At 45.3% G+C, this 115343-nt stretch carries 97 protein-coding genes, 2 tRNA genes, 6 rRNA genes and 4 pseudogenes (2 of these 109 cut by a window edge); 82 read left to right on the top strand and 27 right to left on the bottom strand.

Going from position 1 to position 115343, the window contains the following annotated elements:
* Nucleotides 1-294 carry the 3' portion of a 50S ribosomal protein L17 gene (gene rplQ, locus AC0L6V_RS16360; protein ID WP_111608645.1) on the top strand. It extends 84 nt beyond the left edge of the window, so 294 of the gene's 378 nt are visible here — the last part of the coding sequence; the start codon falls outside the window, past its left edge; it ends in the stop codon at nucleotides 292-294.
* Between the two features lie 134 nt (nucleotides 295-428).
* On the opposite strand, the gene uvrA is transcribed toward rplQ, so the two are convergent.
* A complete protein-coding gene (uvrA, locus tag AC0L6V_RS16355; RefSeq protein WP_418138436.1) occupies nucleotides 429-3251 on the bottom strand; it encodes an excinuclease ABC subunit UvrA in 2823 nt (940 codons plus the stop codon).
* A 157-nt stretch (nucleotides 3252-3408) separates the two neighbouring features.
* Between uvrA and AC0L6V_RS16350 the strand changes: the two genes are divergently transcribed.
* The 6 genes and pseudogenes from AC0L6V_RS16350 to AC0L6V_RS16325 all read left to right on the top strand — a co-directional run bounded on the left by AC0L6V_RS16350 (nucleotide 3409) and on the right by AC0L6V_RS16325 (nucleotide 11315).
* Nucleotides 3409-4767: an MFS transporter gene (locus tag AC0L6V_RS16350; RefSeq protein ID WP_265219455.1), complete on the top strand. Its 1359-nt coding sequence runs from the start codon at nucleotides 3409-3411 to the stop codon at nucleotides 4765-4767.
* 39 nt (nucleotides 4768-4806) lie between these two features.
* Nucleotides 4807-5544: a single-stranded DNA-binding protein gene (ssb, locus tag AC0L6V_RS16345; RefSeq protein ID WP_409418794.1), complete on the top strand. Its 738-nt coding sequence runs from the start codon at nucleotides 4807-4809 to the stop codon at nucleotides 5542-5544.
* Between the two features lie 126 nt (nucleotides 5545-5670).
* Entirely contained in the window at nucleotides 5671-6252 is a 582-nt protein-coding gene (gene smrA / locus AC0L6V_RS16340) for a DNA endonuclease SmrA (protein ID WP_265219453.1), read from the top strand.
* Between the two features lie 168 nt (nucleotides 6253-6420).
* A pseudogene (locus tag AC0L6V_RS16335) lies at nucleotides 6421-9349 on the top strand (insulinase family protein).
* A gap of 85 nt (nucleotides 9350-9434) precedes the next feature.
* The gene (locus AC0L6V_RS16330; RefSeq protein ID WP_409418793.1) at nucleotides 9435-10541 is read left to right on the top strand and encodes a 1-acyl-sn-glycerol-3-phosphate acyltransferase; all 1107 of its coding nucleotides are present in this window, start codon (nucleotides 9435-9437) and stop codon (nucleotides 10539-10541) included.
* A 3-nt stretch (nucleotides 10542-10544) separates the two neighbouring features.
* Entirely contained in the window at nucleotides 10545-11315 is a 771-nt protein-coding gene (locus AC0L6V_RS16325) for a lysophospholipid acyltransferase family protein (RefSeq protein WP_265219449.1), read from the top strand.
* Between the two features lie 73 nt (nucleotides 11316-11388).
* On the opposite strand, the gene fabB is transcribed toward AC0L6V_RS16325, so the two are convergent.
* Together fabB and fabA are read right to left on the bottom strand one after the other, a co-directional pair.
* Entirely contained in the window at nucleotides 11389-12603 is a 1215-nt protein-coding gene (gene fabB / locus AC0L6V_RS16320; RefSeq protein ID WP_265219447.1) for a beta-ketoacyl-ACP synthase I, read from the bottom strand.
* A 26-nt stretch (nucleotides 12604-12629) separates the two neighbouring features.
* Entirely contained in the window at nucleotides 12630-13145 is a 516-nt protein-coding gene (gene fabA, locus AC0L6V_RS16315; protein WP_265219446.1) for a bifunctional 3-hydroxydecanoyl-ACP dehydratase/trans-2-decenoyl-ACP isomerase, read from the bottom strand.
* 297 nt (nucleotides 13146-13442) lie between these two features.
* On the opposite strand from fabA, the gene AC0L6V_RS16310 reads away from it, so the two are divergent.
* Nucleotides 13443-14339 carry an alpha/beta hydrolase gene (locus AC0L6V_RS16310; protein WP_265219445.1) on the top strand — a complete coding sequence of 299 codons (897 nt, stop codon included), beginning with the start codon at nucleotides 13443-13445 and terminating at the stop codon, nucleotides 14337-14339.
* 78 nt (nucleotides 14340-14417) lie between these two features.
* On the opposite strand, the pseudogene AC0L6V_RS16305 reads toward AC0L6V_RS16310, so the two are convergent.
* A pseudogene (locus AC0L6V_RS16305) lies at nucleotides 14418-15399 on the bottom strand (polyprenyl synthetase family protein).
* A gap of 281 nt (nucleotides 15400-15680) precedes the next feature.
* Between AC0L6V_RS16305 and rplU the strand changes: the two are divergent.
* The 5 genes and pseudogenes from rplU to AC0L6V_RS16280 all read left to right on the top strand — a co-directional run bounded on the left by rplU (nucleotide 15681) and on the right by AC0L6V_RS16280 (nucleotide 19103).
* Nucleotides 15681-15989 (top strand): 50S ribosomal protein L21, encoded by a 309-nt coding sequence (gene rplU, locus AC0L6V_RS16300; RefSeq protein WP_111608655.1) that lies wholly within the window; start codon nucleotides 15681-15683, stop codon nucleotides 15987-15989.
* A gap of 31 nt (nucleotides 15990-16020) precedes the next feature.
* Complete coding sequence (gene rpmA / locus AC0L6V_RS16295) at nucleotides 16021-16278, top strand: 50S ribosomal protein L27 (RefSeq protein WP_111608656.1); 258 nt, start codon at nucleotides 16021-16023, stop codon at nucleotides 16276-16278.
* 107 nt (nucleotides 16279-16385) lie between these two features.
* A complete protein-coding gene (cgtA, locus tag AC0L6V_RS16290) occupies nucleotides 16386-17576 on the top strand; it encodes an Obg family GTPase CgtA (RefSeq protein ID WP_265219441.1) in 1191 nt (396 codons plus the stop codon).
* Between the two features lie 26 nt (nucleotides 17577-17602).
* Nucleotides 17603-18727: a glutamate 5-kinase gene (gene proB / locus AC0L6V_RS16285; protein WP_265219440.1), complete on the top strand. Its 1125-nt coding sequence runs from the start codon at nucleotides 17603-17605 to the stop codon at nucleotides 18725-18727.
* A gap of 12 nt (nucleotides 18728-18739) precedes the next feature.
* Nucleotides 18740-19103, top strand: a pseudogene (locus AC0L6V_RS16280) (diacylglycerol kinase).
* 105 nt (nucleotides 19104-19208) lie between these two features.
* On the opposite strand, the gene rpsT reads toward AC0L6V_RS16280, so the two are convergent.
* Nucleotides 19209-19472, bottom strand: coding sequence for a 30S ribosomal protein S20 (gene rpsT / locus AC0L6V_RS16275; protein WP_111608659.1), 264 nt, complete (start codon nucleotides 19470-19472; stop codon nucleotides 19209-19211).
* 252 nt (nucleotides 19473-19724) lie between these two features.
* Between rpsT and murJ the strand changes: the two genes are divergently transcribed.
* From murJ to AC0L6V_RS16210, 13 genes are all read left to right on the top strand, one after another.
* Nucleotides 19725-21293, top strand: a complete 1569-nt coding sequence (gene murJ, locus AC0L6V_RS16270; protein ID WP_265219439.1) for a murein biosynthesis integral membrane protein MurJ — start codon at nucleotides 19725-19727, stop codon at nucleotides 21291-21293.
* Nucleotides 21294-21431: 138 nt separating this feature from the next.
* Nucleotides 21432-22367, top strand: a complete 936-nt coding sequence (ribF, locus tag AC0L6V_RS16265) for a bifunctional riboflavin kinase/FAD synthetase (protein WP_111608661.1) — start codon at nucleotides 21432-21434, stop codon at nucleotides 22365-22367.
* 27 nt (nucleotides 22368-22394) lie between these two features.
* The gene (ileS, locus tag AC0L6V_RS16260; protein WP_265219438.1) at nucleotides 22395-25217 is read left to right on the top strand and encodes an isoleucine--tRNA ligase; all 2823 of its coding nucleotides are present in this window, start codon (nucleotides 22395-22397) and stop codon (nucleotides 25215-25217) included.
* Complete coding sequence (lspA, locus tag AC0L6V_RS16255) at nucleotides 25217-25723, top strand: signal peptidase II (protein WP_265219437.1); 507 nt, start codon at nucleotides 25217-25219, stop codon at nucleotides 25721-25723. Before ileS ends, lspA begins: the two co-directional genes overlap by 1 nt.
* Complete coding sequence (locus AC0L6V_RS16250; RefSeq protein ID WP_265219435.1) at nucleotides 25720-26151, top strand: FKBP-type peptidyl-prolyl cis-trans isomerase; 432 nt, start codon at nucleotides 25720-25722, stop codon at nucleotides 26149-26151. Before lspA ends, AC0L6V_RS16250 begins: the two co-directional genes overlap by 4 nt.
* Nucleotides 26148-27098, top strand: coding sequence for a 4-hydroxy-3-methylbut-2-enyl diphosphate reductase (gene ispH / locus AC0L6V_RS16245; protein WP_265219434.1), 951 nt, complete (start codon nucleotides 26148-26150; stop codon nucleotides 27096-27098). The genes AC0L6V_RS16250 and ispH overlap by 4 nt, the downstream gene beginning before the upstream one ends.
* 374 nt (nucleotides 27099-27472) lie before the next feature.
* A 16S ribosomal RNA gene (locus AC0L6V_RS16240) occupies nucleotides 27473-29013 on the top strand.
* 74 nt (nucleotides 29014-29087) lie between these two features.
* Nucleotides 29088-29164 (top strand) — tRNA-Ile (locus AC0L6V_RS16235).
* A gap of 133 nt (nucleotides 29165-29297) precedes the next feature.
* A tRNA-Ala gene (locus tag AC0L6V_RS16230) sits at nucleotides 29298-29373 on the top strand.
* A 267-nt stretch (nucleotides 29374-29640) separates the two neighbouring features.
* Nucleotides 29641-32529, top strand: a 23S ribosomal RNA gene (locus tag AC0L6V_RS16225).
* A gap of 197 nt (nucleotides 32530-32726) precedes the next feature.
* Nucleotides 32727-32841, top strand: a 5S ribosomal RNA gene (gene rrf / locus AC0L6V_RS16220).
* The 16S, 23S and 5S rRNA genes sit together here with 2 tRNA genes alongside, the layout of an rRNA operon.
* 495 nt (nucleotides 32842-33336) lie before the next feature.
* The gene (locus tag AC0L6V_RS16215; RefSeq protein ID WP_265218181.1) at nucleotides 33337-34260 is read left to right on the top strand and encodes an IS110 family RNA-guided transposase; all 924 of its coding nucleotides are present in this window, start codon (nucleotides 33337-33339) and stop codon (nucleotides 34258-34260) included.
* Between the two features lie 494 nt (nucleotides 34261-34754).
* Entirely contained in the window at nucleotides 34755-35756 is a 1002-nt protein-coding gene (locus tag AC0L6V_RS16210; protein WP_265218180.1) for a phosphotransferase, read from the top strand.
* On the opposite strand, the gene hrpB is transcribed toward AC0L6V_RS16210, so the two are convergent.
* Genes hrpB through AC0L6V_RS16195 form a run of 3 tightly spaced genes read right to left on the bottom strand, consistent with a single transcriptional unit; the run spans nucleotide 35742 to nucleotide 38630 of the window.
* The gene (hrpB, locus tag AC0L6V_RS16205; protein ID WP_418138435.1) at nucleotides 35742-37517 is read right to left on the bottom strand and encodes an ATP-dependent helicase HrpB; all 1776 of its coding nucleotides are present in this window, start codon (nucleotides 37515-37517) and stop codon (nucleotides 35742-35744) included. The genes AC0L6V_RS16210 and hrpB overlap by 15 nt on opposite strands.
* Entirely contained in the window at nucleotides 37477-38271 is a 795-nt protein-coding gene (locus AC0L6V_RS16200; protein WP_418138434.1) for a DEAD/DEAH box helicase, read from the bottom strand. The genes hrpB and AC0L6V_RS16200 overlap by 41 nt, the downstream gene beginning before the upstream one ends.
* A gap of 47 nt (nucleotides 38272-38318) precedes the next feature.
* Nucleotides 38319-38630, bottom strand: coding sequence for a 2Fe-2S iron-sulfur cluster-binding protein (locus AC0L6V_RS16195; protein WP_265218178.1), 312 nt, complete (start codon nucleotides 38628-38630; stop codon nucleotides 38319-38321).
* A gap of 163 nt (nucleotides 38631-38793) precedes the next feature.
* On the opposite strand from AC0L6V_RS16195, the gene AC0L6V_RS16190 reads away from it, so the two are divergent.
* From AC0L6V_RS16190 to AC0L6V_RS16130, 13 genes are all read left to right on the top strand, one after another.
* Nucleotides 38794-39528, top strand: coding sequence for a response regulator (locus AC0L6V_RS16190; protein WP_265218193.1), 735 nt, complete (start codon nucleotides 38794-38796; stop codon nucleotides 39526-39528).
* A complete protein-coding gene (locus tag AC0L6V_RS16185; protein ID WP_418138433.1) occupies nucleotides 39529-41640 on the top strand; it encodes a PAS-domain containing protein in 2112 nt (703 codons plus the stop codon).
* Nucleotides 41558-42043 (top strand): response regulator, encoded by a 486-nt coding sequence (locus AC0L6V_RS16180; protein ID WP_265218175.1) that lies wholly within the window; start codon nucleotides 41558-41560, stop codon nucleotides 42041-42043. Before AC0L6V_RS16185 ends, AC0L6V_RS16180 begins: the two co-directional genes overlap by 83 nt.
* Nucleotides 42044-42195: 152 nt before the next feature.
* Complete coding sequence (locus AC0L6V_RS16175; protein ID WP_418138432.1) at nucleotides 42196-42369, top strand: hypothetical protein; 174 nt, start codon at nucleotides 42196-42198, stop codon at nucleotides 42367-42369.
* Nucleotides 42353-43219, top strand: a complete 867-nt coding sequence (locus tag AC0L6V_RS16170; RefSeq protein WP_418138431.1) for a sugar ABC transporter substrate-binding protein — start codon at nucleotides 42353-42355, stop codon at nucleotides 43217-43219. Before AC0L6V_RS16175 ends, AC0L6V_RS16170 begins: the two co-directional genes overlap by 17 nt.
* A gap of 93 nt (nucleotides 43220-43312) precedes the next feature.
* Complete coding sequence (locus AC0L6V_RS16165) at nucleotides 43313-44395, top strand: ABC transporter permease (protein WP_265218172.1); 1083 nt, start codon at nucleotides 43313-43315, stop codon at nucleotides 44393-44395.
* On the top strand, nucleotides 44395-45189 hold the full coding sequence (locus tag AC0L6V_RS16160) for an ATP-binding cassette domain-containing protein (protein WP_409418787.1): 795 nt from the start codon (nucleotides 44395-44397) through the stop codon (nucleotides 45187-45189). The genes AC0L6V_RS16165 and AC0L6V_RS16160 overlap by 1 nt, the downstream gene beginning before the upstream one ends.
* A 175-nt stretch (nucleotides 45190-45364) precedes the next feature.
* Entirely contained in the window at nucleotides 45365-46297 is a 933-nt protein-coding gene (locus AC0L6V_RS16155) for a substrate-binding domain-containing protein (RefSeq protein ID WP_418138430.1), read from the top strand.
* Between the two features lie 78 nt (nucleotides 46298-46375).
* On the top strand, nucleotides 46376-46660 hold the full coding sequence (locus AC0L6V_RS16150; protein WP_418138429.1) for an AEC family transporter: 285 nt from the start codon (nucleotides 46376-46378) through the stop codon (nucleotides 46658-46660).
* 16 nt (nucleotides 46661-46676) lie between these two features.
* On the top strand, nucleotides 46677-47264 hold the full coding sequence (locus AC0L6V_RS16145) for an AEC family transporter (protein WP_321160283.1): 588 nt from the start codon (nucleotides 46677-46679) through the stop codon (nucleotides 47262-47264).
* Nucleotides 47265-47285: 21 nt separating this feature from the next.
* Nucleotides 47286-47852, top strand: coding sequence for a mechanosensitive ion channel family protein (locus tag AC0L6V_RS16140; RefSeq protein WP_265218167.1), 567 nt, complete (start codon nucleotides 47286-47288; stop codon nucleotides 47850-47852).
* A gap of 89 nt (nucleotides 47853-47941) precedes the next feature.
* Nucleotides 47942-48217, top strand: coding sequence for a hypothetical protein (locus AC0L6V_RS16135; RefSeq protein WP_265218166.1), 276 nt, complete (start codon nucleotides 47942-47944; stop codon nucleotides 48215-48217).
* Nucleotides 48218-48344: 127 nt separating this feature from the next.
* Nucleotides 48345-49175: an ion transporter gene (locus AC0L6V_RS16130; protein WP_265218165.1), complete on the top strand. Its 831-nt coding sequence runs from the start codon at nucleotides 48345-48347 to the stop codon at nucleotides 49173-49175.
* A 16-nt stretch (nucleotides 49176-49191) separates the two neighbouring features.
* Here the strand turns inward: AC0L6V_RS16130 and AC0L6V_RS16125 are convergent, their stop codons facing one another.
* Nucleotides 49192-50088: an EamA family transporter gene (locus AC0L6V_RS16125; RefSeq protein WP_265218164.1), complete on the bottom strand. Its 897-nt coding sequence runs from the start codon at nucleotides 50086-50088 to the stop codon at nucleotides 49192-49194.
* 275 nt (nucleotides 50089-50363) lie between these two features.
* Between AC0L6V_RS16125 and AC0L6V_RS16120 the strand changes: the two genes are divergently transcribed.
* The 6 genes from AC0L6V_RS16120 (at nucleotide 50364) to AC0L6V_RS16095 (ending at nucleotide 56575) form a co-directional block, all read left to right on the top strand.
* The gene (locus AC0L6V_RS16120) at nucleotides 50364-51035 is read left to right on the top strand and encodes a response regulator transcription factor (RefSeq protein WP_265218163.1); all 672 of its coding nucleotides are present in this window, start codon (nucleotides 50364-50366) and stop codon (nucleotides 51033-51035) included.
* Nucleotides 51028-52458 carry a sensor histidine kinase gene (locus tag AC0L6V_RS16115; protein ID WP_265218162.1) on the top strand — a complete coding sequence of 477 codons (1431 nt, stop codon included), beginning with the start codon at nucleotides 51028-51030 and terminating at the stop codon, nucleotides 52456-52458. The genes AC0L6V_RS16120 and AC0L6V_RS16115 overlap by 8 nt, the downstream gene beginning before the upstream one ends.
* Complete coding sequence (locus AC0L6V_RS16110; RefSeq protein WP_265218161.1) at nucleotides 52448-53554, top strand: ABC transporter substrate-binding protein; 1107 nt, start codon at nucleotides 52448-52450, stop codon at nucleotides 53552-53554. Before AC0L6V_RS16115 ends, AC0L6V_RS16110 begins: the two co-directional genes overlap by 11 nt.
* Before the next feature lie 121 nt (nucleotides 53555-53675).
* Nucleotides 53676-54614 (top strand): TAXI family TRAP transporter solute-binding subunit, encoded by a 939-nt coding sequence (locus tag AC0L6V_RS16105; RefSeq protein WP_409418784.1) that lies wholly within the window; start codon nucleotides 53676-53678, stop codon nucleotides 54612-54614.
* Nucleotides 54615-54624: 10 nt separating this feature from the next.
* Complete coding sequence (locus AC0L6V_RS16100; protein ID WP_265218159.1) at nucleotides 54625-55356, top strand: TRAP transporter large permease subunit; 732 nt, start codon at nucleotides 54625-54627, stop codon at nucleotides 55354-55356.
* Nucleotides 55295-56575, top strand: a complete 1281-nt coding sequence (locus AC0L6V_RS16095; RefSeq protein WP_418138428.1) for a TRAP transporter permease — start codon at nucleotides 55295-55297, stop codon at nucleotides 56573-56575. The genes AC0L6V_RS16100 and AC0L6V_RS16095 overlap by 62 nt, the downstream gene beginning before the upstream one ends.
* A gap of 93 nt (nucleotides 56576-56668) precedes the next feature.
* Here the strand turns inward: AC0L6V_RS16095 and AC0L6V_RS16090 are convergent, their stop codons facing one another.
* Genes AC0L6V_RS16090 through AC0L6V_RS16075 form a run of 4 tightly spaced genes read right to left on the bottom strand, consistent with a single transcriptional unit; the run spans nucleotide 56669 to nucleotide 59271 of the window.
* Nucleotides 56669-56806 (bottom strand): hypothetical protein, encoded by a 138-nt coding sequence (locus AC0L6V_RS16090; protein ID WP_162623562.1) that lies wholly within the window; start codon nucleotides 56804-56806, stop codon nucleotides 56669-56671.
* Complete coding sequence (gene cydB, locus AC0L6V_RS16085; RefSeq protein ID WP_409419866.1) at nucleotides 56806-57816, bottom strand: cytochrome d ubiquinol oxidase subunit II; 1011 nt, start codon at nucleotides 57814-57816, stop codon at nucleotides 56806-56808. The genes AC0L6V_RS16090 and cydB overlap by 1 nt, the downstream gene beginning before the upstream one ends.
* A complete protein-coding gene (locus AC0L6V_RS16080; protein ID WP_265218155.1) occupies nucleotides 57816-58424 on the bottom strand; it encodes a cytochrome ubiquinol oxidase subunit I in 609 nt (202 codons plus the stop codon). The genes cydB and AC0L6V_RS16080 overlap by 1 nt, the downstream gene beginning before the upstream one ends.
* The gene (locus tag AC0L6V_RS16075) at nucleotides 58336-59271 is read right to left on the bottom strand and encodes a cytochrome ubiquinol oxidase subunit I (RefSeq protein ID WP_418138427.1); all 936 of its coding nucleotides are present in this window, start codon (nucleotides 59269-59271) and stop codon (nucleotides 58336-58338) included. The genes AC0L6V_RS16080 and AC0L6V_RS16075 overlap by 89 nt, the downstream gene beginning before the upstream one ends.
* Nucleotides 59272-59610: 339 nt before the next feature.
* Here AC0L6V_RS16075 and AC0L6V_RS16070 point away from each other — a divergent pair, with 339 nt between their 5' ends.
* From AC0L6V_RS16070 to AC0L6V_RS16055, 4 genes are all read left to right on the top strand, one after another.
* On the top strand, nucleotides 59611-61527 hold the full coding sequence (locus AC0L6V_RS16070; protein ID WP_265218153.1) for a sensor histidine kinase: 1917 nt from the start codon (nucleotides 59611-59613) through the stop codon (nucleotides 61525-61527).
* A complete protein-coding gene (locus AC0L6V_RS16065; protein WP_265218152.1) occupies nucleotides 61514-62878 on the top strand; it encodes a sigma-54-dependent transcriptional regulator in 1365 nt (454 codons plus the stop codon). Before AC0L6V_RS16070 ends, AC0L6V_RS16065 begins: the two co-directional genes overlap by 14 nt.
* A gap of 157 nt (nucleotides 62879-63035) precedes the next feature.
* On the top strand, nucleotides 63036-63503 hold the full coding sequence (locus AC0L6V_RS16060; RefSeq protein ID WP_418138426.1) for a hypothetical protein: 468 nt from the start codon (nucleotides 63036-63038) through the stop codon (nucleotides 63501-63503).
* Nucleotides 63437-64963: a methyl-accepting chemotaxis protein gene (locus tag AC0L6V_RS16055; RefSeq protein ID WP_418138425.1), complete on the top strand. Its 1527-nt coding sequence runs from the start codon at nucleotides 63437-63439 to the stop codon at nucleotides 64961-64963. The genes AC0L6V_RS16060 and AC0L6V_RS16055 overlap by 67 nt, the downstream gene beginning before the upstream one ends.
* A gap of 54 nt (nucleotides 64964-65017) precedes the next feature.
* Here the strand turns inward: AC0L6V_RS16055 and AC0L6V_RS16050 are convergent, their stop codons facing one another.
* Nucleotides 65018-65929, bottom strand: coding sequence for a LysR family transcriptional regulator (locus tag AC0L6V_RS16050; protein WP_265218150.1), 912 nt, complete (start codon nucleotides 65927-65929; stop codon nucleotides 65018-65020).
* 107 nt (nucleotides 65930-66036) lie between these two features.
* Between AC0L6V_RS16050 and AC0L6V_RS16045 the strand changes: the two genes are divergently transcribed.
* The 3 genes from AC0L6V_RS16045 (at nucleotide 66037) to AC0L6V_RS16035 (ending at nucleotide 68319) form a co-directional block, all read left to right on the top strand.
* Nucleotides 66037-66759 carry a M20/M25/M40 family metallo-hydrolase gene (locus tag AC0L6V_RS16045; RefSeq protein WP_265218149.1) on the top strand — a complete coding sequence of 241 codons (723 nt, stop codon included), beginning with the start codon at nucleotides 66037-66039 and terminating at the stop codon, nucleotides 66757-66759.
* A complete protein-coding gene (locus AC0L6V_RS16040) occupies nucleotides 66756-67439 on the top strand; it encodes a hypothetical protein (RefSeq protein WP_265218148.1) in 684 nt (227 codons plus the stop codon). Before AC0L6V_RS16045 ends, AC0L6V_RS16040 begins: the two co-directional genes overlap by 4 nt.
* Nucleotides 67440-67533: 94 nt before the next feature.
* Nucleotides 67534-68319: a sulfite exporter TauE/SafE family protein gene (locus tag AC0L6V_RS16035; protein WP_321160282.1), complete on the top strand. Its 786-nt coding sequence runs from the start codon at nucleotides 67534-67536 to the stop codon at nucleotides 68317-68319.
* A gap of 77 nt (nucleotides 68320-68396) precedes the next feature.
* On the opposite strand, the gene AC0L6V_RS16030 is transcribed toward AC0L6V_RS16035, so the two are convergent.
* Together AC0L6V_RS16030 and xseA are read right to left on the bottom strand one after the other, a co-directional pair.
* Complete coding sequence (locus AC0L6V_RS16030; RefSeq protein WP_265218147.1) at nucleotides 68397-69692, bottom strand: MFS transporter; 1296 nt, start codon at nucleotides 69690-69692, stop codon at nucleotides 68397-68399.
* Nucleotides 69693-69946: 254 nt separating this feature from the next.
* Nucleotides 69947-71314 carry an exodeoxyribonuclease VII large subunit gene (gene xseA, locus AC0L6V_RS16025; RefSeq protein WP_265218146.1) on the bottom strand — a complete coding sequence of 456 codons (1368 nt, stop codon included), beginning with the start codon at nucleotides 71312-71314 and terminating at the stop codon, nucleotides 69947-69949.
* 93 nt (nucleotides 71315-71407) lie between these two features.
* Between xseA and guaB the strand changes: the two are divergent.
* From guaB to AC0L6V_RS15995, 6 genes and pseudogenes are all read left to right on the top strand, one after another.
* Nucleotides 71408-72875, top strand: a pseudogene (gene guaB, locus AC0L6V_RS16020) (IMP dehydrogenase).
* 133 nt (nucleotides 72876-73008) lie between these two features.
* A complete protein-coding gene (gene guaA / locus AC0L6V_RS16015) occupies nucleotides 73009-74586 on the top strand; it encodes a glutamine-hydrolyzing GMP synthase (RefSeq protein ID WP_418138424.1) in 1578 nt (525 codons plus the stop codon).
* A 297-nt stretch (nucleotides 74587-74883) separates the two neighbouring features.
* Nucleotides 74884-75600 (top strand): sce7726 family protein, encoded by a 717-nt coding sequence (locus AC0L6V_RS16010; RefSeq protein WP_265218144.1) that lies wholly within the window; start codon nucleotides 74884-74886, stop codon nucleotides 75598-75600.
* 182 nt (nucleotides 75601-75782) lie between these two features.
* Nucleotides 75783-76718 (top strand): sce7725 family protein, encoded by a 936-nt coding sequence (locus AC0L6V_RS16005; RefSeq protein WP_265218143.1) that lies wholly within the window; start codon nucleotides 75783-75785, stop codon nucleotides 76716-76718.
* Nucleotides 76719-76725: 7 nt separating this feature from the next.
* A complete protein-coding gene (locus tag AC0L6V_RS16000) occupies nucleotides 76726-77229 on the top strand; it encodes a hypothetical protein (protein ID WP_265218142.1) in 504 nt (167 codons plus the stop codon).
* Nucleotides 77174-77755: an RES family NAD+ phosphorylase gene (locus tag AC0L6V_RS15995; protein ID WP_265218141.1), complete on the top strand. Its 582-nt coding sequence runs from the start codon at nucleotides 77174-77176 to the stop codon at nucleotides 77753-77755. The genes AC0L6V_RS16000 and AC0L6V_RS15995 overlap by 56 nt, the downstream gene beginning before the upstream one ends.
* Nucleotides 77756-78090: 335 nt before the next feature.
* Here AC0L6V_RS15995 and soxR read toward each other — a convergent pair whose 3' ends face one another.
* Nucleotides 78091-78549, bottom strand: coding sequence for a redox-sensitive transcriptional activator SoxR (gene soxR / locus AC0L6V_RS15990; protein ID WP_265218140.1), 459 nt, complete (start codon nucleotides 78547-78549; stop codon nucleotides 78091-78093).
* 133 nt (nucleotides 78550-78682) lie between these two features.
* On the opposite strand from soxR, the gene AC0L6V_RS15985 reads away from it, so the two are divergent.
* From AC0L6V_RS15985 to wrbA, 7 genes are all read left to right on the top strand, one after another.
* Nucleotides 78683-79876 carry an MFS transporter gene (locus AC0L6V_RS15985; protein ID WP_265218139.1) on the top strand — a complete coding sequence of 398 codons (1194 nt, stop codon included), beginning with the start codon at nucleotides 78683-78685 and terminating at the stop codon, nucleotides 79874-79876.
* A 1-nt stretch (nucleotide 79877) separates the two neighbouring features.
* The gene (locus AC0L6V_RS15980; protein ID WP_265218138.1) at nucleotides 79878-80399 is read left to right on the top strand and encodes an NADPH-dependent FMN reductase; all 522 of its coding nucleotides are present in this window, start codon (nucleotides 79878-79880) and stop codon (nucleotides 80397-80399) included.
* A gap of 246 nt (nucleotides 80400-80645) precedes the next feature.
* Nucleotides 80646-81362 (top strand): DNA/RNA nuclease SfsA, encoded by a 717-nt coding sequence (sfsA, locus tag AC0L6V_RS15975; protein ID WP_265218137.1) that lies wholly within the window; start codon nucleotides 80646-80648, stop codon nucleotides 81360-81362.
* A gap of 445 nt (nucleotides 81363-81807) precedes the next feature.
* Nucleotides 81808-83349, top strand: a 16S ribosomal RNA gene (locus AC0L6V_RS15970).
* 332 nt (nucleotides 83350-83681) lie between these two features.
* Nucleotides 83682-86570: ribosomal RNA gene (locus tag AC0L6V_RS15965) — 23S ribosomal RNA — on the top strand.
* 197 nt (nucleotides 86571-86767) lie between these two features.
* Nucleotides 86768-86882: ribosomal RNA gene (rrf, locus tag AC0L6V_RS15960) — 5S ribosomal RNA — on the top strand.
* A 544-nt stretch (nucleotides 86883-87426) separates the two neighbouring features.
* Nucleotides 87427-88023: an NAD(P)H:quinone oxidoreductase gene (gene wrbA, locus AC0L6V_RS15955; protein ID WP_418138423.1), complete on the top strand. Its 597-nt coding sequence runs from the start codon at nucleotides 87427-87429 to the stop codon at nucleotides 88021-88023.
* A 102-nt stretch (nucleotides 88024-88125) separates the two neighbouring features.
* Here the strand turns inward: wrbA and AC0L6V_RS15950 are convergent, their stop codons facing one another.
* Nucleotides 88126-89085 (bottom strand): class 1 fructose-bisphosphatase, encoded by a 960-nt coding sequence (locus tag AC0L6V_RS15950; protein ID WP_265218136.1) that lies wholly within the window; start codon nucleotides 89083-89085, stop codon nucleotides 88126-88128.
* A gap of 147 nt (nucleotides 89086-89232) precedes the next feature.
* Between AC0L6V_RS15950 and AC0L6V_RS15945 the strand changes: the two genes are divergently transcribed.
* Nucleotides 89233-90201 (top strand): zinc transporter ZntB, encoded by a 969-nt coding sequence (locus AC0L6V_RS15945; RefSeq protein WP_265218135.1) that lies wholly within the window; start codon nucleotides 89233-89235, stop codon nucleotides 90199-90201.
* 70 nt (nucleotides 90202-90271) lie between these two features.
* Here the strand turns inward: AC0L6V_RS15945 and rpiA are convergent, their stop codons facing one another.
* Nucleotides 90272-90943 (bottom strand): ribose-5-phosphate isomerase RpiA, encoded by a 672-nt coding sequence (rpiA, locus tag AC0L6V_RS15940; RefSeq protein ID WP_265218134.1) that lies wholly within the window; start codon nucleotides 90941-90943, stop codon nucleotides 90272-90274.
* 290 nt (nucleotides 90944-91233) lie between these two features.
* Between rpiA and ilvA the strand changes: the two genes are divergently transcribed.
* The 4 genes from ilvA (at nucleotide 91234) to AC0L6V_RS15920 (ending at nucleotide 96629) form a co-directional block, all read left to right on the top strand.
* Complete coding sequence (ilvA, locus tag AC0L6V_RS15935; protein ID WP_409418777.1) at nucleotides 91234-92739, top strand: threonine ammonia-lyase, biosynthetic; 1506 nt, start codon at nucleotides 91234-91236, stop codon at nucleotides 92737-92739.
* Between the two features lie 134 nt (nucleotides 92740-92873).
* The gene (argS, locus tag AC0L6V_RS15930; RefSeq protein WP_265218133.1) at nucleotides 92874-94607 is read left to right on the top strand and encodes an arginine--tRNA ligase; all 1734 of its coding nucleotides are present in this window, start codon (nucleotides 92874-92876) and stop codon (nucleotides 94605-94607) included.
* 118 nt (nucleotides 94608-94725) lie between these two features.
* Entirely contained in the window at nucleotides 94726-95691 is a 966-nt protein-coding gene (locus AC0L6V_RS15925) for a type I asparaginase (RefSeq protein WP_409418776.1), read from the top strand.
* 77 nt (nucleotides 95692-95768) lie between these two features.
* Nucleotides 95769-96629 (top strand): DMT family transporter, encoded by an 861-nt coding sequence (locus AC0L6V_RS15920; protein WP_265218130.1) that lies wholly within the window; start codon nucleotides 95769-95771, stop codon nucleotides 96627-96629.
* A gap of 484 nt (nucleotides 96630-97113) precedes the next feature.
* Here AC0L6V_RS15920 and AC0L6V_RS15915 read toward each other — a convergent pair whose 3' ends face one another.
* From AC0L6V_RS15915 to AC0L6V_RS15895, 5 genes are all read right to left on the bottom strand, one after another.
* Entirely contained in the window at nucleotides 97114-97728 is a 615-nt protein-coding gene (locus tag AC0L6V_RS15915; RefSeq protein WP_265218129.1) for a ubiquinone biosynthesis accessory factor UbiJ, read from the bottom strand.
* Nucleotides 97729-97769: 41 nt separating this feature from the next.
* A complete protein-coding gene (locus AC0L6V_RS15910; protein WP_265218128.1) occupies nucleotides 97770-98153 on the bottom strand; it encodes a gamma-butyrobetaine hydroxylase family protein in 384 nt (127 codons plus the stop codon).
* Between the two features lie 73 nt (nucleotides 98154-98226).
* Nucleotides 98227-99549, bottom strand: coding sequence for an ATP-dependent protease ATPase subunit HslU (gene hslU / locus AC0L6V_RS15905; protein ID WP_265218127.1), 1323 nt, complete (start codon nucleotides 99547-99549; stop codon nucleotides 98227-98229).
* 79 nt (nucleotides 99550-99628) lie between these two features.
* Nucleotides 99629-100180, bottom strand: coding sequence for an ATP-dependent protease subunit HslV (hslV, locus tag AC0L6V_RS15900; protein WP_265218126.1), 552 nt, complete (start codon nucleotides 100178-100180; stop codon nucleotides 99629-99631).
* A gap of 115 nt (nucleotides 100181-100295) precedes the next feature.
* A complete protein-coding gene (locus AC0L6V_RS15895; RefSeq protein WP_265218125.1) occupies nucleotides 100296-100529 on the bottom strand; it encodes an SPOR domain-containing protein in 234 nt (77 codons plus the stop codon).
* A 96-nt stretch (nucleotides 100530-100625) separates the two neighbouring features.
* Here AC0L6V_RS15895 and AC0L6V_RS15890 point away from each other — a divergent pair, with 96 nt between their 5' ends.
* Nucleotides 100626-100769, top strand: coding sequence for a hypothetical protein (locus AC0L6V_RS15890; RefSeq protein ID WP_418138422.1), 144 nt, complete (start codon nucleotides 100626-100628; stop codon nucleotides 100767-100769).
* Nucleotides 100770-100983: 214 nt separating this feature from the next.
* Here AC0L6V_RS15890 and AC0L6V_RS15885 read toward each other — a convergent pair whose 3' ends face one another.
* A complete protein-coding gene (locus AC0L6V_RS15885; protein ID WP_265218124.1) occupies nucleotides 100984-103215 on the bottom strand; it encodes a primosomal protein N' in 2232 nt (743 codons plus the stop codon).
* Nucleotides 103216-103483: 268 nt separating this feature from the next.
* On the opposite strand from AC0L6V_RS15885, the gene rpmE reads away from it, so the two are divergent.
* The 4 genes from rpmE to AC0L6V_RS15865 all read left to right on the top strand — a co-directional run bounded on the left by rpmE (nucleotide 103484) and on the right by AC0L6V_RS15865 (nucleotide 106618).
* Nucleotides 103484-103699, top strand: coding sequence for a 50S ribosomal protein L31 (gene rpmE / locus AC0L6V_RS15880; protein ID WP_111608996.1), 216 nt, complete (start codon nucleotides 103484-103486; stop codon nucleotides 103697-103699).
* 56 nt (nucleotides 103700-103755) lie between these two features.
* Nucleotides 103756-104490 (top strand): thermonuclease family protein, encoded by a 735-nt coding sequence (locus AC0L6V_RS15875; protein WP_265218123.1) that lies wholly within the window; start codon nucleotides 103756-103758, stop codon nucleotides 104488-104490.
* Between the two features lie 170 nt (nucleotides 104491-104660).
* Entirely contained in the window at nucleotides 104661-105929 is a 1269-nt protein-coding gene (locus tag AC0L6V_RS15870) for a malic enzyme-like NAD(P)-binding protein (RefSeq protein ID WP_265218122.1), read from the top strand.
* Nucleotides 105930-106057: 128 nt separating this feature from the next.
* Complete coding sequence (locus AC0L6V_RS15865) at nucleotides 106058-106618, top strand: LOG family protein (protein ID WP_265218121.1); 561 nt, start codon at nucleotides 106058-106060, stop codon at nucleotides 106616-106618.
* A gap of 62 nt (nucleotides 106619-106680) precedes the next feature.
* Here the strand turns inward: AC0L6V_RS15865 and AC0L6V_RS15860 are convergent, their stop codons facing one another.
* Together AC0L6V_RS15860 and AC0L6V_RS15855 are read right to left on the bottom strand one after the other, a co-directional pair.
* A complete protein-coding gene (locus AC0L6V_RS15860; protein WP_418138421.1) occupies nucleotides 106681-107529 on the bottom strand; it encodes a penicillin-binding transpeptidase domain-containing protein in 849 nt (282 codons plus the stop codon).
* Nucleotides 107474-109018 (bottom strand): penicillin-binding protein 1A, encoded by a 1545-nt coding sequence (locus AC0L6V_RS15855; protein WP_418138420.1) that lies wholly within the window; start codon nucleotides 109016-109018, stop codon nucleotides 107474-107476. The genes AC0L6V_RS15860 and AC0L6V_RS15855 overlap by 56 nt, the downstream gene beginning before the upstream one ends.
* 268 nt (nucleotides 109019-109286) lie before the next feature.
* Here AC0L6V_RS15855 and AC0L6V_RS15850 point away from each other — a divergent pair, with 268 nt between their 5' ends.
* The 7 genes from AC0L6V_RS15850 to AC0L6V_RS15820 form a co-directional block, all read left to right on the top strand.
* Nucleotides 109287-109823: a hypothetical protein gene (locus AC0L6V_RS15850; protein ID WP_418138419.1), complete on the top strand. Its 537-nt coding sequence runs from the start codon at nucleotides 109287-109289 to the stop codon at nucleotides 109821-109823.
* A 77-nt stretch (nucleotides 109824-109900) separates the two neighbouring features.
* Nucleotides 109901-110260, top strand: a complete 360-nt coding sequence (locus tag AC0L6V_RS15845) for a hypothetical protein (RefSeq protein WP_265218117.1) — start codon at nucleotides 109901-109903, stop codon at nucleotides 110258-110260.
* On the top strand, nucleotides 110232-110942 hold the full coding sequence (locus AC0L6V_RS15840; protein WP_265218116.1) for a hypothetical protein: 711 nt from the start codon (nucleotides 110232-110234) through the stop codon (nucleotides 110940-110942). Before AC0L6V_RS15845 ends, AC0L6V_RS15840 begins: the two co-directional genes overlap by 29 nt.
* Complete coding sequence (locus AC0L6V_RS15835; protein ID WP_265218115.1) at nucleotides 110935-112110, top strand: type IV pilus secretin PilQ; 1176 nt, start codon at nucleotides 110935-110937, stop codon at nucleotides 112108-112110. Before AC0L6V_RS15840 ends, AC0L6V_RS15835 begins: the two co-directional genes overlap by 8 nt.
* Nucleotides 112111-112152: 42 nt before the next feature.
* The gene (locus AC0L6V_RS15830) at nucleotides 112153-112701 is read left to right on the top strand and encodes a shikimate kinase (RefSeq protein ID WP_111609004.1); all 549 of its coding nucleotides are present in this window, start codon (nucleotides 112153-112155) and stop codon (nucleotides 112699-112701) included.
* Entirely contained in the window at nucleotides 112701-113807 is a 1107-nt protein-coding gene (gene aroB / locus AC0L6V_RS15825) for a 3-dehydroquinate synthase (RefSeq protein ID WP_265218114.1), read from the top strand. Before AC0L6V_RS15830 ends, aroB begins: the two co-directional genes overlap by 1 nt.
* Before the next feature lie 32 nt (nucleotides 113808-113839).
* Nucleotides 113840-115343: the 5' portion of an SPOR domain-containing protein gene (locus AC0L6V_RS15820; RefSeq protein ID WP_265218113.1), read on the top strand. Its footprint extends 41 nt past the window's final position; the window shows 1504 of its 1545 coding nt (coding positions 1-1504); it begins with the start codon at nucleotides 113840-113842; its stop codon lies off the right edge, out of view.

The raw sequence follows: 115343 nt of genomic DNA, 5'->3' as shown, positions 1-115343 counted from the left end.
TTCGAACACGAAGTTATCAAGACTACGTTGCCGAAAGCCAAAGAACTACGTCGTGTTGCTGAGCCGTTAATCACATTGGCGAAAGTTGATTCTGTTGCGAATCGTCGCCTTGCCTTTGCTCGTACTCGTAGCAAAGACGCAGTAGGTAAATTGTTCACGGAGCTTGGTCCTCGTTACCAAGCTCGTCCTGGTGGTTATGTTCGCATTCTTAAATGTGGCTTCCGCTCAGGCGACAATGCGCCTATGGCTTATGTTGAATTGGTCGATCGTCCAGTTACAGAAGCCGCTGAGTAATATTAGTCTGTAATAAAAAGCCGAGCTAGGTAACTAGCTCGGCTTTTTTGCATTTAAATTAATGCTTTAACAGCGTATAAAAAAACACCCAATTAAATATGTCTCACTGGGTGTTTGCATTTAGTCAGTCGTAATTAGTTGAGCATCAGTTTTAAAAATCGTCCCGTATGGGATTTCTCTGCTTTTGCAATGTCCTCAGGGGTGCCCTCTGCGATGATATAGCCACCGCCACTGCCTCCTTCTGGTCCTAAATCGACAATCCAGTCAGCCGTTTTTATGACATCAAGATTATGTTCAATGACCACAACTGTGTTACCATGGTCTCTTAAGCGATGAAGTACTTTCAATAGCTGCTCTATGTCTGCGAAGTGTAGACCTGTAGTGGGTTCGTCAAGAATATAGAGCGTTGTCCCAGTGTCTCTTTTAGATAGTTCTTTAGCGAGTTTGACGCGCTGCGCCTCGCCACCCGATAATGTTGTCGCGGCTTGACCGAGGCGGATATAACCTAAACCAACATCCATCAAGGTTTGTAATTTTCGAGCAATAGAAGGGACAGGGTCAAAGAATTCACGTGCATCCTCGATGGTCATTTCAAGGCATTCGTGAATATTCTTGCCCTTATAGTGTATTTCTAAGGTTTCACGGTTGTAACGTTTGCCTTTACAGGTATCGCAAGGGACGTAAATATCTGGCAAAAAGTGCATTTCCACTTTGATTACACCGTCACCCTGACAAGCTTCACAGCGTCCACCTTTGACGTTAAAGCTGAAGCGGCCTGGTTTGTAGCCTCGTGAGCGAGATTCTTGTGTTCCTGAGAACAGCTCCCTCATGGGGGTGAAAATACCAGTATAAGTAGCTGGGTTCGATCTTGGAGTGCGGCCAATTGGGCTTTGATCAATGTCGACACATTTATCGAATAAGTTGAGCCCTTCAATACGCTCATGCGGTGCCGCTTTAAGTGTTGTTGCGCCATTAAGCGCGGTAGCGGCAAGCGGATACAATGTGCCATTTATTAACGTTGACTTGCCTGAGCCAGATACACCAGTAATACAGGTCATTACCCCGACAGGAATTTTTAAATCTACGGTATTTAAGTTATTGCCTGTGGCGCCAATAAGATTAAGAAACTGTTTGTCTTTGGCTGTGTGTCGGATGGCAGGGATTTCAATTTTGCGTTTGCCCGTTAGAAATTGCCCTGTGACGGATTCTGGGCAGTCCATTATGTCTTGTGGTGTGCCGCTAGCAATAATTTGTCCGCCATGAACCCCTGCACCTGGTCCTATGTCGACCACGAAATCCGCAATACGGATAGCGTCTTCGTCATGCTCGACCACAATGACGGTATTACCTAAGTCTCTCAATCTCGTTAAGGTTGCAATAAGCCGTTCATTGTCCCGTTGGTGTAAGCCGATCGAAGGTTCGTCCAATATATACATGACGCCAACCAGACCAGCACCGATTTGGCTGGCAAGGCGGATTCGTTGTGCTTCGCCGCCAGATAGCGAGTCTGCTTTTCGATCGAGTGTTAGATATTCCAAGCCAACGTTTACCAAGAAGGTTAATCGGTCACGAATCTCTTTAAGAATTTTAGAGGCTATCTCTCCACGTGACCCTGGAAGTTCAAGTGTTTCAAAGTACTTCAAGCATTCAGCGATTGGATAGGTCACCACTTCTGGTAGTGTTTGCTCGGCAATAAAGACGTTGCGAGCGGATCGATTGAGTCGAGATCCATGGCAATCTGGACAAGGCTGAATGCTAATGTACTGCGAAAGATCGTCACGTACACTGTCAGATTCTGTTTCATGGTAGCGGCGTTGTAGATTGGGGATAACACCTTCAAACGCATGCGCACGCGTCATTTTGTCGCCGCGTTCATTGATGTAAACAAAATCTATCTTGTCTTTCCCCGAGCCTTGCAGAATGCGTTTTTTGAACTCACTCGGTATGTCTTTGTATTTTGCTTCTATATCAAAACCGTAATGTTTTGCTAGCGCGCTAAGCTGTTGATAGTAGAAAATGCTGCGTCTACCCCAACCGCGAATTGCACCTTCCGCTAAGGTCAAGGTTTCATCTTGAATAATGCGTTCAGGATCAAACATTTGATGTGTGCCAAGGCCATCACAGGTCTGACAGGCACCATTCGGATTGTTAAATGAAAAGAGGCGTGGTTCCAACTCGGTCAGGCTGTAACCGCAGACCGGGCAGGCGAACTTACTGGAAAAAATGTATTCCTCTTTTTCATCATCCATATTGATGACTTTAGCTATGCCGTCGGATAAACCAAGGCACGTTTCAAACGATTCTGCCAAGCGCAATTGTAGGTCAGAGCGTACTTTGAAACGGTCAATAACCACTTCAATTGTATGTTTTTTGTTCTTTTCTAAGGTTGGGGCATCATCGAGATCGACAATAATGCCATTGATTCGTGCGCGGATAAAACCTTTTGAGAGCAAATCGCTAATAGTGTGCAGGTGCTCGCCTTTGCGATCCTTTATAATAGGGGCAAGCAGCATCATCTTAGTGTCTTCTGGTAGCGATATAACTTTATCGACCATTTGTGATATGGTTTGTGCCTCTAGCGGTTCGCCATGATCTGGACAGCGAGGCTGCCCTGCACGAGCAAATAACAATCGTAGATAATCATAGATTTCTGTTATTGTACCGACTGTTGATCGAGGGTTATGGGAAGTTGATTTTTGTTCGATAGAGATAGCAGGGGAAAGGCCTTCAATGTGGTCTATGTCCGGCTTCTCCATCATTGACAAAAATTGTCTTGCGTACGTAGACAATGATTCTACATAGCGACGTTGACCTTCCGCATAGAGTGTATCGAACGCAAGAGAGGATTTGCCCGAGCCAGATAGGCCAGTAATCACCACAAGTTTGTCTCTTGGGATGTCTAGGTCCACATTTTTTAGATTGTGAGTGCGGCCTCCGCGTATGGTAATGGTATCCATGAGTCTCCAATGTGAAGTCGATCAACAGAAAGTAATCTGCTAGTAAATTAAATAACTGTCTATTTTTACAGTAGTTGAAATGGAGCTTCAACGGTATTTTTTGTAAAATTGACAATCTTTTTTCTTAATACCCAAGTTAAACGGTTTAAACCACTTTATGGATCTACTCGAACGTCGTTCAGTTCTTGCTTTAGCGCTGATTTATTTGTTCAGAATGTTGGGCTTGTTTCTCATTATGCCCGTGATCAGTGTCGCCGCTGATGGGCTGACTGGTGCGGATGCTGCCTTAATTGGGACTGCCATTGGTATTTATGGTCTGACTCAAGCGAGTCTGCAAATCCCGATGGGTATGTGGTCTGACAAGATTGGCCGTAAACGCGTCATTATCATCGGACTCCTATTGTTTGCTGTAGGGAGTTTGATTTGTGCCAATGCCAACGACATCAATACCTTGATAGTCGGACGGGCTATTCAGGGTGCCGGCGCGATTGCTAGCACCTTAATGGCATTACTCAGTGATGTGACAAGAGAGCAAAATCGGACGAAGGCGATGGCCATCGTTGGTATCAGTATCGGTGCTTCGTTTATGTTGTCTTTGGTTTTAGGGCCTTGGATTTTTGCTTTGGTCGGACTTTCAGGTTTATTTTATTTATCCTTTGCACTCTCTTTACTGGGTATAGCCTTGATCGTTTTTGCTGTGCCGAATATCGTTCAACATACTTTTCGACGGGACACCACCCCTAGTCTTCAGGCATTAGGTTTGGTACTAAAAGATGCAAAATTACGCTTCTTAAATGTGAGTGTTTTATTACTTCACGCAAGTTTGACGGCATTGTTTGTTACTGTGCCGAACTTATTGATTCAGCAGTTTGGATTGCCCTTGTCACAACATAGCTGGCTATACTTAGCCATCATGGGTTTTGCCTTCGCAGGTATGTTACCATTGGTGATTATCGCTGAATCAAAAGGTAAGACAAAAGCGATCTTGATTGCCGTGATGTTGTTGTTGGGTTTAAGTTCGATATTATTGCAATGGGCGCCCTATTTATGGCTCTTTGGGCTTTTACTGTGGGTTTATTTTGTCGGCTTTAACTCATTAGAGGCCGTGCTGCCCTCACTTCTTAGTAAGTTGGCACCAGTCGGTTATCGCGGTACGGCAATGGGTGTGTTTTCTACCCATCAATTTATGGGTTCATTTTTGGGTGGTGTTTGCGGCGGTTGGCTGCTTCAGAATCACTCGAATAGCGGTGTCTTTTGGGTAGTTGGGGTGGTGTTTTTGGCCTGGTCGCTTGTTTGTGCCGTTCAGCCTGCGCCGCGTCAATTGAGTAGTTTGGCGTTTAGCTTGCCCAATATGACAGATGAAGAAATAACGAAGTTGGCGGATCAACTTGCTGAAATCCAAGGAGTGGAAGGTATGCAAATTTTTAAAGATGAGCAAACGGCTTATCTGAAAGTTGATAAGAAGGTATTAGACAAAGAGGCTTTGGTGCGTCTGGCGCCACAAGTAAGCCTTTAAGTAAAACACTATTCTATATTTTAGTTGGAGAAAAACGTCATGGCACGTGGAATAAACAAAGTAATCTTGATCGGTAACGCAGGCAATGATGCCGAAGTGCGTTTTATGCCATCTGGCGCCGCCGTTGCAAACGTTAACTTGGCAACAACAGAGAGCTGGCGTGATAAGCAGACCGGTCAAATGCAAGAGCGTACCGAATGGCATCGAGTGTCTTTTATGGATCGTGGTAACTTCCGTCTTGGTCAAATTGCAGGCGATTTTATTAAAAAGGGCTCTAAGGTATACGTTGAAGGTTCGTTGCGTACTCGTGAGTGGGAAAAAGATGGCATTAAGCGCTACACCACTGAGATCGTTGCGAATGAAATGCAATTGCTAGACGGCCGTGGCGATGGTGCTGGACAGCAAAGTGGTGGCTACGACTCTATGCAAGGTGGTGGCGGTTATGGCAGTGCTCCACAACAATCTGCCGCACCACAACAAGGCGGCTACGGTCAAGCGCCTGCGCATCAGGCGCCACAACAGCACACACCTCAAGGCGGGTTTAATCAGCCTCAAGGTGGTTATGGTCAAGCACCACAACAACCCGTGCATCAACCAGCGGCGCCACAAGCACAACCACAATCTTTTGGTAGCTGGGGCAATGCGCCACAGCAAGCGCCCGCTCAAGCTGCACCGCAACATCGTGCACCACAGCAGCCAGCGCCACAGCGTGCCCCTGAGCCAAAACCTCAGCAGGCACCGAACTTTGATGACTTCGACGATGATATTCCGTTTTAACGGTTACTAGAGATATCAGAAGGTCTTTGTGATCTAGGTTGATGTAATAAAGGCTCCTCTTTAGGGGCCTTTGTTGTTATATAATGGTTTGCTATATCGAATGAGTGAATCAAAGAGGTGTTTACTGTGAACGACGAAGATGAAACGTCTTTGTTTGCTCAAGAAGTGGCGGGTATTAAGCCGCTTGAAAAAAGCGAAGTATATCTAGGCAAAAAAGGCCCCATGGTCGACTTTGCTGCTCGCCAAAAAGCGGCGTTGATTGCGAAGGAGGCGGACCGGAATCACTTGTCGCAAGATTATGTGGAGAAAGTGGAGCCTAATGATGTGCTTGAGTATAAGCGCTCTGGTGTTCAAGACGGGGTGTTTAAGCGTCTTAGGCAGGGCAAGTATGGTATTGAGGCGCGTTTAGACTTGCATCGTCATACGGTGGCTCAGGCGCGGGAGCACGTCTATCAATTTACAGATGATTGTATGCGTCATGATATCCGCGTCGCTATCATAGTGCATGGTAAGGGGGATCGCACGCCGGACCCAGATAGCCAAGCGATGATCAAAAGTCATATCAATAAATGGCTCAGAGAGTTGGACGCTGTGATGGCCTTTCATAGTGCACAGCGGCATCATGGTGGTTTGGGAGCCGTGTATGTATTGTTTAAAAAAACAGAAAAAGCGCGTTTAGATGATTGGGAAAAACACCAAAAGCGTTGATGCGTTGTGTGGTTTGAAATGGGAGTGTCTACGTTAGTTCGTGCAGTAAAAGCCATATTTTTGCTATAATCCCGCCACTTTGCTGTCTTGGACTTATGTTGTCTTGAGTGTACCCAAGCTGCCCCAAAACATTGTAATGATCGTATTCTAATTCTATCGAGGTAGAGAATGGCAAATAGCACCGCGCACCATCCTGCGTTTACGTTTCTTCGCAGTGAATATATCGATGCTCTTAACGTTACCGTTCAAGAGTTTGAGCACGCCGTAACGGGTGCTAAGCATTTTCATATCGCGTCTGAGAATGACGAAAATGTTTTTTTAGTGGGTTTAAAAACCGTTCCGACGGATTCTTGTGGTGTGGCGCATATTCTTGAACACACCGTATTATGTGGTTCTGAGCGATTCCCAGTACGTGATCCGTTTTTTATGATGATTCGCCGTTCGTTAAACACCTTTATGAACGCGTTTACTTCTTCAGACTGGACGGCTTATCCGTTTGCTAGCAAGAATAAAAAAGACTTTCACAATCTTTTAGATGTGTACTTAGATGCGGTGTTTTTTTCGCGTCTAGATGAGTTGGACTTTTCACAAGAAGGCCATCGTTTAGAGTTTGCTGAGCCTGACAATGCCGAGTCAGATTTGACCTTTAAGGGTGTGGTATTCAATGAAATGAAAGGGGCAATGAGACTCCACCACGTCCGTGTTGTGGCAAACGCTCACCAAATATTTGTTCCCAAATAATACTTATCACTTTAATTCTGGTGGTGAGCCAACAGACATTCCAGATTTGTCCTACCAGGATCTACTGGCATTTTATCGTACTCATTATCATCCTTCTAATGCTGTATTTATGACCTTTGGCGATATTCCGGCTGAAACATTACAGGCGGAATTTGAAGCGAAAGTATTGAGCCGTTTTGAGCGCTTGCCAGTTGAAGATCAAGTGAGCGTACCGAATGCCAAACGTTACTTCTCGCCTGTGCGCGTGGAAGAAGGTTATGCGGCTGACGAAGTGAAAGAAGATGGCAGTCATGTGGTAGTGGGCTGGTTATTGGGTGAGAGCACAGATTTAAACCAACAGTTTGAAGCGCAATTGCTGTCTAGTGTTTTGCTGGACAACAGCGCGTCGCCTTTATTGCGCGTATTGGAGAACAGCGACCTTGGCCGTGCACCCTCACCAATGTGTGGACTTGAAGACAGCAATAAAGAAATGAGCTTCATGTGTGGTTTGGAAGGCGTCAAACGAGAAGATGCACCAAAGGTAGAGGCGTTAGTCTTGTCGACATTAGAGAGCATTGCCGAAAAAGGCGTGCCACAAGACATGGTGGATGCCATGCTGCATCAATTAGAGTTAAGTCAGCGCGAGATCGGCGGTGGCAGCTATCCTTATGGCTTGCAATTAATATTGGCTGGTTTGTCGACGGCCGTGCATGCCGGTGATGTGATTGCTCAGCTTGATCTTGATCCTGTTATCAATGCGATGCGTGAAAAAGTACAGGATCAACAATATATTCCGAATTTGATCAAGAGCTTGCTGCTAGCGAATGCGCACCGAGTGACGTTAACGTTAAGCCCTGATGATGCGCTTGAAGCACGTCGCAATCAGGCGGAAAAAGACCGTCTTAGTAAAATAAAAGCCGCCTTGTCGGATGCTGAAAAACAGCAGATTATTGCTCGTAGTGCTGCATTGAAAGCGCGTCAATCGCAAGTGGATGACATGAGTATTCTGCCGAAAGTAGGCTTGGAAGATGTTCCAGCACGTTTACCAGAATATGAAAATGACAAAGTGGCGGGTGAGTTGCCAATTACCTTTTATCCACAAGGTACAAATGGTTTGGTTTACCAGCAACTGGTTATAGATCTTCCTGAATTAGATGAGGAAGAAACTGAGCATTTGCCTTTGTTTTCTTCGATGATGACGGAGCTGGGGATTGGTGAGGCAGACTATCTTGCTGTTCAAGAACGCCAAGCTCAGGTCTGTGGTGGTCTGGGAGCATCTAATTCTATTCGTGCGACGATTGAAGATCGCCAAGTATTAAATGGCTATTTTATTTTGTCATCCAAAGCCTTGGTGCCAAATGTGAAAGCCATGAGCGAGTTGTTGAAAGACACTATGCTTAATGTGCGCTTTGATGAAGCCAGTCGAGTAAAAGAGCTGATGGCGCAACGTCGTGCTCGTCGTGAACAGTCGATCACAGGTCAAGGTCATTCGCTTGCGATGACAGCGGCGTCTAGTGCAATCTCTGGTTTGGCGGCACAACAGGAAAAATGGAGTGGTATGTCAGGCATTCGTGCTGCGATTGTGTTGGATGATGCGATAAAAGCGGATGGCAAAACAGCGGACAATATTTTAGCTATTTTTAAGCGTTTGCATGAAAAATTGTTGCAAGCAAATAAGCAGCTTTTATTGGTAGCAGAACCCCAGCATGAGGCCAATGTATTGCAAGAGGTGCAGTCAGTTTTTGCTGACTTGCCTGCTGGTCGTGTACAGACTAAGTTCGCTATGCCATCTGTTGACGCTAAAGTAAATGTCGCTTGGCTGACATCAACTCAGGTGAGTTTTTGTAGTAAAGCGTTCCGTACTGCGTACGGAGATCACCCTGATGTAGCGGCTTTGACCGTGTTGGGTGGTTTTTTGCGCAATGGCTTTTTGCACCGTGCAATCCGTGAACAGGGTGGTGCTTACGGCGGTGGTGCAACATTTGATGGCAGCACAGGGTCGTTCCGTTTTTACTCTTATCGTGATCCTCGTTTGACAGAAACCTTGTCTGACTTCGATGCTTCTATTGAATGGATGTTAAACGAAACGCATACTGAAGAGGCGTTGGAAGAAGCCATTTTGGGCGTGATTGGCTCCATGGATAAGCCAAGTTCACCAGCAGGAGAGGCGCAAAGCGATTTCTATGTACATCTGCATGGTCGTAGTTTGGCTTATCGAGAAGCGTTCCGCGCTAAAATTTTGGCGGTAACGATTGAGCAGTTGAGACAGGTTGCTAAAACATACTTAACGAAAGAGAATGAAAATATTGCTGTGGTGACCTCAACGTCGAAGCGTGGAGAGCTAGAAGCATTGGGCTTTGAAATTCAAACCCTTTAAAAATATTGAGACCTGTGCGTGCTCGTTGCGCGCAGGTCTCATTTGATAACAAAAAAACAAAACAGTTTTACTGACGGAAAATTAAATGGATCAGTTTCACGATATACGCCCCTACAACGACGATGAGGTCGCCGAGGTGTTGAACAATTTGGTCGAAACACCAGATTTTATAAATACAATTATTGGTTTTCGTTTCGCGCAATGGCCTAAGTTTTTACGAGCGCCATTGGCGTTCTGCGTTAAATTAGCGTTAAAACGCCAAATTGCCAATATATCAAATGTTCATGCGTTTCAAATGCGCGTCGCAAGCTATATGGAGCGTATGATAAAAACCACGACAACGAATGTTGAGTATCGTGGTATCGAAAAGTTAGAAAAGGGTGTCGGCTATTTATTCTTGTCGAATCATAGAGACATCGCGATGGACCCTGCTTTTGTTAACTATGGTCTGTACTTAGCGGGATTGGATACGGTGCGTATTGCCATTGGTGATAACCTATTGCGTCGCCCATTTGTGTCTGATTTGATGCGCTTAAATAAGAGTTTTATCGTAAAACGTTCCGCGAATGGTATTCGGGAAATGATGGCGGCCTTTGGGCAGTTGTCTGCTTATATTTCTGATTCGCTCATGAAAGATCAGGCTAACATTTGGATTGCTCAAAAAGAGGGGCGTGCCAAAGATGGCTTGGATCAGACTGATCCTGCGATTATTAAGATGTTCTTTATGAGCCAGAAAAAAGAAAAGATCCCTTTTTCTGACGCTATGGCGAATTTGAAAATTGTACCTGTTTCTATTGCTTATGAATACGATCCATGTGCCTTTGATAAAGCGCGTGAATTGCATCAAAAATCGACAACGGGCTCTTATGAAAAAGCTGAGTTTGAAGACATAGACAGCATTAAAAATGGCATCGTCGGTCAAAAGGGCAAAGTGGTGGTTACTTTTGGTGATGTCATCAAAGAGGGCTTTGAGACGCCAGAAGAATTTGTTGCGGAAGTCGACCGTCAAATCATTACCAATTATGCGATTCAGTCTACTAATAGAGCAGCGTTTGCTTTGCAGCAAGGCTTGCCTTCAAGTGACAGTGCATTTTCGAATTATCTTGAGCGCTGTCCTGACAATCTAAAAGACACTGTGTTGGCAATGTATGCAAATCCATTGAAGCAGCAACAAAAATATCTTAATGAATAGGTTATGGGGAGTAATCGGTTAATGAATGTAGGGGCGTTTTTACGATCTTGGGTCGGCTCAACAATATTCTCCATTTATTACATGGTATCCACCATTATATTTGGTGTACTTGCGCCATTTGCGACGATTTTATTGCCAAAAAACTATCGTCAACCTGTTTTGAACTTGCACAATAAAGGTTTGTTGTTTGTTTTTCGTGTGTTTTGTGGTGTAAAAGTCGAGATTATTGGTTTAGAGCATATCAATAAAAGCCGTCCTGTTGTGTTGGTAGCGAACCATCAAAGTGAATGGGAAACCTATGTTCTGCAGGTGCTTATGGCACCGGTTTCAACGGTGTTAAAGAAAGAGTTGTTGTCAGTGCCTTTCTTTGGCTGGGGGTTGAGGATGGTGCAGCCAATTGCCATCGATCGTTCACAGCGTACCAATGCGTTGAAGCAAATAATCAGTCAGGGTAAAGAGCGTTTAGACGATGGCCGTTCTGTATTGATTTTTCCGGAAGGAACGCGAATCGCACCGAATGAAGAGCAGCCTTTTAATAAGGGGGCAGCTATGTTGGCAACGTCGGCAGGTGTGCCCATTCTGCCTGTGGTACACAATGCTGGTTATACTTGGCCTGGTAAGCGTTGGCGTAAGTTCCCAGGATCCATTAGGGTGGTTATTGGGCCGATTATTGAGTCTGAAGGCAAGAAAACCTCTGCATTACATGAAGAAATGGATGTTTGGATGCGAGCTGAAATGGCGAAACTTCCGAAAGGAAATGACTTTCTGTTTTAGCTAAATCGCATGTTAAATTGAAGGCATAAAAAAGCCGCATCAATGATGCGGCTTTTTTGTTGCTCAAGATTATTTATGCTGTGTATTTTTTGAATACTAAGCTGGCGTTGGTGCCGCCGAATCCGAAACTATTAGACATAATCATGTTCAAGTTAGCATTGTCTTTGCGAGTCGTAACGACTGGAATGTTACCTGCCGCTGGATCAAGCTCGTCAATGTTTGCTGATGCTGCGATGAAATCGTTTTCCATCATTAGCAAGCAGTAGATGGCTTCGTGAACGCCAGCAGCCCCCAAAGAGTGGCCAGATAGCGATTTTGTCGAGCTAATTAATGGAATTTTGTCGCCAAATGTTTCATTAACCGCTTGAAGCTCTTTCATGTCGCCAGCAGGCGTACTAGTACCATGAGTGTTGATGTAGTCAATGTTGCCATCAATCGTACTCATTGCCATCTGCATACAACGCACAGCGCCTTCACCAGAAGGGGCTACCATGTCATAACCATCAGAGGTGGCACCGTAACCAACTAGTTCAGCATAGATTTTGGCGCCACGAGCTTTTGCATGCTCTAATTCTTCGATCACCAGCATGCCACCGCCGCCAGCGATAACAAAACCGTCACGGTTTGCATCATAAGCACGAGATGCTTTCTCAGGGGTGTCATTATATTTAGAAGACAACGCGCCCATCGCATCAAACATACAAGTTTGAGTCCAGCTTTCTTCTTCACCACCACCGGCAAAAACGATATCTTGTTTGCCTAACTGGATAAGTTCCATGGCGTTGCCAATGCAGTGCGCACTGGTAGAACAAGCAGAGGTGATAGAGTAGTTAACACCTTTGATTTTGAACGGTGTCGCCAAACAAGCAGAAACGGTACTGCCCATGGTTTGAGTGACGCGGTATGGACCAACGCGTTTAACGCCTTTTTCACGTAGTGTGTCTGCAGAGTCAACTAGGTTTTTGGCCGATGCGCCGCCAGATCCCGCGACTAGACCTGTGCGAATATTGGATACTTGGTCTTCGGTTAAGCCAGCGTCAAGAATGGCTTGTTGCATGGAGACATAAGCATAGGTTGCCGCATCGCCCATGAAGCGACGAATTTTGCGATCAATACTTTCTGCATCTAAATCAATACGACCACAAACGTGGCTACGAAAGCCATGTTCTTTATAGTCTTCAGCGAAACGAATACCTGACTGACCTTCACGTAAGGAGTTTAGAACGCTCTCTTTGTCATTGCCTAGGCAGCTGACAATGCCAAGACCTGTTACTACTACACGACGCATAAATGTGCCTCTTTCATTCTTAATCTTTAGAAGTTATCAGTTGAAGTGAATAAGCCTACACGCAAGTCTTTTGCGGTGTAAATTTCACGGCCATCAACTTTCACACTTCCGTCTGCAATTCCCATTACCAACTTGCGCTCAATAACGCGTTTCAAGCTGATATGAAAAGTAACTTTTTTCGCGGTAGGAAGAATTTGTCCAGTGAATTTCACTTCACCAGAGCCTAATGCGCGTCCGCGGCCTTTGTTGCCTTTCCAGCCAAGAAAAAATCCTACTAGCTGCCACATCGCATCTAAGCCTAGGCAGCCAGGCATAACTGGATCGCCAGGGAAGTGACAGGCAAAAAACCACAGGTCAGGATGTATGTCTAGCTCAGCAATAATTTCGCCTTTGCCGTGTTCCCCGCCTTCAGTCGAGATGTGAGTAATGCGATCCATCATTAGCATATTGCCAACAGGAAGTTGGGCATTGCCTGCACCAAACATTTCACCGTGGCCGCATTTTAATAGTTCGTCTTTTTCAAAAGATGAAGCTGTAGTCATTATAGTCCTATATCCACATCCAGCCGATGACTTAAAATAGTCTGGCGGATTGTCGTGGTCCAGTTTGCAGTAGAAAATCCAACTGATTATATCGGTTTGAAACCCTAATATGAATGTTTGAACGGAAAAAAACCAAATTACCTGCATGAAAAGTGATCATTTTTACGTTGTTTGTCGTGTTTGAGCGGGGAGATTGGAGATAAGGGTGGTTTTTGCCTCGATTTGTTAGTGTCATTTGCGATGATTTTTTCTGCTAAGATGTTTTTTTACGATGTCTTGATTGTGTTGGATGTCCTTATGAGTTCAAAAAGAAAGCGAAATTTGTCTGCGTGGCAGTACAAGGTTGATGATGGCTATATTCAAGGATACCTCGGAAAAATAGAGGCGCACCAGCCAACCATTCATTTTCTTCACGGCAACGGTTTTTCGGTGAAAACCTATTTATGCTTTTTAGAAAAGATGACGGGGTTTAATTTGATTATGCAAGACGCTGCAGGTCATGGTGAATCAACGCCAGGAAAATCCTTTATTGGTTGGAACGCTACCGCTTCTCGGTTTGTCGAGTCTCTCAAGGCGCAACGTGTTGTCTTACCAAAAAACGAATTGATTGGAATGGGGCATAGTTTTGGTGGTTGTATGACCGCATTGATGGGGGTGCAGGATTCTGCCCTTTTTGATCGTTTGGTACTGTTGGATCCCGCACTTTTTCCTCCGCGTCTAATTTGGATGATGCGTGGTGTTAAGTTGGCAGGTTTAAAGAGTCAGATTCCATTAGCTAAGCAGGCCAAGCGACGACGTACGCAATGGGAAAGCTTTGCTCAAGTGAAGAGCAGTTTTTATGAAAGAGGGACATTTAAGGGTTGGGAGTCGAGTTGCCTTGAAGACTATATAGACTCTTCAATTAAGTGTGATGAAAAAGGGCATTATCAACTGGGTTGTCCGTCGTGGATGGAGGCAGCTATTTTCTCAAGCTATCCTACAGGTCTGTGGCGCGCCATATCGAACATATCTGTGCCGACTTATATTATTCAAGGTAAGGATACCTTTGGGTATTTCAAAGAGGCTTATCAATTGGCGGCAAGGTTAAATCCAAACATTAACGTGATCGAGGTCGAGGGCGGTCATTGCTTCATGCAGCAGGATTCTTCTATGTCTGCTCAGGTTGTCATGGATGTGTTGAATAAAACGGTATAGGTGCGTCGCATGGAGAAAGCCAAACACATATTTGTATCATCTGTGTTTGGCTTGAGTAATGTGCTTACCTATCGTTCGCTAGTTACGGCGTTTTACTGAGGCGTTCGCTAGTGCGATAAGCGCCTTTTTGTAATCAGATTCTGGTAATGGTGCAATGGCTTCAATGGCGAGATCGGCCTGCTCTTGGGCTTTTTTCTGCGTATATTGAATGGCTCCACAACTTTGTACATCATTGATAATGGCGTCTAGTTGGTCGAGCTCCACCTGTGAGGATGGCTTGTTTTACACGCTCGACGGCATCTTTTGGACCGTGCTTCATGGTGAAAATAAGTGGTAAGGTGGGCTTGCCTTCAGCAAGATCGTCGCCAACACTTTTGCCCATTTCTTCCGCTGTGCTAGTGTAATCCATCACATCATCAATGAGCTGGAAAGCGGTACCAACATACATCCCAAACTGTCTCAATGCTTCTTGATGCGCCGCGCTTGCGCCAGCAATGACAGCACCACAGAGTGCGGCACCTTCAAACAGCTTTGCTGTTTTGTATTGAATGACTTTCAGATAGCTGGCTTCTGTCGTATCTGGGTCGCCACAGTTGATGAGTTGTTGCACTTCGCCTTCGGCAATAATATTGGTTGTTTTGGCTAAAATACTCATGCACTGCATGCTGCCAACATCCACCATTATTTGAAAAGCGCGAGAATAGAGAAAGTCACCGACGAGTACACTGGGCGCATTGCCCCATTCTTCATTGGCGGTTTTTTTGCCACGGCGCATATCGGATTCATCGACGACATCATCGTGTAATAGAGTTGATGTGTGGATAAATTCAATGATCGTTGCCATTTGAATGGCTTGTTCGAGTTTGGTTGCGTCGAGTTCAGCACTCGCTTTTGCCGCTAATAATACCAATAGTGGCCTGAGCCGCTTTCCACCATTACTAATGATGTAGTAGCCGATTTGCTCTATGAGTGGGATGTCACTGCTAAGTTGTGACACAATATAATCGTTCACTTGGCCAAATTCATTGGCCACAACATCATGTATTTGTATAGGTTGCATGCAATTTCCGAAGCTAAATAATCTCAAGCTGATCAGCAAGTGTGCCTCATGCTAGGTAAGGCTTGTGTCAGGGTCAACCCACATTGCGAAAAATGTATAAAGAGATTGCTTTTAGCTTGTATTAGGTGGTGTGATTTTGTACAATCTTGCGTCCGATTTACCCACATTTTGCTCCCTATCATATGGTTAGCGATTTTTGTCCAATTTGGTCAGAGGTTTTTGCCACTAGAAGTAGGTCAAATTTAATTTCAGTAGCCGGGTAAATCTTATTGGAGAAGAACATGTTTGCAGTGATCAAAACTGGCGGTAAGCAATACCGTGTAGAAGAAGGCCAAACCCTTAAGGTTGAGAAATTAGCTGTTGAAGAAGGTGGCGCGATTCAATTCGATGACGTTCTTCTTGTATGCAATGGCGACGACATTAAAGTTGGTGCACCAGTTGTAGAAGGCGCTAAAGTAACAGCTGAGGTTGTTGCTCATGGTCGCGGAGACAAAGTGAAAATTTTGAAATTCCGTCGTCGTAAGCACTCTATGAAGCGTATGGGTCATCGTCAGTGGTTCACGGAAGTGAAAATTACTGGCATTAACTAAGCGCTAACTATTCAAATTTAAGGAGTAAGTCATGGCTCATAAAAAGGCGGGTGGTAGTACTCGTAACGGTCGCGATTCCGAGTCGAAACGATTAGGTGTCAAACGTTTTGGTGGTCAAGTTGTGATCCCAGGTAACATCCTTGTTCGTCAGCGTGGTACTCAGTTCCACCCTGGTGTTGGTGTTCAAATTGGTAAAGATCACACTTTGTTCGCTGTTGCTGAAGGCCAAGTGAAGTTTGAAGTGAAAGGTAAGTTAAAGCGTCGTACAGTTTCTGTCGTAGCGGCTTAATTGCTTACTGAAAAACTTAAAAAAAGCTCCGCGACGCGGGGCTTTTTTTGGAAGAATTCTATAATCAGCGTTTGTTGATTCTGATAATCCACCGACGAGGTGTATCTGTGAAATTTGTTGATGAAGCCAGTATCTATGTAAGAGCAGGTAAAGGCGGTAATGGTTGTTTGAGCTTTTGGCGCGAAAAGTTTGTGGCAAAGGGCGGTCCTGATGGGGGTGATGGCGGTAATGGCGGCAGTGTAATACTGGTTGCTGATGAAGCCTTAAATACTCTGATCGATTTTCGTTTTACCAAGAAATACATTGCTGAAAGCGGAGAGAGTGGTCAAGGTCGCGATATGACTGGCGCGAAAGGTGCTGATCTTGAAATTAAGGTGCCTATCGGTACGACGGTTATTGACGAGGATACTGGCGAGACGCTGGGTGACCTTGTTCGTGATGGGCAGAAGTTGAAAGTTGCTCAGGGTGGTCATCATGGTTTGGGGAATACTCGATTCAAATCCAGTACTAACCGTGCTCCGAGACAGACCACAAAAGGTACGATAGGTGAAGAGCGTACGCTGAAGCTGGAAATGAAAGTGTTGGCGGACGTGGGCTTGCTTGGTCTTCCCAATGCGGGCAAATCGACGTTTATTCGTGCGGTGTCTTCTGCTAAGCCAAAGGTGGCAGATTATCCGTTCACTACCTTAGTGCCAAACCTTGGCGTAGTGAAAGTTAAGAAGCATCAAAGCTTTGTAATCGCTGATATCCCAGGAATCATCGAGGGGGCGTCTGAGGGTGCGGGTCTTGGTATTCGTTTCTTGAAGCACTTGGTGCGTAACCGTATTTTGTTGCACATCGTCGATTTGGCGCCTTGGGATGAAATTACCCCAGCGGAAGCGGCAGTCATTGCGGTAAATGAACTACATCAGTTCAGTCCAGCTTTGGCAGAGCGTGATCGTTGGTTGGTTTTGAATAAGACCGACATGGTGCCAGAAGATGAGTTGGAAGAACGTTGTCAGAGCGTGATTGATGCGCTTGGATGGCAAGGTAAGGCTTACCGAATCTCTGCGATATCTGGTGAAGGTACAGAAGTTTTGTGTTTGGATTTGATGACGGCGCTGGATGAAAAACGTGAGTTGTTGGCGGAAAGTGCAGAAGCCCGTGAAAAAGAAAAAGCCATGCGTACCTTGATTGATGAAGAAGGTCGCAGTCGTATCATGTCGTTGCGTGAAAAACGTCGTAAAGCGGGTTTATTGCTTGATGATGACGATTTTGATGAAGATGATTACGATGTGGAAGTGGAATACGTTAGCTAATCTGATTGGTGGGAATAAGTAGTATCATGGAAATGCGAGAAAAAATAGCAAAGGCGCAGCGTGTCGTTGTCAAGATAGGCAGTGCTTTATTGACAAACGATGGTCAAGGATTGGACGTCGCTCGAATTGGTCTGTGGGTTGCTCAAATTGCGCAATTACGATCACAAGGTAAGGAAGTTGTTTTAGTGTCTTCTGGCTCTATTGCGGCCGGTATGAAGCGCCTTGGTTTTTCTTCTCGCCCCACGCAGGTTAATGAATTGCAGGCGGCGGCTGCCGTTGGTCAAATGGAATTAGTAGGCGTCTATGAGTCTCACTTTGAGAAGCATGGATTATGCACGGCGCAGATTTTATTGACCCATGATGATTTATCCAATCGCCGACGCTATTTAAACGCGCGTTCTTCATTGCGGACTTTGCTTGGCTTCGGTGTTGTACCCATAATCAACGAAAATGACACCGTTGTAACCGATGAGATTCGTTTTGGTGATAACGACACTTTAGGGGCTCTGGTGGCTAACCTGATCGAAGCCGATGTGCTGATTATTTTGACGGATCAGCAGGGATTGTTTAATAAAAATCCACGCGATCATCAAGATGCAACATTAATCTCGCATATTTCTGCTTCGGACGATCGTTTGGAGTCGATGGCCAGTGGTGGTGCTGGTGTGTTGGGTAGTGGGGGGATGCTTACTAAGGTGCGGGCGGCGCGTTTGGCGGCGCGTTCCGGTGCTGATACCCTGATTGCCTCAGGACGTGAGAAAGATGTGATTGTACGAGCGGCTTCGGGCGAAATGCTGGGAACGTGGCTGCAACCGGAACATGGTCGAGTGGCGGCGCGTAAGCAGTGGTTGGCTGGACATCTGAAGAGTCGTGGCGCATTGATTTTAGATGATGGTGCGGTGAAGGCTTTGCGTCAAGGTGGTACGAGTTTACTATCGGTTGGTGTGAAAGACGCGCAGGGCACTTTTTCGCGTGGTGATATGGTCATTTGTGTGGATCTGCATGGTGGTCTGGTGGCGCGTGGTTTAGTAAACTACAGTGTGGCGGAAACTTTGAAATTGCTTGGTCAGCCTTCGTCTAGCATTGGTGAGATTTTGGGTTACAAAGGTGAGCCAGAGCTTATTCACCGTGATGATTTGGTTATTATTTAAAAAGAGGTTGTCATGGCAAAGCCAGGTAAAGTGGGTTTAGATCGTGTATTGAGTGCTTCGAAATATTCCTATCAAGGTTTGCGAGGCTCAATGGAAGCATGAAGCGGCGTTCCGTCAAGAGGCGATTTTGTTTTTAATATCTTTACCTTTTGCTATCTGGCTTGGTGATACTGGGCTTGAGCGTGCTGTGCTGATTTTTTCGGTGGGTCTGGTGTTGATCGTTGAGACTCTTAATTCTAGTGTCGAGGCGGTGGTTGACCGAATTAGTAGTGAGCATCATGAGTTGTCTGGTCGCGCGAAAGATCTGGGATCGGCGGCGGTTATGCTGGCGTTGGTCTTAGCGGCTGTGGTCTGGTTGGTGGTGTTGTTTGGTTGAGGTTGCTTTAAAGTGTTGTGCTGATTAGGAGTGTGAGTGCTTCTAAAGCAAAGAAATAAAGAGTAGACATAAAAAAACCGGCAATTGCCGGTTTTTTTATAGGTATTAGGCCAGTGCTTTGATTTTAGCACTCAAGCGGCTCTTATGACGAGCTGCTTTGTTTTTGTGATATAGGCCTTTGTCAGCGGCTTTGTCTAGCTTAGAAGTTGCTAGAACGTAAGCTGCTTGTGCGTCAGCTTGATTGCCTGCTTCGATAGCTGCATCTACTTTTTTCAAGTATGTGCGAACCATTGAACGAAGGCTACCATTGTGAGCGCGGCTTTTGATTGCTTGGCGCGCGCGTTTTTTTGAACCGGCGGAATTTGCCACGGTCTGGCTCCTTTAATTTTGGAATAAGTAATGACACAGCACTCTGCTGTGTCATGAAATTAATGTCAAGTTTTAACTTTGAAATCTCGCGGCGGATTTTACCAGTTTTTAGCGCTGCCACAACCCTATTATACAAAATTTAATCAAATGAGCTTATATATTTGGCTGCGCTTGGCTAGTGGCTGGTGTTATTCTTTGCGTATCTGGGTCTTGTTTGTGTCGCCTCTTTCGATGTTGTAAAAGAAAATACCTATGTCTAAGAAAAAATCTGTTTCTAACAAAGACTCTAAGTCTTTGTCTTTATTGCGTTCTGGTGTGTTGGTTTCTATTTGTACGTTTCTTTCTCGTATTCTTGGTTTGGTGAGGGATGCGGCTTTGGCTTTTGTTTTGGGGGCGAGTGGTAGTGCGGACGCATTTTATGTGGCGTTTAAAATTCCTAACTTTTTTCGTCGGCTATTTGCCGAAGGGGCTTTTGCTCAAGCTTTTGTGCCAGTTTTGAGTGATTATCGAGTAAAGGAAGGACAAGATGAAGTTCGTGCCTTAGTGGCTGCGGTAAGCGGTTCTCTTGCTTTGGTTTTGTTGTGTGTGACTGTGTTGTTTATGGTTTGCGCGCCATGGGTTGTGTATATTTTTGCACCGGGTTTTGCGGGAGATGATGGTCAATTATCTCTAGCGTCAGATTTATTGGTGATCACATTCCCGTATTTATTGTTTATTTCTTTGACGGCATTGGCTGGTGGTATTTTAAACGCCCATGGTGAGTATGCGGTACCCGCGATTACACCAATTTTCTTGAATATCTCGCTGATTGTGGCGACTATGTTTTTTGCTCGTTCGGCTGCTCAGGCTGAGACAGCTGTTGCTTGGGGTGTGTTTTTTGCTGGTTTGATACAGCTAATGTTCCAAATACCCTTTTTGGCAAGACTTAAGTTGCTGCCTATGCCGACATTGGGCTTTGGTCATCCTGGAGTAAAGCGTATTCTGCTTTTGATGGGGCCTGCTTTATTTGGCGTGTCTGTGAGTCAAATTAATTTATTGTTGGATACGGTGCTGGCGTCTTTTTTACAGACGGGCAGCATTACTTGGCTGTACCTGTCTGATCGGTTATATGAATTGCCGTTGGGTATTTTTGCTATTGCTATTAGCACTGTTATTTTGCCCTCCATGTCGCGTAGTTTTGCGGGTGGTGAATCGTCGAAGTTTTCCGATACGCTTGATTGGGCGTTACGAATTTTGTTACTGATTGCGATTCCGTCTTCTCTTGCCTTATTTATGTTGGCTGAACCTTTAATAGCGACAATTTTTTATCGAGGCGAGTTAACGGTAAACGACGTTCAGATGGCGGCGCAAAGTCTGCAGGCTTACTCATTGGGTTTGGTGTTTATGATGTTGATTAAGGTCTTGGCGCCTGGTTATTACGCAAGGCAAGACACCAGAACGCCAGTGCGTATTGGGATCATTGCTATGGTTTCGAATATGGTGTTGAACTTAATTTTAGTGTGGCCGCTTGGGCATGTTGGCTTGGCATTGGCGACGAGTCTGTCGGCCGGATTAAATGCTTTCTTGTTGTGGCGTGGTTTGTATAAACAGCAATTCCATGTATTTTCGGCACAATGGGGACGGCTGTTGCGTATTTTAGTGAGTGCGACCATGGCGCTGGGTGCGTGTTTGTATCTGTTTTTACAGCAAGGCTGGCAATGGACACAGATGGATGATTGGACTCGGGTGGGTTGTACCTTGATGGTGGTTGTTTGCGGTGTGTTGGTCTACGTTTTGGTGGCGGTGGCGGTAGGATTGCGGCCTTCTATTTTAAAACATTAGATATACTTTGTGTGTTTTTTGCCTTGATTATCGGTTTGCACAGCTTGTTCAAGTTCTGGCCTACCTTCATCTGGTTAACTGCTATATAATCGACGATATTTTTTCGACGCTGGATTTAATTGTTTTGTACGGGGTTCTATGGAGTTAATTCGCGGTATTCATAATATCCGTTCAAAGCATAAAGAATGCGTGCTGACGATAGGGAATTTTGACGGTGTTCATTTAGGTCACGGTGCGATATTGGCACGCGTTAAAGCCTTAGCTAAACAATACGATTCGCCTGCTGCGATTATGATTTTTGAGCCTCAGCCTAGAGAGTTCTTTGCTCCGGATACGGCGCCAGGTCGCATCGGTCGCTTGCGTGATAAGGTGAAGTTGTTAGAGGGGCAGGGGATTGATTATGTGCTCTGTATGCCGTTCAACCCGAAACTGCAACAATTAGATGCGCAGGCATTTTGCCAGCAAATTTTGCTGGATGGTTTGTCTGTAAAGCATTTAGTAGTGGGGGATGACTTTCGCTTTGGCTGTGATCGACAAGGTGATTTTTATTATCTGCAAGAATTTGGCAGTCAGCACGGTTTTGATGTTGAAAATACACCGTCAGTGTTAAACGCTCTAAATGAGCGAGTAAGTAGTACTCTGGTTAGGGATGCTCTAGAGCGCGGTGATATAACCGCCGCACAAATGAACATGGGACACTCGGTCACGTTAAGCGGCCGGGTAATACATGGTCAGCAGCTTGGTCGCAAGCTGGGTTTCCCAACGGCTAATGTGCATCTTAAAGGTATTAAATCTGCCTTGTCTGGTGTGTACGCTGTGACCTTTATGGTTGAGGGTGTTTCCCATCATGGCGTTGCTAATATTGGTGTGCGTCCTACCGTTCAAGGAAAAACGCCGATATTAGAAGTGCATTTGTTCGATTTTAATGGCGATCTGTATGATCAATATGTGCAGGTAACTTTCTGTCATTTTATCAGGGCAGAGCGAAAAATGGCCGGCCTAGATGAGCTGGAAAAACAAATTCAATGTGATAAAGAGGCCGCGTTACGTTTCTTTGTCCAATCAGTGAACTGATGATCTTTGAGGATAAATCGATAAACCATGAGTGATTATAAACCGACACTGAATTTGCCAGATACAGATTTCCCAATGCGCGGAGATTTGGCAAAACGTGAACCTGCAATGCTGAAGCATTGGCAGGATATGGATCTGTATAAAAAAGTACGTGATGTAAGTAAAGGCCGTAAATCTTTTATTCTTCATGATGGTCCTCCGTACGCAAATGGCAGTATTCATATTGGTCACGCGGTTAACAAAATCCTCAAAGATATTATTGTTAAGTCCAAAACCGTCAGCGGCTTTGATGCGCCTTATATTCCTGGTTGGGATTGTCATGGTTTGCCAATCGAGCACAAAGTTGAGCAGCTGATCGGTAAAGCAGGCGCGAAAGTATCTTATAAAGAGTTTCGTGCAAAATGCCGCGAATACGCCTATACGCAAATCGAAGAGCAGAAAAAGGATTTTATTCGCTTGGGCGTCATGGGGGATTGGGAAAATCCTTATCTGACGATGAATTTCAAGACAGAAGCAAATATTGTTCGAGCTTTAGGCAAGATTGCTGAGAACGGTCATTTGGTCAAAGGCTTTAAGCCCGTTTACTGGAGTGTGGTGGGTGGCTCTGCGTTGGCGGAAGCCGAAGTGGAATATCAAGATAAAACGTCTTTGTCTTTGGATGTGCGTTATGCGCCACAAGACGAAGCGGCCTTGCTTGCTAAATTCTCTGATGTTGAGGGGGAAGGCAAGGTTTCTGTTGTTATCTGGACGACGACACCTTGGACGCTTCCAGCAAGCCAAGCGGTTTCTATTCATCCAGAATTTAACTATGCGCTAGTTGAAGTGGATATGGGGCTAGGCAAAGAGCGTTTAATCGTTGCTGAAGACATGGTCGCAAGTGTGATGTCTCGCTACGGCGTTGCTGATTTCCGCATTGTTGGTCGTACCCTTGGTGCGGAATTGGCAGGTACTGTGTTGAATCATCCGTTCCTAGAACGCGATATTCCTGTCATTTTGGGTGAACATGTTACCACTGAAGCGGGTACGGGCTGCGTACATACTGCACCTGACCACGGCGTAGATGACTTTAACGTCGGTCGTGAAAATGGCATTGGTACGATTAACCTTGTTCAAGACAATGGTGTTTACTCTGATGCGGCTGGCGAATTTGCAGGGTTGCATGTTTATAAAGTAGATGACGCCGTGCTTGAAGCGCTGAATCGTAATAACGCTTTGGTGTGTGAGTCGAAGATTTTCCACAGTTATCCACATTGCTGGCGTACTAAAACACCTCTTATCTTCCGTGCGACACCTCAGTGGTTTATCAGTATGACCAAAGAAGGTTTGCTCGATTCAGCTAAGCATGCTGTTGAAGGTGTGAAGTGGGTGCCAAGCTGGGGACAAAACCGTATGGAAGGGATGTTGAATAACAGCCCGGATTGGTGTGTGTCTCGTCAGCGTACTTGGGGTGTGCCAATTGCTTTGTTTATCAACAAAGAAACTCAAGAGCTTCATCCTGAAACGCCACGTTTGATTGAAGAAGTGGCGAAGCGTATCGAAGTGGAAGGCATCGATGCTTGGTTTGAAATGGAAGCAGAAGCGTTGTTGGGTGCGGATGCTGAAATATACAGTAAGGTAACGGACACGCTGGATGTATGGTTTGACTCTGGTGTAACGCATTATTCTGTTATCGATCAGCGTGATGAGCTGAGCTTCCTGGCCGATTTGTACCTAGAGGGTTCAGATCAGCATCGTGGTTGGTTCCAGTCTTCATTGAAAACGTCTATTGCGATTCGTGGTGTGCCGCCATACAAGCAAGTGCTCACTCACGGTTTTACCGTGGATGGTGACGGTCGTAAGATGTCGAAGTCTTTGGGTAATGTGTTGTCACCGCAGAAAGTCATGGATACCTTGGGTGCTGATATTATCCGTCTATGGGTTGCAGCGACCGATTACACCACTGAAATGACTGTGTCTGATGAAATTCTTAAGCGTGTCGCAGATTCTTATCGTCGTATCCGTAATACGGCACGTTTCATGATGGCAAACTTAAATGGTTTTAATCCGGCCACTGACATGGTGCCTTCAAGTGACATGATTGCGCTGGATCGTTGGATTGTCGATCGTGCTGCTTTACTGCAAAAAGAGTTGAATAAAGCCTATAACGAGTATCAGTTTCATACAGTAAACCAGAAAATTCAGAACTTTTGTTCTGTAGATTTGGGTGGTTTTTACCTAGATGTTATTAAAGATCGCCAATATACGACGCAAAAGGACAGTTTGGCTCGCCGTTCAGCGCAAACCGCGCTTTATCATGTGATGGAGGCCTTTACTCGTTGGATTGCGCCTATATTGAGCTTCACTGCTGACGAAATCTGGAAAACATTGCCTGGAGAGCGTAGCGAGTCGGTTTTCTTGGAGACATGGTATGAAGGTCTCGAGGAGTTATCTGGCGATGAGCCAATGGGCCGTGAATTCTGGAAGCAAGTTCTGGAAGCGAAAGTCGCGACGAATAAAGTGTTAGAGGCCGCGCGTAGTGAAGGTAAGATGAAAGCGAGCTTAAGTGCTGATATCGCACTTTATTGTGATGATGCTTTGCAAACAACATTGAATCGTCTTGATGAGGAGCTGCGCTTTGTCTTAATTGCTTCTGACGTTAAGGTGTTATCTTTGTCTCAAGCGAGTGATGATGCAGTGGCGACTGACCTTGAGGGGTTAAAAGTTCACGTTGAGTTAAGCAAATACACTAAGTGTGTGCGTTGTTGGCATCATCGTGAAGAAGTGGGTAAACGAAACGCGCACCCTGAGTTGTGTGATCGTTGTATCTCTAACTTGCCTGATGGGGAAGGTGAACAGCGCCTTTACGCCTAATGACTGCTTTGATTGTGTGGAAACGAGTTCAGCGCTGGTGGGCGCTGGCTCTCATTCTTTTTATCTTGGATTGGGTGACTAAGCAAGTAATTGAGTCCAACTTGTTTTATGGACAAGAGATTGCTGTTTTTCCATTCTTTGATCTGACATTGAGATACAACACTGGTGCTGCTTTTAGCTTTCTTGCGCAAGCTGGTGGCTGGCAGCGCTGGTTTTTCTCTTTTATCGCATTGGCAGTTGTTGTTGGCATTAGCTGGCGTCTTGTTAAGATTGCAGAAACAAATCGGTTGGAAGCTCTAGCGCTGACGTTTGTACTAGGTGGAGCGATTGGTAACCTTTATGATCGATTGGTTTATGGTCATGTTGTAGATTTTCTACAATTCCATTGGCAGCAGTCGTGGTATTTTCCTGCGTTCAACATTGCTGACAGTGCTATTACTATTGGTGTTATTTTAATGTTGCTTGAGAGTATTGTGTCTAAAAAAACGGAAGAGGTGAAAAAATGAATGCAATTACGGCTGAAAGTCGTGTGACTCTGCATTTTGAACTGTCATTGGAGGATGGTCAAATTGTCGATTCTAACTTTTCACAATCTCCAGCTAGCTTCGTGTTTGGTGATGGCAATCTATTGCCAACATTCGAGGCGGTTTTATTAGGCATGAAAGTGGGTGAGGAGGCTTCTTTTGTTATGTCTCCAGAAAAAGCTTTTGGTGCACACAATCAAAGCAATATTCAGCGTATGCCTCGTTCGCAATTCTCTATGGATATCGAGGAGGGAATGGTTATTTCATTTGCGGATATGAGTAAAAATGAACTGCCTGGCGTCATTGCAGAGATTGGTGAGGAAGAGGTTGTGGTGGATTTTAATCATCCTCTTGCTGGTCGCTCATTGACGTTTAGAGTAAATATCATCGCTGTTGAGGCTATCGCATGAGTTTTACTATTCAGCTTGCTAACCCTAGAGGTTTTTGTGCGGGTGTTGATAGAGCAATAGATATTGTTAATCGATGCTTGGACTTGTTTGAAGCGCCCATCTATGTTCGTCATGAAGTGGTTCACAATAAGTTCGTGGTTGAGTCTTTAAAAGCGCGTGGTGCGGTTTTTGTGGATGAGCTTGATCAAGTACCAGACGACAATATTGTTATTTTTAGCGCTCATGGTGTTTCAAAAGCGGTGCGAGATGAAGCAACAAATAGAGGCTTAAAGGTATTTGATGCAACCTGTCCATTGGTAACAAAAGTACATCTTGAAGTGCTTCGTTATTCTCGTGATGGTATGGAGTGTGTTTTAATCGGTCATGATGGGCATCCAGAAGTGGAGGGGACAATGGGGCAGTACGATGTCCGTCAGGGCGGTGCTATCTATTTAGTAGAAAGCCCTGTAGATGTTGAAAAACTTCAGGTTAAGAATCCTGATCGCCTTGCCTTTGTGACACAAACAACTTTATCAATGGATGATACTTCAGTCGTTATTGATGCACTGCGAAAACACTTCCCGATGATTCGTGGGCCTAAGAAAGACGACATTTGTTACGCCACACAAAATCGTCAGGATGCCGTGAAGGCACTGGCTGAAGAATCTGAACTGGTTCTTGTAGTGGGTTCTGTTAATAGCTCTAACTCAAACCGTCTTCGTGAATTAGCGGAACGAATGGGGGCAAAAGCTTATCTAATCGATAATGCGAGTGAAATCCAAAGTGATTGGTTGAAAGGTATCCGTAGTATTGGTGTCACAGCAGGCGCTTCAGCTCCAGAAGTATTGGTGAATGAAGTGATAGATCGTCTTGTTAAAGAGGGTGGTAGTGCTCCTCAGGAGTTAAAAGGTAGAGAAGAGAACGTCTCTTTTTCTATGCCTAAAGAGCTGCGCATCATTGAGATTTAAGATATTTTAAATTAATTTAAAATATCTTAAAAAAAAGGTTGCACAAAATCTGTAGATCCTTAATATACGCCCTCGCTGACACGGACAAGGCTTCAGAGCAACGAAGACCAAGTTCAACTTCCTAGAAAACCTAGTAAGAGATTCAAGTCAGCCCGCTCTTTAAAATAGATAATCAGATAATTTGTGTGGGCGCTCGCTGGAGGCTTCAGAAGATTGTCTGGATTGGTTTTTAACTGATTCGAGATGGTCAAAAAAATTGAAGTCTTGCGAAACGTCTAACACGTCAATTCGCTTTATGTTGTTTCGTTGTTCTTCGGGATGATGAAATGATTAAGTTATTGTTAGTGTAATAGATTTTGAGTAAGCAAACTTTTTAACTGAAGAGTTTGATCATGGCTCAGATTGAACGCTGGCGGCAGGCTTAACACATGCAAGTCGAGCGGTAGCACGGAGAAACTTGTTTCTTGGGTGACGAGCGGCGGACGGGTGAGTAACGCGTAGGAATCTACCTAGTAGAGGGGGACAACATGTGGAAACGCATGCTAATACCGCATACGCCCTGAGGGGGAAAGGAGGGGACTTTTCGGAGCCTTCCGCTATTAGATGAGCCTGCGTGAGATTAGCTAGTTGGTAGGGTAAAGGCCTACCAAGGCGACGATCTCTAACTGGTCTGAGAGGATGACCAGTCACACTGGGACTGAGACACGGCCCAGACTCCTACGGGAGGCAGCAGTGGGGAATATTGGACAATGGGCGCAAGCCTGATCCAGCCATGCCGCGTGTGTGAAGAAGGCCTTAGGGTTGTAAAGCACTTTCAGGGGTGAGGAAGGGTGATTGGTTAATACCCAATTATCTTGACGTTAGCCCCAGAAGAAGCACCGGCTAACTCTGTGCCAGCAGCCGCGGTAATACAGAGGGTGCAAGCGTTAATCGGAATTACTGGGCGTAAAGCGCGCGTAGGTGGTTTGTTAAGTCGGATGTGAAATCCCAGGACTCAACCTTGGAATGGCACCCGATACTGGCAGGCTAGAGTATGGTAGAGGGGTGTGGAATTTCCTGTGTAGCGGTGAAATGCGTAGATATAGGAAGGAACATCAGTGGCGAAGGCGACACCCTGGACTAATACTGACACTGAGGTGCGAAAGCGTGGGGAGCAAACAGGATTAGATACCCTGGTAGTCCACGCCGTAAACGATGTCTACTAGCCGTTGGGTTGTAATGACTTAGTGGCGCAGCTAACGCAATAAGTAGACCGCCTGGGGAGTACGGCCGCAAGGTTAAAACTCAAATGAATTGACGGGGGCCGCACAAGCGGTGGAGCATGTGGTTTAATTCGACGCAACGCGAAGAACCTTACCTACTCTTGACATCCAGAGAAGAACGCAGAGATGTGTTTGTGCCTTCGGGAACTCTGAGACAGGTGCTGCATGGCTGTCGTCAGCTCGTGTTGTGAAATGTTGGGTTAAGTCCCGTAACGAGCGCAACCCTTATCCTTACTTGCTAGCGGGTAATGCCGAGAACTTTAAGGAGACTGCCGGTGACAAACCGGAGGAAGGTGGGGACGACGTCAAGTCATCATGGCCCTTACGAGTAGGGCTACACACGTGCTACAATGGCGTATACAGAGGGCTGCGAACTTGCGAGAGTAAGCGAATCCCAGAAAGTACGTCGTAGTCCGGATTGGAGTCTGCAACTCGACTCCATGAAGTCGGAATCGCTAGTAATCGTGAATCAGAATGTCACGGTGAATACGTTCCCGGCCTTGTACACACCGCCCGTCACACCATGGGAGTTGATTGCTCCAGAAGTAGGTAGTCTAACCGTAAGGAGGACGCTTACCACGGAGTGGTCAATGACTGGGGTGAAGTCGTAACAAGGTAGCCCTAGGGGAACCTGGGGCTGGATCACCTCCTTAAACGATAGAAACCTCTGGTGAGCGTTCACACAAATTATCTGATGTCTAATTTATGAGAAGCACAGAAAGTATTTGGGTCTGTAGCTCAGTTGGTTAGAGCGCACCCCTGATAAGGGTGAGGTCGGCCGTTCAAATCGGCCCAGACCCACCAGAATTCCAATAACTGTGTTATTTAAGTTCTCGTTTAGCAAGTAAACGTCGGCCTTAAAAGCCTTGTTCTTGAAATTCTGGTATTTAATTGAAGATATGTTCTTCGATTAACCAAATACGATCTAGTAAGTAATGGGGCTATAGCTCAGCTGGGAGAGCGCCTGCTTTGCACGCAGGAGGTCTGCGGTTCGATCCCGCATAGCTCCACCATTTACTGATCATTCTGTGTAAAAGATTAGAAGAGAGTTCTAAGCAAGACGCTAAACATCTTATGCATTCGTGTGTTGGGTGATTTTTAGTCTCTGACTTAGTGCTTTGCACTAAACTTGCTCTTTAACAATTCGAATTTTGAAATAGACGATAATCAAGCGTCAAACCGGTGGAAAGCATCTTTAACCTAGATGACTTTCTAAATCGTAAATCCAGAGGGGTACAAAAGCCCTTTGGTATGTGATCCGAAACTATTTTGGGTTATATGGTCAAGTGACCAAGCGTGCACGGTGGATGCCTTGGCAGTCAGAGGCGATGAAGGACGTGGTAATCTGCGAAAAGGTTCGGGGAGTCGATAAACAGGCTTTGATCCGAACATGTCCGAATGGGGGAACCCACTCTACTTGTAGAGTATCCCACAGTGAATACATAGCTGTGAGGAGGCGAACGAGGGGAACTGAAACATCTAAGTACCCTTAGGAAAAGAAATCAACCGAGATTCCCTAAGTAGCGGCGAGCGAAAGGGGATTAGCCCTTAAGTGGTTTTGGTGTTAGTAGAAGGCTCTGGAAAGTGCCGCGATAGAGGGTGATAGCCCCGTATACGAAAACACCTTAATCATGAAAACGAGTAGGACGGGACACGTGTTATCCTGTCTGAATATGGGGGGACCATCCTCCAAGGCTAAATACTCCTGACTGACCGATAGTGAACCAGTACCGTGAGGGAAAGGCGAAAAGAACCCCTGTGAGGGGAGTGAAATAGATCCTGAAACCGTGTACGTACAAGCAGTGGGAGCGGACTTGTTCCGTGACTGCGTACCTTTTGTATAATGGGTCAACGACTTATTTTCAGTAGCAAGGTTAAACATGTAGTGGAGCCGTAGGGAAACCGAGTCTTAATAGGGCGTTTAGTTGCTGGGAATAGACCCGAAACCGGGCGATCTATCCATGAGCAGGTTGAAGGTTGAGTAACATCAACTGGAGGACCGAACCCACATCCGTTGAAAAGGCTGGGGATGACTTGTGGATAGGAGTGAAAGGCTAATCAAGCTCGGAGATAGCTGGTTCTCCTCGAAAGCTATTTAGGTAGCGCCTCGTATCTCACCATTGGGGGTAGAGCACTGTTTGGGCTAGGGGGTCATCCCGACTTACCAACCCCATGCAAACTCCGAATACCAATGAGTGCAATTACGGGAGACACACGGCGGGTGCTAACGTCCGTCGTGGAAAGGGAAACAACCCAGACCGTCAGCTAAGGTCCCAAAGTTACAGTTAAGTGGGAAACGATGTGGGAAGGCTTAGACAGCTAGGAGGTTGGCTTAGAAGCAGCCATCCTTTAAAGAAAGCGTAATAGCTCACTAGTCGAGTCGGCCTGCGCGGAAGATATAACGGGGCTAAAACTGTACACCGAAGCTACGGATGCTTAGTTTACTAGGCATGGTAGAGGAGCGTTCTGTAAGCCGTTGAAGGTCAAGCTGTAAGGCAGGCTGGAGGTATCAGAAGTGCGAATGTTGACATGAGTAACGATAAGGGGAGTGAAAAACTTCCCCGCCGGAAGACCAAGGTTTCCTGTCCCATGTTAATCAGGGCAGGGTGAGTCGGCCCCTAAGGCGAGGCAGAAATGCGTAGTCGATGGGAAACAGGTTAATATTCCTGTACTCGTGCATATTGCGATGGAGAGACGGAGAAGGCTAGGCCAGCACAGCGATGGTTGTCTGTGTTTAAGGCGGTAGGTTTAGGGCTTAGGCAAATCCGGCCCTTTTAAGACCGAGAACTGATGACGAAGCCTCTTTTGGGCGAAGTGGTTGATGCCATGCTTCCAGGAAAAACTTCTAAGCTTCAGATATGCAGGAACCGTACCCCAAACCGACACAGGTGGTCAGGTAGAGAATACCAAGGCGCTTGAGAGAACTCGGGTGAAGGAACTAGGCAAAATGGTACCGTAACTTCGGGAGAAGGTACGCCGGCCGGTGTGAAGGACTTGCTCCGTAAGCACTAGTCGGTCGAAGATACCAGGTGGCTGCGACTGTTTATTAAAAACACAGCACTCTGCAAACACGAAAGTGGACGTATAGGGTGTGACGCCTGCCCGGTGCTTGAAGGTTAATTGATGGGGTTAGCGCAAGCGAAGCTCTTGATCGAAGCCCAAGTAAACGGCGGCCGTAACTATAACGGTCCTAAGGTAGCGAAATTCCTTGTCGGGTAAGTTCCGACCTGCACGAATGGCGTAACGATGGCCACACTGTCTCCACCCGAGACTCAGTGAAATTGAAATCGCAGTGAAGATGCTGTGTATCCGCGGCTAGACGGAAAGACCCCGTGAACCTTTACTATAGCTTCACAGTGAACTTTGAACCTACTTGTGTAGGATAGGTGGGAGGCTTTGAAGCGGTGACGCCAGTTACCGTGGAGCCACTCTTGAAATACCACCCTGGTATGTTTGAGGTTCTAACTCAGGTCCGTAATCCGGATCGAGGACACTGTGTGGTGGGTAGTTTGACTGGGGCGGTCTCCTCCCAAAGAGTAACGGAGGAGCACGAAGGTGTGCTCAGCATGGTCGGAAATCATGCATAGAGTGTAAAGGCAAAAGCACGCTTAACTGCGAGACAGACACGTCGAGCAGGTACGAAAGTAGGTCTTAGTGATCCGGTGGTTCTGTATGGAAGGGCCATCGCTCAACGGATAAAAGGTACTCCGGGGATAACAGGCTGATACCGCCCAAGAGTTCACATCGACGGCGGTGTTTGGCACCTCGATGTCGGCTCATCACATCCTGGGGCTGAAGCCGGTCCCAAGGGTATGGCTGTTCGCCATTTAAAGTGGTACGCGAGCTGGGTTTAGAACGTCGTGAGACAGTTCGGTCCCTATCTGCCGTGGACGTTTGAGATTTGAGAGGAGCTGCTCCTAGTACGAGAGGACCGGAGTGGACGAACCTCTGGTGTTCCGGTTGTCACGCCAGTGGCATTGCCGGGTAGCTATGTTCGGACGGGATAACCGCTGAAAGCATCTAAGCGGGAAGCCTCCCTTAAGATAAGATCTCACTGGAACATAAGTTCCCTAAAGAGCCGTTCGAGACTAGGACGTTGATAGGTTGGGTGTGTAAGTGCTGTGAGGCATTGAGCTAACCAATACTAATTGCTCGTGAGGCTTGACCATATAACACCAAAGTGGTTTTTAAAGCGGAAACGCTACAATCACAGACACAGATTACGATAAAGCATCAGCAATGATGAGCATCGGTTTGATACTTGGTTATCACTATTTCAAAATGAATTGTTAAAGATCCAAGCACGTATTCGCGTGTTGTGGTGAGACGAAAAGAGTCCAGCCAGAACAAAACGCAAAACGAATTGCTTGACGATCATAGAGGCGTTGAACCACCTGATCCCATCCCGAACTCAGAAGTGAAAAGCGCCATCGCCGATGGTAGTGTGGGAGATCCCATGTGAGAGTAGGTCGTCGTCAAGCTTTATATTAAGAGAAACCCCGCCCTACTCAGTAGGGTGGGGTTTTTTCGTTTCAGGGACGTAGCATGATCCTTCCCACGTACGTGTGGGGCTCTTTATCAAAGACACGCATGTGAGAGTAGGTCGTCGTCAAGCTTTATATTAAGAAGGCCCTGATAGCTAACGCTGTCAGGGCTTTTTTTCGTCTCAAGGAAATGGGCCGAGGTGCATCACCATCACCTTGGTATTCGCTTCGCTTTTGACGGCCTGAAGACCGACCTTGTATGATGATCTTAATGGCTATTGAGGTGTATTCTTTAGTTATTATCGGGAGGCCGTGCCGACCTTGAGGCAGTTTACTGACCTCGTTTGTAGAGTGGCCCCCGCCTCATTTACTCATCTCGAAGAGTATCAAGAAGCACCCAAAGGTGACTTCGTATTACAAGGTTGAGTGGTAAAAAGTACGAGGTCAGGGACCGATAATTATTATCTAACTAAATTAACGAGTACGCAAATCATGAGTACATTTGTAGGTATTGATATCGCGGCAAAAACCGTTGATCTCGTCGTACGTCAGAATGATAAAAATAGTTCCGTAAAAACGTTTCAACAAACACCTGGCGGTAGAGCAACACTGATCGAATTTTTACAAAAGCATCATCCGAAATTGATCGTAATGGAGGCCACAGGGATCTATTATTTAGACTTAGCCGTTGCTCTTCATGACGCCAAAATATCTATTAGTGTGATTAATCCCAAGAGCTTTAATCACTTTGCTCAGATGAAGTTAGCGCACAGTAAAACAGATGGTATTGACGCTGCCTTGCTAGCGGAATATGCACAACGCATGACACCTGAAAAGTGGACACCTCCTCATAAAGACAAACTAAAATTACGAGATATATCAAGACAAATCAATCGTTTAACAGGTGACTGTACTAAAGCAAAAAACCGCTTACATGCCATGACATCTTATGAAGGAACGTCTTACGTAGTTATTCTTGATGAGCAAGAGGGTATTGCATCTTTAGAAAATCGTATTCAGCGTTTGCGTACGGCTGCTATAGAAATGATTAAAAGCGATGCTGACATCGCGCAGCAATTTAATAATATTTTAACGGCTAAGGGTATTGGAGAAGTCTCTGCTATTACCCTGCTAGGAGAGCTGATTATTTTACCCGAAACACTTAAGGCTAATCAGGTTAGTCGCTATGCCGGTTTAGATGTACGACTTAATCAATCTGGCAGCAGCCTCAACCGTCCAGGTAGGCTGAGTAAAGCGGGTAATACTTATCTGCGCTGTGCGCTATTTATGCCAGCGATGTCAGCTGTTCGTCATGACCCAAACGCAAAGGCGTTTTACCAAGCGTTAATCGCGCGAGGTAAGAAAAAGATCCAAGCTATGTGTGCCGTAATGCGCAAAATGCTGACTGGAGTCTAGGCGTGTTTTAAATCAAACACGCCTTTTGATTCATCAAAATTATTCAGTGAAGAACATAAAAAAGCTTGTGCTTAAACAGAGTATCTACAGGGTTTTAACTATATATCACCCTGGTATTCGCTTCGCTTGCGCCTGTTTCGCACGCTCAACGCGTCAACGCGAATGAATGGTTGGTGTTCGCCAGACAAGGTAGGATGTATCGTGTGGAGCTTTTTGTTGGTGTGCTTTTTAATAAAAATCAATTTTTTTCGATTTATACTTGCATGCGACGCCTTACGACGTTAAGGTTATTAACAGACAGAGGGCGATGGACTTGCCTAAAGCCTTCAGGATGAAGGCTCTGTCTCCTTTCAAGGTAGGCTATTGCTGCAAGGATGCAGCGGAAAATTCCTTTTCTAAAGTCATTTCCTCATTCTGTAATACCTCTTTTTAAATTCTGTGTTATTCGTTCAAATAGGTTTAATTTTGTCTCAATAACTCATACGAAAAAATTTATGACTCCAGAAGTATTTATTAAACGCCAATGCAAAGCCCATATAGTGCAACGTGAAGAGCGGATTCAGTCTTTGTGGAGTGGTTATGGTGAGTTGGCTCGTTATTCATTAACAGGGAACGAATGCATTTCTTTTGTTGTTGCGAAGCACTGTTTATTGCCTGTAGCGGTGAATCATCCTAGAGGTTGGCATTCGGATCACAGTCATCAACGTAAGGTTCGCTCCTATGAAGTGGAACAAAATTGGTATCGAAACTGGGCCTCTCGTTGCCATAGATCCGCTCGTATCGCGTTTTGTTATGGCGATTTTTATAATGAACATACAGGTCAACGATTGACCTTATTGGAAGACTTAGACGCTGCTGGTTATTCAGATCGATATGATGCCAACAATAGAGATCATTTACTTTCTTGTATTAATTGGCTTGCAGCGTTTCATGCAGGCTTTGTTTATCAAACACCCCCTTTAGACTGGCCGCCTGATCTTTGGAGCAGAGGGACCTATTGGCATATTGAGACTCGTCATGAAGAGTGGTCCGCCATGGACGATGGTGATTTAAAATCGTCTGCTGCCGCTTTGGCAAATTGTCTTGATCAGGCGAGTTTTAAAACCCTAGTTCATGGGGATGCCAAGGTGGCTAATTTTTGTTTTTCTCCACTTGATAATCAAGTAGCTGCAGTGGATTTCCAATACGTTGGCGGTGGTGTGGGAGTGCAGGATTTAGCGTATCTTTTAGGCAGTGCTTTATCTGAGTTTGAGCTGATCGAAAATATAGATTACCTATTGGAGTATTATTTTTCAGAGTTGGGACGAGAGTTGATGGCGCAAGGTGAGTCGCAGGCCTTTGCCCAAGCGGTAATTGAAGAATGGCAAAACTTATTTTCTATTGCGTGGGCAGACTTTCATCGCTTTATTATGGGCTGGTCGCCCACTCATCCGAAAAATACGCCCTTCAGTCAGCAATTGACTGAGCAGGCGTTAAGTCAATTAAGACGATCTTAATGCACGGTTGGTTTTTGCCGTAGCTTGAGCGGTCATAGGATCTTCTGGCCAAGGGTGTTTAGGGTATCTGCCGCGCATTTCCTTGCGTACTTCTGGGTACACTTCGCGCCAGAAAAACGCCAAATCTTGTGTTACTGCAAGAGGGCGTTGTCCAGGTGAAAGCAGTTCGATACGTATTATCTGATTCAGTACAGTGGGACTGCTGGTGTAGCCGAACATTTCTTGTAGTTTGACTCTTAGTGTTGGCTGTAGCTCACCATAATCAATGGCATGACTGGATCCCGATGGCACAGTGATATGCGTGGGGACTTTTTGATTAAGCAATTGCTGTTGGTTCCAATCTAATCGACTTAACAAAATATCGTTTAATACCAACTTATTCATAGCTTGTTGATTCGTCACTTTGCCAAGATACGGACCGAGCCATTCCTCTACATCTTTCAATAACGCATCATCTGAGCAATCTGGCCAGAGGTTTTGTTTGTCATGCATGAAGGCGAATTGTAAACGTGCTCGCAGTTGCTCGCTGGTGTCGTTCCAAGGCAGGACGCAAAGGCCTTCTTGGCGAATGTAGTGGCAAATAGCTTGGCCAATATCGGCTTCAGAAGATTTATTGAGCTTTTGTTTATGCACACACAATTTGCCAATCCAATGTTGTGACTCACTGAGTAGACGTTCCTCTTTTTTTGACCAAGCAAGATGATGTTTAACGGTGAATAAGTCGTCAAAATCTTGTGTCAGCATGGAAAGCTGAATGGGGTAAGCGAGAAAAATACGATCTTCTTCTTGCCCATTATGCCCTCCGATATCTAATGCGATGAGCCATTCACTTTGGGCGCAAGGATCGAGAGACGATAGACTGGCCATGCGACCATTAGTCAGTTTGTAGCGAGCTTTGTCATGGCCTTGATCTATACGTTGCGCAATACGGTCCGTAAACGCTCGAATCAATAAAAAAGCGATATCTTTTTGCTCATTGTCTGAGGCTGGTTGTGTGCTGATTTGTTGACTGCGCTTTTGCCACTGTTGCTGAGCGTTTAAATAGTGTTGTCTTGGGCGTTTGCTGTGGACCTGACGTGACCCAGATATCCAATCGAGTCGATCCGATAAATCGCTATGGTGGTTGGACAGAGGATCGCCCTCTGACAAAATAGTGCAGATGGCACTGGCCGAATCGCTTCGATTGTTTTGCTTACCATCCAACAGCAATCGAGCCAGTCTAGGTTCGATTCCAAGGCGACTCATTTGCTCGCCGAGTTGGCTTAATTCTAAAGACGGTTGTGATGTTTGAGGTTGCTCAAGAGCTTGCAGGTTGGTTAGCAAGTCAATCGCCTGTTGCCAATGGCTGTTCGGTGGCGGTGTCATCCAATCCAATTCCAAACGTTCTTGCACGCCCCATTTGGCTAAATCCATTACCAGGCTACTCAAGTCGCTGATTTCTATTTGTGGTTGAGCCTGAGAAGCTAGCTGATGTTGTTGTGCTTCGCTCCACCAACGATAGCAAACGCCGGCTTCGGTACGCCCAGCTCGACCCATGCGTTGAGTGGTTTCCGCTTGTGTTGCGCGACGTGTATGTAATCGTGTGATCGCTGTATTGGCATCAAAGCGTGCTTCACGACTAAGACCACTGTCAATGACTACGCGAATGCCATCAATGGTTAAGCTGGTTTGTGCAATGGCTGTCGCCAGTACAATTTTGCGATGGGGAGCTGTCGTGGGTTCAATGACAGTTTCTTGTTCTTTTAAGCTGAGCCTCGCCATACAAGGGCAAGATTCTTAAATAGGCTTCATGGCCTAAGTGCTGTTGTAATTGGCTGGCAGCTTGTCGGATTTCTTTTTGACCCGGAAGAAAGACCAAAATGCTACCGGTTTCTTCATAAAAGGCTTGGCAAGTAAGGCGCACGACTTCGTCGGTGACCTGAAAGGTTTTAAGGGATTTATTGCCATAATGTGTCGTGATTGGAAAACTTCGGCCTTGACTAGTCAGGGTTGGGCAACCAAGTCGCGTTTCGAGCGCGTCGGTATCGAGCGTCGCAGACATAACCAAGAGCTTAAGCGGATCTTGGTCACGATATAATTCGCGTGCTTGTAGGCACAAAGCAAAGGCTAAATCCGAATGTAAATTGCGCTCGTGGAACTCGTCGAAAATCACCAAAGCAATGTCATCTAGGCTTGGGTCATCGTGCAACATGCGCGTTAATACACCTTCGGTGACCACCAAAACTTGCGTGAGTGGACTTTCTTTGCCTTCATGGCGAATTCGATAACCAATACGCTGTCCGAGTGCTTCTTGCAAACTGTCCGCAAGGCGTTTTGCTGCGGTTTTCGCTGCTAAACGTCTTGGTTCTAACATGATAATTTTGCGCCCTTTGAGCCAAGCCTCATTCATTAAAGCCAATGGAACCACTGTGGTTTTACCGGCACCGGGAGCGGCTTCTAATATCGCTTCGTGGTGATATTCGAGTTGGTGTTTTAGCTGGGGAATAAGGTGGTAAATAGGCAGTTCATTAGACATAAGATGGCTCGTTAATTTGCTATCAATATGATAACGCTTTTGGCCTATTAACGCAGTCTCACTTTAGGCCTTCCGATGGCGATGTCCGTTTTGCAGGTGGCGATGCAAGGTAGGAAGTAGCCATTTTGTTTTTCTTTTTCGTTTAAGCCATGTGGTTGTCGATCCGCGTAATCTATTTCACCAGACAGTAACGGTGTTAGACAAACACCACAGACGCCATTGGTGCATGCTTGTTTGATTGCAATATTTGCACAGAGTAAAGCATTCAAGATAGATTCACCTTGATTAACCTGAATGGATTGCTCAGGATCTAAAAAAGCGAGATGTATGTTCTTATCAGGTATAGGTTTGTGCTGCACGAGTCACTTTCTCTTTTGTTAGTTTAGTAATAACTTTACCATGAGATGAATAGAGACGGTGCATGATAACGATGCTTGCCAATACTGTGTTAAAAAGGTGTCTAATAGTATGGCTATAATGGTTTTTTTCGCGTGATTAGCAAGGATAATGGATCCCCCAACAATGACAGAGCAAAATAAAAAGACCTTATTGGTAGTAGATGATGATCAAGACATTCGTCAGTTACTGTGTGACGCCTTGTCACAAAAAGGTTATCGAGTATTAGAAGCAGAGAACGGCCGTCAGATGTGGTTGCATTTGGATGCGGAACCTGTGGACTTGGTATTGATGGATTTATACCTCAGGGAAGAGGATGGTTTGAATCTTGCCCGTGATATTCGCGAGCGCTTTGTTATGCCAATTATGATGCTAACTGGAAAGGGAGATGAAACCGACCGCATTTTGGGGTTAGAGCTAGCGGCGGATGATTACATGATGAAACCCTTTAATTTGCGCGAGCTGACCGCTCGAATTCACGCGCTGTTACGCCGAGCCTATCAAGCCCCTCCGACCGTGGGCAGTGCCATTAACCAAGATCATGATTGTTTGATTTTTGGGGGCTGGGTGTTGGATTTAACCGCCCGTCTTTTACAGGATAAAGATGGGAAGTTAGTGACTTTGACGCTGGGTGAATTTTCTTTGTTAGAGGTGTTGGCGCGTCATCCAGATCGTATTTTTTCTCGTGAGCAACTAATAGAGCAAAGTCGAGGCTTGGAGACAGAGGTCTTTGATCGTACTGTTGATGTATTGATTCTTCGCCTGCGACGAAAAATAGAGGTCAATCCGAAAACCCCCGAATTCATCAAGACTCAACGGGGGCTTGGTTATTTTTTTCAAGGCCCAGTGCGGATTCAGTAAATGCGCTTTACTAGTATTCGCCAAAAAGCGTCTTTATCTATATTTGCTATTAGTTTGGTCGCTTTTTTTATGGTGGGCATTGGCTGGCAATCCATGCGTGTCAGTGAAGCGTCTTTATCTGAGTTTGAGTCCGAAACTTTACCGGAAATTAGTACGTCTTTAACCTTAGCGGAAGGTGTTGCTCAGTTGGCTGCTATCGCCCCTTATACGGCGGGCTCTGGTCGACCTTTTCAATTGCAAACTGAGTCTGAGCGTATTCATCGGCGTATCTTAGAGCTACGTGGTGTCGCAGACAGTTTAGCTGACTCTGTTTTTCAGCGTGATATCGATGAGCGGTTAGATGATTTACAAACCACTTTGGAAGAGCTGGTTGCTTTGGTGCGGGAAGAATTGTACTTACGTGAAGACAGTTTGGCGCAGCAGTTTCGAATTCGTCAGTTACCACTCAATGAAGATAACGCCGCTACGGTAAACAGCCAGCAGGGGTTGGTTTGGTTACTGCAGTTATTAGAGTCGCCGAGTTTGGTGCCAGAAAGCATACTGAACAATTTAAAACTCTCGGAGCAGAATGAGCAAGTTGCAAGCATCGCCGATGATCTATTAATGGCTCATCGGCGCTTGAACCAGATTCAGGAGCGTAAAAATTATTTGTTGATTTCGATTCGTGCGAAATCGGAACAGCTCAGTAAGCAGGTCAGTGACTTTGTTGGTGGCTTGCAAAAAAAGGTAAGTCGTCAGCGACAAGAGGTGTCTTCGTTTGTCGACAGAGGTCAAAATTGGATTATCGGTATTTCGGTCTTTCTATTGCTAGGTTTGACACGTTTGTATTGGTATAGCCAGCGTATGACCAAAGATTTAGGCGTTGTCACTAATAATATGGAACAGTTGTCATTGGGCCGTGTGGATTCAAAGCACACCGGGATACGTCGAAACGATGAAATTGGTACGTTAGCAGATACCTTTGAAGTCTTTCGTCGTGATGCACTAAGGCGTTTGGAAGTCACTGCCGAGCTATCAGAGCAAAAACGTTTGCTTGAAACCATCTTTGATAACATGAACGATGGGTTGAGTGTGTTTTCAGCGAAAGGTACCTTGGTGGCTTGGAACTCGGGCTATCAGAAATTGTTTGATTTGTTGGACGATGATCTAAGCGTGGGTATGTCGATTGATGAGGTACAAAACTTGATTAACCGAGGCCAGCATAAAAACTTGAATTTAGAAAATCAACAAGTTCATATGGAAGAGGTCAACGTTTCTCGTCATTTGCGTTTTCAACGTTTTGAACGCCATTTCGATTCAGGAAAAATTATCGAGTTTCGCTCTAAGCCTATGCCTGAAGGCGGTTTTGTTACCTTATACACGGACTTAACTGAGCGTAAAAGCGTTGAGAGTCAGTTGCGCCAAGCACAAAAAATGGAGATGTTGGGGCAACTAACAGGCGGTGTTGCCCATGACTTTAATAATCTTCTTGCGGCGATTATGGGCAATTTGCAAATGTTGTCAGATTCTCGTCCGCAGACATCTGATCAAGCGCGATATATAGAGCGTGCGCTGGTCGTCTCTGAGAAAAGCAGCAACCTTGTACAGCGGCTATTAGCGTTTAGTCGTCGCCAACAACTGTTCCCCGTCCCCATTGCCATTGATGACTTAATCGAAGGGATGTTGGATTTGGTGGAATACAGTGTGGGTTCGCATATTATCGTCGAAAGTGAGTTGCAGTGTCCTGGTGTGGTGAGTCTGATTGATCCTTCGCAGTTGGAAAATGCCTTGTTAAATCTGTCTTTAAATAGTGCCAGTGCCATGCCTGATGGTGGTCGTTTGGCTTTTTCTACCAAACTTTGTACCCTGCCCGACAGTGATGTTCCGGCCATTCGTATTCGGGTAGAAGATTCCGGAGAAGGGATTTCTGAAGAGGTCATTGGGCGAATTTTCGAACCTTTCTTTACCACCAAGCCTGTAGGCAAGGGAAGTGGTTTGGGTACTCAGTATGATCTATGGCTTTGTGAAACAAAGTGGTGGGGAAATAAAGGTGACGTCAGAAAAAGGCAAATGGACTCGAGTTTGTCTCTTTTTACCTCAGCAAATATCGCCAATCGACCTAGTAGAACGTGACAATGACACCCAACAACAAACTATTTTCCTGCCTGAACACAGTCTTGTTTGGTTGGTGGAAGATGACGAAGAAGTATGTCGAGTCATGCGCGAACAGTTGGAAAAAATGGGCTTTATGGTGCAGAGCTTTGAGTGCGCGGAAGCTGTAATGAGGGGACTGAGTAAAGCAATGGTGCCTGACGCCATTGTGTCCGACGTGAATTTATCAGGCGCTATGAGTGGTGTGGAGTTAGCGCATAACATTCGCCTGCAGTCGCATAGCTTTACTGGGCCGATATTGCTGATGTCTGGTTTGCCAAAAGACGAATTGAAACAAAAATATCAACTAAAAGATGAAGATTTATTTATACCAAAACCTTTTACAATCAAAGAGTTAAGTAGATTATTTCAGATTAAATATTAAATTGTTACAAATATTACAAAAAAAGATTAAACAATGAAATTATCCATTAGTTTTTTATCTTCATAGTATTTTATTAGAAACAGAGTCGGGGCTGGATCTGTTTTAATGGCATTGCTGCCAATAATAAAAACAAAAACTGGAGTTATAAAATAATGAAATTCATTCCGTATAAAAAATTGGCGTGTCTTGTTGCTGCTGGCACTCTTTCTACTGTAGCTATGGCTGAAACCCCAATTATTGGTCTTATCACCAAAACCAATACCAACCCATTCTTCGTTAAAATGAAAGAAGGCGCTCAGCAAAAAGCGGATGAGCCTCGGTGTTGAACTACGTACTTTTGCTGGTCGTTATGACGGCGATAATGAAACGCAAGTTCAAGCGGTTGAAAACCTAATTGCTGCCGGCGCAAAAGGCATTCTTATTACCCCAAGTGATACAGCTGGTATCGTTCCGACTATTCAAAAAGCACGTGATGCTGGTTTGCTGGTTATTGCGTTAGATACACCTCTTAGCCCTGCTAGTGCAGCCGACATGACCTTTGCGACAGATAACTTTAAAGCTGGCGAAATGATCGGTATGTGGGCAAAAGAAAAAATGGGTGATAAAGCCAAAGATGCGAAAATTGCCTTGCTTGACTTGAGTACTAGTCAGATCACGGTAGACGTTGCACGTGATCAAGGTTTCTTAAAAGGCTTCGGTATTGATATTAAAGATCCAAACCGCATGGGTGATGAAACCGATCCACGCATTGTGGGCAATGATGTCACACAAGGCTCGGAAGAAGGTGGTCGTCGTGCAATGGAAAACTTATTGCAAAAAGATCCAGGTGTTAATTTAGTTTATACCATCAACGAACCTGCTGCGGCAGGCGCTTATGAAGCCTTGAAATCATTCGGTCTTGAAAAAGATGTTTTGATTGTATCGGTAGATGGCGGTTGTCCAGGTGTTCGTAACATCAAAGATGGCGTGATTGGCGCGACTTCAATGCAATTCCCTCTTCAAATGGCCTCTCAAGGCGTAACGGCGATCGTTGAGTTTGCCAAATCAGGTTCGCGTCCTTCTGCCTCTAATGGTCTCGATTTCTTCGACACAGGTGTTCAATTGATCACCGATGAACCAGTGAAAGGCGTGCAATCTGTTACTTCTCAAACTGGCTTGAGCATGTGCTGGGGCTAATCAATCTCTTGTGATAGATGGGCGAGAAGGTGCCCTTATTTGCCGTTAGCCGAGTAGTTGGGCTAACGGCCCTTTTCTTGTCTGGAGTAATCTATGAGTTCTACTGACACAAAGCCGTCAACAGCAGTGCTTGATCATGATAAAGTTGCCGATCAAGCCAGTGCTTATGTTGCGCAGTTTGAGCGCAACGAAACACCATTGCAGCGCTTTAAAAAGTTTCTTCATCATTATCCAATCGCTGCACCTTTGATTGTGCTGCTGTTGGCCGTTATCAGTTTTAGCATCATTGTTGGTGATCGCTTTTTACACCCATTCAACTTGTCTTTGATATTACAACAAGTGACCATTATCGGTGTGATTGGTGTCGCGCAGACATTGATTATTTTAACCGCGGGTATTGATCTATCCGTTGGTGCCATCATGGTGCTGACTTCCGTTGTCATGGGGCGGATGGCAGTGAACCATGGTATTGATCCTAGTTTATCTATTTTGATTGGTATTGCTGTTGGTGCGTTAGCGGGCTTTATCAATGGTTTATTGATTACACGCTTAAAAATCCCACCTTTTATTGCAACGTTGGGTTCTTGGAACGTATTTTTTGCGTTGAATCTTTGGTATTCAAAAAGTGAAACAATTCGCTCCCAAGACATCAGTAATATTGCACCGCTGTTGCAGTGGACTGGCCAAACGATTGACTTTTTTGGCGCAAGACTCACTTACGGTTCTTTATTAATGTTAGGCATCTTCTTTTTGATTTGGTATGCCTTAAATTGGACCGCGTGGGGACGTCATGTTTATGCCACAGGGGATGACCCAGAAGCGGCAAAACTCGCAGGTATTCGGACTAATCGTATTTTAATGTCCGTATATGTGCTGGCTGGTGTGGTTTGTGCTATCGGTGCTTGGGTATTGATTGGTCGAATTGGTTCAGTAAGCCCACAAGCGGGTACCATGACCAACCTAGACAGTATTACTGCGGTCGTTATCGGTGGTTGTAGTTTATTTGGTGGGCGAGGCTCTATTTACGGCACATTGATAGGTGCTTTGGTCGTCGGTGTATTTCGCAATGGTTTGGCACTGGCGGGTGTCGATGTGTTATGGCAAGAGTTTACAGTCGGTATATTGATTATTTCGGCCGTTGCCATTGATCAGTGGATTCGAAGAGGGACAGCATAATGGTAGCTCAATACGATAAAACACCCGTGTTGCAAACAAAGGGTTTAGTGAAGCGCTATGGTAGCGTGACAGCGATTGATCATGCTGACTTTGAATTGTACCCAGGCGAAATCTTAGCCGTCATTGGAGACAACGGTGCGGGTAAATCGTCATTAATTAAGGCTCTATCCGGTGCTTTGGTTCCCGATGAAGGGGAAATTTTGTTAGATGGTAAGCTGGTACACTTTGCTTCGCCAATGGAGGCCCGTGCGTTAGGCATCGAAACTGTTTATCAAAATTTAGCTGTATCACCAGCATTAAACATTGCGGACAATTTATACCTAGGCCGTGAACTGCGTAAGCCAGGTATTTTGGGCTCTGTCTTTCGTATGCTTGATAAAAAAGAAATGGAACGCCGTGCTCAAGCTAAAATGACCGAGCTAGGTTTGATGACAATACAAAACATCAGCCAAGCAGTTGAGTCACTGTCTGGTGGTCAACGTCAAGGCGTTGCAGTGGCACGTTCCGCTTTATTTGGCAGCAAAGTGGTGATCATGGATGAACCGACGGCAGCACTTGGCGTGAAAGAGTCGCGTCGGGTATTGAACTTAATCAAAGAGGTTCGAGATCGCGGATTGCCGATTATTTTGATTAGCCACAATATGCCACACGTATTCGAAGTGGCTGATCGCATCCATATCCATCGTTTGGGTAAGCGAGCTGCGATTGTTACGCCTCAATCCCATAGCATGTCGGATGCGGTGGCCATCATGACGGGTGCGATGGATGTGAAAACGTCAAACGAAGCCGCATAAGAAAAAAGGCAGCCGTTATTTTGTTTCTTCTCTCTGATGGGGCAAAATAGCGGCTTTTTATGCTTTATTTGATGTGCTGGGTTATGGGGACGTCATCATTAGCATGTCTTAATCTTGGGGAAGTAAAATGAGTCTAATGAAATCAAGCATCTATAGTCTGAAAGGACGACCGCTTTTGAAGACTAATCGTCTTATCCCCAGCGCACTGGCTGTTTTTATTGTTCTTGTTTTGCTTTTTTCTCCGCTGTCTTCGCAATCCTCAGAGCCTCAGCCGCTTAAATCCATTGGTATTAGTGTGGCAGATTTAGGCAATCCTTATTTTGTTCAGTTGGTCGATACTGCGACGCTGAAAGCTGAGGAGTTGGCGGGGAGCCCCGTCAAAATGCTTATTCGCTCAGATGCTTATGATTGGCAAAGACAAATCGGTCAGATTAATGATTTTATCGAACAGAAAGTTGATTTAATTGTTCTAACGGCTGCGGATGAATACAAGGTGGCCGCCGTTGTAGCAAAGGCTCAGCGAGCTGGTATTAAAGTGATCGCTGTGGATGTTAATGCCCAAGGGGCTGATGCGACCATTACCACGGACAATGTTCAGGCTGGTGTTATCGCTTGCGAAAAGCTGGCTGAAAAAATTGGTTATCAGGGTAACTTTGTCATCATCAATGGTGTGTTAGTTTCTTCTGTCATTGAAAGGGTGGCTGGCTGTAAATCTGCGCTGAATAAATACCCCAATATTACCCTGCTAAGTGATCGAATGAATGGTACTGGCAGTGTGGAAGGTGGGATGGAAGCCATGACCTACTTAATGGAAGAGTATCAGCACATTGATGCAGTATTTACTATCAATGATCCGACGGCATTTGGTGCGCTTCGTGCAGCCCAGCAGGCCAATCGTAATGAGTTTTTATTGGCTTCCATCGACGGTGCGCCTTTTGCGGTGGATATTATTAAACAAGCGGGCAACCCCTGGATTGCAACGGCTATTCAGCGTCCTGTACCAATGGCCGAAAAAGCCATCGAAATTGGTATGGATTTGCTAAAAGGCAAAGAGGTTCTCCAACGTTTTATTTTGATCCCTTCTGTATTGGTTGAAAAAAACGAATAGCGTCTTTAAATCAGTATCGAAACTTGGTCTTTTTGAGCAAGAGAGTTAAGCTATCGGCCTTCGTGAAAGAGGCCATTAATGGACACATCAACGTTATTCTCTCAAATATTTAATACTGTTTTTCCTTTGGCCAGTATCGTGTTAGTGGCGTTTTTTTATGCGCGTGTACGCCCCACCGACATGACGGTGGCGAATCGTCTTAATATCAGTGTATTTTGTCCAGCGCTGATCTTTTCGGTAATGGCGTCAAAAGAGTTTCATATCGCTCAATATGTTGATTTGATTCTTGCCGCGACGGCCGTTGTGTTAGGGTCTGGAGCTCCTTGTTTGGCCTCTTTGTCGGTGGCTAAAAATTTCGCCTAAAACTTTAGTGCCTCCGATGATGTTTAACAACAGCGGTAATTTAGGCATCCCTCTGATTGTTTTGGCTTTCGGTGAGTCAGCCTTACCTATTGCGGTTGTACTGTTTTTAACGGAAAACCTACTGCATTTTACCGTTGGTATGTATTTGCTTAACCCGAAATCCAATCTTCTCAATGTGCTGAAAATGCCGATGATCATTGCGACGATATTAGGCTTGATCTGGAGCTTACAAGGATGGACTGTCATGCCTGCGGTAAAGGTCTCTGTGGATATGATGGGGCAAATAGCCATTCCTCTAATGCTGTTTGCTCTTGGCGTTCGCATGACGAATGTGGACTTCAGTGAGTGGAAACTGGGTGTACTTAGTGGTTTCTTATGCCCATTGAGTGGGCTGATTATTGCGGTTATTTGGTATTATCTTGTTGGTATGTCGGCGGAAAATTTCGCCTATTTATTAATATTTGCCTGTTTACCGCCTGCTATTTTGAATTATATGGTCGCTGAACTTTACCAGCAAGAACCTCATAAAGTGGCGTCGATCGTGTTGATTAGTAATCTAATGAGTGTGGGGATTGTCCCTTGCGTATTATTTTATGTTTTATAGTCTCGTTTTAGGAGAGAAAGCATGATGGTGCAAATTGGTCTAATTGCTTTGTTGATCGTGGCGTATGTCATTGTTTCTCGGATTTTAAAGTCCAGTGTTACCTTGCTGGGGCAGAAGAAATACGCTAATGAAGTTCGCATAACCTATGTGTCGAAAATGTTAAACCTTGGCTTTACTGCGATTTTTGTTTTACTGGTATGTTTGGTGCTTGGTATTGGTTACGGTCAACTTGCGATCTTTTTTTCGTCTGTGTTTGCTGTGGTCGGTGTTGCTTTGTTTGCTCAGTGGTCTATTTTAAGCAATATTACCGCTAGCTTGATTATCTTCTTTGGCTTTCCCTACCGAGTGGGGGATTGGGTGAAAGTGGTGGACAAAGACGATGAAATATTAGGGCAAATTACAGAAATATCGTCTTTTCATGTCATCATTCATCGTTTGTCTGGTGACGTGGTGACTTACCCAAACAGTTTAATTTTACAAAAAGCCGTCGTGCGCTTTGAAAACAGAGAAGCCGCCTTGGCAATGAGTCAATTTGTTGCGCACGATACATTGCCCGATAAAGTGGAAGAGCAACGCACTACATCATAAGTTTGAGTGAAAAATAATCAATTTTTCAGGGTTTCGGATATTTGTGTCATACTAAGAAGCTTTCATCTTTAAAGAAGAGGAAACTCCTTGTGAAATCCGACTCTGAATCGTTATTAAAGAACAACGATAAGCTCATTCATTCCGAAGCACTGAAAGTAAAATCTCATGCCCAGCGCCCCCAAGAAGATTGGGTGCTTCATACCTTAATGATTGAAGGTTATGACGTCCCTTTTCGTTTTAAGCGCCAAGGCAAATATCGCACTCTGCGTGGTGCACGTGTCAATCTGACTTACTATCCTACTCAAGAAATGGTGGCAGGCATTCCGGTCGAAATCATGAAAGTGGTGCGAGTAAAACGCACTTAGCTAGGGTGTTTGGTGGTCTTTAGTCGCTTATGCTTTTATTCCGGCTGATATGAACTTAATATGGCGTCGCCTGTCTTTGATTCAGGTATTTATTGTCGAGACTTTTGCATATTAGGTGTAGAAAAGCATGGAAACGAGTCGTTCTGGAAGTTGGTTCACTGTGATGAAGCGCGTTGAGCGTAGTGCATGGTTCCAAGGTTTTATTATCAGCATTATCGTTGTGGCCGCTTTAACGGTGGGAGCAAAAACCTATTCTTTACCTTACGGTATTGATACCGCCATTAATTACTTAGACAACTTCATTACCGTTTTCTTTTTGGTTGAGCTTTCTTTGCGTTTTATCGCTTGTGATGATAAGCGACGCTTTTTTAGAGACCCTTGGAACGTATTCGATACGGTCATTGTACTGGGTAGTTTGGTGCCAATTTCCGATACAGAAATGATTCTTGTCGCCCGGTTGCTGCGAGTTTTTCGTGTATTACGGTTGGTATCGATCATTCCAGATCTGCGTTTCTTGATTAATGCTTTGCTCAAAGCCATTCCCAAAATGGGCTATATTGCCCTGTTGATGTTCATCATCTTTTATATTTTTGCTGCCGTCGGTTCGATCTTTTTTCACCATGTGAATGAAACGCTTTGGGGTGATATTGCGATCTCTATGCTGACGTTATTTCGTGTTGCAACGTTCGAAGATTGGACGGATGTCATGTACGAGACAATGGAAGTGTATCCGTTTAGTTGGATCTTCTACATCATCTTCATTTTCTTAACCGCATTTGTGTTCCTAAACATGATGGTGGGTGTGGTGCTGGACGTGATGACCCGCGAAACTGCGCAAGAAGAACATGAAAACCAAGAAAACCATCATCAAGCTTTGGTCACTCAGATTTCGGAGCTACAAGCCCAAGTTGCGCGCCTTGCCGATAAGATAGACGCACAACAAGAGCGAAAGGATTAATTAAGCACTGACCTCTCTAAACGCTTCGCTGGCTAAGTCTTTTTAGCCAGCGACCGCCAAACGTATTGAGCATCAAGCCAAGCAATACCACTAAAATTCCTACCCATTGCATAGCGCTAACCGTTTCGGATAGAAAAATTTCCGCAGAAGTTAATCCCACAACAGGCACGCCTAAAGTGAGCGGTGCGACAGTTGCTGCTGGGTAGCGAGACAACAAATAGCTCCATAAACCGTATCCTGCCAGCGTAGCAAATAAAGATAGATAAGCTAATGTGCCCAAGGTTTTTAGATTTAAATTGATGATATTACTCCACATCACGTCACCACCATCGATGAAGTAAGCGCACAAAAAGAAGGGCACAGGCGGCACCCAGCTAGACCAAACAATCAGGTTGAGGTTAGCGTCGTAGCCTTTTTTACTGATGATCTTGGTGAAAATATTGCCCAACGCCCAGCTTGAGCCAGCGGCTAATGTTAGACCGAAGCCCAGTGCTGTCATGGTCGAGTTTTCATTGTCTAATCCAATGATCGCCAAGCCGCCAATAGCTATGCCAATAGCGAGCACTTGATAAGGGCGTACGGTTTCTTTTAATAACAAAATAGCAAAGAGCAGTGTGAAAATGGCCTGAGATTGCAATACTAAAGAGGCGAGTCCTGCGGGCATGCCAAATGAGATGGCACTGAATAAAAATGCAAACTGTCCGAAGTTTAACGATAGGGCATAGCCAATACACCAAAGCAGCGGCGTATTCGGTCGAGAGAAAAAGAAGCAACCAATCATGCCAATGACGAGGAAGCGCAACCCACCTAACATCATTGGCGTGAGTTCGTCTAAGCCCCAACGCATGACGATAAAGTTAAAGCCCCACGCGACGATGATAATCAGCGCCAAAAACATATCTTTGCGAATCATGGTAAGTCCTTAACCGTACAATAGAGTGAGGCGAAAATAAGCTAATCACTTTACGTGTTTTGGCGGCCTTTGCCCATGGACAGATAACAAAAGAATCAAGGACACAGATAGCATGACTCTGGTATAGCTTAAAAAAATACGTGGGTATTCATTTTTCACTTTGTCTATTAATAGAAAAGATAGCCCATTCTTTCGTACGCTAATATAGGCTAAATTGTTCCCCCAATTGACCATTTATCAATAACAATAAAGCAGACAATAAGAGTCTCAGTAGTATGCGTATTTTAGTCGTGGAAGATGATCGTATTTTAGGCGAAGCCATCAGCCAAAGAATCAGTCGTATGGGGCATGGTCTTGATCTTGCCCAAACAGGGCTACAAGCTAATCAAATGTTGGCTTTGCAAGAATACGATTTGATGCTCTTGGATCTTAATTTACCCGATATGACGGGCAGTCACATTTTACATACGTTGCGTAAAAAACATTCGAATACCCCCGTGATTGTCCTAACGGCGAGAAATGAAATAAAAGACCGCATAGCTTTATTGGACTTAGGCGCAGACGACTATATGACCAAGCCGGTGGATTTTGGTGAGTTAGAAGCCCGTTGCCGTGCTTTGTTACGCCGCAGCCAAGGGCAAGCGCAAAACAACATAGAATACGGTAATGTTTGTTTAGACTTACAAGCTTGCACTGTCACCGTTGCCGGTCAGCTTATCGAGTTAAAGCAACGAGAGTTTCGTTTGTTAGAGGTGTTTATTAGTCATACTGGAAGAGTGTTAAGTAAAGAAGTGCTGATTGAGCATATTTACAGTTTTAATGAAAACCCGAATCCAAGTGTGATTGAGATTTATGTGGCGCGTTTGCGCAAATCTTTGCAAGACAGTGATATCTCTATCCGGACTATTCGTGGTTTAGGGTATTTGCTGGAAAAGCATCATGGCTAAAGCGACTGCATCGATTCGTCGGCAATTGATCCTGATGGTGGCGACGGTATTGATCGTCATTAACGCGGTAGCTCTTTGGAGTGCGCATATTTATGCCAATCGAACAGCAAAAGAATCCTATGATCGGTTGTTATATGGTTCGGCTTTGCAGATGGCTGAAAATATTACGATTTTGGACTCGCAGGTTTTTATTGATTTGCCCGTTTCTGCGTTTGAGACCTTGGCTTTGTCTACCGCTGATCGTGCGTTTTATGCCATCTTGGATGGGCAATATCAGGTGTTAACAGGCTATAAAGATCTTCCTGATATTCCGTTTACCCAACTTCTGCAGCAGTCCAGAGAAAAAGAAAAATTTCTTCCGATTTATTATGAAGCCATATATCGCGGTGAAAGGGTGCGCTTTGTTGCCTTGGGAAAACGTTTGTTAGAAGCAGACAGCGTGAACGATGTGTTTATTATTGTTGGGCAAACATTGGACGCTCGCCGTGCAAGCGCCACAGAAATCAGCCAAATGGCACTGCAATTTGTGACTTTGTTTTTCTTTATCACCTTGCTCTTATTGTTTTTTGTCATCTGGCGAGTATTGCAACCATTACAAGCAATTAAGCAAGCCATTACAGAGCGTTCGCCTCAAGAGCTATCGCCATTAGAAACCAATGTGCCCAGTGAAATTGCGCCTTTGTTAAAAAGTATTAATTACTTTATGGCGCAATTAGACAACACACTTAGTCGTTTAAAGCGTTTTACGGCGGAAGCCGCGCATCAAATACGAACCCCTTTGGCGGGTTTAAATTCACAGGCGCAAAACGCTATAGATGAAACGGATGAGGTGTTACGTCAAAAGCAACTACAGCATATTTTAGAAAGTAGTAACGTGTTGGCTGATACGGTAAACCAGTTACTAAGTCGAGCGACGCTGACACATCGTTATCAAAGTCACCCCTTTAGTCCTGTATCTCTGGATCATGTGATTAAAGAAACATGCCGTGAGCTGGTGGTTTGGGCGTTAGAGCGACAAGTTGAAATTGAATATGTGGGGGATATTCAAGTCACGATCAATGGTGATGAATTTGCCCTTAAACAAATGCTGCAAAATATTATTGAGAATGCCATTAAATACAGCCCTAAGGGTGGCACTGTTGAAGTCGCGTTGATGCTCACCAACGAACTGTCTGAAGCGTCCATCCTGTTGCAGATTCGTGATCAAGGTGTGGGGGTGCCGGATCAGGACAAAGAACATATTTTCGAGTATTTTTATCGCAGTCCCGATAACTTTGCTTCAGGTTCTGGGATTGGTTTATCAATTGCTAAGGAAGTCGCAGAGCACCATGACGCCAGGTTCCATTTAAAAGATAACCAGCCAACCGGATTGATTGTGGAAGTTATTTTCCCGCAACGAAAAGGACTTTCTTATGAGCACTAGGGGATGGTTGAGTGGCGTGTTGGCGGTACTTTTGTGGTTGGTGAACAGCCTAGTGTTTGCGGATGGAACACCACAAAGCTCGCATGTTATTTTTCCCAGTGCGAACTCCCATACCAAACCGCAAGGCGCTGTCTTGTCGGTGTATGGTGCGTTGAATCGTCAGGCCATTACGCCTTTATTCAAAGCGTATCAAAATAAATATCCAGATGTGTCTATTCACTATACTGAAGCCAATACACGTTATCTTTACGAGCAGTTTCTTTCTCAGCCAACGTCACGGCCAGATGTCATGCTGAGTCCAGCGATGGATTTGCAATTCAAATTGGCCAATGATGGTTATGCGCTGGCCTATGAATCGCCATCGCTTGAAGGCTTGCCGCAGGATTCTCATTGGCGTCATGAATTGTTTAGTTTTACCTATGAACCTATTGTAACAGCGATTAATACCGATATTTTAGCCGCCGAGACGATGCCGCAAAGTCGTGAACAATTATTGAATTTGATTCGTAATAAAAATCATCTCCTAGACGATAAAATTGGTTTATTTGATATTCAGCGGTCGGGTCTAGGGTATCTGGCGTGGGCTTATGATGGGCAGCAATCTCGTAGTTATGGACGTCTATTAGAGGCGTTTGGAACGCACCAAGCTCGGCTTTATACGGATACCTCTGCGATGCTCAATGCTTTGTTGAAAGGTCAAATTTTTATTGCCTACAATCTTGTTGGCGCCTACTCCTATCAATGGAGTCAACAATATCCGTGGATCAAAACCCTCATGCCAACAGATTATACGACGATCATTAGGCGCACGGCATTTATCTCTCGTGACGCCCAACAGCCGATATTGGCGAAGCGTTTTATCGATCTTCTATTATCCCCAGAAGGGCAGCATATCTTGGCAAATCAGTCCGGTATTACGCCAATCAGTACTCGGGTAAACGGCCCATACAGTCGTGATGAGCTGAGTAAGTTACCACATGGCATTTTCCGGCCGATTCCCCTTGGCCTAGAGTTACTAATTCAAACAGACGATGCCAAACAGAAGCTCATTTATCGTGAGTGGGACAATGCTATGCTGTCTGCACCCATGCCGTAAGCAAATATTTATTTAATGGCTTATTCAAGGCCCGTGAAAGGTTCATGAAAGGTTTCCTCGCTAGAGTGTTCTACGAACTTTAAAAAAATAGTAATAAAACAAAAATAAAGTGGAGAATACTATGTTTAAAAAACTGCTTATAGCGAGTGCTCTATGCGCAACCCTAGTTAACAACCCTGTGCAAGCGTCAGAGCGTGTGTCTATTGGAACGGGCGGCACTGGAGGTTTGTTTTATGTGATTGGTGCGGGTATTTCTGAAACGCTCAATAAACATATGGAAAATACCACGGCACGAGCTGAAGTCACTGGAGCGTCTGTTGAGAACAATCACCGTGTTGCAGCAGGTCAGATGACACTAGGTCTTTCCTCTTCTTCTACCCTATTTGAAGCTAAAAATGGTGAAGGCCCATTTAAAGTAAGCGGTCCATTGGATGTTGCTGGTATTGCTTATTTGTATCCGGCGGTACTGCAAGTTGCGACGATTTCCGGGACAGGTGTCGAGTCTTTTGAGCAGCTAAAAGGCAAACGGGTTAGCATGGGGCCTCCAGGCAGTAATGCTGCTGTCTTGGCCACGCGTTTGTTACAAGAATATGGTGTTTTTGATGAGGTTACGCCTCGTTTTCTCTCTTACACCGAAGGCGTAAAAGCCTTGGTAAATGGTCAAGTGGACGCAGCGGTTGTTTTAGCCGGAGCGCCAACGTCATCTTTGATTGACCTGGATTCACAGACCGATATGAAGCTTTTGTCTGCGAATGTTGAACAACTAGATAGTTTGATTCAGAAATATCCTTTCTATCAGGCCTACTCTTTGCCAGCTGGTGTTTACCCTGATCAGACCTCACAAGTGATGATGATTAATGATCCTGCGATCTTGTTTACTAGTGGTAAAGAAGATCAGAGCAAGATTTATAACATCACCAAAACTATTTTTTCTCATCTAGATGAACTTAGTCAGATTCATCCACAAGCAAAGGCTATTTCGTTAGAAACAGCGAAACGAACGCCAGTTGCATTGCACCCTGGTGCGAAAAAATATTATGACGAAGTAAGCGGTAAATAGGAGCGTCACTATGTTGAACTCAGGTTCCAGCAATGGCTTTCAAAGCTTGCTCCTTGAATCAAAATTTGCGGGTGGCAAGGAACGTCTAGCAGTCTCTTTATTGTTTAGTGTGATCGCCGCTGGAATCGCCGGTCTTGTACTTTACGGCGCGTATTATGGTGGCATTACCGCGTTGCTATTGAGATCGTCGTTTTTCTCTTTAGTCGCAGCGGCTGCCATGCTGTTTTATGCGCTGAGATATAAAAGTGTCGCGGGTCGTGGCGCGTTTTATCTATTGACTCTATTGGCGTTAATTCCGGGACCTTATTTGTGGCATAACTACATTGATATTGTCATGCGTGGCGCCATGTCGGTTGGTCAAGACCGCTGGATCTTTATGGCGCTCATTGCGGTGGTGTTTGTTTTTGTTCGTATTGCAGTAGGTCGGGCACTCATTATTTTAATGACGCTGGCATTTTTGTACGCGTATTTTGGTGATGCGATACCAGGAAAGTATGGACACAGTGGTTATGATCTTAGCCGTTTGACGTCTACTTTAATGCTTTCTACAGAAGGCGTTTTTGGTGTACCAATGGGGGTGGCGGTTGAGTATATTTTTCTCTTCGGTTTGTTTGGTGCGATTTTAACCAAAATTGGTACGGGCGAAGTGTTTGTTGACATTGCGCGGGGCGTAACGGGGCGTGTTCAAGGGGGACCTGGATTATCAGCGGCTTTATCTAGTGCTTTACTGGGGCTCTCTTAATGGCAGTGCTGTCGCCAACGTAGTGACCACAGGAACCTTTACTATCCCGCTAATGAAGCGTGTTGGTTACAGCGCAAAATTGGCTGGAGCGATTGAAGCGGCAGCGTCTTCCGCCGGGCAAATTATGCCGCCAGTTATGGGGGCTGCCGCCTTTTTAATGGCGGAAATGATCGGTATTCCTTATGCGGAAGTCGCGTTAGCCGCTTTGGTACCAGCGCTTCTTTATATTTTTGCTTTGATGATTGCTGTGCGTCTTGAGGCTGGACGCCTTAACTTAGCAAGAGATACGGGGGCTGGTTTACAGCTGTTGCTGACCACTCTAAAAACAAAAAGTTATCTTTTGCTTCCGCTGGTGGTGTTGATTGGTTTGATGGTCTCAGGTAAATCGCCGACACAAGCGGCTGTGATGGGAATTTTAGCGGGGTTAGCGGTTTGTCCTTGGAAGAAAGAAACACGTATTAATATGTTTGACCTTATTTCTGCCTGTAAGGAAACCTTAACTTCGACTTTACCTATTGTTGCGGCAGTGGCGGCGGCGGGTGTAATCATTGGGGTATTAAATCTCACTGGCATGGGTTTGATGTTGTCTGGTTTGATCATTGAATTGGGCGATGGCAACTTATGGGCGGTGTTATTACTGACTGCTCTGGCGTCTTTTGTTCTAGGGATGGGCTTGCCGACCTCCGCTGCGTACCTCTTGTTGGCGGTATTAGTGGCGCCTGCGATGACACAACTTGGTATGGAAGCGTTATCGGCGCATATGTTTATCTTCTACTTTGGATTGGTGTCTGCTATCACGCCCCCTGTTGCTTTGGCCGCTTATGCTGCCGCGACGATTTCTGGTGCTGATGCAAATGAAACCGCGGTGGAGTCTATGCGCTTGGGCTTTGTTAAACTGCTCGTGCCATTTTTGTTTGTCACCATGCCGGGGGTTTTGTTGATTGGCACAATGTCCAGTGTGGTTGCCGCGATTACTTTTGCGACCTTGGCGACAGCGTCCATGAGCATTGGCTTTTCTGGTTGGTTACGTGAGCATTTATCCTGGCTGACTCGTTTATTGTATGTGGTTGCAGCCGTGTTAATCGCTTGGCCTGCAGCAGCAACGGACACGTCTATCGCTGTATTGGGCGCTCGCGTTATCGGTATTGTACTGTTTGCTGGATTGCTGTTCAAAGCAAGCATTCAAACAAAGCCCAATACCATGAAAGCTGAAGTTTAATGGCTTAGAAAACGAAACAACGGATACTAAAAAGCGCATATTCCTATAACTGAAATATGCGCTTTTTTATGATTTCTTAGTCACTATGGCTTGTTAAGGCAACCCCGTCATCAGCAGTTTAATGCCGTAAGACATGGTTAATATAGCAATGAAGCCGATGCCATAGAGGAGCAAAAACCATTGCCACGATTTAAGCTTGGCGGTCTTTTCTTTTAGGCTTTTTAGTGACATTAGTAACCCTCCTGATAATCTTCCACCTTGCCAGCAAAGACGCGATAACCCCATAAAGTATAGGCGCAGATCAATGGCACGAAGATGCATATACCGGGTAGCAAGAAGAGCAAGCTGCTGTCTGGCGATGCTGCTTCCATAAAGGTGAGTTGCCTTGGTATGAGGTACGGGAATAAACCGACCACAAGACCAGCAAAGCCCAATAAGAATAGCGTTGCAGCATACCAAAATGGTCGACCTTCATGATGAACGACGTCATTCGAATGCCTGTTTAAATCTCGCCATGCCAAAACCGCGACCACCAAGGTGATAATAGGTAAGGGCGATAACCACAGGAAATTCAAACCAGAAAACCAACGCTGACGAATGTCTATCTGGGTTGCCACGGTCCACAAACTCACTATTACCATGGCTAAAATAGTGATCAGTAAGAGTTGTTTACCTAATTTCGCCGCGTGTTCTTGAATACGTCCGCGACTCTTCATAAACAAATAACAAGCGGCTAACAGCGCATAACCCGCCATGACAGAAAAGCCTGTTAGGATAGAAAAGGGCGTTAGCCAATGCAGACTAGATAAACTGTCGACACCGGCAGGTACGCCTTGAACGATGGAGCCTAGCAGCATGCCTTGGCAAAATGCTGCGATAGCAGAACCCGCGCTAAAGGCGAAATCCCAATAAGGTCGAGACGTATCGGACTTAAACCGATATTCGAACGCCACACCGCGAAAGATTAAAGCAAACAGCATCAGCATGATGGGCAGATAAAAGGTTGAGGTAATGCCTGCATAAGCGGCAGGAAACGCCGCAAACAACACCACACCACCAAAGACTAACCAGGTTTCGTTGCCATCCCAAACATGTGAAATAGAACGCATTAAATGGTCGCGCTCGCCCTCTTGGTTGAACCAAGGGTAGAGAATGCCAATCCCGAGGTCGAAGCCATCAAGTAACACGTACATAAAGATGGCAAAGCCTAAGACAAGGAAGTAGAAAAGCGCCAAATCCATCATTTATCTCCTTGTTCTATTGTTGGTTGATCTTTTGTTTTCAGATCTGTCGATTGTTGTTCTTTCGATGTTAGCGACTTCACCCAAGCCAATGCGTAGCCCGGCGCTTTCATACCAATAAGCTGCTGCTCTAAGGCTTCCATTGATGGCGGCCCCTTCTTAATCAGCTTGCCCATGAAGTAGAGATAAACACCAATTAGTAAGCTGTAAATGATCACAAACATGGTCAAGGTAAACAGCACGCGTTCTGCAGGCAGTGGCGACACAATTTCGGACGTTCTTACCAAGTTATAGACAATCCAAGGTTGACGACCAATTTCGACTACATACCAACCTGCTAGTACCGCAATGACACCCATAGGTGTAAATAGTGTCACGAGAGACAAGAATGCTTTGTTTTCATATAAGCGACCTTTACGACGTAACAAGAGAGCAAGCGCCGCAATACCCATCATGCCAAAACCAATGCCAACCATGACACGGAAAGACCAAAATACTAACGGTACATTGGGTCTGTCTTCAGGCGGTACCGCCTTTAGACCTTGCACTGCGCCATCCCACGAGTGAGTTAGGATCAGGCTGCCGAGGTTGGGGATGCCGAGTCTCATAATCGTTCGATTCCGTTTTCATATTGGGCATGGCAAACAGCAGCAGTGGCACGTTTTCTTCTTGTGCTGGCCAAATCCCTTCCATGGCCGCCAATTTGATTGGCTGATGTTCTTTTACGTTCAAACCGTGCATATCGCCGATCCATGCTTGTAGTGGAGTGAGTACCAAGGCGAACCACATGCACATGGATAAGCCTTTTTTCGCGAACGGAATGTGTTTCTTTTTCAATAAGTAGTAGGCACAGATGCCGGCTACAACAAAAGTGGCGGTAATTAATGACGCAACTAACATGTGTGTGAGGCGATAGGGCATGGATGGATTGAAAATCACTGCCATCCAGCTTTCCACTTCAAACTTGCCATCGACGATTTTGTGCCCTGTGGGAGTTTGCATCCAAGAGTTGGCGACGATGATCCAAAAGGCGGAAATCCACGTCCCTACCATGACGACGATGGTTGAGAAAAAGTGCAGCTTCCGACCAACACGTTGCCAGCCAAACAACATGACACCAAGAAAGCCAGCTTCCATGAAAAAAGCCGTTAGTACTTCATACGCCATCAATGGCCCAAGTACTGCCCCGGTCATTTCTGAGAACTTGGAAAAGTTGGTACCAAACTCGTAGGACAAGACGATACCGGACACCACCCCCATACCGAAGGTAATGGCGAAGGGTTTGATCCAAAATTTTGCCAACTGTAAGTAATAAGGGTTGTGTGTTTTAAGCCACAGACCTTCCCAAATGGCAATCAGCGTCGCCAAACCAATGGTAATGCTGGGGAAAATGATATGAAAGCTCACCGTAAAGGCAAACTGTATGCGAGATAAGATGGCGACGTCGAGGTCCATAATGGCTCCCTTAGCAATAAATAAGCGTTAGGTAGTTAAACGTTGTTTTTAACGCTTAGCGTGCGTATTTGTTGTACAGCCAAAGGCAGTATTGCTAATCCTACAATGCTAAAAAGCGCAATGATTTCGGTCATTAAAAAGCCAGTGTTCATGGTGTTGGTCCTGTTAGTTGATAAATATTTGATGTAAATCAAAGGTTGCCTTAGTCATAGCAAAGGACAGGCCAACTATTAGTGATATTTATGCTTTTGATTTTAAAGGGAATTTTTATTTCTTTGCTTGCTGTGTCAAAAAGGTTTACGATTTTTCCATTTACAGATGTAAACGAGGTTTACGATTTTGACGCTTTCCTTGATGTTTGAAGTCGCCATGCTGGTGAACAGTGTATGTGGTGTATTGGTCGCCGTTTGGCTATTGTGGCGCGCACGAAAGCAAAGTGACCTACAAGCGTTGGCTGGCTTTGCCATCATGATGGCTATTTGGTGTTTTGGGCATGTGGTTTTATTTCAAGGCTATGAGCAAATTGGTATTCATATCATTCTTGCTAATCCATTAATGCCGACTTTTTTCTTACATTTTGCCATCCGTTTTGTCAATTCAGGCCCGGCTAAAGAGCCTATGTTAGAACGCCTATATCAGGTCGTGCCTTGGTTCTATCTTACCAGCTTCGCGGTCGTGTTACAGAGCTGGTGGATTGGTGCGGGCGATGCGATTAGCACCTTAGAGACACGTTCATTTTTCATTTTTACTGAAGCTGGGGCCTGGAACCTCGCCTACACCGTGTTGATTGGTATCTTGGCTCATGGTGTGCTGTTGTTTGGTTGGTATCGGCATTCTGGTAACAAGAAACGCTCCATTCTAGCCATGTTCGGCGTTGGCGCTTGGGGGTTATTGTTAGCGACCAGTTTTGTGTTTCCTTCCTTTGGCATTAGCTGGTTTCCGTATCCCATGCTCTTGCTGCCAACCTATTTGCTGTTGTTGGTTTATGCGGTGGTGCGCTATCAAATTTTGTCAGTCAATGCCTTTGCCAATCGTGCCTTGCTTTGGGTGGCCATGATGTTGGTGATTCTCTGTGTGATCGCAGTAATCAGCGTGGTATCTGGACGCCTTGGTTTGCAGGCGTTAGCCAATGTGCCAAGTTGGCAGTTGTGGCTGTATTCCTTGTTGATCTTGGTTGTCGCTGCGGTCATTTATCAGCCGTTGAGTCGTTTGGTATCGCGGCTTATTTATCCTGGCGCCTCCTTGAATGAAGCGATATTGGATACCTGGTCAACACAATTAAAAGACGCCCAAGACTGGTCGCAATTGATCGCCATTGGTGAGCGTTTACTTTCTCTGCAGATAAGACGCAGTGTGGCGATTCAATTGCAACGTTCTGCTTACCCAATGAAAAAGCAAGACGATGTTTTAGCAATACGAGTGTCTCGATCCGAGTCGGATTGGCACTTTGTTTTGATCGGTTGGGAGGATGCCAGCCCTGGGATGCGTTTGACAGCGGAGGTGTTTGCCTCTTTATTTTCGACTAGCTGTGGCTTGCTTGAGCGGTTGTTGGCCTTAGCGGTGGCGGAACGAAAACGCATGGATGAGCAGCATTTGGTTGAGCTGGGCAGTTTGTCGGCGGCCATGGCCCACGAGTTACGCAATCCTCTGAACATTATTTCCATGGCAGCCTATGACGCGCCAGCTGAAACGCGTCAACATATTCAGACTCAGCTAAAACGCGCGGATCGTTTGGTGAGCGATATGTTGGTGTATTCCGGTGGCTTGACGTTGCAAGTTGTCGCCACGCCTTTACGTTCTTTAATAGCGAGTATTCTGGCGCAAGCTCAGCTAGAAGGTGTGGCGTTTGAACTTGATATCGATGAAGCGATTGAGTTGGATGCTGACCCGCAACGACTTCAACAGGTGTTTATTAATCTCATCGATAATGCCGTGTCTTTTTTGCGCAATATGCCAGAGGGCAAATTATTGATTGAAGCCAAAGAAGAAGATCAACAGATTGTCATCCAAGTGCATAATAACGGGCCAGCCATCGACCCAAGCCTGCAAGGTGAAGTTTTATTTCAGCCATTTGTGACTAAGCGAGCGGGTGGCAGTGGTCTTGGGTTAGCGATTGTGCGTCGTATTGTTGATGCCCATGGCGGGAAGATTAGACACCGTTCTGATTCGGCTTGGCCTGTGACCTTCGAGCTTATTTTACCTCGCCACTTTTCTGGCGTTGCGATTTTAAACAGAGAATTCCATGACTCAAAATAAAATATTACTGGTCGACGATGAACCTGCATTTCGTGAATTGGCGAGCCGTTGGTTGGCGAAGCAAGATTACCAGGTCAAAACCGCGGGTAGTTTAGACGACGCCCGAGGTGCATTGGCGTTGTTTGATGCGGATTTGGTGCTATTAGACTTGTCTATGCCGCCGCATTTTGATCCGCAAGTGACCTTGGATGCGATGGACGATTTTGCGGGTCGTCCGGTGATTATTATTACTGGCCACGCGGATCGGGATTTGGCCCTAAAAGCCATTGAACTTGGCGCATGGGATTTTATTGCTAAGCCCATTGATCCAGATATGTTGGCGGTGGTGGTGCGCCGAGCCATCACCAAAACCACCTTAGAGCGAGAATTAACTCAGCTAAAGCAAGTTAGTCATTCTTCCCAAGGTGCGTCTGCGTATATTGGTCATTCGATGAGTTCACAAAAGGTCAGGGCGTTGGTGGAGCGAATCGCACCGACGGATGTGCGTGTTTTGGTCACGGGGCCATCGGGTACGGGTAAAGAAGTCATTTCGCGCACCTTGCACGACTTGAGTCATCGCGCAGCCAAGCCGTTTGTTTCTGTGCATTGCGGCGCGATTCCTGCGGATTTATTAGAAAGCGAACTGTTCGGTTACGTGAAAGGCGCGTTTACTGGGGCGGAAAAAGACAAAATTGGCCTATTGAGTTTGGCCGATGGCGGCACCTTGTTCTTGGATGAGATCGGCGAAATGCCGTTGGCGATGCAGGTGAAACTGCTGCGAGTGCTGCAAGAGGGCACCTTCTTCCCTGTCGGTGGCCGAGAACAGAAATACATCGACATCCGTGTGATTTCCGCAACCAACGCCGACTTACTTGAAAAAGTCCGAGAAGGTAGCTTCCGAGAGGACCTGTATTACCGAATCAAAGGCGTCAATATTGAAACCCAAGCGCTGGCGGAGCGTCTAGAAGACGTTCCCGTATTGCTACAGTCATTTCTGCAGCGTTTGCAAAGTCAGCAAACCAAGCAATTACAGCTCAGTCCTGAAGCCGTGCAATGGTTCCGAGATCAATCATGGCCGGGCAATGTTCGAGAGTTGAAGAACGCCCTAGAAAGCGTCGCGTCTATTTGCCCGCAAGGTCGAATCACCATGGAAGATATCCAGCTGTTATATCCAAGTGGTGAGTCTGTTCGTCAAACCATGGCAAGCTTACCAACGAGCGACGCCTCATTAGATGAACAAGTCCGCGACCTTGAGATTCGACTGATTAACCAAGCCTTAGAAAAAAGCCAAGGCAACCGCACCCAAGCCGCCAAACAACTGGGTATTTCACGACAAGGGCTGATTAAGAAAATAGAGCGATATGGGTTGTAGAACGAGCTTAATCGTTTTACATAGATTCTTTGATTAAGGTCAGTATTTTTTAATCATTTTGTTACTTTCAGTGTGAAAATTGTTTTGTTTTTGTCATTAACTGCGGTGTAGTATCTGACGATAACTCTACAATAAAAAACATAATAAGGATGTTATTATGAAGTGGCAAAGTCTATCCGTTAGAAGTCGCATGTTCTCTGTTCTTGCAGTGTTGCTGGTTGCCAGTACGGTGGTCTCAGTAAGTACTCAAGCACTTTCCACGCTAGATACAGAGTTAGAACAGTTAAAAAAAGAAGTATTACCCACCCATCTAAGTAATCTAGCCTCACAAATTAGTACTGAAATTACGCCGTTAATTACTGCCTCTCATCTCATGACAAACGACAATTTTGTTGAAGACTGGGTTCGCAAAGGCGCAGCAGATAATCAGATTTCTTTTATAGAAGCTAAGCTGAAATCCGTGAAAGACATCGCGGGCAGTGACTCGACATTTTATGTTTTAAATGGCCCAAATGGTTTGGAATATTTTGGCTATGAGAAAAACTTTTTAGAACGCTGTTGCCAGATTATCCTTACAAAGAGTTTTATCCGAATTTTTTGGCCACAGGCCATGATTATGAGTTGAATTTACAGTATGAAAATCAAATGCTGTTTATCAATTATCGTAGTAATGCTGTGGATCCAAATACCAATAAACCCTATTCAGTAGCAGGGCTTGGAATTAAAGCGGACAAGCTGATTAATATGGTTCAGAAGCTCAAGGTAGGTCCGCAGGGACGCGCTATGTTGGTAACAAGCAATGGTGTGATCCAAGCAAAAGGTGATTCTTCCTTTATGGATAGGATCGAGAAAAGTCATATTTCTAGTTTGTTGAACAATAAAATCGACCTAGTTATTGATGATGTGATGATTAACGAACAGGTTTATTATCTGGGGTCATTATGGGTACCAGTATTAGACAGGTTTATTATGCTCGTGGTGCCGAAACAGCAGATCATGGCACCGATTTATAAACAGCTCCAGAAGGCGTTTCTCTACTCTGTTGTCTTTATTTTGATTTCATTGCTCATTCTTCATTTTGTGATTGGTTCTTTGACTCGTCCTATTGTGGCGATTGGTAAGGACGTTCGTTATGTGTCTGATAATTTAGATCTTAATTATCAGATCAAGAGTTCTGATAAAGCGGAAATCGGTGCTTTGGCTGGCGCAGTTAACTCCTTGCTGCGGACTTTAAAGGGCTCATTAATGGCGGTGAACGATGCTGTTAAAACGACAGATGGTGCAATTGAAGGTTTGAACCAGCAAGTTGATGAGCTTTCTAAAGCGTCGGAAGCAGAGAAACAGTCTATAGGACAAATTGCTTCTGCGACTCAGGATATTACTGAGCAGAGCGCTCAGGTCAAAGATTTGGCAACAAGAGCGGGAGAGTTGTCTGATCAAAGTAATGCGGAGCTTCAGCAGGCTAACAAAGAAGTTCAGAGTAGCTTGGTGTTTTTGCAAGCTTTAGAAGTCGATATGATGCAAAGTAAAACCAGCCTGACTGAGCTGAATGAAAATATAGAAAAGATTGTTTCCGTGTTGAACGTTATTAGTTCTATTTCTGAGCAGACTAATTTGCTTGCTCTAAATGCGGCCATAGAAGCGGCTCGTGCTGGCGAACATGGTCGAGGATTCGCTGTTGTGTCGGATGAAGTTCGCATGCTGTCTCAGCGCACGAGCGAATCGACCAATGAGATACAGAGTATTATTTCACAGTTGCGAGCCGCATCGACGCAGGTTACCTCACAGATGGACGTGGCGTGTGAAAAAAGCATTCAGACGCTTGGCAGTCAACAGCTGGTCTCCGAAAAAGTTATGGCCCTTGATGCTTTCTTGCAGCAATTGTTTGATATGAATGAACAGGTGGCAGAGCGGGCCGGCATTCAAAATGCGTCGGTTGCAGACATTAATCAGCATTTATCCATGTTGGCCGCGCAAAGTGAACAGACAGTCGAACTATTTCATCAAAGCCGAGCGGCAACCAATGCCATTGGCGAAGAGATGAGACACCTAAAAGACAAAGTCGAGCTGTTCAAAGTGACTTGATGCAAGCATATAATTTAAACCGAGCCTAGTTAATCAGGTTTGGTTTAAATTTACTTATGCGTGGCGCTCGCTTTGGTTTTTAAGTGACTCGGTTAGGTGAGTGAGAAAATACCTCACGATAGTGGGTAATTTTCTTCTCGACATAATTTGCACTTGAAGGCTGCGCTGAGCTAACGCTGGTTCGCGCATTGGCCGTATAACTAGACCATCTCGCTTTGCTCGTCTCGCAACGGTTAGTTCCCCACAGAGAGCAATGGCATTTTCGCTTTCGCTCGCAAAGGTATAAATAGAACCCGCAGAGTCGCTAGACAAGGCTGGAATGATTTGTACTCCTTCAATATGACAAGCTATATCAAATAAGTAACTGAGTGTTGTTCCTGATCCGGATGTAGCAATAGGGTATTCGGTTAAATCCCTTACGCTAATGTCTTGCTGGCTGGCTAGCGGGTGATTTTTGGATAATAAGGCGACGATCGGAGAAGGCACTTGCAGCGACACTTCAACGCCTTGCTCAGGTTGCAAATTGAAGGTAAACGCAGCATCTACTCGGCCTTCTCTAACCAGTTGAGTTGCTCTGCTTGAGTCGACAACTTGTAGTGAAAAGCGAGCACTTGGGTATTCCAAGCGGAATTTTGCGATGACATGCGGGAGAAAGTCCCAAGCCATGCCTTCTGGACAAGCCAGTGCGATAGACTGCTGCTGGATATTGCTAATTCCCCTCATTTCCGACATCACGTTTTTAAATTCCAACGTATTACGCAACGAATAGGTATATAGCACTTCACCAGCTGGTGTGAGCGTCATGCCACGCGCTTTACGTTCAAACAATGTTAGCTGAAGTTTTTCTTCTAACTGAGTTATTTGTCGGCTGATTGCCGAAACCGCGACGTGGAGTTCTTCCGAAGCCGCAGACAAGGAACCCGTTTTTGCAACAGCGTGAAAGTACTTTAACGAGATGTCATTCATAAGATTTCTATTTTATAGAAGGTTTTGTTGTGTAATTGATAATTGTTGTAAAGCTTATTACATCTTAAGCTAAATGCCATAATAAATTCGTGCATTTTGGAGAGATTATGTCCCAAGCAACCAGCCAAAATGGTCGACAAGCCGCGTTACAACAGGCTATTGCGACCATTGAAAATGGTCAGTTTATCGCAACATTAACGCGTCGTGTGGCGTTTGCTAGTGAAAGTCAAAACCCAAGTGCCAGTGCTGAATTAATGACGTATTTAACCGATGAAATTCAGCCAACGTTAGTGAAATTGGGGTTTGAGTGTGAGATCTTCGCGAATCCAATAGAGTCTTGCCCGCCGCTATTAATTGCTAAACGCATGGAGGGTGAATCTTTACCGACACTATTAACTTATGGTCATGGTGATGTCACTAATGGGCAGGCGGAATTATGGCAAGAAGGTACTCATCCTTGGAAATTGTCTCAGATTGGCGAGAAAATTTACGGACGTGGTACGGCAGATAATAAAGGTCAGCACACGATTAACCTGCTCGCACTGGAGTCGGTATTAAATGCTCGTGAAGGTAAGTTGGGTTACAACATTAAAATCCTATTTGAGATGAGTGAAGAAGTTGGCTCTAAAGGATTAGAACTGTTTTGTCGTGAGCAAAAAGAAGCGCTAAAAGCCGACTTGTTTTTAGCGTCTGATGGTCCTAGGTTAAATGCTCAGACACCGACTATTTTTTTAGGTTCTCGTGGCGTTTGCCAATTTCGACTACGGTGTGAAACTGGCAATGGTGCACGTCATTCAGGTAATTGGGGGGCGTTATTACCAATCCGGTGACACGCTTACAGCACGCTCTTTCTAGTATGATGACAGCGAATGGTCGAATAATTGCTGAGTGCTTACGTGCGCCTTTACCAAGTGGTTTGGCGGCTGAAATGATGCGTGAATTAACGGTGGGTGGCTATGCTGGTGATCCGATGTTGAATGACCAATGGGGTGAGAAAGAGCTTACTGCAGGTGAGAGATTGTTTGGTTGTAATACTCTCGAAGTAATCGCTCTTGGTGCTGGAGATATCCAAAAGCCTATTGGTGCGATTCCTGACGTCGCTGAGGCGGTATGTCACTTGCGTATTGTACCGGGAACCGACTGGCAGAATTTGGTTGCTAACCTATCAGACTTTTTAGATGAGAAAGGGCTAGGGGATGTTAAGGTGATTTTTGAAGGTGGTTACAATGCGACGCGCTTAGATCCGGCTCATCCTTGGGTTGGCTTTGTTAAGCGTTCTATGGAAACCTCGTTAGACCAAACGGTGACTGTTTTGCCTAACTTAGGTGGTACTATTCCAAATCATTGTTTCGCAGATGTATTAGAATTACCAACTGTGTGGATGCCTCATTCTTATCCATCTTGTAAACAGCATGCGCCTGATGAGCATCTTCTAGAAAGTGTTGTTGAGCAAGGGCTTTTAGCGGTTACTGGATTATTTTGGGATTTAGGCGAACATTGGCCTGAGTAATTGAGAGGCTTTTAGTGTCTGAAACGGTGGCTCAAAGAGGCCACCGTTTTTCTTTGTATTGGTTATGATGACCTGATTTTTGCGAATAAACTGTATGATAGATTTTCTTTTGTATTTAGTATTAGGGGCCTGCTCTGGGCTATTGGCAGGGCTGTTTGGCATAGGTGGCGGCTTGATCATTGTACCTGTGTTGGTATTCAGTTTTACCTTGCAAGGCATATCGGCTGAAGTGTTGACGCATCTGGCAGTAGGAACGTCACTCAGTGCTATTTTCTTTACCTCGATTAACTCGGTGATAGCGCACCATAAAAAAGGCGCAGTAGCGTGGCAAATGGTTATCTGGCTTGGTGCTGGGATTTTATTTGGTAGTGCGTTGGGAGGGGTGACTGCGTCGTATATTCCGGGTGAGAATCTTCAGCAAATTATTGGTGTGTTTTGCTTACTGATGTCATTACAAATGGCGGCGAATTGGCGTCCTAAAGACCAAGGCTCTGGCTTAACTAAATCGGTGATGTCTATGGCTGGCGTAGTTATTGGTTGGGTGTCGGCAATTTTTGGCATTGGTGGTGGTTCTGTAATGGTGCCATTTTTATCTTGGAAAGGGGTTGATATTAAGAAGGCGGTAGCAACTTCTGCGGCATGCGGTTTACCCATTGCTTTCTCGGGAGCTATTTCCTTTGTGGTTATTGGTTGGAATCATTTAGAGTTGCCACCTAACAGTATCGGCTTTGTGTATTTACCTGCGTTAGTAGGTATTGCCTTGATGAGTATGTTTTCTGCTCGTGTTGGTGCTCAACTAGCACACCATTTGAATCCTATAATGTTAAGACGACTATTTGCTTTACTGCTGTTTGTGGTAGGAGTGAATTTCTTAGTTTGATGTCATCGATGAAAATTTAAAATAAAAAAACGCTGCGTAAGGCAGCGTTTTTTTTATGGTCAGATAAGAACTTCTATTTAGTTGATTTTGAAGTGTCTACGGATGCCAAGTAAGGCGAGCAAACTGATTAAGCTAGTCAGCAATAGGTAATAACTTGGCGCCAATTGATCTCCCGTGGCACTGATAGTCCAGACGAGTAAGAATGGAGTAAAGCTCCCAAACACTGTTGTACTGATGTTGTAACTCAGAGCCATCCCTGTTGCACGAACACGAGTAGGGAACATCTCAGACATCAGAGCGGGCAAGCCACCAAAGTACATGGATTTCAAGACACTTAACCAAAATAGAACACTGGCAAGCATGATTAATGTTGGGTGGTGAGACAAAACGAAGAACGCAGGCCAAACCGTAATAAAGAACAGCACACCAGCAAAAATCATTAAACGAGTCCGGCCAATACGGTCTGACAAAATCCCAACAAACGGTGTTAACAACATTAGCACCGTGTAGCTGATTAGAGTGCCACCGTAACCAATGGAGTTACTTAAGCCTAGATATTTTGTGGCATAAGTCGGCATGAAAATAATCGAATAGGTTACAGATGTAGACAGTATCATGGCGCCGATATTGAATAGGATGCCGAGTTTGTTATTCGCAAACAATTCTATTAATGGCACTTTCTCTTCTTTTGAAGCGGTAAATTCACCCGTTTCTTCAATGTGTCGGCGGATGTATAAACCCACAGGACCAATCAATAAACCAAAGATGAAAGGAATGCGCCAGCCCCAGTTTTCTAACTGATCCGTGGTTAATGTGGTTGTTAGTAACAACCCAAATCCTGCTCCTAACAAACCACTTAATCCTTGGCTTGCAAACATGAAGCTAGAGATAAAGCCTTTACGTTCAGGGTAATGTTCAACCAGCATCGCTGTGGCGCTACCAAATTCCCCGCCAGCCGAAAAACCTTGCAATAATCGAGCGAGTAAAATCCCTAATGGTGCCAATAAGCCAATAGTTTCGTAGGTTGGCATTGCAGCAATTAGAAAAGTTCCTGCCATCATTAGCCAAATGGTTAATAGCATTGCTGCTTTTCGCCCTATTTTGTCTGCGTAGTTACCAATCACAATCGCACCAATAGGGCGAATGAGATATGACATCGCGAATGTGAAGAGCGCGAGCATGAGTGACAGTGTTTCGTTATCGGTAGGAAAGAACAATTTTGAAATAGTGCGGGCAAAGAAGGCATAGACGATTAAGTCAAACCATTCCAATGCGTTGCCAATAGAGGAGGCAATAATGAGTTTAAGTAATTTTTTATCTGTTGATTTTTTTGCAGAGGCTGTCGCGCGCTCCATCTTATAAGTGTCCGACATTTAATGTGGCTCCGTTGTATTTTTATCTTGCTAGTAACTCTCCGATCGATACTAGGGAAGGATGAGTTTTTGCACAATTATTCATTTATTAAAACTTCTTTGCTTTTTTTAGAAAGCTTAGGGTGTCCATTTTAGGGCACAGATGGAGAGTTAGTGTTTTTTAAGAAAGTAGTGGCGAAGTCATGTTTTGTGCTGGTATTGGGGTCTTAGAAGAAAAAAACCAATGTTTTGGCGGTACAATCAAGCGCGATACATTATCGAACTTGATTGGTTTTGGGTTGTTCACTTTCGCCTACGGTACAAGAAATGATCCCATCCTGAACTCTTACTGAAATAGCATCACCTTTTTCAACGTCCTTAATGGAGCGAATCACTTGCTTGTCTTTGGAGGCAATGGCGTAGCCTCTAGCCAAGGTATTCAGTGGGCTGACGAGGTTTAACTTGTCGATGATACGAGCAAAGGCGGTTTGCTTGTTGGTCAAGGTGTTATTGAGCGCACGAACAAGGCGAGCGTCGATGTCTTTGAGCTTTTGTCTGTTCTGATCGATACGGCGCGTAGGGCTATTTTTCTCCAAACGGTGAGCTAAATGAGCGGTTTTCGTTTGTTGCTCTACTATTTTACGTTGCATGCTCTGCTGCAAACGACGTTTCAGCTGTTCTAGTTGATTTTGTTGTTGCTCGATTCGCTCTTTTGGGTGGCGAATACGTTTGGTCATGAAGTCGAGTTGTTGTTGGCATTGCTCAAGGATGTGAGACATGCGCCGAGCCAATTGCTTCTCTTGTTGCTCTATTTGACGAATTAATTGATGGCGATCAGGGCTTAATAATTCCGCTGCCGCCGTTGGTGTGGCGGCACGGACGTCGGCGACAAAATCCGCAATGGTGAAGTCTGTCTCATGGCCCACAGCCGACACAATCGGCGTGTTGGCGGCAAAGATAGCGCGCGCTAAGGCTTCGTCATTGAAGCTCCATAAATCTTCTAATGAACCGCCACCGCGACCGAGAATAATAGCATCAAAGTGGCCGCTGCCATCGGCACGTTGTAGCTGTTTCAGGATGTTTCTGGCAGCCTCTTGGCCTTGTACCAAAGAGGGTAGAATGGTGAGTTCGGTTAAGGGAAAACGTCGACGAAAGGCGATGATCATATCGCGCACAGCGGCACCGACTGGTGAGGTGATAATGGCGACACGCTCTGGTTTGGTGGGGAGTGGCTTTTTGTGCTCAGGTGCAAACAGGCCTTCGGCTTGTAAACTGTTCTTTAGACGCTCAAACGCTTGTTGAAGTGCGCCTTCGCCAGCAGACTCCATGCCTTCAACACTGAGCTGACAGTCACCTCGTGGGCCATAAAACGTGACGCGCGCGCGTAAGCGAACCATGTCGCCATCTTTGGGCTTGAAGCGTACCGCGGCATTTTTGCCTTTGAACATGGCGCAGCGAATTTGCGCTTTGTCATCCTTGAGGGAAAAGTACCAATGACCCGAGCTTGGTTTGGCGAGATTGGAAATTTCTCCTTCTACAAGAATCCACGGTAAGCTTGCTTCAAGTAACTGTTGTATCTGTCTATTTAGCTGTGAGACGGTAAAAGCTGTTTCTTGTGAAGCCGAAGTTGTAAAATTTTTCATCAATCTCTCGTGGTTTTGATTTACCGAGTGCAACTATTGGAGTAGAATTACTTGCCATCTTAACACCCTTGTTGGCATTGGAAACTCCCCATTATGTTACGAATCGTGCAAGAAGCTTTAACGTTTGACGACGTATTGCTTATCCCTGGCTATTCCGAAGTTCTTCCTAAGGATGTTAGCCTTAAAACGAAAATCACTAAAGACATTGAGCTGAATATTCCGCTTATTTCTTCGGCGATGGATACCGTTACTGAACATCGCATGGCGATTGCTCTGGCTCAAGAAGGTGGCATAGGCATTGTGCACAAAAACTTGACCATTGAAGAGCAAGCTCGTGAAGTGCGTCGTGTGAAAAAATTCGAAAGCGGTATCGTCCGTGATCTTGTTACCATCAATCCAGAAGCCAGCGTTAAAGAGCTAATGGAATTGACAGCAGCGAATAGCATCTCAAGTGTACCTGTTGTTCAAGGTTCAGACTTGGTTGGTATCGTAACGAGTCGTGATGTGCGCTTTGTCAAAGATTACGACAAAAAAGTCGCTGACATTATGACACCAAAAGATCGCCTTGTTACTGCGCTGGAAGGGGCATCTTCTGGTTCTATCCGCAAATTGTTGCATGAAAATCGCATTGAGAAAGTGTTGATTGTGAACGAGCAGTTTGAATTGCGTGGTATGGTAACGGTAACGGATTTCAATAAAGCCACCACCTTCCCGAACGCTTGTAAAGATGACCAAGGTCGTTTGCGTGTTGGTGCCGCGGTTGGTACGGGTGCGGATACCGCGGATCGCGTGAAAGCCCTGTCTGATGCAGGCGTTGACATCATCGTTGTCGATACAGCGCACGGTCATTCTAAAGGCGTGATCGATCGTGTTCGTTGGGTAAAAGAAAACTTCCCTCATATTCAAGTGATCGGTGGCAACATTGCGACAGCCGAAGCGGCAATCGCCCTTGCTGACGCTGGTGCGGATGGCGTGAAAGTCGGTATCGGTCCAGGCTCTATCTGTACCACTCGTATTGTTACAGGTGTGGGCGTGCCACAAATCAGCGCCGTGGCGAATGTCGCTGAAGTAATGAATCCTCGTGGTATTCCAGTGATCGCCGATGGCGGTGTGCGTTTTTCTGGCGACATTAGTAAAGCCATTGCAGCAGGCGCCAGTGTTATTATGGTTGGCGGTATTCTTGCTGGTACGGACGAGGCTCCAGGTGAGGTTGTTTTGTTCCAAGGTCGTTCTTTTAAGGCGTACCGTGGTATGGGGCTCGCTTGGTGCGATGTCTCAATCTCAGGGTTCAAGCGATCGCTATTTCCAAGATTCAAGCAGCGTTGAGAAGCTTGTACCGGAAGGGATTGAAGGTCGTGTGCCTTCCAAAGGACCAATGGCTGCGGTTGTTCATCAATTGATGGGCGGTGTTCGCTCTTCAATGGGCTACACTGGCTCACCAGATATTGAGACAATGCGTACTAAAGCGCAGTTCTCAAAAATTACAGGCGCAGGTATTCGTGAAAGTCATGTTCATGATGTAACGATTACAAAAGAAGCGCCAAATTATCACGTGGGTTAATCGCGAGATAATTTGACACTGAGATGGGGCGTACAACACGCCCCATCTTTATTTATCGCTCCAATTACTTATTAATTACGTCTGTCGCAAAGCATTTGATTCTTTATTGGCAGAGTGAAAGGAATGGCTAACAATGTCGCAAGATATCCACGCTCATAAAATTCTTATTCTTGATTTCGGCTCTCAGTATACTCAGCTGATTGCGCGTCGTGTTCGCGAAATTGGTGTGTACTGTGAAGTTCGCGCTTTTGATATGGAAGATCAAGAAGTGATCGACTTCAACCCAAAAGGCATCATCCTTGCTGGTGGCCCTGAATCCGTGCCAGAGCCGAGACCGCCACGCGCACCGGAAGTGGTCTTTACAATGGGCGTGCCAGTTTTTGGTATCTGCTACGGCATGCAAACCATGGCTGAGCAGTTGGGCGGTAAAGTTCAAGGCTCTGACATTCGTGAATTCGGTTACGCACAAATTCGCAAGCACGAAGGCCCATCATTGTTCGACGACATCCAAGACCATGTGGCTAACAACGGCGTTGCCTTGCTAGACGTATGGATGAGCCACGGTGATAAAGTCATCAAAATGCCAGAAGAGTTCACTCTTATGGCGTCTACCGAAAGCTGCCCAATCGCTGCTATGGCGCACGAAGCGAAGAAATTCTACGGTGTGCAATTCCACCCAGAAGTAACCCATACGTTACAAGGTGGTCGTATCCTATCTCGTTTTGTTGTGGATATTTGTGGTTGTGACACCCTTTGGACACCTGCGAACATTGCTCAAGACGCCATTGAACGCATGCAAGAGCAAGTAGGCGACCGCAAAGTACTATTGGCGCTTTCTGGAGGGGTAGATTCCTCTGTGGTAGCGGCATTGCTTCACAAAGCCATTGGCGACCAACTGACTTGTGTATTCGTCGACAACGGCTTGCTACGCTTGAACGAAGGCGACCAAGTCATGAAAATGTTCGCCGACAACATGGGTGTCAAAGTCATCCGCGTTGACGCGGAAGACTTGTTCCTTGGTAAATTAGCGGGCGAAGCGGATCCCGAGAAAAAACGTAAAATCATCGGCAACACCTTCATCGACATCTTCGATACCGAAGCGGCGAAATTGACCGATGTGGACTTCCTAGCACAAGGGACGATTTACCCAGACGTGATTGAATCTGCAGCGTCTAAAACAGGTAAAGCGCACGTTATCAAATCTCACCACAACGTGGGTGGCTTGCCAGAAGACATGAAGTTCCAATTGGTAGAGCCACTTCGTGAATTGTTCAAAGACGAAGTGCGTAAGCTTGGTCTTGAACTTGGCTTGCCATACGACATGGTTTACCGTCACCCATTCCCAGGACCTGGTCTTGGTGTTCGTATCCTTGGCGAAGTGAAAAAAGAATACGCCGACATCCTTCGTCGCGCTGACGCTATCTTCATCGAAGAGCTGCGTAAATCCGGTTGGTACGAAAAAACCAGCCAAGCCTTCGCTGTCTTCCTACCGGTGAAATCTGTCGGCGTAGTGGGCGATGGTCGCCGTTACGAATACGTGGTTGCGCTACGTGCTGTAGAAACCATCGACTTCATGACCGCACGTTGGGCACACCTACCGTACGAACTGCTAGAAAAAGTGTCTGGTCGAATCATCAACGAGATCGAACACATTTCCCGCGTGACCTACGACGTGTCTTCTAAACCACCGGCTACCATCGAGTGGGAATAATTCAGTTAAGTAATATCTGACTGAATCAATAGAAACACCTAAAAACCCGCCTCGTCGAAGCGGGTTTTTTTATTGCCTGAAGAAAAGAAGAGTTGTGACAATGACCTAAAATTAAGAACTTGAAATGGGAGTGGCTGTCTTTTTCATCGCTTAAATTGAACTTGAATGCTAGTATGAAGTGTAATATTTAATTTGATTGAAAGGATGAAGATCGTCTGAAGTCATGGGCTTAAGTAGGGCTAATGGCTCTTCCTAAGGTTGATATATTTTGTGTAAAGGCGTTTTTCTGGTGTTTGGATGAAGATCAATAAAGCAACTCAATTTTCAGCTTTGACGAGGTTTTTTTCAGCTACTGTCTTTCGGGAGATGGCAAGAAAGGGGCAGTCAACATTATTCTCTCGTTTGCTTAGAGAAACTGAATTAGTTGATCAGTTGGGTCTTAACGCAACGGTCGGTGAAGCGTTTGATTTTGCGTTTAATATACTTAAAGTTGTTGGGCATCGTGATGAGTACATATATCGAGCAGCAGTGAGTCAAAAAGTGCTTCTTGGAACCCATTCACTTCGTACAGCCTCAATGCTTAACGAGTTTCGAGCTGGTAATTGTAAAGCCGACCTTGTGATTTTAAACGGTACAGCAACCGTTTATGAAATAAAGTCTGAGCGAGATTCGCTGACTCGGCTTGAAAATCAAATAGAGAACTATAAGCGCGTATTTGCAAAAGTTAATGTTATATCTAGTGAAGACCATATCGATGGCATTATTGAAACCGTATCGGATGATATTGGAATTATGTGTCTTACTAAGCGATATCAAATAAAGACTATACGTGAGGCCAAGAATAGTCCTGAAAGAGTCTGTCCTCGTACAGTATTTGAGTCTTTGCGTATCACTGAAAGTATTGAGATCCTTGAACATTTAGGAGTAAAGGTCCCTGATGTTCCTAATACCCAAAGACATGCCGTACTACGAGAGCTGTTTTCTGAGACTCGACCCAGCTACTTTGCATTTTGAAATGGTAAAAACGCTAAAACGAACGCGAGAACTTGCTTCTCTTAGAGACTTTGTTGAAAGCTTACCGAAATCCTTACAGACAGCTGCGTTATCTGTATCTGTGCGACGCTCGGATCAAATAAGGTTGATCAATGCGACAGAAACCCCGCTACATGCGGCAATGACATGGAGTTAATCGACGTATGTACTACCCATATTTTCGTGGAAAGCAATATGAGCTAATAACGATTCGTGAAATGGCTGGGCTTTTAGCTGAAAAAGACTTTATACCTGTGATTGAACCTGTTCGTGAGTCATTGAATGGTCTGAAAAGAGCGCTAGAAGCGATTCATGATGCAGGTGGTAAAGCTATAGTAATAGTTAATCCTCATCATGGGGATCATCAAGATGATGGCGCTAATATAACTAGCTTTCTTGAGGATGAGTTTTCTGGCTCAACGAATATATCAGCAGGGATTCTTCTACGTAATGGTATATCGGTTGATGATGCTTTTTCTTGCTTTGAGAGGCACGTGCCTCACAATCCAGTACTAGTCCATATGGGGTTTACTGAGCCAAAAGCTTTAGCTGCTAGGCTTGAAGGGCGTATGCATGAGATAACCAATATATTTATTGATGATTATGCAAAGTTACTATACCGAAAACATTTTTCTGAAAGTCGACGCATTTTGATTCGTGATGGTTTCAACCGTCAGCGTAATGCAGATTACCCAGAAGTAGAGACTTTTTCTGAGCTTCATGCCACTTACCTTGAGTTAGGTATGAGAGGTTTCGGGGATTTCCTGATGGTTGGTGATGCATATACTGAAGGTGGTGGACCAGCCTATGCAGTAGCAATTCACCTTACTTTTATTGATCGCGAAAAGGATGACGTGATGTATATTTATCATTTTGTTTCAGATACAAAGGATACTCCTACAGACCCTGCAGGAAAATTTGCTCAAGCACTCCATAAGCTAATCACTAAGTTAGATAGCGGTAGCTCGGGTATTTTTGAAGGCAAAGCAATTGAGGAGTTCAGAGTTCTTCATGCTAAAGGTCACTTCCCAGGTCTAGGTTATGTGAAGAAGCTTTCTATGAAGCATCACATTGAAACGCTTGCTAACTATTTGAAGTGAGGTAGCTATGGCTGAGCGTTTCTGTTGCCCTGAATGTTTTGGTGATCGAGTTTTACGAGATCAGATATTTCCAACACTGGAGCCAAAAGAGGGAACTTGCGATTTTTGTGGTTCAATTAACACGTCATTAGTTACTCCAGCAAGTTTAGCTGAGTATTTTGAGCTTCTGGTGAATGTTTATGAGCCAAGTTCCGATGGAAAAATATTAGTTGAGTGGATGAAAGATGATTGGTTGATATTTAGTCACGATCGTATGGATATAGCTCATGCAAAAGATCTACTTAGTGAAATTCTTAATAACGGTGAAATTGTTCGTCGTACATTTCAGCCTTCCAGTAGTTATAGTAGCGATGGTCTAGCCCAGTGGGATCGACTGCGTGATGAAATGATGTACTCGAATCGTTGGTTTCTCGATGTAACTATAGATGAGGAACGTCTCAAAGAGCCTCTTAGATATGCTAATAGCAAAAGAGTTACCATTGCGCTGGTATCGTGCTCGAATCCAGAGTGAGGATGGAACTTTTCAAATAGATAAAATGGGTGCTCCACCTAAAAGGCGTTCTTCAAATGGACGTGCAAACCCTGCAGGAATACCCTATCTTTACTTAGGCTCTTTACCCAAGACAGCTGTAGCTGAGGTTAGACCTCATACAGGCGAAATCGCTTGCGTAGCCACGTTTGATATTCCTGAAATTAAGGCTGTGGATTTGCGCAACCCTCGTGAACTTGTTTCTCCTTTCATTTTGGAAGACGCAAGGCAAATAGCTCAATTGCGGGCAGATTTGCCTTTTCTAGAACGTTTGGGGGAAGAGTTGACAAGGCCAGTTCAGCCTTCAGGTGCTGCTATAGACTACATTCCTAGCCAGTATTTGTGTGAGTTTATTAAAAAGAAAGGATTTGATGGCGTTGTTTATCGTAGCTCTGTTAGTGAGGGGATTAATCTTGCCTTGTTTGACCCCAATCAGGCTATTGGTGGAGAAGTTGTCATTTATAATGTAGAACGGGTGTCTGTTCAGGTTGCTGCGCAAATAAGTTGATAGTGTATAGAACCAGTATCGTAATGTATGACAATTAAAAAAATAATTCAAGATGCTGAACTCGATGTTTTTTTATATTGCCATCATCTAATGGGAATAATTCAGTTAGGTAACATCTGACTGAATCAATAGAAACGCTAAAAACCCGCCTCGTCGAAGCGAGTTTTTTGTTTTTGGTTATTACTGATCAACCCTTCCATATAGAGTTTACTCAATTGCTCAGTAGAAACTCCCTGTACGGTTTGTGTCGCTGAAGGCATCGCCGATAATTATTAGGTTGTCTCTATGCCCGCGGGGGAGTGGGTCTAGGTCGTGAATAAAAAGGTGTTTTTAAGCTACTTGTGCCATTTCGTCAACAACTGTGCCCCAGTGCCTTTTTCACCTAGTTTATCGTATGGGTTCATGAGTCGACATCGCTCAAGGGAAAGGCAGCCGCAACCAATACAGTCCGCCATCATATTTTTCAGCTCGGTCAGTTGAGTAATTTTCCTATCCAGTTCTTTTTGCCATCTTGCACCGAGGGCTTCCCAATCTTCTAGGGTGACGCGGGTTCGATTTGGTAGTCCTTCAAACTCCAACAAAATGTCTTCCAAAGAAAATCCTGTCCGCTGAGCAACCTGAATCAGAGAAACGATACGAATAACATGTTTTGGGTATTGCCTATGGTTGGATGTATTTCTTTGGCTTTTTATCAAACCTTTCCTTTCATAGAAATGTAAAGCCGACACCGATACGCCGGTCCTTTCGCTTAACACACCCACAGAAATCCACTCAGGCATTATTATTTTTCGCATTTGACGCTTGACCTAAACTTAAGTTTAGGTAGCAGAATAGACTCAAATTCAAATCAGCTCAAGTTCAGCATTTAATAAAGTCGCTGAGAGAGCTGTGAAAAAATGCTATTTATGCCTAAAAAAGAGAGCCTTAATGAAAACCAATCTATTAGAATCCAGAGCACTTTGCTTGCTACTGATTTCCACACTAACAGTAATGTCTAACGCTACTATTGCTCCTGCGTTACCCGGTTTGGCGAGTGAATTCTCGGGAACGCCTGCAGCTGATTTCTTGGTAAAGATGCTGTTACCAATTCCGGCTTTGTTTGTAGTGATCTTCGCGCCAATATTAGGCTGGACAGCCGATAAGTTTGGTCGTAGAAATCAAATCCTTATTGCGACTATTGTTTTTGCCATCGCTGGTGCCGCTGGCGCACAGCTGCTGGGTTTAGAAGCCATTATTATCAGTCGAGCCATTTTGGGTATATGTGTCGCAGGACTGATGACCGCCATAACGGCGCTCATAACCGATTATTATTCTGGGCAAAAAAGAAGCCAATTTATGGGGCTGCAACAAGCCTTTTCTAATATTGGCGGTATCCTCTTTATCGTCACAGCGGGCTATTTAGCAAGCATAAGCGCACGACTCCCTTTTTATATCTACGCCATTGCTATTCTGTTGGTGCCGCTTGTATTCCTATCTATTCGCGACAGCAAGCAAACCACTCAGCCAAGCGATAACCAGCAAGATGATACCAATACGAACTGGAAACTCCCGCTCATCGGCTGTTCTATTCTGATTTTCTGTCACCTAATCGTGTTTTATATCCTGCCAACGCAAATTCCATTTTTTATGGCGGATATTGGCATCACTGATCCAAGCAAATCAGGCTTGGCAATCGGAATGGGAACATTAATCGCCGCGATAGCTGGTGTGTTCTTTGGCAAGCTGGTTGTCAAAATCCAAAACTATGGCGTCGCACTCATCGGCTTTATTGCCATGAGTCTTGGTATGCTTGTGCTATCACAAGCCACATCGTTCGGCTTAGTTATTCTCGGTTGCGGCCTCATGGGCGCTTGCATGGGATTGGTAATGCCAAATTTCATGGTAAAAGGCATGGAGCTTGTGCCAAGCAACAAACGCGGACTCGCATCTGGCGTACTGACCAGCAGCATCTTCATTGGGCAATTTGTTTCACCTTTTGTCACCTCCGTTCTTATCGCCCAATTGGGATACAGCGATTTTTACTTATTAGCAGGGTTTTTTACTTTAGTTCTAGCCATTGCAGGCGCCGCCACCCTGAAAAAACAATCTACTCTCCCTACAAACGTCAATAAAGGAAACTAAAATGAAAGTACTGGCCTTCAGCACAAGCAACAGTAAAAACTCTATCAACAAGAAACTGGCTTGTTATGCTGCCCAACAAATCAACAACGCAGATGTGTCGCTGATCGACATTAACGACTTTGAAATGCCAATCTACAGCGAGGACAGAGAAAAAGAATCGGGCATTCCACAATTAGCACACGACTTTTATAACGCCATTGGTTCGACCGATAGCATCGTCATGTCTTTTGCCGAATACAACGGGTCCTATACCTCGGCTTATAAAAATCTGTTTGATTGGACATCTCGAATCAACATGGAAGTCTTTCAAAGTAAGCCCGTTATTATGCTGTCGACATCACCAGGGGCCAGTGGAGCACAAAGTGTATTGGCTGCTGCAAAAAACTCCGCGCCATATTTTGCAGCTAATGTAATCGATGCCATTTCCTTGCCCAATTTCTATGATAATTTTAATGAAGTGAAAGCAATTGTCATTGATCGCGCATTCAATGAGCGTTTATTGGCTGCGATCAGCCGGCTTTAATGTGTTTTATAAATGTGTTTAAGGCTCTCATTGGAGGTCGTTCTTGTTTTGTCTGCACGGCAATCCCTATTTGCTGTTTAGCGTTGTGAGAATTGTGGGGGGCGTTGAAAGATCATGCGATACTTGGACTATCAAGTGTTGCAAGTAGGCGAAGTGATTGAGCGAAGGCTTTTAATGAATAAGGCGTGTTTTTCTTGTGCGTGTTCGACAGGATTTCTTTTCTAGATGAAAGATAGGAGTATTTACTTGGAGTTTCCAACCCCTTTAATAGAAGGAAGATTGCTAAAGCGTTATAAGCGCTTCTTGGCGGACATTGAATTGCCGAGCGGTGAGGTGGTCGTTGCCCATTGCCCGAATACCGGGTCAATGAAGCGTTGCCAACAAGAGAATGCCCGTGTGTGGCTATCCAAAAGCGATAACCCAAAGCGTAAGCTCGCGTATACGTGGGAGCTGGTGGAAGTCGACGAGCAATATCTAGCCTGTATTAATACTGGCTACCCAAACAAGTTGGTTGGTGAAGCTATTGCGAATGGAGTGGTAGAAGAGCTTACGGGCTACGTTGAGCAAAAGGCCGAAGTGAAGTATGGCGAAAAAAGCCGTATTGATTGGTTATTAACGGGTGGTGATGGGCAGAAGTGTTATGTAGAAGTGAAGAACGTCACGTTGCTCGAAGAAGATGGAATAGGGTATTTTCCGGATGCGGTTACCGATAGAGGACGCAAGCATTTGTATGAGCTTGCCAATATGGTGGCAGAAGGTCATCGAGCGGTGATGTTCTTCTGTGTTAGTCACACGGGGATCGATTCGGTTACCCCTGCGGTGCATATTGATAAGAAGTATGCTCAAGCGTGTATGGAAGTGATTGAAAAAGGTGTTGAGGTGATTGCCTACCAAGTGGCGATCGATACAAAAGGAATGGCCGTGGCTCGTTCTGTCCCAGTAAAAATGCCTAAACTGACGTAAGGCTCACACAAACACTTATGTTGTTTGGTTGCTTTATAACCAAAAAAGCGGCTTTTTGGTGGTTATTTGAACGGTTTTGATTTTATTTAAAAAAACTGAAAGAAAAAACCAAAAGTCCTTGCATAGAAAATTCTGATGCGTATTATACGCACCCACTGACACGGACAACGACGCAAACAAGAGTTTGCACTTACTAAGGTAAGTAAGTTGAACGAAGTATCAGACGCTCTTTAAAATAGATAATCAGATAATTTGTGTGGGCGCTCGCTGGAGGCTTCAGAAGATTATCCGGATTGGTTTTTAACTGATTCGAGATGGTCAAAAAAATTGAAGTCTTGCGAAACGTCTAACACGTCAATTCGCTTTATGTTGTTTCGTTGTTCTTCGGGATGATGAAATGATTAAGTTATTGTTAGTGTAATAGATTTTGAGTAAGCAAACTTTTTAACTGAAGAGTTTGATCATGGCTCAGATTGAACGCTGGCGGCAGGCTTAACACATGCAAGTCGAGCGGTAGCACGGAGAAACTTGTTTCTTGGGTGACGAGCGGCGGACGGGTGAGTAACGCGTAGGAATCTACCTAGTAGAGGGGGACAACATGTGGAAACGCATGCTAATACCGCATACGCCCTGAGGGGGAAAGGAGGGGACTTTTCGGAGCCTTCCGCTATTAGATGAGCCTGCGTGAGATTAGCTAGTTGGTAGGGTAAAGGCCTACCAAGGCGACGATCTCTAACTGGTCTGAGAGGATGACCAGTCACACTGGGACTGAGACACGGCCCAGACTCCTACGGGAGGCAGCAGTGGGGAATATTGGACAATGGGCGCAAGCCTGATCCAGCCATGCCGCGTGTGTGAAGAAGGCCTTAGGGTTGTAAAGCACTTTCAGGGGTGAGGAAGGGTGATTGGTTAATACCCAATTATCTTGACGTTAGCCCCAGAAGAAGCACCGGCTAACTCTGTGCCAGCAGCCGCGGTAATACAGAGGGTGCAAGCGTTAATCGGAATTACTGGGCGTAAAGCGCGCGTAGGTGGTTTGTTAAGTCGGATGTGAAATCCCAGTGCTCAACCTTGGAATGGCACCCGATACTGGCAGGCTAGAGTATGGTAGAGGGGTGTGGAATTTCCTGTGTAGCGGTGAAATGCGTAGATATAGGAAGGAACATCAGTGGCGAAGGCGACACCCTGGACTAATACTGACACTGAGGTGCGAAAGCGTGGGGAGCAAACAGGATTAGATACCCTGGTAGTCCACGCCGTAAACGATGTCTACTAGCCGTTGGGTTGTAATGACTTAGTGGCGCAGCTAACGCAATAAGTAGACCGCCTGGGGAGTACGGCCGCAAGGTTAAAACTCAAATGAATTGACGGGGGCCGCACAAGCGGTGGAGCATGTGGTTTAATTCGACGCAACGCGAAGAACCTTACCTACTCTTGACATCCAGAGAAGAACGCAGAGATGTGTTTGTGCCTTCGGGAACTCTGAGACAGGTGCTGCATGGCTGTCGTCAGCTCGTGTTGTGAAATGTTGGGTTAAGTCCCGTAACGAGCGCAACCCTTATCCTTACTTGCTAGCGGGTAATGCCGAGAACTTTAAGGAGACTGCCGGTGACAAACCGGAGGAAGGTGGGGACGACGTCAAGTCATCATGGCCCTTACGAGTAGGGCTACACACGTGCTACAATGGCGTATACAGAGGGCTGCGAACTTGCGAGAGTAAGCGAATCCCAGAAAGTACGTCGTAGTCCGGATTGGAGTCTGCAACTCGACTCCATGAAGTCGGAATCGCTAGTAATCGTGAATCAGAATGTCACGGTGAATACGTTCCCGGGCCTTGTACACACCGCCCGTCACACCATGGGAGTTGATTGCTCCAGAAGTAGGTAGTCTAACCGTAAGGAGGACGCTTACCACGGAGTGGTCAATGACTGGGGTGAAGTCGTAACAAGGTAGCCCTAGGGGAACCTGGGGCTGGATCACCTCCTTAAACGATAGAAACCTCTGGTGAGCGTTCACACAAATTATCTGATGGTATGAGTTAATGATTATTCATTGGCGAGATACAGTATCTAGTTTAGAAAGCTTAGCGACAAAGCTTTAAGCAAGACACTAAACAAAGCGTCACGCAAGTGATGGTTTAGTCTCTGACTTAGTGCTTTGCACTAAACTTGCTCTTTAACAATTCGAATTTTGAAATAGACGATAATCAAGCGTCAAACCGGTGGAAAGCATCTTTAACCTAGATGACTTTCTAAATCGTAAATCCAGAGGGGTACAAAAGCCCTTTGGTATGTGATCCGAAACTATTTTGGGTTATATGGTCAAGTGACCAAGCGTGCACGGTGGATGCCTTGGCAGTCAGAGGCGATGAAGGACGTGGTAATCTGCGAAAAGGTTCGGGGAGTCGATAAACAGGCTTTGATCCGAACATGTCCGAATGGGGGAACCCACTCTACTTGTAGAGTATCCCACAGTGAATACATAGCTGTGAGGAGGCGAACGAGGGGAACTGAAACATCTAAGTACCCTTAGGAAAAGAAATCAACCGAGATTCCCTAAGTAGCGGCGAGCGAAAGGGGATTAGCCCTTAAGTGGTTTTGGTGTTAGTAGAAGGCTCTGGAAAGTGCCGCGATAGAGGGTGATAGCCCCGTATACGAAAACACCTTAATCATGAAAACGAGTAGGACGGGACACGTGTTATCCTGTCTGAATATGGGGGGACCATCCTCCAAGGCTAAATACTCCTGACTGACCGATAGTGAACCAGTACCGTGAGGGAAAGGCGAAAAGAACCCCTGTGAGGGGAGTGAAATAGATCCTGAAACCGTGTACGTACAAGCAGTGGGAGCGGACTTGTTCCGTGACTGCGTACCTTTTGTATAATGGGTCAACGACTTATTTTCAGTAGCAAGGTTAAACATGTAGTGGAGCCGTAGGGAAACCGAGTCTTAATAGGGCGTTTAGTTGCTGGGAATAGACCCGAAACCGGGCGATCTATCCATGAGCAGGTTGAAGGTTGAGTAACATCAACTGGAGGACCGAACCCACATCCGTTGAAAAGGCTGGGGATGACTTGTGGATAGGAGTGAAAGGCTAATCAAGCTCGGAGATAGCTGGTTCTCCTCGAAAGCTATTTAGGTAGCGCCTCGTATCTCACCATTGGGGGTAGAGCACTGTTTGGGCTAGGGGGTCATCCCGACTTACCAACCCCATGCAAACTCCGAATACCAATGAGTGCAATTACGGGAGACACACGGCGGGTGCTAACGTCCGTCGTGGAAAGGGAAACAACCCAGACCGTCAGCTAAGGTCCCAAAGTTACAGTTAAGTGGGAAACGATGTGGGAAGGCTTAGACAGCTAGGAGGTTGGCTTAGAAGCAGCCATCCTTTAAAGAAAGCGTAATAGCTCACTAGTCGAGTCGGCCTGCGCGGAAGATATAACGGGGCTAAAACTGTACACCGAAGCTACGGATGCTTAGTTTACTAGGCATGGTAGAGGAGCGTTCTGTAAGCCGTTGAAGGTCAAGCTGTAAGGCAGGCTGGAGGTATCAGAAGTGCGAATGTTGACATGAGTAACGATAAGGGGAGTGAAAAACTTCCCCGCCGGAAGACCAAGGTTTCCTGTCCCATGTTAATCAGGGCAGGGTGAGTCGGCCCCTAAGGCGAGGCAGAAATGCGTAGTCGATGGGAAACAGGTTAATATTCCTGTACTCGTGCATATTGCGATGGAGAGACGGAGAAGGCTAGGCCAGCACAGCGATGGTTGTCTGTGTTTAAGGCGGTAGGTTTAGGGCTTAGGCAAATCCGGCCCTTTTAAGACCGAGAACTGATGACGAAGCCTCTTTTGGGCGAAGTGGTTGATGCCATGCTTCCAGGAAAAACTTCTAAGCTTCAGATATGCAGGAACCGTACCCCAAACCGACACAGGTGGTCAGGTAGAGAATACCAAGGCGCTTGAGAGAACTCGGGTGAAGGAACTAGGCAAAATGGTACCGTAACTTCGGGAGAAGGTACGCCGGCCGGTGTGAAGGACTTGCTCCGTAAGCACTAGTCGGTCGAAGATACCAGGTGGCTGCGACTGTTTATTAAAAACACAGCACTCTGCAAACACGAAAGTGGACGTATAGGGTGTGACGCCTGCCCGGTGCTTGAAGGTTAATTGATGGGGTTAGCGCAAGCGAAGCTCTTGATCGAAGCCCAAGTAAACGGCGGCCGTAACTATAACGGTCCTAAGGTAGCGAAATTCCTTGTCGGGTAAGTTCCGACCTGCACGAATGGCGTAACGATGGCCACACTGTCTCCACCCGAGACTCAGTGAAATTGAAATCGCAGTGAAGATGCTGTGTATCCGCGGCTAGACGGAAAGACCCCGTGAACCTTTACTATAGCTTCACAGTGAACTTTGAACCTACTTGTGTAGGATAGGTGGGAGGCTTTGAAGCGGTGACGCCAGTTACCGTGGAGCCACTCTTGAAATACCACCCTGGTATGTTTGAGGTTCTAACTCAGGTCCGTAATCCGGATCGAGGACACTGTGTGGTGGGTAGTTTGACTGGGGCGGTCTCCTCCCAAAGAGTAACGGAGGAGCACGAAGGTGTGCTCAGCATGGTCGGAAATCATGCATAGAGTGTAAAGGCAAAAGCACGCTTAACTGCGAGACAGACACGTCGAGCAGGTACGAAAGTAGGTCTTAGTGATCCGGTGGTTCTGTATGGAAGGGCCATCGCTCAACGGATAAAAGGTACTCCGGGGATAACAGGCTGATACCGCCCAAGAGTTCACATCGACGGCGGTGTTTGGCACCTCGATGTCGGCTCATCACATCCTGGGGCTGAAGCCGGTCCCAAGGGTATGGCTGTTCGCCATTTAAAGTGGTACGCGAGCTGGGTTTAGAACGTCGTGAGACAGTTCGGTCCCTATCTGCCGTGGACGTTTGAGATTTGAGAGGAGCTGCTCCTAGTACGAGAGGACCGGAGTGGACGAACCTCTGGTGTTCCGGTTGTCACGCCAGTGGCATTGCCGGGTAGCTATGTTCGGACGGGATAACCGCTGAAAGCATCTAAGCGGGAAGCCTCCCTTAAGATAAGATCTCACTGGAACATAAGTTCCCTAAAGAGCCGTTCGAGACTAGGACGTTGATAGGTTGGGTGTGTAAGTGCTGTGAGGCATTGAGCTAACCAATACTAATTGCTCGTGAGGCTTGACCATATAACACCAAAGTGGTTTTTAAAGCGGAAACGCTACAATCACAGACACAGATTACGATAAAGCATCAGCAATGATGAGCATCGGTTTGATACTTGGTTATCACTATTTCAAAATGAATTGTTAAAGATCCAAGCACGTATTCGCGTGTTGTGGTGAGACGAAAAGAGTCCAGCCAGAACAAAACGCAAAACGAATTGCTTGACGATCATAGAGGCGTTGAACCACCTGATCCCATCCCGAACTCAGAAGTGAAAAGCGCCATCGCCGATGGTAGTGTGGGAGATCCCATGTGAGAGTAGGTCGTCGTCAAGCTTTATATTAAGAAGGCCCTGATAGCTGATGCTGTCAGGGCTTTTTTTCGTCTACGGTTAGCCGTCTTCACGTGCACGCAGTAATGGTTTACTCCTGCAGCAATGGCTTGCTCTTTTGTGCCCCGCTTGCGCCTGTCTCATTCTTCGACGCGTCTGCGCGGGTCATCAAAAGAGCGCGCCTTATGTCGTCTATCTGAATTCATGCCACGTAGTAATGGCTTACCCTCTCGTACTCAGTTTGTGCCTGTTTCATACTCCGACGCGTCTGCGCGGGTCATCAAAAGAGAACGCCTTATTTGTCTATCTGGGCGCGTCATTAAAAGAGATTGCCTGTGCCATCTATCAGAATAGGTTGTCCCTTATTACTCGCTTCTCTATTTGCTCACCAATTCACTTATGTTTGTCTTGTTAGGTTGGTTTTTGAAGATAGTCTTCATTAATGTCCAAATAAAGTTCAAATAAGTTTGAACTCTAACTATTCCCTTTAATTTTTGGAAATCAGGTCTACAATGAAATGACATTTTAAATAAAGGAAGGAGTTTGAGATGACAAAAGTATTGGTTCTTTACTATTCAAGCTATGGTCACATCGAAAAAATGGCGCAAGAGGTGGCCGAAGGTGCTCGTAGTGGCGGTGCGCATGTCGATGTTAAGCGCGTGCCTGAGTTGATGCCGGAAGATGTGGCGAAGAATGCGGGTATCAAGTTGGATCAGCAAGCTCCCGTTGCTAAGCCTGAAGAGTTGGCGGATTATGATGCTGTTATTTTTGGCTCGCCAACCCGCTTCGGTAATATGGCGTCTCAAATGCGTAACTTCCTAGATATGACTGGCGGTTTGTGGGATCAAGGCAAGCTCGTTGGTAAAGTGGGCAGTGTCTTTACTTCCACTGGTACGGGTGGCGGCAATGAAACCACTGTACAGTCTTTTCATACGACTTTATTTCATCATGGTTTTGTCGTTGTGGGATTACCTTATTCTTGTCCAGAATTGGCGGATATAAGTGAAGTCAAAGGTGGCTCACCGCTGGGGGCTGGAACCATTGCTGGTGCTGATGGTAGTCGTATGCCGTCAGACAAAGAGATTGCGATGGCGCGATTCCAAGGTAAACATGTTGCTGAAATTGCGGCTAAGTTAAGCGCATAAATTTATGTTATGAATTGAAAGGGCAAACGTTTCCGTTTGCCCTTTTTTGTTGCAACTAACCTATCCACATTAAGTCTAGTATGGCTCAATACTTTTATTTTGTTAATAACTTAGGCACTTATCCACTTCGTTTGCAGCGCCAAGAATGACGGCGACACGTTGGTGAATGGCTTCTGGCTGAATGTCCAGAATGCGTTGAGTGTGGGTATGGGCTTTACCGCCAGCTTGTTCTAGAAGCATGGCCATTGGGTTAGCTTCATACATTAGACGTAGCTTGCCTGCTTTAGATGGATCTTTGTTATCCCAAGGATAGATGAAGATACCGCCGCGACAAAGGATGCGGTGTACGTCACCCACCATAGCGGCTACCCAGCGCATGTTGAAGTTCTTACCGCGTATGCCATCTTTGCCTTTCACTAGGTCATTAACGTAGTTTTGCATGCTGGCAGACCAGAAGCGTTGATTCGACATATTAATGGCAAATTCTTGTGTGTCTTGTGCCACCTGAACGTTTTCGTGGGTTAATATGAAGACGTGTTTGGTTGGATCGTAGGTGAACATATTAACGCCATTGCCTGTTGTTAGAACCAACATGGTTGATGGGCCATACAGAACGTAACCTGCCGCGACTTGTTCTTTACCGGGAATCAAGAAATCCGCTTCGGTTGCAGGTTGGTCACCGGTTTGGCGATAGATTGAAAAGATAGTACCAACCATGGCATTGATATCGATGTTAGACGAACCGTCCAATGGATCAAAGGCGATGAAGTATTCGCCATCGGTATTGGCTGGTACTATGTAGTCTTCTTCTTCCGAAGCAATGGCTCTCACGGCAGGGCAAGCGGTGAGAGCGTCTTTAAGCATGTCGTTTGAAATGACATCTAGCTTCTTTTGTTCTTCACCTTGAACATTTTCATTGCCAGCCATGCCTAAAATACCTGCTAGTGAACCCTGTTTTAGCGCATCGGATATGGCAATGCAGGTGTTGGTTGTTACCGTTAACACAGTTTGTAATGTTTTCGGTGTTGCGCTGGATGCTAAAACATCAGATAAGTTTTGCATGGTATGGCATTTCCTTGTTATTTGAAGTGGCTTAAATTATGCCACTCTAGGCTATGAGTGTCAGCCAAGCTAGGAATTGGAAGGCAAAATAAATAGGGAAAACCAACGTTTTCCGATAATCTACGAAAAATGTTGAGAGGAATAGATATGTCTGCGTTTGTTGTACACAATCTTGAGCTTGATGGTCAAGGTGGTGCTAAGTCGTTGCCACTTTCAGATTTGCCTAAGATTTTACCTGAGCAAGGCTGTCGATGGGTGCATTTAGATTGTTATGAAGAAGAAGGCTATACGTGGCTGTCAAGTGTGGAGGGTATTCCAGAAACAGCGGTAGAGGCTTTGTTTGCAGAAGAGACACGACCTCGAACGGTCAGAATGGGAAAAGGCCTATTGTTGACGCTGAGAGGGGTTAATTTAAACCCGGAATCAAATCCATCAGATATGGTGTCTTTACGTCTTTGGGTAACCCCACATTTTATTGTATCAAGTCGAAGACGTAAGTTATTGTCGGTGCAGGGCGTTGTGAAGGATCTTAATAACAATGAAGGGCCGACTAATACGGCGGATGTGGTTGCGACATTGACGGAAACCTTAACGGATAGAATGGCAAAAGTCATTACTGATTTGGAAGACGAGCTGGCTGATTTAGAAGAAAGCATTGGTGAAGGGATTGAGTCTGGACAACGAGATTCACTTGTTCAGCGTCGTCTCGAGACGATTCGTCTTAGACGTTTTTTAGTGCCGCAGAAAGAAGCGATTAACAAGCTCTCTCAAGAAGCCGTATCTTGGATGAGCGTAGAGCAAATAGCTCGCGTACAAGAAGCTGCGAACGATATTACTCGCTATGTCGAAGGGTTAGAGTCATTGCGTGAGCGCTGTTTGTTGATGCAAGAAGAGTTTGCCAATTTACAAGCCGAGAAAATGAATGCTCGCATGTATGTTTTGTCGATTTTGTCAGGAATCTTTATGCCATTGGGTTTTTTGACTGGGTTATTCGGTATTAATATTGGTGGTATGCCTGGCACTGACAGTAATGCGGCCTTTTGGTTGTTCTGCGCGGCTTTGGTGGTGTTGGGCGGTGGTCAGTTTGTGCTGATGCGAAGAAGTCGTTGGTTTTAACGGCCTGTTTTAATCCCATTGTCATTATTCAAAGCCTCGATCTTTTTTCGAGGCTTTGAATGTCATGACATTATTTCTTTATGGTTTTGATGCCATCTTTTGTGCCTAACAATAAAACGTCTGCAGAACGTTTTGCGAACAAGCCATTCGTCACGACACCAACAATGCCATCAATGCTTTTTTCCAGTGCAATAGGATCAAGAATTTTTAAATTGTAGACATCAAGAATGTGGTTGCCGTTGTCAGTAACAACGCCTTCACGATAAACCGGATCACCGCCTAATTTTACCAATTCGCGCGCTACGTGACCGCGTGCCATCGGAATGATCTCAATAGGAAGAGGGAAATCACCAAGTACGTTTACCAGTTTGGATTCATCAGCAATACAGATAAACTCATCGCTGCATGCGACGACGATTTTTTCGCGAGTCAACGCGGCACCGCCGCCTTTGATTAAGTGTAAATGTTCATCTGATTCATCCGCACCATCAACATACACTCGTATGCTGTCAACACTGTTCAAATCATACACAGGAATGCCATGTTTTTTTAAGCGCTCTGCAGTGGCTTCAGAACTGGCCACTGTACCGTCAAAACGGTTTTTGTATTTGGCTAGTTCGTCAATAAACAAGTTTGCGGTAGAGCCTGTGCCAACACCAACTATAGTGTCTGCTTCTAGCATGGGCAAAATGTAATCCACGGCTGCTTTAGCAACTGCTTGTTTTAATTCGTCTTGTGTCATGGTGGTGTTCACCTTCTGTTATAGTTTTATTAGGGGGGTCTGGCTTATTTTAAAAGCTAAGCCACCTCTGATGGTGGAAATATTATAGGCGCTTCCAAGTGTGATTGTTACCCCGCCAGATCAGGCTATTTATCGATTTTATATCTTTTTAATGTGGATTTAGAGGACATCTGTCTTTGCGCCAAGAGAAGTGAAAGAGTATATTTCCTACTCGGTTTTTTTGACTAGCAGTCAGCGTAGATGTCGTTAAGAACATCGTGTTGTCGATTTATATTCGTTTAGGAAACACTATGCCTCATACCATGATCAAAAAGATTCTACAGGCGCGCGTTTATGACGTTGCCGTAGAAACACCACTGTCTCGTGCCAATCAATTATCAAATCGATTGGGCAACGAGATTATTTTGAAGCGAGAAGATTTGCAGCCTGTTTTCTCGTTCAAAATTCGTGGGGCATACAACAAAATTTGTCAGTTAACACCCGAAGAACGAGCCCGTGGGGTGATTGCTGCGTCAGCGGGTAATCACGCTCAAGGCTTGGCTTTGGCGGCGAAGAAACTTGGCATTCAGGCAACGATCGTTATGCCAGCCACCACACCTGAAGTAAAAGTCAGTGCGGTACGTAATCATGGTGCAGAAGTGGTTTTGTTTGGTGATGCGTTTGATGAAGCCTCGGCAAAATCTCGTGAAATCATGGCACAAACAGGTCAAGTGTACGTGCATCCATTTGATGACTTGGACACGATCGCAGGCCAAGGCACGATTGGTATGGAAATCCTTCATCAACATGAAGGTAATATTGACGCGATTTTTATTCCTGTCGGTGGTGGTGGTTTGATCGCTGGCGTGGCGGCTTATGTGAAATATTTGCGTCCAGACATCAAAATCATCGGTGTTGAGCCAGAAGATGCGGCGTGTTTAAAAATTGCTATGGAGAAAGGCAAGCCAACTCGCTTAGCGACTGTAGGTATTTTTGCTGAAGGCGTGGCGGTGGCTGAAATCGGACAAAACACCTTTGCGATCGCCAAAGACACTGTCGACGAAGTGATCACTGTGACCACCGACGAAATGTGTGCCGCGATTAAAGACATTTATGACGACACACGTGCGATCACAGAACCTGCTGGTGCTTGCGCCTTAGCTGGCTTAAAAAAGTATATCGAGCGTGAAGACGCGAAAGGACAAACGCTGATTGCGATCAACAGTGGTGCGAACGTGAATTTTGATCGCTTACGCCATGTCTCTGAACGCGCTGAATTAGGTGAAAAGCGTGAAGCCATCATTGCGGTAAAAATTCCTGAGCATCCAGGCAGCTTTAAGGATTTTTGCCAAGCTTTGGTTGGCCGTAATATCACTGAATTTAACTATCGCTACGGCGATGATCAAGAAGCCGTTATCTTCGTTGGTGTGGCGTTAGGTGGTAGTCCTCATAGTCGTAAGGAGTTATTGGCCGACTTGAAAGACTATGAAATCGTTGATTTGACAGACGATGAAACCGCTAAAGTGCATGTTCGTCATATGATTGGTGGGCATTTGCGCAGCGATAAAGGTGAGTTACTGTACAGTTTTGAGTTTCCAGAACGTCCGGGTGCCTTGTTGAAATTTTTAAATACACTCGGTGGTCAATGGAATATATCCATGTTTCATTATCGTAATCATGGCGATGCTTATGGTCGCGTTTTAGTCGGTTTGCAAGCGGTGGGTGAAGAAACCGACGTAACGCATTTCCTAGACGAGCTTGGCTATCCTTATCAAGATGAAAATAACAACCAAGCTTGTAAGCTGTTCTTTCGCTAAAAGCGTGAAAATCGGTTATTATTGCTACCATTATTTTTTTGAATTCAGCCCTCTGATTGGTGACAGTCCGAGGGCTGTGTGATTCTAGTATGCCGCTTAAATGAGCGGTGTATTTACTGTTTAAAGGTCTCCTTGTGAATATTCAAACTCTTTTAAATCAACGCATTCAAGCGGCTATGGTGGCGTCTGGTGCTTCTGATTCGGCGCCAGCTTTAGTGCGTCAATCCGCGAAAGTACAATTTGGTGATTACCAAGCAAACGGTATTATGGGCGCCGCAAAAGCGTTAAAAATGAATCCGCGTGATTTTGCCCAAGCCACATTAGATAAGTTGGATCTATCGGATCTTGCCGATAAGGTTGAAATCGCTGGACCGGGTTTTATCAATATATTTTTGAAAAATGCTTGGTTGAGTAAAGAGTTAGCGCAATTGCGTACCAGCGACCGCCTTGATGTAAATCCTGTTGATGCACCAGAAACGGTTGTGGTGGATTATTCGTCTCCAAACCTTGCAAAAGAAATGCACGTTGGACACCTTCGTTCAACGGTCATTGGTGATGCTGTTGTTCGTACGCTAGAGTTTTTTGGTCATCATGTGGTGCGTCAAAACCACGTGGGTGATTGGGGCACGCAGTTTGGTATGTTGTTGGCTTACATGGAACGTTTACGTTCTGAAAATGCCACCATCAGCATGGCGCTTTCTGATCTAGAAACCTTTTACCGCGCTGCGAAAACCTGTTTCGATGAGGATGAAGCTTTTGCTACTCGCTCTCGTGAATTAGTGGTGGCGTTGCAGTCTGGAAATGAAGAGTGTTTGGCACTTTGGGATGAGTTTATAAATATCTCTCTGACGCACTGTGAAGAGACGTACAAAATGCTTGGTGTGTCTTTGGAGCGTCAGCATGTAATGCCAGAAAGCGCTTATAACGATGACCTAGCTAATGTTGTTAATGAGCTGAAAGAACAAGATTTGCTGCAAGAATCCAATGGTGCACAGTGTGTTTTCATGGAAGAGTTCGCTAATAAAGAAGGTGAGATCACGCCAATTATCGTGCAAAAAACTGGCGGTGGCTTTTTGTATGCGACAACGGATTTAGCCGCTGTGCGTTTTCGTCAACATACCTTGAATGCAAACCGTGTGTTGTATTTTGTGGATGCGCGCCAATCTTTGCATTTCCAGCAAATTTTCACCTTGTCTCGCAAAGCGGGTTTTGTGAAGCCAGAAACACAATTGGAACACATGCCGTTTGGTACGGTAATGGGCAGCGATGGCAAACCCTTCAAAACTCGCTCTGGTGGCGTAGCGAAACTGTCTTCTTTATTGGAAGAAGCCCAAGAGCGCGCCTATCAATTGGTGGCATCGAAGAATCCAGAAATGGACGAAGAAGAGCTGCGCAACATTGGTCGTGTGGTCGGTATTGCGTCAGTGAAATACGCGGATTTATCGAAGAACCGTACCAGCGATTATGTGTTTAACTGGGACAGCATGTTGAGCTTTGAAGGCAACACGGCGCCTTATTTGCTGTACGCTTATTCTCGCGTCGCAAGCATCGTTAAACGCTCTGAAGTTGATGTGGCTAGCTTGACTGGTGACATTACGATTGATGAGCCGCAAGAACGTGCTTTGGCAGTGAAGTTATGCCAGTTTGAAGAAGCCATTCAGCAAGTGGCGAATGATGGTATGCCACATTTCTTATGTGCTTATTTATACGATTTAGCCGGTGTCTTTATGACCTTCTACGAAGCTTGTCCTATTATCAATGCCGAGGAAGAGGTGAAACACAGTCGTTTACAGTTGGCGTTGAATACCGCGTCTACCCTGAAGCTTGGCTTGTCCTTATTAGGGATTGAAACGTTAGAGCGTATGTAAATTCTCTACGGTGGTAATGAACACAATAAAGGCGCTTTTCAACTGAACAGCGCCTTTTATGTCTTAAGCGACATAATTCGCACGCAAAATAGGATTCGTAAAGAGGAACAGTCAGCAGATGAGAATTTATATAGCCTACACAGGTGGCACGATAGGTATGGTACCTTCGGGTCAAGGTTTAATACCCGATGCAGCGTTTGCTGATCATCTTGCTCAACATCTTAATGAAGCCGACGAGCTTAATCATGAGTTTGTCATTGAAGGTTATCCAAGTTTGATTGACTCCTCCAATGCCACCCCGACAGACTGGCAAACCATCGCCCGTGATATTGAAAGCAAATGGCATGATTTTGACGCCTTTATTGTATTGCATGGCACAGACACCATGGCGTATACCTCGGCGGCGTTATCTTTTATGTTTGCTAATAGCGACAAACCTATCATAGTGACTGGCTCGCAAGTACCTATGTATAAAGTGCGCACCGATGCGATGATTAATATCATGGGCGCGATTTCAGCGTGTGAGGAAGGCGTGCAAGGTGTCTTCTTGTTTTTTGCAGGTCGCTTGATAGAAGGGGATCGGGCTCATAAAGCGCATACCAGTGACTGGCAAGCTTTTAGTTCGCCCAACTGCCCTGAGCGAGGTGTGTTAGGCATTGATTGGCGGTGGCGTTTAACAGAGGCCGTGAAACCGCCCATGGTGATACATATTCCAGATATGGCAGACAGTGCGGTCACTATACTGCCGGTTTTTCCAGGCGTGCAAGCGGCTCATTGGCAAGGTTTATTAAATGATTCGGTAAAAGGGGCGGTATTATTAAGCTACGGCGCTGGTAACGCTCCTGATAAAGATCCCACTCTTTTGGCTTTATTGAAAACCGCGACCGACCGTGGCGTCGTGATTGTGAACGTGAGCCAATGTGGCGCAGGAAGTGTGGCGGCTGGAGCGTATGCCGCTGGCTCTGCCTTGGTTAAAGCGGGCGTTATTTCTGGTAAAGATATGACTTACGAAGCCGCTTTTGCCAAGTTGCATTTTTTGATTGGGTCTGGAATGAGTAGTGAAGAAGTTAAAAAGTGTTTCTAGAAACGTTGGCTTTTCATTGTCTGCCCAACTGTAAGGTGACGGCGAAAAACCTTATCTAAATTTTAAAGGGAATTGAAATGGCCTTGCTATATGTACTCTTAGTTCTTATTTGGTCTACGGGATTTATCACCGGTAAGTTAATTGTTGGCCTGATCGACCCTAACGTTTTTCTGAGCATCCGTTTTGTTTTAGCGGGTTTACTCTTCCTTGCTATTGCCTTGTGGCAGCGTAGACGTTTTCCTGCTTGGCAAGAATTACCTAAGCATATTATTGCTGGCATGCTAATGAATGGCTTTTATTTGGGCTTTGCCTATGTGGCTATCGCTAAAGGCTTGCCTGCTGGCATCATGGCGCTGATTGGTGCGTTACAGCCGGCATTGGTGACCCTGTTAGCTTTCTTACTAATCAGAGAAAAAACGTCCTTCAAAGGTATTCTTGGAATGTTGGTCGGCATGGTAGGCCTAGTATTGGTCATCAGCCCCGCGCTAGAGTTAGATATGAGCCATGGTGGCGTGACTCTGCTGACGTTTACGTTGGCTTGCGCCGCGATATTTGCCTTGTCACTGGGTGTGACTTATCAAAAAATGTCTATTTCATCGTCTGATATTTTCAGCTCCATGGCGATACAAAACCTCGCGGCCAGTGTCGTCTCGATTGGCTTTATGCTGTTACTTGGTGAAACCTTGTTTGCCGTGCAGCTGGAGTCCTTCTTACTCGTTATCTGGGGCGTGCTGGTGTTATCTGGTGGCGGTGTTTTTTTAATGGTGTGGTTATTGAGAAAAGTGCGAGCCTCACAGGTTTCCACTATGCTGCTATTAGCGCCCCCATTGGCGGCAGTAGAAAGTTATTTCTTATTCAGCGAATCCATGACCACGATTCAGATTATCGGTTTTGTTGTGACAATTGTTGGTGTGTATTTTAGTCGAGCAAAGCTATAGGTCTTATTTTTTTAGTCTATCTCGATATTTAAAAAGGTTCTTTACATAAGACCTTCTTCTTATATACATGATTTCAAGGATGTATACAGGGATAGATAGCGTGAAAATGATATTTAATTTATGGGTCATCTTATCTTGATTATATATTTCTATATCGGAAAATATATTATTTGCTACAAAACTGTATATGTAGACCATGGCCCCAAGTATAAAAATCAGGAATAAACATTTTTCATGAAAGACTTCTCTTAATACCTTTACATTGTCGTGTCTAATTAACCTAATTGCCTTTAACTCTTTGGCTGAACGGTTTCTAAAAAATCTTTTAAATCTAGGAGTTATATAAAAATATAATTTAGAAGTGAAAGCTAATAGCGTAAAAAAAAGACCATTAAACCACCATTCAAAATTGGTAAGATTATTAAGTATTGAAGACATTAAACTTCCCTAAGTAATCAACAAGTATATGTATTTAAATCATTTTTTATTTTGTTAAGATCCTTAATCTAGCTTCGGCACGATCAATTAAGGTGCCGAAGCGTTCTATTTCATTGACGAAGTGGTCAAATTCAATTTTGCTGGGCAGTAGCTGACTGTCAGTTTGTAGATGTTGAACCAGTTGCATTCTCATATTGGTGGTGAATTCTTTGCTCCAAGACCATTGAGCACGAAGTAGGCGTGCTAGGGTTGCGGCGGGCAAATCGCCGATGTGATCCGCCAGCAATCCTTCCCAATCGAATTCGAAGTTTTCCATCACTTTATGCAGTGTCATGAGGGCTTGAGCATTGCCTTGAATGCGTAGGTCACCGTCAAAGAAACCATCGCCATCCAATAATTTACGATAGGCTGAACTGGGTCCTTGCACCAGTGTATCTAACCGCGGGTCTAATTCGATTTCATCTAAGCTGTCTGGTTGATGCAGCATTACCCCTTGTTCAAGGATGTGCATTTGTAATATGAAAGAAAAGTCTTCTACATAAAGAAAAACCTGTTGTCCTGCCAGTTTACTCAAGCGGTCTTGTGACGGTGTGTCCTGTTTGAGCGCTAGATTGATCGCTTTTTCGATGGCACTAAGCGCCGATAAACTGAGAGAACTCATAAAAAAACGCTCCGATGGTCAATGGCAGAGTGATATAAAAATTAAAGCTGGTGGATTTGAATGACGGAAGTGTCCCGCGTCTTACCTTCTTTTTCAAGGCGATCTAGGTACATTTGCCAGAGTTCATCGTGATTTTTGCCAATATTGTAGAGATATTCCCAAGTATAGAGGCCAGTGTCGTGACCATCGTTGAAGGAGATCTTTAGCGCATAATTGCCAGCGACTTCAATATTATTGATGGCAACGTCTTTTTTCCCGTATTGCAAAATGGGCATTTGCATGCCGTGACCGCGTACTTCCGCGGAAGGTGAGTGAACCCTTAAGAATTCAGCACTTAGGCGAAAGCTATGTCCATCAGCAAAGGTGAGCGCCAGCTCTCGTGATTTTTTATGGTAGTTGATGTTCGTTGGGACGGGTTTAGACACAGTCTTTTTCCTATAAGCCCCTTCCAAGAAGGGGCGTGAAATAAGGGCTATTTTTTAAGAGAGATGATTCCAATTATAGAATATATTGGCTCAAATCTTCATTTTTAGCGATTTCCCCTAGTTGTTCATCAACATAAGCCGCTGTGATGTCGACGGTTTGATCATCTGGCATGTCGCTGGCGGAATAAGACACTTCTTCAAGTAAGCGTTCAAGTACCGTATGTAAGCGACGCGCCCCAATGTTTTCCGTACGCTCGTTCACTTGGAAAGCAATTTCAGCTATGCGGTGAATACCTTCTTCAGTGAAGTTCAGGTTGATATTTTCCGTTTTAGCAAGCGCCACATATTGTTTCGTCAATGACATGCTTGGTTCGACTAAAATACGTTTGAAATCGTCTACTGTTAGCGCATCCAGTTCAACTCGAATGGGTAAACGGCCTTGCAATTCTGGAATCAAGTCTGATGGTTTAGACAAATGGAAGGCGCCAGACGCAATGAATAGGATGTGATCGGTTTTGATCATGCCGTATTTGGTGCTGACGGTGCAACCTTCGACTAAAGGCAATAAATCGCGCTGTACGCCTTCGCGAGAGACTTCTCCGCCGGAGCGTTCTGAGCTTTTAGCGACTTTATCGATTTCATCTAAGAAGACAATACCATTTTGCTCGACGGCTTCTACTGCGCGAGCTTTCAGTTCTTCTTCATTAACGAGCTTTGCCGCTTCTTCGTCACGAACTTGGCGCATAGCATCTTTGACTTTCATTTTACGCTTTTTGGTTTTTTGTGAACCAAAGCTGGAAAATAAGTTTTGTAGCTGGCTGGTCATTTCCTCCATGCCTGGTGGAGTCATAATTTCAACACCCATTGGTGAATCGGATACATCGATATCGATTTCTTTGTCGTCCAGTTGGCCTTCCCGTAGTTTTTTACGGAAAGTCTGACGAGTGCTATTGTCTTGTAATTCAGGATCACCGCCGCGAGCGGGGGGCAACAACACATCAAGAATACGGTCTTCTGCGGCATCTTCGGCTTTATGGCGTAGCTTTGCCGTTTCTTGTTCGCGAAGCATTTTAATTGCCATTTCAACCAAATCACGAATAATCGACTCTACATCACGACCAACATAGCCCACTTCAGTGAATTTTGTGGCTTCAATCTTGATGAAAGGTGCGTTGGCAAGCTTAGCTAATCGGCGAGCGATTTCTGTTTTACCTACCCCCGTTGGGCCTATCATTAAGATGTTTTTGGGTGTGACTTCTGCTCGCATGTCTTCAGGAAGTTGCATGCGACGCCAGCGGTTTCGTAGTGCGATGGCGACCGCACGTTTTGCTTTTTGCTGACCAATAATGTGGTTGTCTAGGGCGTTAACCGTCTCTCTTGGGGTCATGCTGCTCATTATTAATTCTCTTTTAAATGTATTGTGTGATGTTAGCTGCGTCGCTTTACTGTCTGTAATGCTCTTGGTTGATAGAGAATTATTTAGACTTATCTTCAAGCTGCGGGTCGATGGTAATTTCTTCTATGGTTAGGCTGTGATTTGTGAACACACAAATATCAGCAGCGATATTGAGGCTTTTCTCAACGATTTCTTTGGCTGATAAATCCGTGTTATCAATTAAGGCTCGAGCCGCGGCTTCAGCGAAGTTGCCGCCAGAGCCAATAGCCAATGCACCATGTTGTGGTTCAACCACATCGCCCGTACCAGTAATGATTAGAGTACTTTCTTTGTTAGCGACAATCAGCATGGCTTCTAATTTGCGTAACGCTCGGTCAGAACGCCAGTCTTTAGCAAGGTCTACTGCAGCCCGTACTAAGTGGCCTTGGTGTTTTTCAAGTTGGCCTTCAAAGCGTTCGAATAGGGTGAACGCATCCGCCGTACCGCCAGCAAAGCCAGCAATTACTTCACCACGATAGAGACGGCGCACTTTACGAGCGTTGCCTTTCATCACAGTGTTGCCTAAAGATACTTGTCCATCGCCGCCTACGACGACTTGATTGCCTTTGCGTACAGTAAGAATCGTTGTCATGGTCTACTCCCGTTTCGATTCTAACGAAATGGGGGCGAGCGGGAAGATTTCAAGCGAGGATTGCATACAGAACAAGCTTTCATGTTCTGTATGCAATTTATGCCGATTTTAAAGCTTACTCTTTTTTAATTTTATAAGAGTAAGGAGAGATTGACAAAGAGACGAGTTTATCCTCTGCACGATTCATTTTTGAACGTGAATCATAAGGACCAAGAATCACTCTATACCAAGCCTGGTCGTCCTTATCCATGGTTTTGCGAACGCTGGCTTCGACCAAACCAGACAAGATGAGTTGAGCGCGCAGGCGATCCGCATCTTCAAGATTTCTAAATGAGGCGGCTTGAAGCATGTAGTAATAATCTTGCTCCCCCTAGGGGTAGACTGATAAGCATCGACGTGGCTGGTATCAACCTTGCTGTCTTGTAATATTTGATAGAACTCAAACGTGTCTTTTTTCGGAGCAACACTGACTTTTTCTTCTACTTTCTTAGGCGCCGGTGTAGGGGCTGGTTTTGGAATCGCCTTGGGGGGCTCTATTGGTGTTGGTTTTGTTGTGGGTGCGACTTGGTTTAGTTGCGTTAGGCCATAAATGAAAGCGATGACTATAATGGGCACAAGAAGCCAAAGCCACCAAGTGGTTTTGCGTTGCTGTGGGGGTGGTGTTCGACGAGTCGCCCCTTTTTTTGGGCGACTTCCTTTTGCTGCAATTTGAACAGGATTAAACATAATTTGGGCTTTTGGCTTTTAGCTTTGGCATAAGTAAATAGGGTTCAGTGTGAGTTGCGCACATTATGCGGCCAAGATCAGTAAGTTTCCAGTGGATCGACATCAATTGCAAAGCGAATTCTATGTTGTTTGGTTGATTGCTCTAGCCATTCGGTCATCATTTGGGTGGCTTGATGAAGTGGCGCTCGCTGTGCCGATTTTAGAGAAATTAATGCCCGATGTTGTCCTGCTTTGCGAACAATGATGGCGGCATAGGGGCCGACAAGAAATACGTCTTTAGAGAAATATGGCTCTAAATCGTTTCGCATGGTGGACAAGAGTTGCATGGCTTCCTGTTCATTGCCGGATTCGGCGCGAATGATGACTTGATGATAAAAGGGCGGAAGTGATAAAGATTTACGCTCGGCCAATCCATCAATGGCAAAGTGTTCGTAACCAAGATTACATAGGCATTCAATCGCAGTATGATCGGGGTGATAGGTTTGCAATAATACATGGCCTGGCTTTTTGGCGCGGCCAGCGCGGCCAGCGACCTGCGTAATAAGCTGAGCAGTGCGCTCCATACCTCGAAAATCAGAAGAGAATAACCCAGCATCTGCGTCCATAATGATGACAAGAGTGACGTTAGGGAAATGATGTCCTTTGGCGAGCATTTGCGTTCCAATGAGAATGGCTTGGTCATGCTCATGGATTTTTTGGGTAAGTTTTGCCATAGCCGATTTACGTTGAGTGCTGTCACGGTCAATACGCAAAATAGGTACTTCTTTAAACAGTGTGCTGAGCTGTGTTTCAATTTGCTCTGTACCTTCCCCAACGGTAAATAACTCTTCCGACTGGCATTCAGGGCAAGTATGAATGAGTGCTTTTTGCGTATCACAATGGTGACAATGCAGCTTATTAGCACGTTTGTGTACGGTGAGGTTAACATCGCAATGATCGCAGGCGGCAATCCAGCCACACTGGTGACACATTAGAGTGGGGGCGTAACCGCGACGGTTTAAAAATACCAGTACTTGTTCTTTGCGTTCTAGGCATTGTTTCATACTTACGAGTGCTTGTTCGCTGAAGCCATGCACTAAGCTCTTTCCCCGTAAGTCTACTCTTTCCATTTTAGGTATGTGTGCGTTACCAGCTCGCTGACGTAGTTTAAGCCAAGCAAAGCGTTTTTGCAGGGCGTTGGTTAAACTCTCATATGACGGTGTGGCCGAAGCAAGTAAGACGGGAATATTCAGTGCTTGAGCGCGTTTAATCGCAAGATCTCGTGCGTGATAACGAAAGCCTTCATGCTGTTTGTATGAGGTATCGTGTTCTTCATCAATAACGATTAGGCCAAGGTTTGGGGCAGGGATAAAAGCCGCGGATCTTGTGCCGATGATGATCTTAGCGTGGCCGCTTGCTGCCAAGAGCCAAGCATCCAAACGTTCTCTATCGCTCATGTTAGAGTGCATCAGCACAATATCGGTGTTGAAACGGTTCTCAAAGCGTTTTAGTGTTTGTGGCGTTAGGCCTATTTCTGGCACCATCACCAGAATTTGTTTTCCCTCGTCGATCAGGCGCTCCATTACTCGTAAAAAAACTTCGGTTTTACCGCTCCCCGTCACACCGTCCAATAACGCGACATGGAATTGGTGACGATAATCCAATATATGCTCTGTTGCCCGCATTTGCTCCATGTTCAGTGTCGGAGGTATTTGTGTCACATGGGCATGTCTTTCTCCGCCTTTGTTAAAAGAACGAGGTTCTTTGCGCAATAGCCCTTTTTCCTCCAGAATCTTGGCAGCATTAGGGGCAAGGTCTAATACTGAGGCGGCATGCTGACTTAAGCCATTAGGGTGTTGTTGCACAGCTTTTAAAAAGTCTTGTTGGCGTGGTGCACGACTGAGTTGTTCCAGAGAGGTGGTTTGTCCTTTTTCTGTCGTGAACCACCAATTTTCTGTCCTAAACTCGGCATTTTCACCTTTGCGCAATAGAATAGGCAGCGCATGAAAGATGACATCACCAATGGGGTGATGATAATAACGTGCTGCCCACTCACACAGGGCCATTAATTCGGCGCTAATAACAGGGCTTTTATCATGTAGTGAGGTGAGCGGCTTAATCTGATCGGGGTCCCACTCGCTGTGGTCACTAACAGCGACAATCACTCCAAGACGACTACTTTTGCCAAAGGGGACCTTGACTCTCATGCCCGGTTTTAGCTCATGCCGCAGGGCAATAGCTTTGGGCACTTTGTAGTCGAATAAGGTACGCATTGGCACAGGTAACGCGACTTTTATGTATGGGGAGAGTGTGAGAAGCACTTCAGACATGCGTTAGATTAGGCCTTGTTCAGTAAAGCAAAAGATAGCATTTTTATTAATGCGTAAGTGTACGTCAGAGTAGTGGGTTGGTGCGAGTGACAATTTTATCAGCAAAGCACGATAAAAAGGTTGCTGATTCTGCAATAGATCCCTAAAATACGCCACTCTTGCGCAATACTGTACAATGTCTGTACAAAAAAACGTGCGGTGCTTGGCGCGGCAATAGCCCATTAATGATCGACCAAGTGGCGGCACATTAAACCCAAAGGTATATACAATGAAAAAAGATATTCACCCAAATTACTCTGCAATTACAGCAACTTGTACTTGTGGTAACACGCTAAACCTACATTCAACGCTTGGTAAAGACATGCACGTTGACGTATGCAGCAACTGCCACCCTTTCTACACAGGTCAACAAAAAATGGTTGATACTGGTGGCCGTGTTGATCGCTTCAACAAGCGTTTCGGAGCACGTCGTACTACTAAGTAATTGGTGGCATGATAGTGATCCCATTAAGAAAGCGCCAAGTTTGCTTGGCGCTTTTTTTGTTTTTGTCCTTTGCCGCCCATGGTGATGATACCTGTGTGGCAACAGGAAAGCTTGAGAAGGCTCAGATTAAAAGAGTCGTTGACGGCGATACCGTACATTTGACGGATGGCCGAAAAGTGCGATTAGTGGGTATTGATACCCCAGAACTGGATCACAAAAAAGGCAATCATGAGCCTTTTGCCGTTGAGGCGATGCAGTTTCTTCGTTCTCGCCTCGATCAATTTGTCTACCTTCAAGAGTCCAAAAATGATCAAGATAGATACGGTCGTTATTTGTACTACCTTTTCGATAAAGATCGTATTTCACTGACGAGTCAGTTACTATCCGAAGGACTTGGTTATCGTATTGCGATTCCTCCTAACTTAGCCTATCAAGATTGTTTTGAGGCCGCTGAAGACTCAGCTCGCAATGCGCATAAGGGATTATGGCAGCAAAATTTGCAATGGCAGCCAAAAGCTGGCTTTGCAATCTCTCGTGTTAACATCACTTCCATTACTCAGAACCGAGGAGGTTGGTGGCTAGAAACCGATCAGGATCTAGTGATCAATTTGCCACCTAATACTATCGACTATTGGTCTGCTCAAACAGTATTTGCGTTTGAAGGCAAGGACATAGAGGTACGTGGTTGGCAACATCAAAGGAAAAGCCGATATTCAGACTTTAAATCTTGGGTTTTGTCAGTAAGACATCCGAATGATTTGCGTGAAATCAACGTTTCTAACAAGCATTGATTGATAGAATATTCCTATGGTTTTACGCTTTAAAGTAATGAGTATATCGATTATTCTGGCGACACAGAATTATAAGGTGCCACTTTCGAAGCTTTTGTAGGCTTGGGGACAAGGCCCAGTTTGGCTATGATAAAACTAATTAATAACACCAAATAGACGGAAACATCATAATGGCAGAAGATATAAAGCAAGCAGCGTTGGATTATCACCAATATCCAGTTCCAGGCAAACTTAGCGTTACTATTACGAAACCAACAGCAACCGCTCGTGATCTTTCTCTCGCTTATAGCCCAGGTGTGGCTGAGCCTTGTCGTGAAATCGCAAAAGACCCAGAAGCGGCTTACCGTTATACCGGTAAAGGCAACTTGGTTGCCGTGATCTCTGATGGTTCTGCGATCCTCGGATTAGGCAATCTAGGCCCATTGGCAAGTAAGCCAGTAATGGAAGGTAAAGGTTTATTGTTTAAGCGCTTTGCTGGTATTAACTCCGTTGATGTGGAAGTGGAATCTGAAAGTCCACAGGCATTCATTGATACTGTGGCTCGTATTGCCAACACATACGGCGGTATCAACTTAGAAGACATCAAAGCACCTGAGTGTTTTGAAATTGAACGTCAATTGATCGAGCGTTGTTCTATTCCGGTTTTCCACGATGACCAACATGGTACAGCGATTGTTACCGCGGCTGGTCTTTTGAATGCGCTTGAGCTTCAAGGTAAAGACATTGCTGACGCTAAAATCGTTTGTCTTGGTGCGGGTGCTGCCGCAACTGCATGCATGAAGTTAATCATTGCGTGTGGTGCACAGCGCGAAAACATCTTCGTTCTTGACCGTAATGGCGTTATTCACTCTGGTCGTACTGACTTGAACCAATTTAAAGCCATGTTTGCGATTGATACGGATAAACGTAATTTGGATGATGCAATCGATGGTGCTGACGTATTCATCGGTGTATCTGGTCCAGATTTATTGTCTGCAGAACAGCTTGCGAAAATGGCGGCGAATCCGATCGTTTTTGCTTGTTCAAACCCAGATCCAGAAATTAATCCAGAGCTTGCTCGTGCAACGCGTGATGATTTGATCATGGCAACAGGTCGTTCAGATTATCCTAACCAAGTAAACAACGTACTTGGTTTCCCTTTCATCTTCCGTGGTGCTTTAGACGTTCGTGCGACTAAAATCAACGAAGAAATGAAAGTTGCGGCTGTGCATGCTCTGAAAGATCTTGCGAAAGAAGAAGCACCTGCGGATGTGGTTGCAGCTTACGGTGGCGCACCATTGAGCTTTGGCAAAGAATATATCCTGCCAAAACCAATGGATTCTCGTTTGCTTAATGTGGTGTCTGCCGCGGTGGCTCGTGCTGCGGTAGATTCTGGTGTGGCAATGCTGCCATACCCAGATTTTTATCCACTAGAGAATCTTAATCACTTCGGTGCTTAATCGAATCTTGATCTGTTACCAGGCGGCTCTTTAAAAAAGAGCCGCTTTTTTTATGACTAAATATTATTAATACGGTATTTTCATTGATCAATAAGCAGGAATAGCTTGGATTAAATAGGAGTTGTGTCATGAAAGTTGCAATATATTGTGGCTCCGCTGCGGGTAATTCCCCCGAATATGCCAATGGCGTAAAAGCGTTGGCCGTGTATCTTGCTGGGCAAGGGATAGACATTGTTTACGGCGGAGGAAATGTTGGCTTAATGGGGGTGATAGCGAATGCAGCCTTGCAAGCTGGTGGAAGGGTCATTGGTGTGATTCCGTCCCATCTCGAGTCCAAGGAAATCGCTCATACAGGATTAACTGAACTCTATGTGGTAGCCAATATGCATGAGCGTAAAGCTAAAATGAGCGAATTGGCTGATGTGTTTGTGGCGCTTCCGGGTGGGGTGGGGACCTTGGAGGAAATGTTTGAAGTGTGGACCTGGGGGCAACTTGGCCTGCATAGCAAACCTTGTGTCTTTTATAATTTAAATGGCTTTTATGATCCCCTATTTACTATGGTAGACAGCATGCAGCAGGCAGGCTTTGTGAAGCAGTCTTACATTGATATGATTATCAAAGAGAGCACGCCAGAAACCCTGCTAGCGGCCGTGAAAGCTTACCAAGCTCCTCAGCCCAAGTGGAGCTAGAGCGTTCAAAGAGATAAAAATGCCAGCACTGGGCTGGCATTTTTATAGGGAATAAACCTATGTTAGAACAAGTTTTCTAATGCATTGGTTTCTTGCTTCTCTTCTCGTGATTCGCTGTCACGATTACTGTTTAATGTTGGCAAGTTTAGATTGCGCTGTGGCGGTACGTGGTCTTTTCTAAAAATCTCAAAAATTGCATTAGATTGACCAGGTAAAGCGCGCTCTCCAGTATTCGGATCAATGCGAACGGTTACTAAGGAAGAGGGTTTGCTCACGAAAGACAGTGGGGTGCCCTGTAAAGCATCTCTCATATAATCTATCCATGCTGGAAGCGAAACAGAGCCACCCCATTCTCCACGACCTAGGGGCGATGAGTTATCAAAACCACTCCATACAGAAGTGACCAGCTCACCATTAAAACCGGAGAACCAAGCGTCGCGCCCATCGTTTGTAGTCCCAGTTTTTCCAGCTAAGTCGTCGCGCTCTAATACTCTAGCGCGTCGACCTGTGCCGAGCTTAATAACATCTCGCATCATGTCGTAGGTTATGTAATTTACCTCTGGGTCAAGCACTTGTGGTGCCATAGGAAGGCTAACAATACCCTCTGGCGTATTAAATAATCCCATTTGAGGTTTATCATCTGTCGTCTTTTCAAGCGGTGTACAGGTCACACAGACTGTAGCTGGGCTTGCTTGAAATAAGACATTGTTATTTCGATCGATGACTTTGTTAATTAGGTAGGGTTGTACCTGATAACCACCATTTGAGAAAACAGCATACCCTGTTGCTATTTGTAGAGGTGATAGGTTGGCACTGCCTAAAGATAGAGAAAGGTTGTAAGGTAACTCATCTGGATCAAAACCAAACCGACGTAAGAAGTTGAGAGTAGGACGAATGCCGAGGCTCTTCAAGTAAACGCACAGAGACAATATTTTGTGAGCGATACAGCGCTTCACGTAATCGTGTGGGGCCGTAAAACTTACCACCATCATTGGTTGGACGCCATGCGGACTCTAAGTTTTTATCATTAAAGACTACAGGCGCATCATTGATAATGCTGGCGGCCGTATAGCCGCGATCCAAAGCACTGGCGTAAATGAAGGGTTTAAAATTAGAACCAGGTTGGCGTTTAGACTGAGTCACTCGGTTGAATTTATTTTCAAAAAAGTTAAAACCGCCGACGAGAGCCTGAATGGCACCATCCTTACTGTTAAGAGAAATAAGGGCACTTTGAACAGCGGGCTTTTGCGCTAGTAGCCATTCAAGTTGGTTGTCTGGGCGTAAGCGCACAATATCACCAGGCACGAGCACATCGGTCACTTTGGATGGTGATGGGCCTTGTGAGTCCTCGTTTATATAGGATCTTGCCCATTTAACGGCCTCCCATGGTAGGGTTGCGCGTTCACCGTTAGCAAGACGAACGTCTGCCGTTGTGTTGGTGGTGGACAGCACCAATGCCGTTTGCCAGTTTTTAAACCTTCCTATGTCTTGTAAGGCTTTTTTCTGCTCTTCTAGCGGGGCATTAATTAGGTCGGTACGTTTTTCAAGAGGGCCTCGGTAGCCGTGGCGCATATCGTAATCAAGTACGCCATTGAAAATAGCGTCGTTTGCGGCTTTTTGTCGTTTTGAATCAATGGTCGTGTAGACAGTCATACCCGTACTGTACAGATCGTCGCCGAATGTGTTGTATAGCTCTGAGCGAACCATTTCAGCAATATACCCGGCTTCAATATCAGGCATAACCCCATAGTTCTTAGCGGTAATAGGAGATTCTACGGCATTTTGATAGGCGTCTTTGTCTATCATTCCAAGTGACAACATGCGCTGCAATATCCAGTTACGACGAATCAATGCACGGGAAGGGTTCACCACAGGGTTAAAACGCGATGGTGCTTTTGGCAGACCAGCTATCATGGCCAGCTGAGCAAGATCCAGTTCGTTTAGGTTTTTGCCATAATACACCTGAGCGGCGGCCTCAAACCCATAGGCGCGATTTCCTAAGTAGATTTTATTGACGTACAACTCAAGAATGTCGTGCTTTGACAGTTCGCGCTCCATTTTTAAAGAAATGAAGATTTCGGTGAATTTGCGGGTGAAAGTTTGCTCAAATGATAGGAAATAGTTTCTAGCCACCTGCATCGTGATGGTGCTACCACCACTTTGAATTTGTCCTGTGGTGATCAGTTGCATGACCGCTCGACCTAAGCCAAGGATATCAACGCCTGGATGGTGATAAAAATTGGTGTCCTCGGCCGCTAAAATAGCATGCTCTAGATTGGGTGGGATCTCTGAGTAGCTGATAGGTGTGCGACGTTGCTCACCAAACTCACCAATTAGTAAGTTGTCGGCGGTATAGATACGTAATGGAATTCTTAGTTCAATGTCTTTGAGGCTCTTCAACTGTAGGAATACGATCCTTTACACTGTAATAGATTGCATAGGTGATACCGACCGCACAAAGGGTGCCAAAGAGGCCGAGAATAAAGAGTATTTTTAGTGCCTTAGCCATATAAATCCAATGGATGCTGGATGGAAAGTCCCCATTATACCTAAGATGATTACAGAATAGGTGGTTAACTTTGCATCAAATCGTGTTATCTTGTTAAAAATTTGGTCAGGATGCCAAATAAAAATTACGCCCTGTTGCTGATTATTTCAAGGATGAATGATGACGCTCATGTCTGCCTATTCTGTGGCCATATATTCGGCCGAAAATTGCACTTTCCATACCCCCAGTGAGTCTGCTAAATGGTTGACATCCCGCGCTTTAGAGGATTGCGTGACGATAGACTCTTCGCATCTGGTATTGATTCAACAAGCCTTATCATTTGATAGTATTCCTACTTGCTCTCGTATTGTTGTTTTGATTCCTGATGACTGGCTTTCGATCTCTCAATGCTCTCTGGAACATTCTGTTCCTTCGTCGTTATTGCCTTTAGCGGCGTTGAGTCACGCTGTTGAGACAAGCTTTCTGCCACCAGAAACCTTAGTGTTTAATTACCAGTGCTTAGAAGAGTCCGTTGGAGATCGCCAATTGCGTGTATTTGCCTGTGCAGCGGAGTGGGCAGAGCAACTTTGTTTACCTTTTCAGTCTACTGCGAAATCTTGTTTATTAATGTCGCAAAGTCAGTGGTTGGGGATACCGTCTCATGATCGCTCCTGGGACTCATTGTTCGCAGCACGCACTATTGCCTTATCAGCCTAATAAAGTAAAGCAGCAACGAGGCTCGCCGCCTTTGGGTTGTGTTAGGTGGAATAAGCGTTTTACTGCATTGTGCGGCGGTGCTGTATTCATTTTATTTACAAGATGAATCTGCACAGATGATCCTAGCTCGTCAGCAGACATTAGCGGCTCAATCCGCCTGGTCTTCAGAGCAAGAAGTGGGAGGGATGACGGAATCTGTATTGGCCCTAATTCAGGCTCTACCCGATTCCGTTCGTCTTGAGAGGGTAAATAGTGAGTCAGAGGGGATGTCTTTTGAAATGACATTGTTAGAGCAAGATTTAGACGTGTTGCTCTCTCGTTGGCAGCAACAATACCCCGATTGGTTTTGGGAGGTTGCGCAGCAGCAATCTGATTCGTCTTTGGTAAGAGCACATAAGGACGTGGTAGATGTCTCTATTAGCGTATTTGAAAAGTAGCGCTTTCTTTTCTTTCGAAATCACTCGTTCCATTGTTCTGTTATTCATATTGTTGCAAATGGCGGTTTGGTATCCCCTTTTGTCGAATTTGCATGACGACGTGAGTCATCACACAAGACTCAATAATCAAGCCGAGAATGAATGGCGACAATGGCAAAAGCAGGCTAATTATCTGCGACAAATACATTTTCCTGATACTTCTTGGGTTCAACAACGCGTGGTGGCAACAGAAATTGATAGGCCCACGCAATGGCTTATTGAGGGAACCGCGTCGTTGATTGCATGGCAAAGCGTGTTGGAGCAAGTTGAGACGCAGCTGCCTTTGGTTTTGCACACTGTGTCTTGGCAAAGAACACAGCTGGGTAATTGGCAAGGTCGGTTGCGGTTTGGTCTTGGTGTTCCTAAGCAGAATCGAGAATATCACAATTGGTTGCCGACTCAATTACGCACAAGGCGCTTCAACAAAGATGATTGGCGACTGGTATCGACGATGCGAGTAGGTGCGGCAGCGTCAGCCATGCTGAACTATAAAAACCATCGTTATTGGATAACGCGGGGAAGTTGGTTGCCTGAAGCTGGTATGACAGTGAATGCAGTATCTTTCGATCAAATTACTCTGGTGGCCAGGGATGGATCGATACAACGACTGCAGGTTCGAGAGGAGAGAGATCAATATGAATAAGGGGTTGTCTCGCTTCCTTCTCGGTTTACTTTGCGTATCACACTCTGCCTTGGCAATGGATGTGTATTTTGAATCGCGCCCACTGCAAGAAGTATTGCCTTGGCTGGCATCGCAAATGAATGAAAGTGTGGTGATTAGCCCTGAGATTGATGACCTGTTAACACTCTCGATTAAAGATGCAAGTTGGAAAGATGTGATGGAGTCGATTGCTCAACAGCCAAATTTAAAACTGCAATGGCAAGGGCGAGTGGCTATTCTGATGCCTAATGAGTCATCATCCATTGATACGAATCATTCTAGCGTGGTTTGCCAGAAAGAGTATTGGGTGATAAAACACGCCAAAGCCGACATCGTTGGTCAGCACTTACAGGTCTTATATCCAGCGTTATCTTTAGTTGTAGATGATAGAACCAATTCCATTATTACCCATTCTTGTGATGCGCCTGAGGGAATAGAAGAAACACTGGCATGGTTGGATGCGCCGTTGCGGCAAATTGAAATCAGTGCTCAAATCGCACAAGTCAGTCGTACAGCGCAATCACAGTTTGGTGTGAACTGGCAAGCTAAGTTGTCAGATGGTGTCCGATCTTCATTAGGCGGTGCAATTGATTTAGGCGCGTTAGTGCCAACGACAAATCTAGACTTTTCAAGCATGGGAGGCTCTGGGTTATTGGCATTTACCTTAGACATGATGGAAAGCGAAGGCTTGGCAAATGTCGTATCAAAACCAAAGATTGTGACCTCAGAGGGGCAGCCTGCTAGGATTGAATCAGGAACAGAGGTGCCTTATCAGGCAGTGAGTGACGACAAAGTCAGTATAGAGTTTCGTCAAGCGGCACTCATGTTAGAGGTGACGCCCTTCGTCAAAGAAGGTGAGCACATCTTGTTATCCCTTAATATTCACCAAGACTCGGTAGGCGATTTAGTTAACGGTGTTCCCAGTCTAAAAACCAATCGACTAAAAACACAAGTGGTGGTGAAAAATCAGGAGACGCTTGTTCTGGGAGGGATTTTTCGGGAAGAAAGTTTTGAATCTGAAAGTCGAGTGCCTTTCTTTAGTGATATTCCATTATTGGGTGAGTTGTTTAAAAGGCGTTCAGAACAGCAAGAAAAGGTTGAATTACTTGTATTTATTACACCAAAGCTGCTACAAATGTCAGTTAACTAGGCCGCAGTCTAAATCTGCTTAATTCCGACGTAATTGAATACAATGATAAAAGCCCCCAATATTATTTTAGTAGGCCCGATGGGCGCAGGAAAAACGACCATAGGTCGTTTGATTTCCCAATCGATGGGCAAAGAGTTTTATGACTTAGATAAGGTCATAGAAGACAATGCTGGTGCAGACATTCCTTGGATCTTTGAGCGTGAGGGGGAAGACGGCTTTCGTAAGCGTGAAACCCAAGCATTGGCTTCTATAGCCGAGTCGGATACAGGTGATTGTGTGTTGGCAACCGGTGGCGGTATCGTGATGCGCGAAGAAAATCGAGAGATTCTTCGCGAAAACGCTTTGGTGGTGTATCTCTATGCATCCGTTGCACAACAGCTTTACCGAACGTCTAAAAGCACTCACCGCCCGCTTTTGCAAACCGGTGATCCGAAAGCGACATTAAAAAAACTATTTGAAGTGCGCGATCCTCTATATCGTGAGGTAGCGAATCTGATTATTGAAACTGATGCACGCCACCCTAGATCTGTCGCCAACAAGGTGTTGGATGCGATTCGGCGTCATCTGAAGATGGAGATTACAGTATCCTGATGCGTACGTTAAACGTTGATCTTGGCGATCGTAGTTACCCTATTTTTATTGGTAGAGGGATTCGCCAGCAAAAGTCGCTTTTTGATGATGCTATTCATGGTAAACAAGTCATGATAGTGACCAATGAAACCATTGCCCCTTTGTATTTAGATGATATGGTTTCTATGTTATCAGCGAACTATAAAGTGGATACGTGTGTTTTGCCCGATGGCGAAGCTTATAAAACGTTGGAAACTTATGGCCTGATTATGTCGGCCTTGTTAGAGGCAAAGCATAATCGTACGACAACGATTATCGCCCTAGGTGGTGGTGTTGTTGGGGACATGGCGGGGTTTGCCGCCGCAACGTATCAACGTGGTGTGCCTTTTATTCAAGTGCCAACGACTTTATTATCGCAAGTGGATTCTTCCGTCGGCGGGAAAACCGGTGTAAATCATCCCTTAGGTAAAAATATGATAGGGGCGTTTTATCAGCCTCAAGCCGTGATTATTGATACAGAAACCTTATCAAGCCTGCCTCAGCGCGAGTTGTCAGCGGGCATGGCCGAAGTCATTAAATATGGTTTGATTTGTGATAGGCCATTTTTTGATTGGTTGGAACAAGAAATGTCTCAGTTGATGGCATTGGACAACGATAAAATTAGCGATGCTATTTATCGTTCCTGTTTAGCGAAGGCCACCGTTGTGGCGCAAGACGAGAGAGAAGGTGGAATTCGTGCTATCTTAAACCTAGGTCACACGTTCGGTCATGCAATAGAAACGGAAATGGGCTATGGCAATTGGTTGCACGGAGAAGCGGTTGCAGCTGGAAGCATGTTAGCCATCGATCTTTCTTGGCGCATGGGTAACTTAACCGAACAGGACGTGAGTCGTTCTGTGGCACTTTTCCAAGCGGCAAATTTACCTGTATTGCCGCCTATGAGTATGACACTTGAGTGTTTCATTGCACGCATGTCATTGGATAAGAAAGTATTGGATGGTAGCCTACGTTTGGTATTGCTGAGTGCATTAGGGGAAGCGATCGTTACATCTGACTTTCCCATGGAAGATTTCAATGCTTGTCTTTTGGATGCACTTGAAGCAAGTAAACAAGCGAATCTTGCTTAATCTTGTTGGGTATTTATTGTTGAAGGACGATTATGTCTAAGCCAGACTTTCAGTTTGATCTAGAGGATGCGCTTAATCAGCCGCCAAAAGCCACGCTGAGGGATCCCTTTGGCTCGAAAGATGCGTCTGTCTATTTTGCTTCCGAAGAAGGCAATCAGCAATTGGCCTTACTTGAGCATTTGAGTCGCTACAGTAGCTTGTTGTCTGTGGTTCAAGGACCGCAAGGTAGCGGCAAAAGTCGCTTCTTGATGGAATTTGCCCGACATCAAGATGACACCACTATCATTAGTCACGTGAAAGCCTCCATGCTCATGACCGCGGGGCAGCTATTGCAGGCCATATATTCGGGCTTTGCTGGTCATTTTACGCAACCCCCGAACGAAACAACATTCGGGCCTCTGTTAAAGTTTTCCCATGATTTGGATGTAAAAGGCCAAGCGGCATTAGTGTTAATTGATAATGCTCAAGAACTTAATACCGACGCGGTGAGTATGTTGCTTGATATGATGTCATTGGCAACGGAAAATCAGACGGTTCCTCATGTTGTGCTGTTTAGTGAGTATCCTCTGTCGCGTAACTTAGATGCTTTTCAGCGGTCTCGTTATGAACAGTTGAGCCATTCCTTTACTCTGGCACCTTATTCTTTAGAGCAAACGCGCTCTTATTTATTACATCGTGTTCGTGCGGTTGGCGGCGGAATCAATCTGCCCTTTAACGACAAGCAGATTAAGCAGATTCATCAAGAGTCTGGCGGCTATCCTGGTCGTATCAATCAGATAGCGCAAGCGATGATGGGCAATGGCAATAAAGCCATTAAATCGGGAATGAAATTTAACCTTGCGATGGGATTCCCATTGGCCCACATGGCATTGCTGTCCGTTGTGATGCTGGGTATTCTTGTTGCGGTGTTGTTTTCTGATAAGTCATCGACACCCAGTGCAACGGCAGACAGAACGAGTAACGTCATTCCTTTGAGTCCGCGGCAAGGGCAATCATCTGCTGAGACTATTGCTCGTATTGACGCTATGCAGCGCAAAATTGGCCAAGAAGGCGATGTTATTCTTCCGCCTATCCCTGAAGACACTTCATTGCCTCCTATTAGCATGTCGAATGAGGTATCAACGAATTCACCTTCTATGTTAGTGCCCGCATTACCTACGGCACCAATTCGTGGCGAAGCTCCTCTGGTCACAGCGGCGGCGGCACCTGTTCAGGCTGTACCCGTGCAAACGGCACCTAAAACAGAGACAGCGAGTGTCAAGCCCACGCCAGACCGTTTTGATAAAACCGAATGGTGGTTATCGCAAAGCCCCAGTCGTTATACGTTACAGCTACTAGGAACGCATAATAAAGGCACTGTACAGGATTTTATCCGCGATCAAGGAGGTGTCGATGCTTTTGGGTACTTTAAGTCAAGGCACAATGGTAAGGATTGGTATGTTGTGGTGTATGGCTCTTACCGCAATCGCAGCGAAGCCATAGCGGTTGCAGAGTCTCTTCCGAAAGATATTCGTGACCTTAATCCTTGGGCGCGCA

The organism is Marinomonas sp. G8-14 (assembly GCF_055808935.1).
The sequence above is the reverse complement of the archived record's forward strand: the minus strand, read 5'-3'. Positions and strand labels throughout refer to the sequence as shown.

Excerpts from the sequence above, each read along its gene's own strand:
- uvrA (WP_418138436.1), bottom strand. The coding sequence starts at position 3,251 with ATGGATACCATTACCATACGCGGAGGCCGCACTCACAATCTAAAAAAT.
- AC0L6V_RS16350 (WP_265219455.1), top strand. The coding sequence starts at position 3,409 with ATGGATCTACTCGAACGTCGTTCAGTTCTTGCTTTAGCGCTGATTTAT.
- ssb (WP_409418794.1), top strand. The coding sequence starts at position 4,807 with ATGGCACGTGGAATAAACAAAGTAATCTTGATCGGTAACGCAGGCAAT.
- AC0L6V_RS16330 (WP_409418793.1), top strand. The coding sequence starts at position 9,435 with ATGGATCAGTTTCACGATATACGCCCCTACAACGACGATGAGGTCGCC.
- AC0L6V_RS16325 (WP_265219449.1), top strand. The coding sequence starts at position 10,545 with ATGGGGAGTAATCGGTTAATGAATGTAGGGGCGTTTTTACGATCTTGG.
- fabB (WP_265219447.1), bottom strand. The coding sequence starts at position 12,603 with ATGCGTCGTGTAGTAGTAACAGGTCTTGGCATTGTCAGCTGCCTAGGC.
- fabA (WP_265219446.1), bottom strand. The coding sequence starts at position 13,145 with ATGACTACAGCTTCATCTTTTGAAAAAGACGAACTATTAAAATGCGGC.
- AC0L6V_RS16310 (WP_265219445.1), top strand. The coding sequence starts at position 13,443 with ATGAGTTCAAAAAGAAAGCGAAATTTGTCTGCGTGGCAGTACAAGGTT.
- rplU (WP_111608655.1), top strand. The coding sequence starts at position 15,681 with ATGTTTGCAGTGATCAAAACTGGCGGTAAGCAATACCGTGTAGAAGAA.
- rpmA (WP_111608656.1), top strand. The coding sequence starts at position 16,021 with ATGGCTCATAAAAAGGCGGGTGGTAGTACTCGTAACGGTCGCGATTCC.
- proB (WP_265219440.1), top strand. The coding sequence starts at position 17,603 with ATGGAAATGCGAGAAAAAATAGCAAAGGCGCAGCGTGTCGTTGTCAAG.
- murJ (WP_265219439.1), top strand. The coding sequence starts at position 19,725 with ATGTCTAAGAAAAAATCTGTTTCTAACAAAGACTCTAAGTCTTTGTCT.
- ribF (WP_111608661.1), top strand. The coding sequence starts at position 21,432 with ATGGAGTTAATTCGCGGTATTCATAATATCCGTTCAAAGCATAAAGAA.
- ileS (WP_265219438.1), top strand. The coding sequence starts at position 22,395 with ATGAGTGATTATAAACCGACACTGAATTTGCCAGATACAGATTTCCCA.
- lspA (WP_265219437.1), top strand. The coding sequence starts at position 25,217 with ATGACTGCTTTGATTGTGTGGAAACGAGTTCAGCGCTGGTGGGCGCTG.
- AC0L6V_RS16250 (WP_265219435.1), top strand. The coding sequence starts at position 25,720 with ATGAATGCAATTACGGCTGAAAGTCGTGTGACTCTGCATTTTGAACTG.
- ispH (WP_265219434.1), top strand. The coding sequence starts at position 26,148 with ATGAGTTTTACTATTCAGCTTGCTAACCCTAGAGGTTTTTGTGCGGGT.
- AC0L6V_RS16215 (WP_265218181.1), top strand. The coding sequence starts at position 33,337 with ATGAGTACATTTGTAGGTATTGATATCGCGGCAAAAACCGTTGATCTC.
- AC0L6V_RS16210 (WP_265218180.1), top strand. The coding sequence starts at position 34,755 with ATGACTCCAGAAGTATTTATTAAACGCCAATGCAAAGCCCATATAGTG.
- hrpB (WP_418138435.1), bottom strand. The coding sequence starts at position 37,517 with ATGGCGAGGCTCAGCTTAAAAGAACAAGAAACTGTCATTGAACCCACG.
- AC0L6V_RS16200 (WP_418138434.1), bottom strand. The coding sequence starts at position 38,271 with ATGTCTAATGAACTGCCTATTTACCACCTTATTCCCCAGCTAAAACAC.
- AC0L6V_RS16190 (WP_265218193.1), top strand. The coding sequence starts at position 38,794 with ATGACAGAGCAAAATAAAAAGACCTTATTGGTAGTAGATGATGATCAA.
- AC0L6V_RS16185 (WP_418138433.1), top strand. The coding sequence starts at position 39,529 with ATGCGCTTTACTAGTATTCGCCAAAAAGCGTCTTTATCTATATTTGCT.
- AC0L6V_RS16175 (WP_418138432.1), top strand. The coding sequence starts at position 42,196 with ATGAAATTCATTCCGTATAAAAAATTGGCGTGTCTTGTTGCTGCTGGC.
- AC0L6V_RS16170 (WP_418138431.1), top strand. The coding sequence starts at position 42,353 with ATGAGCCTCGGTGTTGAACTACGTACTTTTGCTGGTCGTTATGACGGC.
- AC0L6V_RS16165 (WP_265218172.1), top strand. The coding sequence starts at position 43,313 with ATGAGTTCTACTGACACAAAGCCGTCAACAGCAGTGCTTGATCATGAT.
- AC0L6V_RS16160 (WP_409418787.1), top strand. The coding sequence starts at position 44,395 with ATGGTAGCTCAATACGATAAAACACCCGTGTTGCAAACAAAGGGTTTA.
- AC0L6V_RS16150 (WP_418138429.1), top strand. The coding sequence starts at position 46,376 with ATGGACACATCAACGTTATTCTCTCAAATATTTAATACTGTTTTTCCT.
- AC0L6V_RS16145 (WP_321160283.1), top strand. The coding sequence starts at position 46,677 with ATGATGTTTAACAACAGCGGTAATTTAGGCATCCCTCTGATTGTTTTG.
- AC0L6V_RS16140 (WP_265218167.1), top strand. The coding sequence starts at position 47,286 with ATGATGGTGCAAATTGGTCTAATTGCTTTGTTGATCGTGGCGTATGTC.
- AC0L6V_RS16130 (WP_265218165.1), top strand. The coding sequence starts at position 48,345 with ATGGAAACGAGTCGTTCTGGAAGTTGGTTCACTGTGATGAAGCGCGTT.
- AC0L6V_RS16125 (WP_265218164.1), bottom strand. The coding sequence starts at position 50,088 with ATGATTCGCAAAGATATGTTTTTGGCGCTGATTATCATCGTCGCGTGG.
- AC0L6V_RS16120 (WP_265218163.1), top strand. The coding sequence starts at position 50,364 with ATGCGTATTTTAGTCGTGGAAGATGATCGTATTTTAGGCGAAGCCATC.
- AC0L6V_RS16115 (WP_265218162.1), top strand. The coding sequence starts at position 51,028 with ATGGCTAAAGCGACTGCATCGATTCGTCGGCAATTGATCCTGATGGTG.
- AC0L6V_RS16110 (WP_265218161.1), top strand. The coding sequence starts at position 52,448 with ATGAGCACTAGGGGATGGTTGAGTGGCGTGTTGGCGGTACTTTTGTGG.
- AC0L6V_RS16105 (WP_409418784.1), top strand. The coding sequence starts at position 53,676 with ATGTTTAAAAAACTGCTTATAGCGAGTGCTCTATGCGCAACCCTAGTT.
- AC0L6V_RS16100 (WP_265218159.1), top strand. The coding sequence starts at position 54,625 with ATGTTGAACTCAGGTTCCAGCAATGGCTTTCAAAGCTTGCTCCTTGAA.
- AC0L6V_RS16090 (WP_162623562.1), bottom strand. The coding sequence starts at position 56,806 with ATGTCACTAAAAAGCCTAAAAGAAAAGACCGCCAAGCTTAAATCGTGG.
- cydB (WP_409419866.1), bottom strand. The coding sequence starts at position 57,816 with ATGGATTTGGCGCTTTTCTACTTCCTTGTCTTAGGCTTTGCCATCTTT.
- AC0L6V_RS16080 (WP_265218155.1), bottom strand. The coding sequence starts at position 58,424 with ATGAGACTCGGCATCCCCAACCTCGGCAGCCTGATCCTAACTCACTCG.
- AC0L6V_RS16075 (WP_418138427.1), bottom strand. The coding sequence starts at position 59,271 with ATGGACCTCGACGTCGCCATCTTATCTCGCATACAGTTTGCCTTTACG.
- AC0L6V_RS16065 (WP_265218152.1), top strand. The coding sequence starts at position 61,514 with ATGACTCAAAATAAAATATTACTGGTCGACGATGAACCTGCATTTCGT.
- AC0L6V_RS16060 (WP_418138426.1), top strand. The coding sequence starts at position 63,036 with ATGAAGTGGCAAAGTCTATCCGTTAGAAGTCGCATGTTCTCTGTTCTT.
- AC0L6V_RS16050 (WP_265218150.1), bottom strand. The coding sequence starts at position 65,929 with ATGAATGACATCTCGTTAAAGTACTTTCACGCTGTTGCAAAAACGGGT.
- AC0L6V_RS16045 (WP_265218149.1), top strand. The coding sequence starts at position 66,037 with ATGTCCCAAGCAACCAGCCAAAATGGTCGACAAGCCGCGTTACAACAG.
- AC0L6V_RS16035 (WP_321160282.1), top strand. The coding sequence starts at position 67,534 with ATGATAGATTTTCTTTTGTATTTAGTATTAGGGGCCTGCTCTGGGCTA.
- AC0L6V_RS16030 (WP_265218147.1), bottom strand. The coding sequence starts at position 69,692 with ATGTCGGACACTTATAAGATGGAGCGCGCGACAGCCTCTGCAAAAAAA.
- xseA (WP_265218146.1), bottom strand. The coding sequence starts at position 71,314 with ATGAAAAATTTTACAACTTCGGCTTCACAAGAAACAGCTTTTACCGTC.
- guaA (WP_418138424.1), top strand. The coding sequence starts at position 73,009 with ATGTCGCAAGATATCCACGCTCATAAAATTCTTATTCTTGATTTCGGC.
- AC0L6V_RS16010 (WP_265218144.1), top strand. The coding sequence starts at position 74,884 with ATGAAGATCAATAAAGCAACTCAATTTTCAGCTTTGACGAGGTTTTTT.
- AC0L6V_RS16005 (WP_265218143.1), top strand. The coding sequence starts at position 75,783 with ATGTACTACCCATATTTTCGTGGAAAGCAATATGAGCTAATAACGATT.
- AC0L6V_RS16000 (WP_265218142.1), top strand. The coding sequence starts at position 76,726 with ATGGCTGAGCGTTTCTGTTGCCCTGAATGTTTTGGTGATCGAGTTTTA.
- AC0L6V_RS15995 (WP_265218141.1), top strand. The coding sequence starts at position 77,174 with ATGCTAATAGCAAAAGAGTTACCATTGCGCTGGTATCGTGCTCGAATC.
- soxR (WP_265218140.1), bottom strand. The coding sequence starts at position 78,549 with ATGCGAAAAATAATAATGCCTGAGTGGATTTCTGTGGGTGTGTTAAGC.
- AC0L6V_RS15985 (WP_265218139.1), top strand. The coding sequence starts at position 78,683 with ATGAAAACCAATCTATTAGAATCCAGAGCACTTTGCTTGCTACTGATT.
- AC0L6V_RS15980 (WP_265218138.1), top strand. The coding sequence starts at position 79,878 with ATGAAAGTACTGGCCTTCAGCACAAGCAACAGTAAAAACTCTATCAAC.
- wrbA (WP_418138423.1), top strand. The coding sequence starts at position 87,427 with ATGACAAAAGTATTGGTTCTTTACTATTCAAGCTATGGTCACATCGAA.
- AC0L6V_RS15950 (WP_265218136.1), bottom strand. The coding sequence starts at position 89,085 with ATGCAAAACTTATCTGATGTTTTAGCATCCAGCGCAACACCGAAAACA.
- AC0L6V_RS15945 (WP_265218135.1), top strand. The coding sequence starts at position 89,233 with ATGTCTGCGTTTGTTGTACACAATCTTGAGCTTGATGGTCAAGGTGGT.
- rpiA (WP_265218134.1), bottom strand. The coding sequence starts at position 90,943 with ATGACACAAGACGAATTAAAACAAGCAGTTGCTAAAGCAGCCGTGGAT.
- ilvA (WP_409418777.1), top strand. The coding sequence starts at position 91,234 with ATGCCTCATACCATGATCAAAAAGATTCTACAGGCGCGCGTTTATGAC.
- AC0L6V_RS15925 (WP_409418776.1), top strand. The coding sequence starts at position 94,726 with ATGAGAATTTATATAGCCTACACAGGTGGCACGATAGGTATGGTACCT.
- AC0L6V_RS15920 (WP_265218130.1), top strand. The coding sequence starts at position 95,769 with ATGGCCTTGCTATATGTACTCTTAGTTCTTATTTGGTCTACGGGATTT.
- AC0L6V_RS15915 (WP_265218129.1), bottom strand. The coding sequence starts at position 97,728 with ATGAGTTCTCTCAGTTTATCGGCGCTTAGTGCCATCGAAAAAGCGATC.
- hslU (WP_265218127.1), bottom strand. The coding sequence starts at position 99,549 with ATGAGCAGCATGACCCCAAGAGAGACGGTTAACGCCCTAGACAACCAC.
- hslV (WP_265218126.1), bottom strand. The coding sequence starts at position 100,180 with ATGACAACGATTCTTACTGTACGCAAAGGCAATCAAGTCGTCGTAGGC.
- AC0L6V_RS15895 (WP_265218125.1), bottom strand. The coding sequence starts at position 100,529 with ATGCTTCAAGCCGCCTCATTTAGAAATCTTGAAGATGCGGATCGCCTG.
- AC0L6V_RS15885 (WP_265218124.1), bottom strand. The coding sequence starts at position 103,215 with ATGTCTGAAGTGCTTCTCACACTCTCCCCATACATAAAAGTCGCGTTA.
- rpmE (WP_111608996.1), top strand. The coding sequence starts at position 103,484 with ATGAAAAAAGATATTCACCCAAATTACTCTGCAATTACAGCAACTTGT.
- AC0L6V_RS15870 (WP_265218122.1), top strand. The coding sequence starts at position 104,661 with ATGGCAGAAGATATAAAGCAAGCAGCGTTGGATTATCACCAATATCCA.
- AC0L6V_RS15865 (WP_265218121.1), top strand. The coding sequence starts at position 106,058 with ATGAAAGTTGCAATATATTGTGGCTCCGCTGCGGGTAATTCCCCCGAA.
- AC0L6V_RS15850 (WP_418138419.1), top strand. The coding sequence starts at position 109,287 with ATGACGCTCATGTCTGCCTATTCTGTGGCCATATATTCGGCCGAAAAT.
- AC0L6V_RS15840 (WP_265218116.1), top strand. The coding sequence starts at position 110,232 with ATGTCTCTATTAGCGTATTTGAAAAGTAGCGCTTTCTTTTCTTTCGAA.
- AC0L6V_RS15835 (WP_265218115.1), top strand. The coding sequence starts at position 110,935 with ATGAATAAGGGGTTGTCTCGCTTCCTTCTCGGTTTACTTTGCGTATCA.
- AC0L6V_RS15830 (WP_111609004.1), top strand. The coding sequence starts at position 112,153 with ATGATAAAAGCCCCCAATATTATTTTAGTAGGCCCGATGGGCGCAGGA.
- aroB (WP_265218114.1), top strand. The coding sequence starts at position 112,701 with ATGCGTACGTTAAACGTTGATCTTGGCGATCGTAGTTACCCTATTTTT.